General features: G+C 37.4%; 70 protein-coding genes, 3 tRNA genes and 5 pseudogenes. 21 read left to right on the top strand and 57 right to left on the bottom strand.

The features are described 5' to 3' along the window. The first annotated feature begins 485 nt into the window (after positions 1–485). Positions 486–749, top strand: coding sequence for a 6TM ABC transporter family protein (locus BN202_RS10125; RefSeq protein WP_244426367.1), 264 nt, complete (start codon positions 486–488; stop codon positions 747–749). Positions 750–1,056: 307 nt separating this feature from the next. Here BN202_RS10125 and BN202_RS00425 read toward each other — a convergent pair whose 3' ends face one another. Beyond that, on the bottom strand, positions 1,057–1,314 hold the full coding sequence (locus tag BN202_RS00425; RefSeq protein WP_019218539.1) for a hypothetical protein: 258 nt from the start codon (positions 1,312–1,314) through the stop codon (positions 1,057–1,059). A 252-nt stretch (positions 1,315–1,566) separates the two neighbouring features. Here BN202_RS00425 and BN202_RS00420 point away from each other — a divergent pair. From BN202_RS00420 to BN202_RS00410, 3 genes and pseudogenes are all read left to right on the top strand, one after another. Further along, positions 1,567–3,018, top strand: a pseudogene (locus BN202_RS00420) (peptidase domain-containing ABC transporter); the annotation flags it as partial. Between the two features lie 206 nt (positions 3,019–3,224). Continuing rightward, positions 3,225–4,550, top strand: a complete 1,326-nt coding sequence (locus tag BN202_RS00415; protein WP_034986832.1) for an HlyD family type I secretion periplasmic adaptor subunit — start codon at positions 3,225–3,227, stop codon at positions 4,548–4,550. Further along, complete coding sequence (locus tag BN202_RS00410; protein WP_019218536.1) at positions 4,550–5,014, top strand: toxin-activating lysine-acyltransferase; 465 nt, start codon at positions 4,550–4,552, stop codon at positions 5,012–5,014. Before BN202_RS00415 ends, BN202_RS00410 begins: the two co-directional genes overlap by 1 nt. Positions 5,015–5,017: 3 nt before the next feature. Here the strand turns inward: BN202_RS00410 and BN202_RS00405 are convergent, their stop codons facing one another. From BN202_RS00405 to BN202_RS00370, 8 genes and pseudogenes are all read right to left on the bottom strand, one after another. After that, positions 5,018–7,756, bottom strand: coding sequence for an autotransporter family protein (locus BN202_RS00405; protein WP_019218535.1), 2,739 nt, complete (start codon positions 7,754–7,756; stop codon positions 5,018–5,020). 818 nt (positions 7,757–8,574) lie between these two features. Further along, the gene (locus tag BN202_RS00400) at positions 8,575–9,057 is read right to left on the bottom strand and encodes a hypothetical protein (protein ID WP_019218534.1); all 483 of its coding nucleotides are present in this window, start codon (positions 9,055–9,057) and stop codon (positions 8,575–8,577) included. Positions 9,058–9,252: 195 nt separating this feature from the next. Beyond that, positions 9,253–9,654, bottom strand: coding sequence for a hypothetical protein (locus BN202_RS00395; protein WP_019218532.1), 402 nt, complete (start codon positions 9,652–9,654; stop codon positions 9,253–9,255). Positions 9,655–10,013: 359 nt separating this feature from the next. After that, a pseudogene (locus BN202_RS10525) lies at positions 10,014–10,332 on the bottom strand (hypothetical protein); the annotation flags it as partial. 874 nt (positions 10,333–11,206) lie between these two features. Next, a complete protein-coding gene (locus BN202_RS00385; protein ID WP_019218530.1) occupies positions 11,207–12,595 on the bottom strand; it encodes an amino acid permease in 1,389 nt (462 codons plus the stop codon). 449 nt (positions 12,596–13,044) lie between these two features. Continuing rightward, complete coding sequence (locus BN202_RS09660; protein WP_019218529.1) at positions 13,045–13,254, bottom strand: hypothetical protein; 210 nt, start codon at positions 13,252–13,254, stop codon at positions 13,045–13,047. Between the two features lie 551 nt (positions 13,255–13,805). Further along, positions 13,806–15,344, bottom strand: coding sequence for a histidine ammonia-lyase (gene hutH / locus BN202_RS00375; RefSeq protein ID WP_019218528.1), 1,539 nt, complete (start codon positions 15,342–15,344; stop codon positions 13,806–13,808). A 610-nt stretch (positions 15,345–15,954) separates the two neighbouring features. Beyond that, positions 15,955–16,031, bottom strand: a tRNA-Arg gene (locus tag BN202_RS00370). Positions 16,032–16,290: 259 nt separating this feature from the next. Between BN202_RS00370 and BN202_RS00365 the strand changes: the two genes are divergently transcribed. Both BN202_RS00365 and BN202_RS00360 read left to right on the top strand, forming a co-directional pair. Further along, positions 16,291–17,064 carry an NAD kinase gene (locus tag BN202_RS00365; protein WP_019218527.1) on the top strand — a complete coding sequence of 258 codons (774 nt, stop codon included), beginning with the start codon at positions 16,291–16,293 and terminating at the stop codon, positions 17,062–17,064. Between the two features lie 149 nt (positions 17,065–17,213). Next, positions 17,214–18,617: a DEAD/DEAH box helicase gene (locus BN202_RS00360; RefSeq protein WP_019218526.1), complete on the top strand. Its 1,404-nt coding sequence runs from the start codon at positions 17,214–17,216 to the stop codon at positions 18,615–18,617. A 61-nt stretch (positions 18,618–18,678) separates the two neighbouring features. Here the strand turns inward: BN202_RS00360 and gltX (BN202_RS00355) are convergent, their stop codons facing one another. The 7 genes and pseudogenes from gltX (BN202_RS00355) to BN202_RS00325 all read right to left on the bottom strand — a co-directional run bounded on the left by gltX (BN202_RS00355) (position 18,679) and on the right by BN202_RS00325 (position 28,963). After that, on the bottom strand, positions 18,679–20,058 hold the full coding sequence (gltX, locus tag BN202_RS00355) for a glutamate--tRNA ligase (protein ID WP_019218525.1): 1,380 nt from the start codon (positions 20,056–20,058) through the stop codon (positions 18,679–18,681). 11 nt (positions 20,059–20,069) lie between these two features. Continuing rightward, positions 20,070–21,731 carry an NAD+ synthase gene (locus tag BN202_RS00350; protein WP_019218524.1) on the bottom strand — a complete coding sequence of 554 codons (1,662 nt, stop codon included), beginning with the start codon at positions 21,729–21,731 and terminating at the stop codon, positions 20,070–20,072. 125 nt (positions 21,732–21,856) lie between these two features. Continuing rightward, complete coding sequence (locus tag BN202_RS00345) at positions 21,857–23,236, bottom strand: class II 3-deoxy-7-phosphoheptulonate synthase (protein ID WP_019218523.1); 1,380 nt, start codon at positions 23,234–23,236, stop codon at positions 21,857–21,859. A 73-nt stretch (positions 23,237–23,309) separates the two neighbouring features. Continuing rightward, the gene (gene gor, locus BN202_RS00340; RefSeq protein WP_019218522.1) at positions 23,310–24,701 is read right to left on the bottom strand and encodes a glutathione-disulfide reductase; all 1,392 of its coding nucleotides are present in this window, start codon (positions 24,699–24,701) and stop codon (positions 23,310–23,312) included. 189 nt (positions 24,702–24,890) lie between these two features. Next, on the bottom strand, positions 24,891–25,448 hold the full coding sequence (locus BN202_RS00335) for a DUF2059 domain-containing protein (protein WP_019218521.1): 558 nt from the start codon (positions 25,446–25,448) through the stop codon (positions 24,891–24,893). Between the two features lie 117 nt (positions 25,449–25,565). Continuing rightward, a complete protein-coding gene (gene rpiA, locus BN202_RS00330; RefSeq protein ID WP_019218520.1) occupies positions 25,566–26,258 on the bottom strand; it encodes a ribose-5-phosphate isomerase RpiA in 693 nt (230 codons plus the stop codon). A 381-nt stretch (positions 26,259–26,639) separates the two neighbouring features. Then, positions 26,640–28,963: pseudogene (locus BN202_RS00325) on the bottom strand (ComEC/Rec2 family competence protein). A 114-nt stretch (positions 28,964–29,077) separates the two neighbouring features. On the opposite strand from BN202_RS00325, the gene gltX (BN202_RS00320) reads away from it, so the two are divergent. The 7 genes from gltX (BN202_RS00320) to BN202_RS00290 all read left to right on the top strand — a co-directional run bounded on the left by gltX (BN202_RS00320) (position 29,078) and on the right by BN202_RS00290 (position 37,000). After that, positions 29,078–30,505, top strand: coding sequence for a glutamate--tRNA ligase (gene gltX, locus BN202_RS00320; RefSeq protein WP_019218519.1), 1,428 nt, complete (start codon positions 29,078–29,080; stop codon positions 30,503–30,505). Between the two features lie 261 nt (positions 30,506–30,766). Continuing rightward, on the top strand, positions 30,767–32,062 hold the full coding sequence (gltA, locus tag BN202_RS00315; RefSeq protein WP_019218518.1) for a citrate synthase: 1,296 nt from the start codon (positions 30,767–30,769) through the stop codon (positions 32,060–32,062). A gap of 570 nt (positions 32,063–32,632) precedes the next feature. Continuing rightward, positions 32,633–33,385, top strand: a complete 753-nt coding sequence (locus BN202_RS00310; RefSeq protein ID WP_019218517.1) for a transporter substrate-binding domain-containing protein — start codon at positions 32,633–32,635, stop codon at positions 33,383–33,385. A 503-nt stretch (positions 33,386–33,888) separates the two neighbouring features. Next, positions 33,889–34,641, top strand: coding sequence for a transporter substrate-binding domain-containing protein (locus tag BN202_RS00305; RefSeq protein ID WP_019218516.1), 753 nt, complete (start codon positions 33,889–33,891; stop codon positions 34,639–34,641). 79 nt (positions 34,642–34,720) lie between these two features. After that, a complete protein-coding gene (locus BN202_RS00300; RefSeq protein WP_019218515.1) occupies positions 34,721–35,443 on the top strand; it encodes an ABC transporter permease in 723 nt (240 codons plus the stop codon). Next, the gene (locus BN202_RS00295) at positions 35,440–36,147 is read left to right on the top strand and encodes an ABC transporter permease (RefSeq protein WP_019218514.1); all 708 of its coding nucleotides are present in this window, start codon (positions 35,440–35,442) and stop codon (positions 36,145–36,147) included. Before BN202_RS00300 ends, BN202_RS00295 begins: the two co-directional genes overlap by 4 nt. A 79-nt stretch (positions 36,148–36,226) precedes the next feature. After that, positions 36,227–37,000, top strand: coding sequence for an amino acid ABC transporter ATP-binding protein (locus BN202_RS00290; protein WP_019218513.1), 774 nt, complete (start codon positions 36,227–36,229; stop codon positions 36,998–37,000). 28 nt (positions 37,001–37,028) lie between these two features. On the opposite strand, the gene lpxB is transcribed toward BN202_RS00290, so the two are convergent. The 13 genes and pseudogenes from lpxB to BN202_RS00225 all read right to left on the bottom strand — a co-directional run bounded on the left by lpxB (position 37,029) and on the right by BN202_RS00225 (position 51,112). Beyond that, positions 37,029–38,219, bottom strand: coding sequence for a lipid-A-disaccharide synthase (gene lpxB, locus BN202_RS00285; RefSeq protein ID WP_019218512.1), 1,191 nt, complete (start codon positions 38,217–38,219; stop codon positions 37,029–37,031). After that, positions 38,212–39,084 (bottom strand): LpxI family protein, encoded by an 873-nt coding sequence (locus BN202_RS00280; RefSeq protein WP_019218511.1) that lies wholly within the window; start codon positions 39,082–39,084, stop codon positions 38,212–38,214. The genes lpxB and BN202_RS00280 overlap by 8 nt, the downstream gene beginning before the upstream one ends. Before the next feature lie 3 nt (positions 39,085–39,087). After that, positions 39,088–39,912, bottom strand: a complete 825-nt coding sequence (gene lpxA / locus BN202_RS00275; RefSeq protein WP_019218510.1) for an acyl-ACP--UDP-N-acetylglucosamine O-acyltransferase — start codon at positions 39,910–39,912, stop codon at positions 39,088–39,090. Positions 39,913–39,935: 23 nt separating this feature from the next. Next, complete coding sequence (fabZ, locus tag BN202_RS00270; protein WP_019218509.1) at positions 39,936–40,403, bottom strand: 3-hydroxyacyl-ACP dehydratase FabZ; 468 nt, start codon at positions 40,401–40,403, stop codon at positions 39,936–39,938. A gap of 1 nt (position 40,404) precedes the next feature. Then, the gene (gene lpxD / locus BN202_RS00265) at positions 40,405–41,451 is read right to left on the bottom strand and encodes a UDP-3-O-(3-hydroxymyristoyl)glucosamine N-acyltransferase (RefSeq protein ID WP_019218508.1); all 1,047 of its coding nucleotides are present in this window, start codon (positions 41,449–41,451) and stop codon (positions 40,405–40,407) included. Positions 41,452–41,523: 72 nt separating this feature from the next. Continuing rightward, positions 41,524–43,920 carry an outer membrane protein assembly factor BamA gene (gene bamA, locus BN202_RS00260; protein ID WP_019218507.1) on the bottom strand — a complete coding sequence of 799 codons (2,397 nt, stop codon included), beginning with the start codon at positions 43,918–43,920 and terminating at the stop codon, positions 41,524–41,526. Between the two features lie 206 nt (positions 43,921–44,126). Beyond that, on the bottom strand, positions 44,127–45,260 hold the full coding sequence (locus tag BN202_RS00255) for a M50 family metallopeptidase (protein WP_019218506.1): 1,134 nt from the start codon (positions 45,258–45,260) through the stop codon (positions 44,127–44,129). 24 nt (positions 45,261–45,284) lie between these two features. After that, positions 45,285–46,099 (bottom strand): annotated as a pseudogene (locus BN202_RS00250) (phosphatidate cytidylyltransferase). A 748-nt stretch (positions 46,100–46,847) separates the two neighbouring features. Next, on the bottom strand, positions 46,848–47,408 hold the full coding sequence (frr, locus tag BN202_RS00245) for a ribosome recycling factor (protein ID WP_019218504.1): 561 nt from the start codon (positions 47,406–47,408) through the stop codon (positions 46,848–46,850). Positions 47,409–47,445: 37 nt separating this feature from the next. Next, entirely contained in the window at positions 47,446–48,165 is a 720-nt protein-coding gene (pyrH, locus tag BN202_RS00240) for a UMP kinase (protein WP_019218503.1), read from the bottom strand. 159 nt (positions 48,166–48,324) lie between these two features. Next, the gene (gene tsf / locus BN202_RS00235) at positions 48,325–49,248 is read right to left on the bottom strand and encodes a translation elongation factor Ts (protein ID WP_019218502.1); all 924 of its coding nucleotides are present in this window, start codon (positions 49,246–49,248) and stop codon (positions 48,325–48,327) included. Positions 49,249–49,355: 107 nt separating this feature from the next. Further along, the gene (gene rpsB, locus BN202_RS00230; RefSeq protein WP_019218501.1) at positions 49,356–50,129 is read right to left on the bottom strand and encodes a 30S ribosomal protein S2; all 774 of its coding nucleotides are present in this window, start codon (positions 50,127–50,129) and stop codon (positions 49,356–49,358) included. A gap of 158 nt (positions 50,130–50,287) precedes the next feature. After that, on the bottom strand, positions 50,288–51,112 hold the full coding sequence (locus BN202_RS00225; protein WP_019218500.1) for an EipB family protein: 825 nt from the start codon (positions 51,110–51,112) through the stop codon (positions 50,288–50,290). A 146-nt stretch (positions 51,113–51,258) separates the two neighbouring features. Between BN202_RS00225 and BN202_RS00220 the strand changes: the two genes are divergently transcribed. Together BN202_RS00220 and BN202_RS00215 are read left to right on the top strand one after the other, a co-directional pair. Next, a complete protein-coding gene (locus BN202_RS00220) occupies positions 51,259–51,720 on the top strand; it encodes a RidA family protein (RefSeq protein ID WP_019218499.1) in 462 nt (153 codons plus the stop codon). Between the two features lie 140 nt (positions 51,721–51,860). Next, the gene (locus BN202_RS00215) at positions 51,861–52,283 is read left to right on the top strand and encodes an HIT family protein (protein ID WP_019218498.1); all 423 of its coding nucleotides are present in this window, start codon (positions 51,861–51,863) and stop codon (positions 52,281–52,283) included. Positions 52,284–52,290: 7 nt separating this feature from the next. Here BN202_RS00215 and clpA read toward each other — a convergent pair whose 3' ends face one another. Continuing rightward, positions 52,291–54,642 carry an ATP-dependent Clp protease ATP-binding subunit ClpA gene (gene clpA, locus BN202_RS00210; protein ID WP_019218497.1) on the bottom strand — a complete coding sequence of 784 codons (2,352 nt, stop codon included), beginning with the start codon at positions 54,640–54,642 and terminating at the stop codon, positions 52,291–52,293. 6 nt (positions 54,643–54,648) lie between these two features. After that, the gene (gene clpS, locus BN202_RS00205) at positions 54,649–55,020 is read right to left on the bottom strand and encodes an ATP-dependent Clp protease adapter ClpS (protein ID WP_019218496.1); all 372 of its coding nucleotides are present in this window, start codon (positions 55,018–55,020) and stop codon (positions 54,649–54,651) included. Positions 55,021–55,259: 239 nt separating this feature from the next. On the opposite strand from clpS, the gene BN202_RS00200 reads away from it, so the two are divergent. Beyond that, the gene (locus BN202_RS00200; protein WP_019218495.1) at positions 55,260–56,606 is read left to right on the top strand and encodes a D-alanyl-D-alanine carboxypeptidase; all 1,347 of its coding nucleotides are present in this window, start codon (positions 55,260–55,262) and stop codon (positions 56,604–56,606) included. 32 nt (positions 56,607–56,638) lie between these two features. Next, complete coding sequence (locus tag BN202_RS00195) at positions 56,639–56,917, top strand: hypothetical protein (protein ID WP_019218494.1); 279 nt, start codon at positions 56,639–56,641, stop codon at positions 56,915–56,917. Positions 56,918–57,790: 873 nt separating this feature from the next. Here BN202_RS00195 and BN202_RS00190 read toward each other — a convergent pair. From BN202_RS00190 to folE, 6 genes are all read right to left on the bottom strand, one after another. After that, the gene (locus tag BN202_RS00190) at positions 57,791–59,188 is read right to left on the bottom strand and encodes an L-serine ammonia-lyase (protein ID WP_019218493.1); all 1,398 of its coding nucleotides are present in this window, start codon (positions 59,186–59,188) and stop codon (positions 57,791–57,793) included. A gap of 336 nt (positions 59,189–59,524) precedes the next feature. Further along, the gene (locus BN202_RS00185) at positions 59,525–60,208 is read right to left on the bottom strand and encodes a nitroreductase (RefSeq protein ID WP_019218492.1); all 684 of its coding nucleotides are present in this window, start codon (positions 60,206–60,208) and stop codon (positions 59,525–59,527) included. 374 nt (positions 60,209–60,582) lie between these two features. Next, complete coding sequence (locus tag BN202_RS00180; RefSeq protein ID WP_019218491.1) at positions 60,583–61,077, bottom strand: hypothetical protein; 495 nt, start codon at positions 61,075–61,077, stop codon at positions 60,583–60,585. A gap of 120 nt (positions 61,078–61,197) precedes the next feature. Further along, positions 61,198–62,391: an alpha/beta hydrolase gene (locus tag BN202_RS00175; protein ID WP_019218490.1), complete on the bottom strand. Its 1,194-nt coding sequence runs from the start codon at positions 62,389–62,391 to the stop codon at positions 61,198–61,200. Positions 62,392–62,590: 199 nt separating this feature from the next. Further along, positions 62,591–62,675: transfer RNA gene (locus tag BN202_RS00170), tRNA-Leu, on the bottom strand. Between the two features lie 143 nt (positions 62,676–62,818). Then, complete coding sequence (gene folE, locus BN202_RS00165) at positions 62,819–63,439, bottom strand: GTP cyclohydrolase I FolE (RefSeq protein ID WP_019218489.1); 621 nt, start codon at positions 63,437–63,439, stop codon at positions 62,819–62,821. Positions 63,440–63,564: 125 nt separating this feature from the next. On the opposite strand from folE, the gene BN202_RS00160 reads away from it, so the two are divergent. The 3 genes from BN202_RS00160 (at position 63,565) to thrS (ending at position 66,439) form a co-directional block, all read left to right on the top strand. Next, positions 63,565–63,993 carry an iron-sulfur cluster assembly scaffold protein gene (locus BN202_RS00160; RefSeq protein WP_019218488.1) on the top strand — a complete coding sequence of 143 codons (429 nt, stop codon included), beginning with the start codon at positions 63,565–63,567 and terminating at the stop codon, positions 63,991–63,993. Next, a complete protein-coding gene (gene yidD, locus BN202_RS00155; RefSeq protein WP_019218487.1) occupies positions 63,994–64,347 on the top strand; it encodes a membrane protein insertion efficiency factor YidD in 354 nt (117 codons plus the stop codon). A 115-nt stretch (positions 64,348–64,462) separates the two neighbouring features. Beyond that, positions 64,463–66,439 carry a threonine--tRNA ligase gene (thrS, locus tag BN202_RS00150; RefSeq protein WP_019218486.1) on the top strand — a complete coding sequence of 659 codons (1,977 nt, stop codon included), beginning with the start codon at positions 64,463–64,465 and terminating at the stop codon, positions 66,437–66,439. Positions 66,440–66,476: 37 nt separating this feature from the next. Here thrS and BN202_RS00145 read toward each other — a convergent pair whose 3' ends face one another. The 5 genes from BN202_RS00145 to BN202_RS00125 all read right to left on the bottom strand — a co-directional run bounded on the left by BN202_RS00145 (position 66,477) and on the right by BN202_RS00125 (position 70,391). After that, the gene (locus BN202_RS00145; protein WP_019218485.1) at positions 66,477–66,980 is read right to left on the bottom strand and encodes a MerR family transcriptional regulator; all 504 of its coding nucleotides are present in this window, start codon (positions 66,978–66,980) and stop codon (positions 66,477–66,479) included. A gap of 196 nt (positions 66,981–67,176) precedes the next feature. Then, positions 67,177–67,500, bottom strand: a complete 324-nt coding sequence (locus BN202_RS00140; protein WP_034986816.1) for an integration host factor subunit alpha — start codon at positions 67,498–67,500, stop codon at positions 67,177–67,179. A gap of 74 nt (positions 67,501–67,574) precedes the next feature. After that, entirely contained in the window at positions 67,575–68,549 is a 975-nt protein-coding gene (locus BN202_RS00135) for a beta-ketoacyl-ACP synthase III (RefSeq protein ID WP_019218483.1), read from the bottom strand. Positions 68,550–68,585: 36 nt separating this feature from the next. After that, on the bottom strand, positions 68,586–69,668 hold the full coding sequence (gene plsX / locus BN202_RS00130; protein WP_019218482.1) for a phosphate acyltransferase PlsX: 1,083 nt from the start codon (positions 69,666–69,668) through the stop codon (positions 68,586–68,588). Between the two features lie 165 nt (positions 69,669–69,833). After that, positions 69,834–70,391 (bottom strand): YceD family protein, encoded by a 558-nt coding sequence (locus BN202_RS00125; RefSeq protein WP_019218481.1) that lies wholly within the window; start codon positions 70,389–70,391, stop codon positions 69,834–69,836. 223 nt (positions 70,392–70,614) lie between these two features. Between BN202_RS00125 and BN202_RS00120 the strand changes: the two genes are divergently transcribed. Then, positions 70,615–71,094, top strand: a complete 480-nt coding sequence (locus BN202_RS00120) for an outer membrane protein assembly factor BamE (RefSeq protein WP_019218480.1) — start codon at positions 70,615–70,617, stop codon at positions 71,092–71,094. Between the two features lie 54 nt (positions 71,095–71,148). Here BN202_RS00120 and nusB read toward each other — a convergent pair whose 3' ends face one another. The 15 genes and pseudogenes from nusB to BN202_RS00045 all read right to left on the bottom strand — a co-directional run bounded on the left by nusB (position 71,149) and on the right by BN202_RS00045 (position 89,035). Next, on the bottom strand, positions 71,149–71,619 hold the full coding sequence (gene nusB, locus BN202_RS00115) for a transcription antitermination factor NusB (RefSeq protein WP_019218479.1): 471 nt from the start codon (positions 71,617–71,619) through the stop codon (positions 71,149–71,151). After that, the gene (locus BN202_RS00110; RefSeq protein WP_019218478.1) at positions 71,612–72,076 is read right to left on the bottom strand and encodes a 6,7-dimethyl-8-ribityllumazine synthase; all 465 of its coding nucleotides are present in this window, start codon (positions 72,074–72,076) and stop codon (positions 71,612–71,614) included. Before BN202_RS00110 ends, nusB begins: the two co-directional genes overlap by 8 nt. Before the next feature lie 90 nt (positions 72,077–72,166). Continuing rightward, positions 72,167–72,784: a riboflavin synthase gene (locus BN202_RS00105; protein ID WP_019218477.1), complete on the bottom strand. Its 618-nt coding sequence runs from the start codon at positions 72,782–72,784 to the stop codon at positions 72,167–72,169. After that, positions 72,766–73,894 (bottom strand): annotated as a pseudogene (gene ribD / locus BN202_RS00100) (bifunctional diaminohydroxyphosphoribosylaminopyrimidine deaminase/5-amino-6-(5-phosphoribosylamino)uracil reductase RibD). Before ribD ends, BN202_RS00105 begins: the two are co-directional and overlap by 19 nt. After that, positions 73,887–74,369: a transcriptional regulator NrdR gene (gene nrdR, locus BN202_RS00095; RefSeq protein ID WP_019218476.1), complete on the bottom strand. Its 483-nt coding sequence runs from the start codon at positions 74,367–74,369 to the stop codon at positions 73,887–73,889. Before nrdR ends, ribD begins: the two are co-directional and overlap by 8 nt. Positions 74,370–74,383: 14 nt before the next feature. Continuing rightward, a complete protein-coding gene (gene glyA, locus BN202_RS00090) occupies positions 74,384–75,697 on the bottom strand; it encodes a serine hydroxymethyltransferase (protein ID WP_034986997.1) in 1,314 nt (437 codons plus the stop codon). Positions 75,698–76,545: 848 nt separating this feature from the next. Continuing rightward, complete coding sequence (gene rpoC / locus BN202_RS00085; protein WP_019218474.1) at positions 76,546–80,757, bottom strand: DNA-directed RNA polymerase subunit beta'; 4,212 nt, start codon at positions 80,755–80,757, stop codon at positions 76,546–76,548. 176 nt (positions 80,758–80,933) lie between these two features. Further along, on the bottom strand, positions 80,934–85,085 hold the full coding sequence (gene rpoB / locus BN202_RS00080; protein ID WP_019218473.1) for a DNA-directed RNA polymerase subunit beta: 4,152 nt from the start codon (positions 85,083–85,085) through the stop codon (positions 80,934–80,936). 289 nt (positions 85,086–85,374) lie between these two features. Beyond that, on the bottom strand, positions 85,375–85,746 hold the full coding sequence (gene rplL, locus BN202_RS00075) for a 50S ribosomal protein L7/L12 (RefSeq protein ID WP_012231477.1): 372 nt from the start codon (positions 85,744–85,746) through the stop codon (positions 85,375–85,377). A gap of 103 nt (positions 85,747–85,849) precedes the next feature. Then, positions 85,850–86,368 carry a 50S ribosomal protein L10 gene (rplJ, locus tag BN202_RS00070; protein WP_034986995.1) on the bottom strand — a complete coding sequence of 173 codons (519 nt, stop codon included), beginning with the start codon at positions 86,366–86,368 and terminating at the stop codon, positions 85,850–85,852. Between the two features lie 367 nt (positions 86,369–86,735). After that, complete coding sequence (rplA, locus tag BN202_RS00065; protein ID WP_019218471.1) at positions 86,736–87,434, bottom strand: 50S ribosomal protein L1; 699 nt, start codon at positions 87,432–87,434, stop codon at positions 86,736–86,738. Between the two features lie 4 nt (positions 87,435–87,438). Beyond that, positions 87,439–87,867 carry a 50S ribosomal protein L11 gene (rplK, locus tag BN202_RS00060; protein ID WP_019218470.1) on the bottom strand — a complete coding sequence of 143 codons (429 nt, stop codon included), beginning with the start codon at positions 87,865–87,867 and terminating at the stop codon, positions 87,439–87,441. Between the two features lie 152 nt (positions 87,868–88,019). Then, entirely contained in the window at positions 88,020–88,550 is a 531-nt protein-coding gene (gene nusG / locus BN202_RS00055; protein WP_019218469.1) for a transcription termination/antitermination protein NusG, read from the bottom strand. A gap of 20 nt (positions 88,551–88,570) precedes the next feature. Continuing rightward, positions 88,571–88,783 carry a preprotein translocase subunit SecE gene (gene secE, locus BN202_RS00050; RefSeq protein WP_019218468.1) on the bottom strand — a complete coding sequence of 71 codons (213 nt, stop codon included), beginning with the start codon at positions 88,781–88,783 and terminating at the stop codon, positions 88,571–88,573. A gap of 176 nt (positions 88,784–88,959) precedes the next feature. Beyond that, positions 88,960–89,035, bottom strand: a tRNA-Trp gene (locus BN202_RS00045). Between the last annotated feature and the right edge of the window lie 41 nt (positions 89,036–89,076).

Raw genomic sequence — 89,076 nt, 5'->3', positions numbered from 1 at the left:
CAGCTTGAACTACCCATTTTAATCCTCCCCCTTGTTTATTAAAAAACGTACCAGAGTGATACAGTTAAAACGGCTATCATACGGTTTAGAGCGCTGTCAAATATAATTTTAAAAATATAAATAAAAATTATTTATAAATAATAAATACATTATGATTATATTATATTCTTACAAAATGTATATTTTAATTACTTAATAATACTCTTTACAATACTGTTTAAATATGACACACAAAACCCTCCTTCTCTTAAACAAAATCATAAAATCAAATGAACCCTTCACAAGAAAAACCTGTATCATTCTCTTGGTTTACAAGAACAACAAAGAAATATATTTATTATGTTCTCGACCTCAGCTGTGTGGCCATCGTTTTGCGTTTGCTAGGTTTGGTGAATCCTTTTATTTTTCAGGTGATTATTGACCGTATTCTCCCTTTTTAACGCCTTGAAAGTCTCTATGCTATCGTTGTCTTGATGGTTGCTATCATGCTATTTAGCACTGCTCTTAGTACTCTATCAGGTTACCTAGGCGCTTATTTAGCCAATCGGCTTACATTAGAATTTGGACGACGTATTTACAGCCATCTGTTAAGTCTCTCTTTGCCTGTGTTACGTCATTGGCAAGTGGGGGAACTGTTTTCGCGTATTGGAGAGGTTGATACAATTCGCGGTTTTTTAAGAAAAAAACTCTGTAAAAAAATAAATTTATATGGATTTAGTATAAACCAATATATCTCATTAAAAAATTAGTAATAAAAAACACAGTTATTGTTACTATTAACACTTTATTTTTAAAATCATTTAACTTAACATTTTGAACCCTTAATAAAAAGACAAATAAAAATCCAAAAATAACTGTTAAAATTAATGATTTAATAACATTATCAATAACATCTATCATAAAAAAAATTCCAAATAAAAATATCATAATATACCTCTAAATTCTGCTTTATGCATAATTGTAAATATATTAGTATTTTTAATATATCCGTAATAATAGAAATTTAGAGGTATATTTTTAGATATTAATTATAATTTAAAACATTATTAAGTAGTTTTACTTTATGCATTGATCTTTCTTCTCGTAGAGACCATCACCAGCCGCTGTTACGGACGCTCCAAGTACAGCTGCACCAATAATCCTTACAGCACGAATTTCTGGAAAGAAAATAGATGCTACCGTCATACCTAATGCTGTTGTTTGTGCAGTTCGACTTGCCTTTTGGGCTGAATGTGCAATATAATCACTAGGATGACATGTGTCCCAAAAACCGCTTGCACCATGTGAATCATGTGATGAGCTTGAGCTACCCATTTTATTCTCCTTTATATTTATTAAAATAACGTATCAGAGTGATACAGTTAAAACGGCTATCATACGGTTTAGAGCGCTGTCAAATATAATTTTAAAAATATAAATAAAAATTATTTATAAATAATAAATACATTATAATTATATTATATTCTTACAAAATGTATATTTTAATTAATTAATAATAATCTTTACAATACTGTTTAAATATGACACACAAAACCCTCCTTCTCTTAAACAAAATCATAAAATCAAATGAACCCTTCACAAGAAAAACCTGTATCCTTCTCTTGGTTTACAAGAACAACAAAGAAATATATTTATTATGTTCTCGAACTCAGCTGTGTGGCCATCGTTTTGCGTTTGCTGGGTTTGGTGAATCCTTTTATTTTTCAGGCGATTATTGACCGTATTCTCCCTTTTCAACGCCTTGAAAGTCTCTATGCTATCGTTATCTTGATGGTTGCTATCATGCTATTTAGCACTGCTCTTAGTACTCTATCAGGTTACCTAGGCACTTATTTAGCCAATCGACTTACGCTAGAATTTGGACGGCGCATTTATACCCATCTTTTAAGCCTTTCCTTGCCCACTTTACGTCATTGGCAAGTGGGGGAACTGTTTTCGCGTATTGGAGAAGTTGATACAATTCGCGGTTTTCTAACAGGAACTATTGCAACAACCGTGCTGAATGTTTTGTTTTCTATTATTTACCTTGCAGCACTCTTTTCCATTAGTCCCAAACTTACCTTTATTGTCCTTATCATTTTACCCTTACAAATGGGCTCTTTAGCATCTGTTGGTCCCTTTTTGCGCCGCCAATTACGCCGCGCATTCACTCTGCAAGCAGCCCATAAATCACGCCTTATTGAAAGTTTTACCAATCTTGAAGCCATCAAAGCACACGTAAAAGAATCAGCACACACAATACGTATGCAAGAAACCTTAATCCGCAGTCTCGATCAAAGCCTCACTACCAGTAAATTTCATCTTTTAAATGGAGCTTTAAGCCATATTTTTGGTGATCTTTTCACTATTTTTATCATCTTTTTTGGCGCTCAAGCAGTGCTGCAAAACCAGATTACGCTAGGCCAACTTATTGCCTTTCATCTTCTTGCTGGCAATGTTTCTGGTCCTATCTTAAGCCTTGCATCCTTATGGGAAGAATGGCAGCATTTAAAAATCTCTCGTCTTCGTTTAGGTGATATTCTTAACGCACCTTCAGAATGGAAAGAAGAAAAACCACCCCTTCAGCTCACTACGCCCCCTTATCTTGAAGCTAAAGATATCTGCTTCTCTTACGGAGATAAGTCCATTATCAACCATCTTGATACCTGTTTGCAACCTGGCAAGCCTATTATGTTGCTTGGTCCTTCAGGCTGTGGAAAATCAACTTTAGCCAAGCTCCTTTGCTCTCTTTATTCCCCGACGAGTGGACAAATATTAATTAATGATCAATCTGTGCAAAATTTTGATATCCGTAGCGTTCGTAAAACAATCGCATATTTTCCTCAAAACCCTTGCCTTTTTTCCGGAACCATTCTTGAAAATATGTATCTTGCCAAACCAGATGCTACTGAAGATGAAATCAACACCGCCCTTCATGCAAGTGTTTGTTATGATTTGATTTCCCAATTACCTCAAGGACTTCATACCCAAGTGGGCGAGCAAGGGGGATTTTTATCAGGTGGACAATGCCAACGCTTAGCATTGGCTTGTTTTTTTCTCATCAAACCGCAGATTCTTATCTTGGATGAACCCACTTCCGCATTGGATGACAAGGTCAGTACACAAATTGTTGAACATTTATACAAGCTTTCACAAGAGCGCATTGTTCTCGTCATTACCCACAAACGTGATCTTTTTCCCAAGCATGCAACCATATTAAATTTCTCTGATCTGGAGACAAAAAAATGGCAGATAAGGCTCCCCATTTGCGCCCTTTATCGCCAACACTTCATATGGTGGTTGCTGTTTTGGTCGCCTTATTCCTTTTTATTGTCATTGGTAGTTTTATCACCAAAACAGAGATTGTTGCACGGGGACAAGGAGCGGTTATTCCCACTGCCTATGTCCAATTGGTGCAAGCGCAAAATACAGGACGCATTGAGAAAATCCTCGTAAAAGAGGGGCAATTTGTTCATCAAGGCGATCTTCTTATTCAATTAGATCCTCGTGAAGCCCTCAATGAGTGCGCACGTGTTCAAGCCGATATCGCGCAACAAACCCTTCAAGGGCAAATTGCCGCTGCGATTTTAGCTGCCTTGAGTGAGCGAGATCCTTTGGATAAAGATTTTGTAACCAAAGGGCTCACTTATTTGCAAATCTCTTCCTCTAGCAACAAAACAGCAAAAATGGAGGGAGAAAAACTCATCCACGCGACCCTTCAGTCGCTACAAGATAAAGTAAAAGCACTGAAAGCACAAGCTGATCGTGTCATACGTAGCGGTGCAGTCCAATACGCGCAATTGGATAAATTAAAAGATGATCAGCAATTAAGCCAAGAAAAACTCCAAGCTGCCAAAAGTCTGATGGAAACAAAAGTCATCAGCAACTCCCTTTATCTAGAACGTTTACATGATTTTAAAAATGTAGAACATGAAATTTTAGCCAATAAAAGGCGCTTGGAAGAAAACACGGCTGAAATAGAAGCACTCCGCCAACAAAGACAAAGCCTTATTTCCGATGAAATCGCCCGCTATCAGCAGCTTTCTCGTGAAACAGAACTCACTCTGCAAGGATTAAAAGCCAAACTTGACAGCAGCCAATATCACCTTGACCACTTATCACTTTATGCACCTGTTGATGGACGCATTGATGATTTAAATATACACACTTTGGGTGGCTTTGTAGAAGCGGGGAAAACGCTCATGCGTATTGTTCCAGGCTCAGGGGGGCTCATTGTTGAAGCGTTTTTTGATAACCGAGATATTGGCTTTTTAGAAAAAGGCCAGCGTGCTTACATAAAATTTTCTGCCTTTCCACCTGAACGCTACGGCGTTGTCTACGGCACAGTTATGAATGTAGGTGCAACAGCGCGCCATGAGCAAGAAATTAATGGTGCTTATGCTGTTTTAATCAAAATCGACAAAGATCATATCACTTTTAATCAGAAAGAGCTGAAATTTATTCCGGGTATGACTGTGACAGCTGATGTCATTACCTCAAAACGGCGTCTCATTTCTTATTTCTTTGAACCTATTATAAAAATTTTAGAACAATCGCTAAAGGAAAGATAATGTCTGTAAATGAAAATCCGGCATCATCTCCCATAGACCCAATTACGGCTTTGGGAGCTATGATCATTTTAATGCTTCAATCCCCCTTATACCGTCGCTGGCGAATGTGGGATATTGAACGCAACATAGGACCCGCCTTACAGACTGGGCAATACAGGCTCTATAAAAATGAACATGGAGAATTTTGCGCCTTTACCACTTGGGCTTTTTTAGATGAAAAAAATCACCAATCTATGCTTGAAACGGGAGAATTTTTGTCCAATGCCAATTGGAAAGGTGGAAAATATATGTGGTTCATCGACTTTGTAGCACCTCATAGTCATGCTGCTCGTATCGTACGCGACATGCAGCGGTATGTATTTCCTAACCAGCATTATTGTTATGCTGTCCGACGCGATGAGAACGGTGGGATCAAAAAGATCACCCGCTGGTGTTGCTATAGAGCACAAAAACCATCCGAATAGCTTTTAAAAGCGATAGTGTAATCCACCAGAGAAACGAATTCCAGTAAAACCAGCTTTGGTAAACTTATGTTGATAATTTAGATCACCGTGGAGTGTAATTTTAGAAGACAATTGTGAATTGATCCCCAAACCAGCCTCTAAGGAAGATCCAAAGCCCCCTAAATGGAAAGCATCTTTAAAATGCACAAATTGTTTTTCTCCAAAACTATGAGAAAAGTGCATCTTTCCATAAAAGGAAATAACACGGTCTTTTTCAAATTCTGCAAATGTTTTGCTTAAACGTCCCCCAATACGCATCATCCATTGATCAAGCTTTCCCATATCAATTTCAAATCCGTCAGTATCACGAGCCTTATGAAACTGAAGATGTTGATAAATAAATTGAATTTGTGGATCAAAAACAAGACCTTCATACCCAGTGTTGAATGCTTTACCAGCAAAGAATGAGACATTTAGAGGATTTCCTTTTAATGTTGCGGTCTTACCCCGTGCAAAAGTGAGAACATCACCTTTAAAAAGACCATAAGATAAAAGACCATCCACATAAAATCCACTCTCATGTTCCATGCTGCCATATGCTGTAATTGATTGTTTATGGAATATACTTTTTTGACTTTGTTCAACATCTCGCGGACGCAAGGAAACTTTTCCATAAGTCCCCATAACTCCAAAAGATGTCGTATTAAATGCTCTTTCAAATGTGCTCAATAAAAGGCCTGCCTCTAAAGCATTATAATCAAGAGCCCCCCCATAACCATATTCAAGTGGAGAAAGATTTGAGACATAATGATAACTCCCACCATAACCATGAACAGCTAACATAGGAGTTCCATTGATTTTAAATGGTCTATCAGAAGCAGAGCGCATAGTTTTCAATTGTTTATTTTGACTGTTAATATCCATCAATCCAGCATGAAATAAAGCATTTGGTAAAAGAAGATAAGTTGGAATTTGTGGAACAACATCCCTTACCCTTAGCTCAGAACTAGGTAAATGAGATATATCTGGAACAGCTTGAATATATTTACTTTCAAGACGGAAATCCCAAAAATCTCCATCGCCTTTTACTAATCTTTGAGAAGCCTTTGCATTCCCAAGAGAAGAACCTGGTCCATAAGCACGGAGATAATATTGATAAGGTAAACCTTCCAACGCGATATAAGGACTACTCAGCTGAAAAGAATCTTCTGCTGCTTTTCCAGAAACTTGAATAAGTGAAATATTTTTAGAATTCTCACTACCGACTGCCTCACCCTGATTTGCTGTAATAAACTGCACATGGACTGTCGTTTTTCCAGTAACATTACCATGGACCAAAAGCCGGTCAGATTTTTGATTATTCAGAGAACCATCCACATTGAGATGTGTATTAAAGTAAATATGAGCATTTTCCTGTGCATTGTAAACTTCTTCTCCTCCCTTTCCAACATAAAGCGTTTGATATTCTTGAAGAGTTGGAGCTTCGAAAATAATAGAACTATCAGAAAGTTTTACAAATGAAACAGATGAAATTACACGGCTTAAATTTTGTGAATCCCCCCCTTTTCTTTTTGTTAAAACCCATGTTGAACCTCTTGTCAAATAAAGTTCAGCAAGAGAATCATCAGCAACACGGGAGCCCCCTATAAGGTAAGCAGAATCTGCTAAAATTGCTAAAGAAGCATTCTTCTCAGCTGTAAATAATAAATTACCCCAGATCTTTGTGCCTTCCGTTACACCAATATAACCACTGCTCTTATAACTATGAATAGCTGTGCCATCTGGAACATCAAAAACCGTATTTTTTAAAAAAACAAATCTTTGTTGAGATGCACTGCTTCCTTTGTCCATATCAAAATATATACCGTGTTGGTTACCTGTGACAGTAATTTTCGAGCCTTCGATATTAACGCGTGAAATTAAAATGTTTTCTTCGCCGCCCATACTTAATTGTGCATCAGCATCTATTCCCATCCATAAACCATGAATATCCGCAGCAAGAACATTGCTATTCTTGACATAAACAGAACCATGCTGTTTTACATTTAAAACTGCAGAAACAATATCATCTTCTTTATCTATTTGTTTATCTTTTGCAGAAATGCTAACCCCCTCTAAAGTTGCACTTCCCCTTATGCCCACATAAAGTGCTGCTGCATTTGTCACATCAATCGCCCCACCCCTCATCTTAATAACAGCATCGATACCACTAAAAAGAGCAACCCCTTTATTAACCTCCTGACCTTTCACCCTAATTTTTGCATTTGTTAAAAGAACAGATGCCCCCCGCATTTCTGCATGGACCCCTCTTTGAGTTGCCTCAACTGTTCCACGATTTACCTCTATAATGCCCCTATCAGCTCTAAAACCTGTTGACAGCCCCTGAATAATTGAATCATTTAAAACAACTTTTCCTCCTTCTGACGCCACTACACCATAAGTATCCTCTACATCATCAACACCACTAATTTGTAAACGATTTGCTTGAATAATTGTATTTGCCTCTTGTGCGACTATGACAGCAGACGATGTGAAAAAATTGTCTTGCTCTTTTCTTTCCTTAGAGGACTTAACGAATTTATATATTTTATTACTAATTGTATGCTCCACACCATCACTACATTTATAAGGTAATTTGCTTTCATTACACAATAATGATAGAGGTGAGTTAGAATACGCTTCAACAGTTATATTTAATGAAAAAGAAAAAACAGCTGTTGTAAAAACGCACGAATATAAGTAATTTTTAGATACCCTAATCATCATTCCTCTTTCAAAAAATAAAAAATGCAGGCGAAATATAAGCTGTTGATAAAAAAACAATAAGAATTAAATAATAAAATTATTTAATTCTTATTGTGTTAATTGCATTAGACATAATACGTTTAGTATTTTATGTAAAGTGAGAAAACAAGAAAACACAATTTATGCTTGCAGCTTTTATAAAGATTTTATACCAAATAGTTAAGAACGGTATTATAATTTCCTATAGAAAACAAATTCTGTAGGATAAAAAAACTCTGAAAAGAATTATATATTAGAACACATTATATCTTTCGAAAAATGAAAAAATATCAGACTGAAAAATAGAATATAAACTGCATTGATAAAAATATGAAAAAGACGGATCACATAGAAAATGAAACTACATGCATTTTTCTGATAACAGCAAAAGTCTAGAAAAATACTCAGCAATATATAACAACAGATATATCCAAGTTTGATAATAAAATTGCTAGTGCCTAAAATAAAGGTATTACCTAATAGCCTATAAGAGATGATTTAAATAAAAATCACAATACACTGGAGAACTCCCCCTCCGCAAATTGAAAATAATCAAACAAAATATCTTACACAAACTCGTTTTACGGTTAATGTAACCTAAGAAGCAAAATTGAATGAGATATTCTCGTAAAGCTGTTTTATATCAAATAAATTTTGGTTAAGAACACCCCGCCAGAATACTTATAAAACTCAAAGCGATAATAATAGCATCGCCAATTTCACCTCATAGGTTTCACTTATGTTTTTGTTAAGAAAGCGATTGTTTTTTAGCTCTCTATCTTAGTATTTTTATCCAGTTACTTCTTTAAAGATGGGCGTGTTGATGATGTCTGTTTTTGCAAAGTTTTTTTCGTTTTCTGGTGTCTTCTTTCATTCTCAAAATGCGCTAGTAAAGCGCGTTCCTTTTTCGTTTTGTTGGTCACACCAAAGGTGTCATTATCCATAAATTGCTGATATCCAGCTACCATCAAATTAACTAAAAACGAGTCACTTTTCACAGGTTGTGTAAAATAGATCCCTTTTGAATCTTGCATTTTGTACCGGAAACCGGCTTTTTTCATGCACTCATAAACTGAGGCAAATTCACTTGCATACGAATCCATATTGTCAGGAGAAGCATAATCTGGTTTCCAACCACACGTTGATAAAGCTTGCTGAATTGTAGCTTTGTTCACACCTGGTTTTTCCCATAATGCCAAAGTGGATGGCGGTGGTTGATTAATACATCCAGCCGTGCTTAACAGAGCTACTCCGCTTAATAATTTCAAGATTTTCTTCATCTCTCCCCTCCTCTAATGGGTTTCTTTACAATAAGAAATGCTTACAACAAAAAAGCTCATAGAGCTATTCATTTTTTGTCCTCGCTTTCCAAGATGGTTTAAAACTCAATTGAAAGTGTACTTTGAAAAAACAATTTTGCACAGGAAAATGAAAACAAGAAGGTGGAGATTGTTGATTATCGCCAACAGCAAAACTTAAGGCTGGCACTCAGGTTGTTCTTTATGCTCTTTACAATGAGGACTATTCAAGCGCCTATCGACACTTCGCTGAGGAACAACGGCACTAGGCTGACAAATCGGAAGATGTCCATACTTCTCACACCATTTCACCATCCCCAATTTATCATGGAAACCTGCTTGTATCATGCATAAACGCTCTGTCTCCTCCGCATTGAGCTTTTCATCGAGGCTTGTTTCTGTATCAAGACGACCATCAATTTGCTCTGCTCCGCATTCTAATAAGGCTTTTTTTATCTCAATTTGATCTGCACCGGGCTTCTCCCATGCATCTACAGCTGTTCGAGGAGTCTCCTCTGGAAAACATCCAGCAATCATAAATAGAAATACCCCGCTTGATAATTTTAAAATATGCTTCATTTTTTTATCCTTGAATAATTTAATCTTAATATAATTGGCAAATTATTTCACACCGTGTATTTTACTTCCAAACCAGTAATGAACTTATTGATCTTTATTATTATTTTGGCTATCTTCATCAAATACCATGTCAAAAATATGTAAAAATACTGCTAAAGTTTTATCTTATCAAAACTATCCCTATAATTATTACCAATATTTGCATTACAACTTGGATAAATATTTTTATAAGTTATTGTGCCTATATTTGTATTGCCAGTTATAAATAAAATAGTATTGGAATGGTGCTTTGAGAAAACAATCCCACACAGACATGTGAAAATATGGATGTGGAAATTGTAATTTCTGCCATAAGATGCACATTCAGGCGCAATTTTATATTGTTTACAAAAAAGCCTGTTTAAGCACTTCTTGACACTGAGCTTTGTTGTCACAGCGCTAGGGCGACAAATGGGAAAGTTTTCTTCTTTATAATTTTCATACCACTCTTCTCCTATGTCATTTATAGCGGAAACATAACTGAAACATATAAGCATCAATAGTTGTCATTTGATTTAAGCTGAGAGTATAGTTTTCTGGATCAGTATTATAAGGCGTTGCCATGCCGCATTCTAACAATGCTTTTCCTATCTCAACCATATCTGTAACAGGCTTCTCCCATATCCCTAGATATAACATAGGAGTTCGATTAAACTGACAACCAAATTATAATTAAAAGAACTACAGCTTTTCCTGCCTAATTTGATTGAAGCTTATTTGTATAGGATTAGATGAACTATAAAATATGCTGCGCATATGGTTCCTATTTCTAAGACAAGTGTGAACACTGTTAGAATTTAAAAACATTCTCATGCTTCTTTCCAAACCTCGCTGCCTAAAAGCACTGTTCAATAAGTATAGCCTTTGCCGTCAATTACTTTGCTTACAAAGTTATCTTTATACTTATCAAAATCAACACTGGTTTGTTTACCACCACACAGCTAACTTAACAGATCTGACTTAGCAAAACATTAAAGGCTGGTGCATAAAGATGAATACTCGTATCGTCGACTATACCATGTACACCTTGTTGTTTTTAAGAATTAAGCATATGCCCAATGTCATCCCACCGCGACTATAGGCAAAAATGCTAACCCTGTGTTCGCAATACAACCTCGCATTATGAAAAAAGAAACTTATGACTGTAAAAAACTTTAAGTTTCATCTGCATAAACAATCCCCTCTCCTCTTTAAAAGAGGAGTTAATTTTTTCAGTTCATTGTGGTATATATAGAAAAATAATATTTTTAATGGTTATAATATATATTCAATTTGTATCCTCATAGTCAACAAAAGATTCATAGTTGATACTCTAATATTTCTATTAAAAAATATATTTAAACAGTGTTGCCTAACAAGATTTACTTTGTTTGTCGCCGAGCTACTGTTATCGTAATGAATTTTATATAGATTCAAAATAAAATGATGATTAGAAAACTGCTTTTAATTTCTAGAAGATGCTTACCAGACATCTTTTTTGTTGAAGTAATCAGCTATTTGCTTCATTCAATCGCTACTTATATTCTAGTTTAGCTTTCTTTTTCTTAAAATTTACAATTTTAAGTGCATAAAAACAAATAATAAGCCAAATAAGCCAAATAACACCCACGATTAGAATTGGCCGCGTATCATCGAAAAACCATAATAGAGTAAAGATAAAAAGCATAAATAAAATAGAAAAAATCGATCCAATGGGCCAAAATGGAATTGGAAATTTTAAACTATCTTGCACTTCTTTAGACATTTTAAAGCGCATAAAAATTTGCGAAAGTAAAATCATCATCCAAACAAAAACCGTTGCAAATGTTGCCATTGCTGCAATGAGAAAAAAAAGCCCTTCATGATAAAAATAATTAAGGAGCACACCAAAAAGGAAGATGACAAAGATTAGTAAAATAACCAAAATAGGTATACCATTTTTTGATAGATACTGAAACTTCTTTAAAGCATAACCTTCCTGTGATAATCCATGTATCATACGACAAGCACCATACATTCCGCTATTCATCGCCGAAATAGCCGCAGTAACAACAACAATGTTTAAAATATTCGCTGCATATGAAATCCCAAGATTTTCAAAAATGGAAACAAAAGGACTGTCCATAAGACCAATTTTATTCCAAGGATAAAGGGACATTAAAATAGCTAAGGTCATGATATAAAACAGCAAAATACGAAATGGAGTAGAATTAATTGCCTTTGAGATGGTTTGATCAGGATTTTGTATTTCCATTGCTGCCATTCCTATGATTTCTATGCCACCAAAAGCAAAGATAACAACACTAAAACAAGCCAAAAAACCAAACCAACCATTGGGAAAAATACCACCATTTTCCCATAAATTTTGAATAGCAACAGCAGAAGAATTTACACTTGTATTCCAGCCAAACAAAATTATTGCTATCCCTAAAATAATCATTGCAATGATAGCAATAATTTTAATGGAAGATAACCAAAACTCTAATTCACCATATACTTCCACTGCAGCGAGATTAATTCCTGTAATGATCAATGTAATGCTCAGAGCCCATATCCAAGGCGCAACATGAGGATACCAAAACCCCATATAGGTTGCAAAAGCTGTGATATCAGCTAAACCAACAAGAATCATCTCAAATACATATGTCCATCCTGTTAAAAAACCAGCTAACGGTGATATATAATTCGCAGCATAACGGGCAAAAGAACCGGGCAATGGATTATGAATAATCATCTCGCCTAAAGCACGCATAACCATAAAAATAGCTAAACCAGCAATACAATAGGCAATCAAAACACTTGGGCCTGCAAGCTTAATCGCTTGTGCAGATCCGTAAAAGAGACCTGTACCAATAGCAGAGCCAAGAGCTAAAAAAATAACTTGGCGCTTGTTCATACCCCGTTTCAGTTCATTTGTTACCATTTTTTCCTTCTTCACTGAAATGTTGAAAAAACCATATGACAACATCAGCTCTACAATAAATAAAGCCCCATATTTTTTCACAAATATATTTCAAAAAATATCGAAGACCAGTAAGTCAAACACTTTGCTCTCAATAATAAAAAAATACTTTCATTGCGAATTATTCAGCTTTTATAGCCCGCAATTTCATATCATTTTATCGAAATAAGATAATAATGAATTTTTTATAATTGTCATTTAATTCATTTCGTGTTCTATAATTTTTTACAGAAAAATGAACTTTAATATAATATCAGTGCTTAAGCTTCTATTTTAGTACACTGAAATAGAAGCTTAAAAATTCATAACAGATGCGTTAAAGATGTGCACATTAAGATTTTTTATTACTTTGAAATAAATTCTTTGTGCCAAAAACAATTACAAATTGTAATAGCACATAAACAAACTTTTTACGCCTGATATAGCCCCTGATAAAGTGAAGATCGCCATTCTTCAGAGATGTCAGAAGATTCAGCTTTACCCCATGTCTTAATATCTCTGATCGGCTTAAACGCAAGCACCCAAATAAAAAAAGCGACTGCAATAAATATCACCTTTGCAACCTTTAGCCCAATAAAAGAATTACCCTTTTCTCTAGCTATTTTGCCTGAAATACTCATAACCTTTCTCTTTTTTACCGGAAAAAACTATCCTTTTCCTGTGCCCGCATAGCAATAAAAATATCTTGTTAATAGCTTTCTCTCCAAAGAGTCGCATAAACTTCCATCATTTGTGAAAAATAATTGTTATGAAAATATATAATAGGCGATTTTTAGACATTTATTTCCTTTTTTTTGTGATTTAAAAGTATAAAATCGTAAACCATCTTTTAAAAAGAGAAAAAAACAAATAAAAATGATTTATTATTGAGTAATAACAATTATAGTATAAATTTTATAAATATAAATAAAGTTAAAATAATAAAAATAAACTGTAAATGACTCTCCAAAAAAACCTTTCCAATATGTTATTCCACAAAATTATATAAAATGGATCATATTATGAAATGATAATATTAGGGAGATAATTGGACACAAAGCCAATACATAGTAGCCAATAAATGAGAAAATATTTATTAATTATTATAAAGATATACTAGCTTTTCCCAATTCTTGTATAAAGAAACCTAATTAATTAGGTTTCTTCTTTTCTCTTAAACTCAAAATAAATATTATTTAGATTCTAGTGGAGGAAAAATTGTTTTTGGTAAAACAGATAATAATTCCCCTTCACGCACGAGCATATGTCCTGTATGAAGATCTGAAGCTAGATAGCGATCTTCCTTAAGAGAAGCAACATTTTTGCGTAAACATTCTATAACAGACTGCAAAAGAGTACTTGTTTTTAAAGGTGCACGATATTCAATTCCTTGTGCGGCAATAAGCGTTTCAATGCCAATAATTATAAAAAGGTTTTCGCTCATTACCAATAACCGACGAGCTCCATGGCAAGCCATTGAAACATGATCTTCTTGATTGGCTGAAGTTGGTGTTGAATCAACAGAAGCAGGATGAGCCATTTGCTTATTTTCAGACATCAAAGCTGCTGCTGTTACTTCAGCGATCATAAAACCTGAATTAAGACCTGCATTGTGCGCTAAAAAAGCTGGAAGACCATAAGAAACTGCTGGATCAACCATAAGAGCAATACGTCGTTGAGAAATAGAGCCTATTTCACACAAAGCAAGAGCAATCTGATCAGCAGCAAAGGCTACAGGCTCAGCATGAAAATTGCCACCTGATACAACCTCACCATTCCTTAAAATCAATGGATTATCTGTAACAGCATTTGCTTCAATAATCAGTGTTTTTGCTGCTGCTAGCAAAATATCAAAACATGCCCCCATAACCTGTGGCTGGCAACGTATACAATAAGGATCTTGTACACGCTCATCACCCCGTAAATGTGCTACACGAATTTCTGAATCCTTTAAAAGCTCTTCTAATGTTTTCGATACGACAATCTGCCCATAATGGCCTCGTAAAATATGAATATCAGGATGAAATGGCGCCGTTGATCCCATAATAGCATCTGTCGTTAAAGCCCCTGCCAACAATCCACCACATAATGCCCGATAAGCTCGAAAAAGACCGGCAAGTGCAAGTGCTGTTGATGTTTGAGTGCCATTAATAAGAGCTAGACCTTCTTTTGCCTCTAAAATAATAGGGGACAATCCCGCTTTTTCTAAAGCAAGCGCTCCACTCATACGAATATTTTGAAAAAACGCTTCTCCTTCTCCCATCATAACAGCCGCCATATGAGCAAGTGGAGCAAGATCACCTGATGCACCAACAGATCCCTTTTCAGGAATGACCGGAATAACCCCTCTTAAAAGCATATTTTCCAGTAAATGCACTAACTCTAAACGAACACCAGAAGCTCCTCGGCCTAAAGAAAGAAGCTTTAAAGTCATTATCAAACGCACAATATTTTCAGATAAAGGTTCTCCTACACCACAACAATGTGACAAAATAAGATTTCTCTGTAAAATAGTTACATCGCTTGCATCAATCTTAATTGAAGCTAATTTACCAAAACCAGTATTGATGCCATAAACTGGTTCACTTCCAGCAGAAATTTCAGCAATACGTTCTGCTCCCTTTCTGATAGCTAAATGCATATCACTATGAAGTTTACTTACTTTACCATTGAAATAAACAGCCTCAAGTTCGCTCAGTGTTGCCTCACCCGGTTTTAGTAGAATAGTCATAATTTTCTTTCATTTAATTTAAATATAATATCTGGTATTATTGGCCTTAATCCATAAAATAAAAACGCTATAGCGACTCCTTGAGAAAAATTAAAACCCATTAGAAAAATGAACTCTGTACATTTTTTTAATTTATTAATAACAAAATCAATAACTTGCCTTTTAAATAGATCATTTTATGAGAGAATTTTTTATCCACACTTCCTCAACTCGAAGCAATATCCAGTTTGTTATTATTTGCAGAATCCATTTGTACTTTTTGCATCATACCCCCCTCTCGATAATAATGATAATAAGAAAGTGTGGTAAATTCAAATATTTTAAATATCAATAAAAATTACGCTATTGGAACATCATACAAAATAGTATCTTAGTTATAATTTAACGATATTTAAAAATAAATTCAAATAATAAAATGCATATTTTAATACTGTAGATATAAACAATTAAGAAATGATTGGTTCACATTATTGTATTGTGAATATAAGATCGTAAAGTCATCCCCAATCACATGTATGAGATTATAGCTTTTTCTGTATCAATGTTATTATGATACAAGAGAGCAGATAAGATGGTTATAAAAAATGACACGAGGTGGAATTGAAAAGTTTGGTGCACCCGACAGAATTCGAATCTGTGACCTCTGCCTTCGGAGGGCAGCGCTCTATCCAGCTGAGCTACGGGTGCTTATAATTTAAACAGTTGCTTTTTAACTGATCATACTCTCAGCTTCAATGACGAATTATCATTCTTTTAAAAAAAATATGCATTCATAGCTTTATACTACTGTTCAATCCCTTGTTCTATCATTCTATGATACATTGCTTTAAACAGATTAATTTTCGCACATAATGCTTTTTCTTACAAAAATGCTTTTACATATACAGCTTCAAAACTTCTCCTAAATAAGCTAAAAGATAAGTCATGAATATCAGGATAATTTTTAATGATTACATTACCAGACCGCTTTCATTTTATTTCTGCAGAAACTGAAGAAGCTCTTAAAGCGACTCATAAATTAATTGCTGTTTATGGTCATTCTTCTCTGGAAGAGGCAGACGTTGTTATTGCAATCGGTGGCGACGGAACAATGTTACAAACAGTTCGAGACGTTATGAACATAGGAAAACCTATTTATGGCATGAATCAAGGTTCTGTAGGATTTCTTATGAATGAATTTCATGAAAAGAAATTGCCAAATCGTATTGCTGCTGCGCATAAAAAAGAAATTCATCCCTTACGCATGATTGCAGAAGCTGCATGTCAAGGGACTATTGAAGCACTAGCAATCAATGAAGTTTCTCTCTTTCGCCAATCTTATCAAGCAGCAAAAATCCGCATTAGCATTGATGGCAATGTACGTATGGAACAATTAAGCTGCGATGGTATCCTTGTTGCCACACCAGCAGGATCTACTGCATATAATTTATCAGCACAAGGGCCTATTCTCCCCCTTATGGCTCCTCTTATGGCACTTACTCCCGTTAGTCCCTTTCGTCCAAGACGTTGGCATGGAGCATTGCTTCCCAATACGGCAACCGTAAGTTTTGACATGCTCGAATCAGACAAACGCCCTGTCAATGCTGCAGCAGATAATGTTGAAGTTAAATCTGTCCATTCAGTGACCATTTCAACAGCAACGGAATTGACAGCCTCAATCCTTTTTGACTCTAACCATTCATGGGATGAACGTATTTTATCAGAACAATTTCGCTATTAATTATTGTATTATGTTTTCTATGCGTATATGGCTGTTATAGTTGACTTTTTTATGAAGCCGCCTTACCCCTCTAAAAATGGTTTAAAATACTTAACTTTAAAAATGGTTTAGAAAGAGAAATTAAAATCGTAGAGCAATTGATAAAAAAAATGATACCACCTTTAAATAGTTTTGATGATTTAGGGCTTTCCGAGAAGGTTATTAAAGCCATAAAATCGGCCGGATATACAGTTCCAACGCCTATTCAGAGTGGGACAATTCCTCATGTACTACAAAAAAAAGATGTTTTGGGAATTGCTCAAACAGGAACGGGAAAAACAGCTTCTTTCGTTTTACCTATGCTCACACTTCTTGAAAAGGGCCGTGCAAGAGCACGAATGCCACGTACCCTTATACTAGAACCAACACGAGAACTTGCAGCACAAGTTGAAGAAAATTTTGATAAGTATGGAATAAATCATCGTTTAAATGTTGCACTTTTGATTGGTGGGGTGTCTTTTGAACAGCAAGATCGTAAACTTGAAAGAGGAGCTGATGTTCTTATAGCAACACCAGGACGTCTTCTCGATCATTTTGAACGCGGTAAGTTGCTCCTGATGGGAGTTGAAATTCTTGTGATTGATGAAGCTGATCGTATGTTGGATATGGGATTTATTCCTGATATTGAGCGTATCTGTAAACTCACTCCTTTTACGCGTCAAACTTTGTTCTTTTCTGCAACAATGGCGCCAGAAATCACCAAATTAACAAAGCAATTTTTACATTCTCCAGTCTCTGTTGAAGTTACAAAAGCCTCCTCAACAGCCAGCACAATTACACAACGACTTGTCAAATCTGGGAATAAGTCATGGGATAAAAGAGCTGTCTTGCGAGAACTTATTCACAATGAAGGCAGTGAGCTTAAAAATGCTATTATTTTTTGTAATCGAAAGAGAGATATCTCTGAACTCTTTAGGTCACTGGTAAGACATAATTTTAGTGTAGGTGCACTTCATGGAGATATGGATCAATATTCGCGCACAAACACGTTAACTGATTTTAAAAATAATAAACTTAAACTTCTTGTTGCTTCTGATGTTGCTGCCCGTGGACTGGATATCCCAGCTGTAAGCCATGTTTTCAACTATGATGTTCCGACACATGCTGAAGACTATATTCATCGTATTGGCCGGACAGGACGTGCAAATCGTAGCGGAAAAGCTTTTACTATCGTTACAAAAGCTGACCAAAAATATATTAGTGCCATTGAGGAAATAAGCAACGAAAAACTTGAATGGCTCAATGGAGATCTCTCTACTCTAACGAACGATGATCAAGAAGATGATATCGTTTTAAAGAAAAAATATCAAAAACCGTTAAAGAAAGCTACTCAAAGAGAGCATATAGCACAGAATAAAAAATGCTTAAAAGATGATAAAGCAAATTATGCTCCAACCGTAAATAATAAAATAAAACCATCACAACAACACCACTCTCGAAAAAATAAAGAGGCCTCTCCACTTGGATTCGGCAATGATGTCCCAGCATTTATGCTCATAAAAACCCGTAATTAAACTAAAAGCCTACTATTGTAGAGAATGCAAAAATAGATAAAGCATTTTGAAAACATTACTTTTATTCGCTTTGTGGAGATAATCTTTCGATAACTTTTTCACGTCCTAAAAGTTGTAAAATTTTTCCCATTTCAGGTCCATGATCCATCCCTGTAAGTGCTTGGCGTAACGGCATAAATAAAGCTTTCCCTCTACGATCTGTTTTTTCTTTTAATGCCGTCGTCCAAACTTTCCAACTTTCTTCATTTAATGCACCTTCAGGCAAAACATTGAGTGACTGACACACAAATGCACGATCTTCAAGATCCACTGTATCAAAGCTTTGTTCATCATGAATAATTTTCCACCACAAGACAGCATCATTGACTTTATCAATATTGCTTCTTACCGTATTCCAAAAATATTCTGCTTTTTCTCCTTCAATAGAAAGATTTTCAAGTCGTGTCTTAACCTCTGCATAGGTTAATTCATGAACAAGATGACTGTTCAAAGCAAAAAGATCCGCTGTATCAAATTTTGCAACCGATCTTGACGTATCTTGCAGATTAAAATGCTCTAAAAGAGCTGCTTGATCAGGATAGGGATGTACATTTTGCGATGTCCCAATTAAAACAGCAAGACACTGAACAGCCATTGATTCAAACCCTTCTTCCCGTAGAGAACGAATAGAAAGATCATTGTCACGTTTTGAAAATCCTTTTCCTAAAACTGTCGCCAATAAATTGGTGTGACCAAAAACCGGTAATTCTGCACCAAGAGCTTTAAAAAGAGCAATCTGAGCACCTGTATTTGTAATATGATCATCTCCACGAATAATATGTGTAATGGCCATATCTACATCATCCACAACAGACGGTAATGTATAAAGATAGGTTCCATCTTCACGAATAAGAACAGGATCTGAAAGAGAAGACAAATCAATCGTCTGCTTTCCTTTTATAGCATCATTCCAGCAAACTTCTGTTCGCTTTGTTTGTAAAGGATTATTTTCAAAATTAGGAAGAAGAAAACGCCAATGGGGTTTGCGACCTTGTGATTCAAAGTTTTTTTTCTCTTCTGCTGTCAACTTTAATGCTGCACGGTCATAAATGGGAGGCAGTTTGCGTGAAAGTTGGATTTTACGACGCCGCTCTAATTCTTCCGCTGTCTCATAACAGGGATAAAGCAGACCACGTTGTTTAAGAATTTCTGCCGCTTCATCATATCGATTAAATCGCTTAGATTGGTAATAAATTGCATCTGGTTTAATACCAAGCCATTCAAGGTCAACAGCAATAGCATCGATATATTCCTGTTTAGAACGCTCAATATCTGTATCATCATAGCGCAAAATAAATTCCCCCTTATACGCCCGCGCATAAAGCCAATTGAAAAGCGCACTACGGATATTACCAATATGAATATAACCTGTTGGAGAAGGAGCAAAACGAACTTTAACCATAAAAAAAATACTCAAATTTTATCGCGAAAATAATTGACAATAGGATAACGACGATCGCGTCCGAAATTCTTGTAACTGATTTTTACACCAGGTGCAGATTGTCGCCTCTTATATTCAGCAACATAAAGAAGCTGTTCAATTTTCTCAACAGTTTTCCGTGAATACCCACGTTGAACAATATCACAAATACTCATGTCATTTTCTACAAGAGATTGCAAAATATCATCTAGGATAGGATAAGGAGGAAGAGAATCTTCATCTTTTTGATTTTCCCGCAGCTCCGCAGAAGGTGCTTTTGCTATAATATTAGCTGGGATTACAATTCCCTCTGGACCTTTTAAATCATGCAAGTGATTTTTGTTGCGCCACTCAGCCAATGCATAGACTTGGGTTTTATAAATGTCTTTAAGAGGATTAAAACCTCCATTCATATCACCATAAAGTGTTGCATATCCTACAGCCATCTCGGATTTATTGCCTGTTGTCACCACCATGGAGCCAAATTTATTTGAAAGCGCCATCAAGAGAGTGCCACGTATGCGACTTTGAAGATTTTCCTCTGTCACATCAGATGGCAAGCTTGAAAAAAGAGGCGATGTTATATTTAAAAAAGCCTCAACAGCTTGCTCAATCGCTATCACTTCATAACGACATCCTAAAAGATGTGCGCATTCTTTAGCATCGTTCAACGATTCTTGCGAAGTATAATGATAAGGCATCATTACGGTGTAAACCCTCTCAGCACCAAGAGCATCCACCGCCATTGCTGTACAAAGAGCTGAATCAATTCCTCCTGAAAGACCAAGAATAACATTCTTAAAGCGATTTTTATTAACGTAATCTCTCAACCCCAAAACACAAGCTTGATAATCAGCCGCTAAATCCGTTAAAAGGTTTTCATTTGCTCCCGAAATACATTGCCATCCTGTTGTTTTTTTTTGCCAATGACTTACAGAAATATGGCTTTCAAAATGTTTCATTTGAAATACCATTTTGCCTTTTCCATTTAACGCAAAAGATCCTCCATCAAAAACCAGCTCATCCTGACCACCTACTTGATTTGCATAAATAATGGGTATACCAGATTGAAGTGCATGCCCACGAACAACTTCTATCCGTTTGAGTGTTTTATTACGATGATAGGGAGATCCATTAAGAACCAGAATCATTTCAGCCCCTTTATCCTTCAACTCTGCACAAAGAGAGAAATCATTCCAAATATCTTCACAAATCACTATTCCTAATTTTATCCCATGATAATTAATCGGCTCGGGACGTGGTCCGGGAGAAAATAGTCGCTTTTCGTCAAATTCAGCATAATTAGGTAAATCAAACTTCAAGCTTTCAGCAATGATTTGTCCTTCATTAAGAAGCATAGCAGCATTGTAAATACTATTATTACGCCTTACAGGAAGGCCAATAACAATTCCTGGTCCGCCAATTGTTATCTTTGCTAACTTTTTAACAGCATCTTCACATGTTTTGATAAAAGCGGATTTTAGAACAAGATCTTCTGTTGGATAAGCAGATATAAAAAGCTCCGTGAATAAAACAAGATCAGCTCCTTCTTCTTTGGCTTTCTGATACGCCATTAAAACAAGAGAAAAATTTCCCTCAATATCACCAACAACAGGATTTAATTGAGCAACTTCTACCCGAAAATCATTTTTCATAAGCCTTTGTATCACTCCATCTATTTGATGAGCATAACTCTGTTGTAACCATCATAAATGTCCCTTTTGCAGAAAAATCTCTTCTCCCATAAATAGCTCAAATAAAAAATGTTATGCCATTTTTTCTAAGCATTTGCAGCGAGAGCCGATAAATCAGTATGACGATTTCTCTTAAGAAGTTCCGCAACAAGAAAAGCTAATTCTAGTGCCTGATCTGCATTTAATCGCGGATCACACTGGGTATGATAGCGATCAGACAAATCTTCTACAGAAATAGCATGCGCCCCACCTGTACATTCAGTTACATCACGACCAGTCATTTCAATATGGATACCCCCCGGATAAGTTCCTTCTCCATAATGAATGGAAAAGAATTTTTCTACTTCTTTTAAAACATAATCAAAGGGGCGTGTTTTATAGCCATTTACAGTAACTGTATTGCCATGCATTGGATCACATGACCATATAACATTGCGCTTTTCACGCTCAACTGCACGGATCAATTTAGGCAAATAATCTTCTACCTTATCATAACCAAAACGCGTAATGAGTGTTAACCGTCCCAATTCGTTTTCAGGATTTAAAATATCAATCAATCTTAAAAGCTCATCAGGTTCAATGGAAGGACCACATTTTAATCCAAGGGGATTTTTGATACCGCGGCAATATTCAACGTGAGCATGATCAATCTGACGGGTACGATCACCAATCCATAACATGTGACCAGATGTTGCATACCAATCTCCAGAAGTTGAATCAATTCGTGTCAAAGCCTCTTCATAACCAAGCAAAAGAGCTTCATGACTGGTATAAAAAGATGTTTCACGTAACGAAGAATTTGTTTTAGATGTAATCCCTATCGAACGCATAAAATCAATCGTTTCAGAAATACGCTCTGCCAACAACTCATAACGCTCACCTTGAGGACTGTTAGAAACAAAACTCAACATCCAAGCATGAACATTTTCTAAATTGGCATAACCTCCCTGTGAAAAAGCACGCAAAAGATTCAGCGTTGCAGCAGATTGGCGATAAGCCATGGACATTCGTTGCGGATCAGGAATACGAGAATTTGCCTTAAATTCAATGTCATTAATAATATCCCCCCGATAAGAAGGAAGCTCAATCCCTTCTTTGTTTTCCATATCTGAAGAGCGTGGCTTTGCAAATTGTCCTGCAATACGACCAATTTTAACAACAGGCTTAGAACTGCCAAAAGTTAAAACTATTGCCATTTGCAAAACAACACGAAAGAAATCACGAATATTATCAGCTTCATGCTCTGCAAAGCTTTCTGCACAATCCCCACCTTGTAATAAAAAAGCCTGCCCCTGTGCAACAGCAGCTAATTCATCTTTCAAATCACGTGCTTCCCCAGCAAAAACCAAAGGAGGATAACTCCGTAGTTTTCGTTCAACATCTGCTAACACAGATTTATCCGGATAAGCCGGAATTTGTTTAACTGGTCTTGTTCTCCAAGAATCAGGCGTCCATTCTTTTATCATTTACACTCTCTCCAGAGCTTAAGCATATATACCTACTGTACTAAATTTTCGCTTGCCACATAACATATGTTATTCAATTTTCTACTTTTTTCCTATTTTCATATACATAAGTTGGTTTATACATCGTTACCAGTTCTTCTGCCACTGTTGGATGCACTGCCATAGTTTCGTCAAAGATATCCTTAGTCAATTTTCCCTTAAGAGCTATACCAATAAGTTGCGCTATATCACCAGCGTTTTCTCCTAAAATATGTGCTCCCACGACAATGCGGCTTTCACCATCAACAACAAGCTTCATAAATACTTTTTCTAAACTTCCCGAAAGAACATTGCGCATAGGACGAAAAACTGTGCGATAAATCTCAACACGCTTATAACGATGAAGCGCATCTTCTTCTGAAAGACCCACTGTGCCAATCTCAGGCTGTGAAAAAACCGCTGTCGTAATCAAATCATAATCAGGCGTTGTGGGTGTATTTTCAAATGCAGTCTTAACAAAACACATTGCATCATGGATCGCAACAGGTGTCAATTGAATATGGCCTGTTACATCACCAACAGCCCAAATATGGGAGACATTAGTGGTCATCCTTTCATCAACAACAATTGCACCAGAGGCATTTACTTTTATACCAGCTCGCTCAAGACCTAAACCCGTTATATTTGGTACACGCCCCGTAGCCAACATAATCTGATCAGCACTCACTGTTTGTCCATTCGATAAAACGGCATCATAACAATCACCTGTCGCTTGAACTTTGGAAACTGTTACCCCATAAATGATAGAAATTCCTTTTTCAATCATTGCATCATGAAGTAATTTTCGCAAATCATAGTCAAAGCCACGAAGAATTAAATCACCACGATGAAGAAGCGTTGTTTTTACACCTAATTCATGGAAAATATTAGCAAATTCAACACCAATATATCCACCACCAACAATGACTATTGATTTTGGAAGCTTTTCAAGGTCAAAAATTTCATTGGAAGTGAGGCATAAATCACTCCCTCTTATTGCAGTGTTTGGCGCAATTTTTGCCCCCGTCGCTATTAAAATTTTTTCTGCACTTACCCGTTCACCTGTTGCTGAGAGCTCTAATGTGTGCTCATCAACAAAAACAGCTCGGCTTTCATAAATACGTACATTATTACTTTCTAAGCCTTTACGATACAGTCCTTCTAATCTTGCTATTTCTTCATTTTTAGCCGCTACCAGTTTTTTCCAATTAAAAACCAGATCCGCATATTCCCATCCAAAACCAACACTTTTGCGAAACTCCTTTGCATATTGTGAGGCATAAACATACAATTTCTTGGGAACACAACCGAGAATAACACAAGTCCCCCCTATACGATATTCTTCTGCTATAGCAACACGCTTACCAAGCCCTCCAGCAAGGCGCGCTGCACGCACTCCACCTGAACCACTTCCAATAACAAATAAATCAAAGTCAAAAGATTCCACGAGTTATCCCTTCTTATACGCCTGCAACAATAGGTTATGGTGATTCATTATCAAGTAAAAGTTTTTTATTCGAATTGCCATTTTTCTATAAAGCAACATTTAAAAAAAAACAATTCTATTAAAAACGGCGGAAAATCCGCCGTTTTTAAATAAATGAGGAATTGCGCATTATTTAATTTATCCGTAAAATTATTTTTTATTTTCTGAAGAGTTTGATTTTACAGGCGCAACAGAATTATCCAAATTAAGTGTTTCGGACATTTCCTTTTTTACATTTTGTATAAGATCCTTCATAACAGCAGAACGCCATGTATCAAATGTGGAATAAGCATCACGCGCAAGATTTGGAACTTCTGTTAAAAATTTCTTACCGGTGTCAGAATTATAAAATGCTGTAATTGCATCAAGTTCTTTTTGTGTAAAATATTTTGCATACACATGAGCAATTTCTTTTTCTAAATCAGAGCGTCGTTTAGCTAAAGCGAGTGCCTGCTTATCAACAATATTAGAAATATCCGTTGCCAAATTTGGATCATCGCCTATGAGTTCGTCTTTTAGATCACGTGCCGCATTTGGTAAAAAACTATCAAATTGATCCGTTGCACGAATGGCACTGATAGTCTTTCTTGCTGAATCTAAATGCTGATCACTCACACCTTGTGCATAAGACATTCCAATATTCATAACCAAAACGGCAATTGCACCAAAATATACGATAAAACGCTGATAAGAAAATATTTTTTTCATTGTAATGATTACCCCGATAACTAATTGTAAACTTAAATTTATTATTTTATTTAAAATCTTCCAGACTTTTTATTATGTTAACATAATTGTTATGTAAACTGTCTTCTTTAAAATCAATCATTCTAAAACTTTTATTTGTCCATTAGCCATAGCGACAATTGCACGCGACGCTAATCCCAAAAAAAGACCATGCTCTACCACACCTGGAATTGCAAGAAGTGCATCTGACAATGGCTTTGGCTGCAAAATGCACCTCCAAAACGCATCAAAAATAAAGTGACCACCATCTGTTTTAAAAGGGACTTCTCCATTCATTCGTAGTACAACTTCTCCAGAAAGCCCTAAATCACCCGCTACCTTTTCTATGGCTTTGCGTGTCGTATGCATACCAAATGGATTGACTTCAATGGGTAATGCAAAAGCACCAAGTTTTTTTACTACCTTTGTTTCATCTGCAATAATAAGCATTTCTCGAGATGCTGATGCCACAATTTTTTCATGCAGTAATGCCCCACCTCCCCCTTTAATAAGAGACATTTCTGGACAAATTTCATCTGCTCCATCAATATCAAGATCTAGTTCAGGTATTTGCTCTAAGGTACTGATAGGAACTCCAAACTTGCAACAAAGTTGTTCAGAATATCGCGAAGTTGCGACACCCGTCACACACAGACCATCTGCAACACGCCCACCAAGAAGGCGAATAAATTCATTTACTGTTGAACCAGATCCAATACCAAGCCGCATACCATCTTCAACAAATTCAAGCGCTTTTAAAGCTGCCATTTTTTTTAACTGCTGAACATCCATGAATTACTTTACCTTTTTAGCAATCAGCGACAGCTCTTACAACGTGATAACAATTAAAGTAGCTTATTGTTTCAATCTGTCATAAATTTAATTCATCACCTTTTGATTGAAGAAGAAGTGTTAATGATTATAAGATATATGGATAAGAGTAAAATAGAATAATTAACAATTTTATCTCTTTTTAAAAATTTATTGACATATCCATATCAACAAGAATTTTTAATTTATCTTGCACTACCAACAAGCTCAGTACATAAGAATCCTCTGCAAAAAATTATATAAATTGTTTAGATATCAAAAACATCGTTCGTTGTAAAAAATTGCAAATAGTTTCATGATTTTAATAAAGCTGAGAAATAGATCATAAAAAAGAGAGATCTTTTATTTTTCTTGCTGTTCGAACACGAAAAAAGATGGAAAATTATAGCCTATGCAATTTTTGTGAATATTGTCTGTGCATATTCCACGGTCTATAAAAGCCCATCGAAGACCAAATAATATCACCGCTTTTTGTCATCATAGCACTCCCTCTTGATAACAATTGTTGAGGAGTCAATATTATTTTTGCCTTCTTGTTACATATTTTGTTATCCGTTGTGAATGTCTTAATCACAATATCTGCTGTTACGCATCGATCTGTTTCTCCTTGCAACACAATCACTCTTAATCCATTTTCTAATAAGGACGCACATAGATGATGATCGCAAATGAACTGTCCATGAAATGGCGGACCATATTTTGTTAACTTGATTGTCTCATTCAGGTGAAATGATTTTTTCCATATGGATGTCGTGAAATTGGAAACATGGTAACGATCAATATATAATTTCTTGTCATCGATAACCCCAACAAACTTCATATTATCTGCTATAATGAGTTGCACAGGTGAACCTATCAAGCAAGTCGCAAAACCAGCCAAAATAAAAAAACTAAAAACGAATCTGATGAATGTTTTGCAAAAAGTCAGCCCAACCAAACCTATACTGAATAAAATTAACGCAGATAACGGTATAAATCCAAGATTTAAAGCAGGAGAAATAGAGCTTATAGCGTAAGCAATTTTTATCACAAGATCAACACCAAAACCCATAATTTGAAGTGGCAGCCATTCAAGCCCCCAAAACATTGCAAGAGTCGCGATCAATCCAAAAGGTATGATGAAGATTGATACGATAGGCAAAGCTAAAGCATTACTAATGACACTCAAAAATGCAATATTAGAAAAATGATAGGCAGCATAAATTCCACTGGCAGTTCCCGCCACAAACGAAGATACACCTATTGAAAATATAGATAAAAAAACCAGATGAATAACTCCAGCTCCAGCATAAGATGGTGTTGTTTTTCTTGTGCCATAAGATAATTTTCCACTCCACCAATCAAAAAAAGCAATTAAAGCAGCAGTGGCAGAAAAGGACATTTGAAAGCTAGGACCTAATATTTCATGAGGCTTAATCGCGAGTGTTATTAAACCAGCAATAGAGAAATTACGCATTGTTAAAGCAGAACGGTTACACAAAACAGCAACTAACATAACAGCAATCATCACAAAACTTCTTTGTGCTGATACAGCACTACCAGAGAGTAGTAAATAAAAGGCTGTCATCGTTAATGCAGCGACAGCAGCAAATTTTTTAGTTGAATAATAGGATGCGAAAACAGAAAAAAGTGCTAAAAAACTACGAATGCTAACAAGAATTATACCGCTCAACAAAGCCATATGTAAACCTGATATTGATAAAATATGTGCTAATCCAGCTGCACGCAATGCTTCATTTGTCTCATTTGAAATACCAGCTCGCTGGCCCGTTATAAGTGCCGCTGCAACATTACCCTTTTCTCCGTTAATCGCTTTACGGATTCTTTGTGTCATATTCGTCCGTAAATTTTCAATTTTCTGCAAGCCTCTCTCTAATATTCTATCGGACTGCGAAACGAATATTTTACTTGGTTTTCCTAAATAAATTCCCTGTGCTCCAATTCCTTTGAAATAATTATGAAAACTAAAATCATAACCTCCTGGATATACCGGTCCAGATAATGCCCTAATTTTAACTTTTCCATATAATCCATCACCAATTGCCAATCCATAGGGCAAACGTCTTGCCGATAAACGGATACGGTGAGGGCTATGGCGTAATCTTGGATTTTTTGTGCTTAACACATCTAAAACCAAACGAAATTGTCCTCTTTGCCCTGCCTCAATAGAAACAATTCTCCCTGTTAACGTGGTAACAATATCGCCGCTTAACATTGGTGTCGCTATACGCCACGTTTCTATCTTTCCAGCCAAAGCGCCCAATAGAATACAAAATAGAAATCCTGCAATACTCCATACTCTCCGATAAAACCGTAAAATGTACAATATTCCAATGAAGAGAATAAACAATACACCCAATTGCACCCAACTTGGCTCGCGCTCTAAATTAAAATAAAAAAATGATCCCTATGGAAAAAAATACTAAAATTAAGGAAAAAAGAATTCCAAAAGAAATTTCTTTGTTGATACAATCTAACAACCATTTCCCCAAAAAAGTTATTGCTTTTTTTAAGGGGGCAAATAAAAAAGTCTTTTGTTTATTAGGACTGTTATTTTTTGCCTCATAAGAAGTATAAAAAACTTCTTGCCATATCAGACGTAACTTTTTTGTCTTTAAAACAGATCTTACGGATAAACCATCCTTAACTTTATTTTGATTAAACATCCGCAAATCCCCACTTTACTTGCAATGCGGCTCTTGCACCCCTTATCAGCTATGCTAACATAATCCTTCTATAAAGTCCTATAAATAACATCTTAACTTTAAAGGAAGAGATTCGTGTCCGTTATTACCCGCTTTGCTCCCTCACCAACAGGCTTTCTTCATATCGGAGGCGCTCGTACTGCTCTCTTTAATTGGCTTTATGCCAAACACACTGGTGGCAAAATGCTGCTACGAATTGAAGATACAGACAGAGAACGTTCAACAGAGGCAGCTGTAAAAGCCATTATAGATGGCCTGCATTGGATGGGGCTTAGCTATGATGGTACTCCTATTTCGCAATTTGAACGAGCAAAACGTCATCGCCAAGTTGCTGAACAATTGGTAAAAGATGGTAAAGCCTATTATTGCTATACTTCTTCGGAAGAACTCGCTGAAATGCGTGAAAATGCGCGTGCGCAAGGTCGTCCACCGCGTTATGACGGACGCTGGCGCGACCGTGATATCTCTCAAGCTCCCAAAGATGTTAAACCTGTTATTCGTATAAAAGCGCCACAAGATGGGGAAACGGTTGTGCACGACCGCGTCCAAGGTGATGTTCGTTTCCCTAATAAAGATCTAGACGACTTTATTATTTTGCGTTCCGATGGCTCACCTACTTATATGCATGCTGTTGTTGTTGATGATCACGATATGGGAATTACACATATTATACGTGGTGACGATCATCTCACCAATGCAGCGCGCCAAACAATTATCTTCAAGGCGATGGGATGGGATATTCCTGTGATGGCACATATTCCTCTTATCCATGGTGAAAATGGTGCAAAATTATCAAAACGGCATGGTGCGCTCGGTGTTGATGCTTACCGAACAATGGGCTATCTTCCTGCTGCTTTGCGAAATTATCTCGTTCGTCTTGGTTGGAGTCATGGTGATGATGAATTGATGTCAATAGAAGATATGATTTCTTGGTTTGATATTGATGATATTAACAAAGGAGCTGCCCGTTTTGATCTCAAAAAGCTCGATGCCATCAATGGGCATTATATACGTATGAGCAATGATCAAGACCTTTTTGATGGAGCTGTTAGTATTTTATCAGAAATTGAAGGTGGTGTACAAATAATGGAAAGACTTGATGAACAACGCCGCGTTCAATTCTTAAAAGCTATACCAAATTTGAAAGAACGTTCAAAAACCTTGTGCGAACTTATTGACAATGCTTCTTTTATTTTTACACAACGACCATTACAGCTTGACGAAAAAGCGCAGACGTTCTTGGATAAAAATGGACAAGCCATTTTAAATGATATTTATATTGCTCTGAAAGAAGTCCACTCTTGGGAATCCCAAACACTAGATGAAACTCTTCGAACTTATGCGCAGACACAAGATCTCAAACTTGGATCTATTGCACAACCGCTTCGTGCTGCTCTCACAGGTCGCTCAACATCCCCTGGAGTTTTTGATGTACTTGTTTTACTGGGACGAGAGGAATCTCTCAATCGTATCAATGATCAACTCATTACAACCGCATATTAGCGACATGTATACAGCTTCTTACTCTCATAAATATTCGCATACAGATGTCTCTATGCAAAATAAAAGTTAGCTTCTTTTTTAAATCGTTGAAAAATATATTCGGTAAAATTACAAATAAAAATATTTTTTAGATTGCATGAACTAACTTTTAAGGTAAATCTACCTTTCAATATAAGTAAGAGAAGCTTCAATTATATATCTCCTACTCTGATAAAGCGGCATCTTGATTTTTAGAAGCAAAGGACCTGAAAGGAATATCTAATGTCTGAAAATAAAGCACACATTACTGTGAATGATAAAAATATAGAACTTCCTGTACGCAAAGGTACTCTTGGTCCTGACGTCATTGAAATTGCTTCTCTCTATAAAGAAACCAATAGTTTTACTTATGATCCTGGCTTTACCTCAACCGCTTCTTGTGAATCAAAAATTACTTATATTGATGGTAATAAAGGACTATTGCTTTATCGAGGTTATCCTATTGATCAACTGGCTGAAAAAGGAGACTTTCTCGAAAGCTGCTACCTTTTACTTTACGGTGAACTTCCAACACAACAAGAAAAAAATGACTTTGACCGCTGTATCATGCAACACACGATGGTACATGAGCAATTTTCGCGTTTTTTTCATGGATTTCGTCGCGACTCACATCCTATGGCTGTCATGGTTGCATGCCTTGGGGCTATGTCTGCATTCTATCATGACTCTATTGATATTACAGACCCACAACAGAGAATGATTGCTTCTGTTCGTCTCGTCTCCAAGGTTCCAACCCTTGCTGCTATGGTTTATAAATACAGTATTGGACAAGCATTTGTTTATCCAAGAAATGATCTTAGTTACGCTGCAAATTTTCTTCGTATGTGCTTTTGTGTTCCTTGTGAAGAATATAAAAGCAATCCAGTTCTTACTCGAGCAATGGATCGAATCTTTATTCTCCACGCAGATCATGAACAAAATGCTTCTACATCCACTGTACGCCTTGCAGGATCATCAGGTGCTAATCCATTTGCATGTATTGCAGCAGGTGTTGCTTGCCTTTGGGGGCCAGCGCATGGTGGAGCCAATGAAGCATGCTTAAAGATGCTACAAGAAATAGGTTCCGTTAAAAGAATTCCTGAATTCATTGCACGCGCAAAAGATAAAAATGATCCTTTCCGCCTTATGGGATTTGGCCACCGAGTCTATAAAAACTATGATCCACGTGCAAAAATTATGCAAAAAACCTGTCATGAGGTGTTAAAGGAACTAAATATTCAAGATGATCCCCTTCTTGATATCGCTATAGAACTTGAAAAAATCGCTCTCAACGATGAATATTTCGTTGAGAAAAAACTTTACCCCAATGTCGATTTCTATTCTGGTATTACATTAAAAGCTTTAGGTTTCCCAACCGAAATGTTTACTGTTCTTTTTGCATTAGCACGCAGTGTTGGTTGGGTTGCACAATGGAAAGAAATGATCGAGGATCCCGCACAAAAGATTGGTCGGCCTCGCCAACTCTATACAGGTTATGGTATGCGTGACTATGTTCCTATAGATAAACGTGTCAATTGAAATAATAAAGCACCAATCAATAAAGCTTCAATTTATTGGAGCTTTATTTCGAATAATAAAAGGCCTATGATTGAAAGCATTTTTATGAATCTTGATTTTGAAGCTCTTTTTGTAGTTGTAAGACTATCATAGAATTTAGGAAAAATCTGATGGCTTTTACTTAATAAATTAAGAGAATCTATAGTGTTTTTTTCGTTTAACAAAGTATATACTTAAATTTCAAAAAAATTTTAATTTTCTATTCTTAAATATTTAAGAATATTGTAATAATAGTGATAACAAAGTAATTTTCTTTTATTCTCCTCATGGCATAAATTTTCTTTGTATTTAAATTAAATTTTGTATCTTTTGAACAAAATGATAAAAATTACCTATGATAAATAATCAACGAACTATTTTTTTCCGTATTTAGCATAACCATATTTGATATAGTGAACATTTTTTCTGATAACAGCTCTATTAATAGTAAAATAAATATCAATAAATTTTTTGCATTGCTCCAGAAAAGCTTACAGATTATAAAATACAAGACAATCTTGTATTTTTCCGCTTATCTCATAGGAGAATAGAGTGAAATTATTACCAGCAGCTCTTATAATAAGTATAACACTTTTTGCCCAATCAATTCATGCTCAAACGCTGAAAATTGCCAGTGATGCTTCCTATCCTCCATTTAGTTACATTGATTCAAACAATGAACTCAAAGGATTTGATATTGATATATCTTATGCGCTTTGTAAAAAAATGAATGTTGAATGTAGAATCGTCATTCAAGACTTTGAGGGTATGATTCCTGGTCTTCTTGCAAAAAAATATGACGCCATTGTTTCTTCTCTTGCTCCCACAGAGGAGCGCTTGCAAAAAATTGACTTCACAGACCCTTACTATAATACAGCACTTGCTATAATTGTTACCAAAGACTCAGAAATTAAAGAGATCTCAGCAGAAGCTTTTAAAGATAAAAATTTGGGTACACAATCGAATACAACACAAGCAGCCTATGCAGAAGATCACTATGCCTCTAAAGGGGTGAATATTAAACTCTATCCTACAGTCATAGAAGTTAATCGCGATCTTTTAAGCCATCGTCTTGATTTGATGATCTGCGATAAAACACACGCTTTAAACTGGCTTGCAAATGAGGGAAAAGATTGTTGCAAACTGCTAGGAACTTTGGAAGATACAAAATTCCCTATTGCAATTGCACTTCGTAAAAATAATCATGATCTTAAAAATAAACTCAATGAAGCAATAAAAGCAATCCGTTTGGATGGAACTTATGAAAAAATTATGAAAAAATATTTCGCATTCGATATTTATTAAATAAAATATCAATATGAGTTAAACTTTAAAATGGTACTATAAAGAGTAGAGAAGTAATTTTAAATTTACTGTTTTTATTATTTTTTAGAAGAAAAATACCCACTTACCTAAAGAACAATTTTTATGTGTTTCTGTCCTTTAAGCATTTCACGCTATCAATAATGAAAACAATTTTTTATTTTGTCTTTGACCTCAAAGCTAAAAATTTTCTTCATGCTTAAATTGAATAGTTTTTTACAATTAAATTCTGTATTTTTTGAGAAAATGATGAAAACGTAGTCTCATAATTAATCATCATGCAATGTAATCAATAAAATATTTCTTTCTCTCCTCTGTTTAGCATGCTCATACTTGATAAAATAATTCATTTTTTGATAATAATGTTCATTATCATGAACGCGAAATGAGCATTCATAAAATTTTGCATTGCTCCTAGAAGAGCTTACAGACTATAAAATACATGACGATCTCATATTTTTCCGCTTATCTCATAGGAGAACATAATGAAATTATTAGCAGTAGCTCTTATAATAAGTGCAACACTGTTCACACAATCTGCCCATACACAAACGCTAAAAATTGCAAGTGAAGGTTCTTATCCTCCATTTAGTTACATCGATTCAAACAACGAACTCAAAGGATTTGATATTGATATATCTTATGCGCTTTGTAAAAAAATGAACGTTGAATGCACTATCACTACTCAAGATTTTGAGGGTATGATTCTTGGTCTTCTTGCCAAAAAATACGATGTCATCATTGCTTCTCTTGCTCCCACAAAAGAACGCTTACAAAAGATCGATTTCACAAATCCTTATTATAACACAGAGCTTGCTGTAATTATCGCCAAAGATTCAGAAATTAAAGAGATCTCAACGGAAGCTTTTAAAGGTAAAAATCTCGGTGTCCAATCAAATACAACACAAGCAGCCTATGCGGAAGATCATTATGCTTTTGAAGGAATAAATATTAAACTCTACCCGACAACAATAGAAGTTAATCGTGACCTCTTGAGCCATCGACTTGATGTGGTTATTGTTGATAAACTGCAAGCATTAAACTGGCTTAAAAATGAAGGGAAAGATTGCTGCCGTCTTCTAGGGACGTTGGAAGAAACAAAATCTCCTATTGCAATTGCCTTACGCAAAAATAATAACAACCTTAAAAATAAGTTCAATGAAGCAATAAAAGAAATCCATTTGGATGGAACTTATGATAGAATTATGAAAAAATATTTTACATTTGATACTTATTAAATATCAAATGAACTAAAATTGGACAAACTGTTTATTTCTAATGAAAATATTTATCTAACTCTCTGTGAGGTACGCAAGAATGATTGAAGATTTAGCATTGCTATCATTTAGCAATGGAGGGTGGGGTGTAGTTATACTTTCTAGTGCTGGAATGACATTATCATTGGCTTTATGTTGTGGGCTCTTAGGACTTCCTCTAGGACTTCTAAATGCAGTGATGATTCGATCCAATATCAGGGTAGCTAAAACTATCGCTACCCTCTTTTCTACAGTATTTCGTGGACTACCAGAGCTTTTAACCTTATTTTTAGTTTATTATGGCTTGCAAAATATTATTCAAATTGTTCTTGATTATTTTAATATTGAAATCATGTTTAGCATTAACGCCTTTGTTGCGGGAGTTCTGGCTCTCAGTATGGTTCTTGCCGCCTTTTCTTGTGAAAGCTGGCTTGGAGCATTCAACATTTTTGATAAAGGTCAATATGAAGCAGCTAAAACCTTAGGACTTTCACGCTCAACAACGTTTTTTCGTGTTGTCTTTCCTCAGTTAATCCGGAATGCTTTACCAGGGCTTTCTAACAATTGGCTTACTTTGCTAAAAGATACATCCTTGGTATCAACCATTTCACTTGTTGACCTTATGCGACAAACAAATTTAGCCGTTGCAGCCACTGATAAAGCCATGCTGTTTTATCTTGTAGCATGCTTACTCTATTTGTTATTTTCAGCGTTTTTTTCTGCAATCCTGCGCTATCTGGAAATATACATGCAAGCAGGATATAGAAAGGTATCAAGCTTATGATTCCTGAGTGGCTTCATTTCCTTTTTAATCCTGCTCTTTTAAACCGTTACGGACCTAAATTTGTTGAGGGCTTTATTGTTACTGTTGAGCTTGTTTTGATTGCTTGCTCTGTCGGTTTTGTTCTTGGTATGCTCATCGCTTTTGCGCGTTTGTCAAAGAATAAGTTTTTACGATATATTGCACATGCTTATGTCTATTTTTTCCGCGGTTCTCCTTTACTTGCCCAACTTTTTCTTTTCTACTACGGACTCGGTTCAATGAACAATTTCTGGCAACAGATTGGTCTATGGTGGTTTTTTCAGAACGCATGGTATTGTTGCCTTTTCATTTTCGCACTCAATTCTGCTGCCTACCAATCCGAAATCTTTAAAGGCAGTTTTCTATCCGTAACAACCGGACAACGTGAAGCATCAAAAGCTCTAGGGTTAAGTAATTCTGTCACATTTTTTAGAATTATTCTGCCGCAAGCAATGGTTTTAGCATTACGTCCCTTGGGTAATGAGTTGATTTTAATGATTAAGTCGAGTGCTATTGCCTCACTCGTCACTATTTATGATTTAATGGGTGTTGCCAAACTAACCTATTCGCGTACATTCGATTTTCAAGTTTACATTTGGGCTGCTCTTATCTATCTTTTGACCGTTGAATTCATTCACCGCTTTATTGTTCTTATCGAATATCGTCTAACCCGATATTTGCGATAAATAAAACAGTCATAAAAATCTTTATTAAATCAAAATGTTAAATTAATAAGTTTATTTATCAATGAAAGAATACAACAAGATGAATTTGAAAAATAATAAATCTGCCCATCCTGAACAAAACTCTGTAATTTCCATTCGAAATTTAAATAAATGGTATGGAGATTTTCAAGTACTTTACAATATTAATTTTGACGTTAAAACTGGGGAACGAATCGTTATCTGTGGTCCTTCTGGATCAGGAAAATCGACTTTAATTCGTTGTATTAATCAATTAGAAAAAGCACAAGAAGGCTCGATTTGCATCCATAATATTGATATTCATGCTGCTCCTCCATACCAGCAAAAAAATGTTCTCCGTAAAATAGGAATGGTTTTTCAGAACTTTAATTTATTTCCCCATATCAGTGTTATGCAAAATTGTATTTTAGCGCCCATGACTGTTCAAAGACTTTCTAAACAACAAGCACAAGAACGGGCAATGCGTTATCTAACAAATGTTGGTATTGAAAAACACTGTAATAAATATCCTTTACAGCTTTCTGGAGGCCAACAGCAACGTGTCGCGATTGCCCGTGCACTTTGTATGGAACCTGAAGTGATGCTTTTTGATGAACCAACATCTGCTCTTGATCCAGAAAGTGTTGGAGAAGTTTTGGAAGTTATGGTTAAATTGGCAGACACAGGGATAACAATGCTCTGTGTAACCCATGAAATGGGTTTTGCGCGTGAAGTCTCGGAAAGAATCCTCTTCCTAGAAAACGGAAAGATTATTGAAGATACAGCTTCTAACACATTTTTTACTAATCCTAAAAGTCAGCGCGCCCGTGAGTTTCTTGCTAAAATTAAACATTAATCACCAATATTGTTTTGTCTTTACAATTCTAAATGTCTTGTTTTTCAAGAAGGCTGATAACCGTTTGAGCACAAATAATCCCTGATGGAACTTCCGTTTTCATTTTCTCTTCCACCACTTCAAAAGAATCAAGCTGTGCTTGTCGTAACAAAGGATTATATAACAGTTGCTCTACCTGCCTTGCTAACATACTAGGACGTATGAATTCATTCATATATTCTGGCATAATAGGCATATCAGAAATAATATTTGGAAGAGCAGCACTCCATAACATCATTTTGCGAAAAATGAATAACTTAGAGAAAAAATCAAGTTTATAGCAAAGAACCATGGGAATTTTTGCTAATGATAATTCCAATGAAACCGTTCCATGTGCAGCAAGTGCAACATCTGCTTGTGCAAAAGCACGCCATTTTGCATCTTCCCCCACAACAACTTCTACTTTGCTTGTCCAGCTCTGTAATAAATTATGAATTTCATCGACCAAACGTGGTAAGGTTGGTAAAATAATATGTAAATGAGGAACGCGTTGTGTAAGAATTTCTACTGCTTCTCGAAAAAGCGGCATTAAAGAGCGGAGCTCTGAATGGCGTGATCCCGGCAAAAGAACTAATGTAGGCGATGATCTTTGTTTACCAGACAAATGTTTTTTTTCTGCTTGGCGTTTTTTTTCCGCTTGAATCGCCAAAAGCGGAGGATGTGACAAAAGAGAATGCCCAACATAGGTAGTGGCAGGACCTCTCAAATCCTGCATAATCTTTTCTTCAAAAGGGAAAACCGCTAAAACATGATCAATAAACTTGCGCATAGCACTAGCGCGCTCTGGGCGCCACGCCCAAACGGTTGGTGCAACATATTTAATGATAGGAATAGAAGGTGCTAGAATACGCACCTTTTTTGCAACACGATGGGTAAAATCAGGACTGTCAATAAGAATTAAACAATCGGGTTTTTCTTGTGCGATAAACTTGGACAAATTACGTATATGCTTCAGCAATGATGGTAGTTTTTTTAAAACTTCCTTCAAACCAATTAAAGCAATATCACGAGAATCAAAAAAGCTTTTTAAACCTAATGCTTCTAAATGTCTTCCGCCAACACCAATCAAGTGAATATTACATCCTGTCTGTTGTGCTAAACAAGAAATCAAATCTGCTCCAAGAAAATCACCAGATTCTTCACCTGCAACAATAGCAATTTTTAAAAAAGAATTATGCATGATCAAAATCCTCAAATGTTTCTATAAATAAGGAATATTGATTAGCTTTTTCTATTGTTGTTTTCACCGATAATATAAGACTTTTATTTGCCTCCACCGCAATACCAGATAATCCACTTTTTGCAATATTCATTACTGTTACAGGTCCAATTGATGGTAAATCAACGCGATGATCCTGTTGTGGTTTCGCACATTTAACCAAAATACCACCTTTAGGTGGAATTTGCTTTCTTTCTCGCATTTCACAAACCCGCCACAGCATATTATCAGTTCCCTCTGCTCCCTCGAGAGCAACCACCCTTCCATTAACCGCAACTGCTGCTTGCCCAATATCCAATTGGCCTAAAAGCTTTGCTGCTTTTACTGCTAAAACAATATCTTTTTTCTCTTTTCGAGTAGCGCGTCGTAATGTTAAATCAAATTCTAATGGTGCCAAAAGATCTGGTATTATCTCATGAGCACCAATCACTCTAAAACCATATGATTCAATCAGTCGTATAAAAGCTTTTAATAATGCATCATCTCCAGCTCTCAATGCAGCGATTAACTTAGGAAGAGCTAAAAATGTCGTCCAATCAAGTCGAAATTGTGTGAGAAGTGGCCGCCTTTTCACGCCACCTGCTAACACAATATTACAAACTCCAACTGCCTTTAAAATTTTAACAAGTCGCGTTAATTCTACAATTGATAACGTGCAATGCTCATAACGACAAAGCACAGGGTCCGCATCATCACGCAAAAGTACAATAAAAGGACTCTGTCCACGTTTCTCCAATTCCTGCGCAATAGTAATCGGTAGAATACCATTTCCTGCTATAATAGCAGTACGGCTGGAAAGAAAACTTCTAGCACAAAAGACAGGCATTTTTTAATCCTCATGATCTTTTGTTCTATCACTTTCAAATTTTGGAGTACAATAAAAACGTTTTCCTTTTTCTTTAACAAAATTAACAACATCAATAACTGACTGAGAAGTAGAATAGAAAGAAGCAACATCACTAACACGTTCTTTAAACGGCTTACTGTGATCAAAAAGCATAGTAACAGCATGGCGTAATGCATGAATATCTTTACGCTCAAGACCTGCACGTTTCATACCAATAATATTTAATCCTGCAAGTTTTGCTTGCACACCAACAGCTGTTCCATAGGGAATGAGATCACCAACCAATGCAGATACACCGCCAATAAATGCATGATGCCCAATGCGAACAAATTGGTGAACAGCACCACCTCCACCAATAATAACATAATCTCCAACAGTAACATGACCTGCGATCATTGCATTATTAGCAAATGTCACGTTATTGCCTACATGGCAATCATGAGCAATGTGCGCATAACAAAAAAATTGGCAATTGTCTCCAACAATTGTCATTCCTGCACTCGAATCAGAGCCTCTATGCATTGTTACGCCTTCACGAATGATACAATTTTTTCCAACAGAAAGCGTTGTATGCCCCCCCTTATGTTTACTATTTTGCGGCTCTGCCCCCAAAACTGCATGTGAAAAAACTTTACTATTAGCCCCTAATGTTGTGTCTCCCATTATTACAACATGACTCATCAAATTACATCCATCGCCAATAACGGCCTCTGAACTAATATGACAAAACGGCCCAATTTGTACATTCTCACCAAGCTGCGCCCCCTTCTCTACAAGAGCAGTCGGATGGATTTTCGTACCGGACATTTTAAAATTCCCATTAATATCGTTTACTCTTCTTCAATAATCATCGCAGCAATTTCTGCTTCAGCCACACGGACATCTTCTACTTTTGCAACACACGAAAAACGCCTGATGCCTGCCCTCTTTTTTAAAAGTTGAACATGAATCCTTAACTGATCACCAGGTACAACGGGCTTACGAAATTTCGCATTATCAACAGTCATAAGATAAACCAAATTTGTTTGCTTATTCCCTAATGCCAAGAGTGCAATTGCACCCGCTGTTTGTGCCATAGCCTCTAAAATCAATACTCCAGGCATAACTGGCCTTGCAGGAAAATGCCCAGTAAAATGTGGCTCGTTAATGGTTATATTTTTAATACCGATAGCTTCTTTCTCACCATTAATGTCAATGATGCGATCAATCAACAAAAATGGATAACGATGCGGTAAGATCGAAAATAATTTTTCAATATCTACAACTTCTAAATTTTTAATTTCTTCGGTGTTGACCATATTAGCGTTTCTCCTTTTTAACTTTGCCAATATTACGCAACGCCGCTACTTCTCGGAACCACTGCTTAACTGGTCGCGCTGGACTCCCTCCCCATTTTTCACCATCCGGAATGTCATTCATAACACCACTACGACCAACAATCTGAACAGACTTGCCTATTACGATATGATCCGATACTCCGACACCTCCGCCAAGCAGAGTCATATCACCTATAGATGTACTTCCCGCAATTCCACATTGAGCAGCAATAAGGCAATAACGGCCAATTTTTACATTGTGCGCAATTTGAACAAGATTATCAATTTTACTTCCCTCACCAATAATGGTATCTTCAAACGTTCCACGATCAATTGTAGTGTTTGAACCAATTTCTACACCGTCTTCAATGATAACACGACCAAGTTGTGGAACTTTTTCAATTCCGGAAACACCACCAACATAACCAAAACCATCTTGCCCAATACAAACACCAGGGTAAAGCTGAACTCTGTCGCCGATTAAAGAATATTGAATTGTTACCTTTGGACCAATATAGCAGTCACACCCAATACGACAATTTTCACCGATAACAGCTGTAGATGAAATAAGCGTTCCTGCACCAATCTCAACATTTCGACCAACAACAGCACCTGCTTCGATACATACGTCATGCCCAAATTTAGCAGTTGGATGAATATACGCATGAGGCGAAATTTCTCTCTGCCCAAACCACGGTACCTGCTTGACAGAATCAGGAAATAGGATGCGCCCAATCTGAGCAAAATCACGCTGTGGTGTGGATGTAACCAAAATTGCCATAGATTCAGGAACTTTGAAAACAATTTCATCCGTACAAAGAACAGCTACAGCAGAGCTCCCTACGAGAGCATCAGAAAACTTCCGATGCTCGACAAAGACAAGAGCCCCCTCCACAGCTCTCTCAAGTGAAGAAAGAGTATTGATAACTGTGTTAGAAAACTCTGGAGTAAGAAGCTTTGCTCCTGTCAACCGGGCAACATTCGCAACTGTTAACCGCCGAGATGGCGTAAAAAAAAATGTATCCGCCATCAAAAAACTTTCTCTCCCAGCCTAACCAATTTTCTATTTTCCGTTCAATTTTCCCTCTACGGAAAACTCAGATTAGAACTTCGTAGAAATACCAAAGTTCAATTTCTGCAAACGATCACCTTCCTGCTTCTTTATTGGCCAAGCATAATCAAAACGCAAAGGACCAAATGGCGAATCCCACATCAAACTTACACCTGCAGATGAACGCCAAGCACTTTTAGTATGTGTAACCGGCGCTTCACCTTGAAAAACAGGTTGATAATTATTTCCATAAAGCGTCGCAACATCTGCAAATAAAGCACCGCGCAACCCTAATCCTTCAGGAACAACAGGGATAGGGAACTGTATTTCAGCAGTTGCATTCATATAGGTTGTCCCTCCCAAGAAATAGACTTCACCTTTATTAGAAATCTGACGCGGACCTATTCCATTGTACTTGAAACCTCGGATCATATCAGAATTTATCTTAAACATATCAAAGATACGAACACCATCTCGTCCAATTTTGTGGATATATCCCCCGCCAAAAGAAAGCAAGCCAACAAGATCCATCTGCTCAGATAAAGTCTTATACATCATCGCTTTACCAGTTGTTTTCAAGAATTTCGCACTCCCGCCAAGCCCCGCATACTCTTGAAGAACATGTGCATACCACCCTTCATGTGGATTTTTCATATCGTCAATAGTATTATAGGTAAAACCATAACTGATTGATGAGCGCTTCCAAGGACTGTGCTTTGCCGCCTGAACAATTGCACCAGAATATTTTCCATATAATTCCTTTATGTCAGCTTCTTTGTTTAAGTCATATTCTTTACCAAAATCGTATTCTTCCTGAACATAAGAATAAGCTAAATTAGCAGATAATTGATCATTAATTGGTATCGAGAATCGAAGAGAGCCACCAGTTTGTCGTACATCATATGCTTTATCAGCACGATAGGTACTACGAAAAACATCAACACCAGCAGATAAGCGATATCCCAAGAAATAAGGATCAACAAACGACAAATTATAATTCCGAGATTTTTCTTGCCCTGCACCTAATCCCAAACGAACATACTGACCACGCCCCCCAAGATTACGTTCTGTAACAGATACTTCAAGTGACATACCAGGACTTGTACCACCTGTTGTATAACCTCCAGACAAAGAAAGATCGCCGGTTGGAGCTTCAACCACATCGATAACTAAAGTAATCTGATCAGACTGATCTGTAGGAACCATGGAAATATTAACAGCTTTGAAAAAACCTAAGCTTTCTAGACGACGCTTTGCCCGCTGCACGAGGGTTTGATTGTAAGCATCCCCTTCATTTAAATCAATCTCACGACGAATAACATAATCACGTGTCTTTTCATTTCCCCGTATTTCAATACGCTGAATATAAGCACGCGGACCTTGTTCAATGTTATATAAAATCGAAATTGTATGATTTGCAAAATTACGATTGCCCCGTGGCTCAACTTTAGCAAAAGCATATCCAGAATCAGCAGCCTTATTATTGATAATCGCAACAGACTGCTCAATGTCCTCTGCACTATAAATATCACCTGAACGCGTTTTAAGAATTCCCTTTACAGATTGAATATCAATTCCATCAATATCACTTTCAATCTGAATATCACTAATTTTATAACGTACCCCCTCATCAAGAACAAAATAAATTTTGTATGTATTGCTCGCTACATCAAAAATTGCTTTAGAGGAAACAACCCGAAAATCGGCATAACCACGATTATAGTAAAAACGACGCAGAGCTTCTTCATCAACAGCTAAACGTTCTTCACTATAAACATCCCCCCCCAACAACATCGAGAAAATTCCTGAAGATTTGGTTGAAATCACATCACGCAAACGGCTGCTTCCAAAAGCATGATTCCCCTTAAAGATGATATCACCAATCTTTGTCTTTCGTCCTTCAACAACATTAAAAACCACATTTACCCGCCCTTTTCCCAGATTAATGGTTTGGACGGTAACAGCAACATTATTACGACCAACAGTTTTATAAGCTTCACGAATCGTATTAATATCCGCTGAAAGCTTTGCAGAACTGAAAGGTTCATTCGGTTTTAAAGAAATAAATCGCTTAAGATCAGGGTCTTTAAGAGATTTGTTTCCCTGAAACAACACCTGATTAACAATCTCATATTCTTTGACAAACACAACGAGTCTATCGCTAACCTGATTTATCTTTACATCATAAAATAAGCCTAATCCAAAAAGACGCTTTACCGCAGCATCAACATCGTTACTAGAAAAACTCTGTCCAGCTTTAATGCCCATATTATCTCGAACTGCCTGAGCACTTACAAATTTGTTTCCACGAACCTCAATAGAACGCACCACAGATGCCTGCACTTCCCCAACCATTGCAATCGACATAAAAGCCGTTGTAGGAGCAATCATCCCCACACTTAACACCAACACAGATGCTGCACTTAAAAACTTTGAATTTATAGTCATTGGCTTTTTTTACCTTATCTTATTCTCTAGACATGATGTCTCAAAAAGCTAACCGCCATAACAACTCTTTTTTCACAGCGAGACTTTTCACCCCTTAATTACTGATTATAGCAAACAATGCCACAACATTTTGCGGACATGGTAAACGACATTCAATTTAATTTTTCTATTATTACCCAATTTATAAAATATTTTCCATAATTTAATTAGCCAAACCAACAAAAATAATCATTAATGAACGCAAAAATCATAAATAAAAGGACAATTAAAAAACCTACGCGAAAAATAATTTCTCGAATTTTAGCAGATATTGGTCTTCTCGTTACGATCTCAATAGTATGAAACAATAAATGACCACCATCAAGTGGCAGCAAAGGAAAAAGGTTAATCACTCCAATCCCTATAGAAAGAAAAGCCGCAAAATTCAATAAAGAGATAAAACCTGTTTCACTCACTTTCCAAGCAATTTTAACGGTCTTAGAAGGGCCACTTAGCCGACAATGATCTTCTTTTCCTCCTATTAAACGACCAATAAAAAAAACTGTTTGGGTAGCAATAAATGTGGTGCGTTTTGATGCTTCTCCTATAGCCCTGATAAAATCGTAGCGGATATGTTTTACATAAGCTGGATCTAAACGCGCCCGATTGTTTGGATCCACAGGAGCACCTACACCAATCATAGCGCTTTGAATCCGATTGCCAAACCCATCATCTCGCTCAACCACCTTTGGTGTAATCACCTTGGTAAATATCTGCCCCATACGTTCTATTTTAAATTCTATAGGATCTTTACCGTGAAAAGTTACATAATTCATCAAATCGTCAAAACTTCCAATCCGTCGACCATCCATTTCAATAAAACGATCACCTAATACCAAACCTGCCTGAAAAGCGGGTGAGTCTTTTACTAAAGAACCAACAACCGGTTCAATGGCTACACGACCATACATAAAGAAAAAAAATGTTAAAATAATAACAGTAAAAAGAATATTGAATAAAGGACCTGCAAACACCGTTACTGCTTTTTTCCAAGTATGCGCACAAACAAATGAACCCTCAATATCTCGAGAAGAGTGGAATGATGATACATCTTCTCCATCCCCAATAAATTTTACATAACCTCCTAAAGGAATAAGTGATAAACGCCACTGTGTACCCTGCTTATCTCTATACTCTACGACTTTGGGTCCAAATCCAAGTGAAAAAACAGCTGCCTTAATACCGCACCAACGCCCAATAAGATAATGCCCCATTTCATGCACAAAAATAATAATCATAATGACAAAAAAAATACTCAAACTTCTTAAAAGTAAGCCACCCACTGTAATCATATGATCCATAAGTTCCAAAATATTTTCTCCCAATTAAACCATACAAAAGAGATTAAAAGGTGCATTCATATCAGACACAGATGAGCCAATTAAATAAAGGAGGAAAGCAGCACCTACCAATCCATCCATACGGTCCATAAAGCCGCCATGTCCAGGCAATAAAAAACCGGAATCTTTAACAGAAAAATGTCTTTTAAGCCATGATTGCCCCAAATCACTCAATTGCGAAAAAATTGATAAAATAAGAACAAGGAATAGTATAAAAAAATTTGTTAAATTTATATCAAAAAACCCAACAGCGACCAATATACCACCAGTAACTCCGACAAGCGTACCACCAATGGCTCCTGCCCATGTCTTATTAGGAGAAAATTGTGGTGCTAATTTAGGTCCACCAAATGTACGTCCACTAAAATATCCAGCAATATCTGTTCCCCACACTATCGAAAATAAGAAGATAATAACTTGGAACCCTAACGTTTCATGTCCGCGTAAAAAGCATAAAGCCACAACTGGAAAAGATGCATACAAAAAGCCAAAGAAAATCCATCCACTCTTCTCAATGGGCCCAATAGCCAATACCGCTGCTAAAACGATAACAACACAAAAAATCAATAAAGCCGATACACTCGAAAGCAACAAAGAGCCAAAAATCAAATAAAAAATACTCGCTAATATTTTTTGTGAAACACGCCACTTTTCTTTAGTGATACTAATCCATTCATAAAGAATAAAACCACCAATGCTCCATACAAACAAAAAAAGGGAGTTCCTCCAAGCCATGTTAAATATAAAGCGATAATACCAAAAACAAAAGCTGTTAGAATACGATAAGAAAGATTAGACAAAATAACATCCAAACAATAAAAATAAACAATACACACTCACAAATCGACGCAAGCAAAGCATTTTACTATGCAGTATTTTTATATTCACTTTTTTCAAAACCTTTGTAATTTATCATAAATTATTCAATATACCAAGAGAGTGCTCATCAGACCAATAATCAATGAAAATAGCCTAAAAATCTACAGATCAAGACTCATTCTAAAGTATGTTTTAAAACATTACTATCAACCTTAAAAATGAGAAATCTCACTTTATTATTACCAATGTGAATGATGAAATGTAAGCTGAGCTTTGCTTCGTGTAAAAGCACTTTTCTATAACAACCCCCGCTCTCTGAAAATAAATTGCCTAAAAAAATGATCGTTTGATCTACTATACGACATCTTTCACAATGAAAAGTAATAGGAAAATAAGTCACTTTCCTTTGTGTCAGGTTTTCTCAAAAACCTTCCATTCAATATTTGCGAATCTTCAATAATGAAATATGTTCACTATACTACTCAACAACAACTTCTTATTGTCCTATTCAATAATTTTTTCCAACAAAAAACCTCACCCGCAATGCAGATGAGGAAATCAAAATATCCACTACATCAAATCAATTTTATTTTTTAGTATGGAATTGCGACAAAAAAACCTTGATCACTCCCGATCTATCACTCTTTAATAGCATATAAATCTCTTTCACCTCATCCACAAAAAGATGTTACACGCCACAAGTAGATATTTTTTAACAGCCAAATTATCTTAAACATGCATAATTTCGGATTCTTTTACAGCTAAAATTTTATCAATATCAGCAATCGTCTCATCTGTGAGTTTTTGAACTTTCTCAGACAAGCCATGCGCTTCATCTTGTCCAATCTCACCTTCTTTTTCTAATTTTTTCAAATTATCCATACCATCTCGGCGAACATGACGGGTAGCAATACGTGCTTGCTCTGCATATTGATGTGCAATTTTTACAAGTTCTTTACGCCGTTCTTCATTTAACTCAGGTAAGGGAATACGTAAATTTACACCATCAGTGATAGGATTTAAGCCAAGACCAGAATCACGAATAGCACGCTCTACAGCTCCTACCATCGTTTTATCCCACACCGTAACTGAAAGCATCCGTGATTCTGGGACAGAAATATTTGCAACCTGATTTATATGTACAACGGATCCGTAAGCTTCAACTGTTAATGGCTCTAATAAACTGGCAGAAGCCCTTCCCGTTCGCAAACCACCTAACTCATGTTTAAAAGCGGAAATGGCGCCATCCATGCGACGTTTCAGATCATCCATAATCGATGCAACATTCATATCTCTGTCTCCTTCAATCATACCTTGAAGCTTATCCTTATTCCGATACTATTGTAAACCGTCCTGTTCCATTTAATACCTTAGCTAGACCACCTTTTTCATGAATAGAGTATACAATAATTGGTACATTGTTCTCACGTGCTAAAGTAACCGCCGTTGTATCCATAACAGATAACCCCCATTGCAAAATCTCAACATGCGTCAATTGGTCAAAACGCTTTGCCATAGGATCTATTTTAGGATCTGCAGAATAAATACCATCCACTTGTGTTCCTTTCAAAAGGACATCTGCACCAATTTCTGCAGCACGTAAAGTCGCGGCAGAATCAGTAGTAAAAAATGGATTTCCCGTACCGCCAGCAAAAATAACAACCTTTCCTTGATTCATATAACTTATCGCTTTACGCTGAGAAAAACTCTCACAAATTTGCGGCATAGCAATCGCAGACAAGACAACTGTTTCAATCCCTAATTTTGTCAACGATGTTCGCAATGCTAAAGAATTAATAGCAGTTGCAAGCATTCCCATATGATCACCTGTTACACGATCCCCACCATGCGAAGCAACAGCAACCCCACGAAAAATATTTCCACCACCGATAACGATCGCGACTTCCACGCCCATTGTCCGCACTTCAGAAATATCAGCAGCAATACGATCTGCAACAGAAACATCAATTCCAAAGCTTTGCTCTCCCATAAGGGCTTCACCAGAAACCTTTAAAAGAATACGCTTATATTTTGGCACCAATGTCATTGACAATCTCCCCAAAAGCACATTTATTTTTTGCTTTTTACTCACACTAAGGGCACCACTCTATCAAGTGACGCCCTCTTCATAATCATTCTATCTTTATAGCAATGATTGTACCATCAATGCTATGATTTCAGACTTCTCATAATAACTTACAAAAAGTTATCCTTTTGCAGCCGCAGCAACTTCGGCAGCAAAATCAGTCTCTTCTTTTTCCACACCTTCCCCTAGTGCAAAACGAACAAAGCCTGTTATTTTTGCTGGGGCACCAATCGATTTTTCAGCATCCTTTAAAGCTGCTTCAACAGTCATATCAGGATTCATAACAAAAGCCTGTGAAAGTAAAACAACCTCTTCAAAAAACTTACGCATACGCCCTTCCACCATTTTTTCAATGATATTTTCAGGCTTTCCAGATTGACGTGCCTGCTCTGAAAAAATCGCTTTTTCACGCTCAATGGCACTCGCATCAACATTTTCTGCTGTTAGTGCCAGTGGATTAGTTGCCGCAATATGCATTGCGACCTGCCGACCAAAAGCAGCTGCTGCATCCTTATTTCCTGTGGTCTCAACAGCAACCAAAACACCAAGTTTGCCAAGACCATCAGCCACACTATTGTGTATATAAGTAGCAACGACACCATTCTCAACAGAGAGCTTAGCAGAACGTCGAAATGTCATATTTTCGCCAATAGTACCAATCGCATCTTTAATTGTCGTCTCTACAGTCTTCTCAGAACCAGGATAAAGAGAGGCAGAAACAGCGTCAACTCCTCCCTGCGTATCCAAAGCAGCTGTTGCAACATTGCGCACGATGTCTTGAAATACGTCGTTGCGCGCTACAAAATCTGTTTCAGAATTAATTTCAACCAAAACCGCACTTGAATCTTTTGATACAATTCCGATTAACCCTTCAGCCGCTGTACGACCAGCTTTTTTATCTGCTTTTGCTATCCCTTTTTTACGAAGCCAATCAACAGCAGCCTCCATGTCACCATTGGTCTCTGCCAGCGCCGCCTTACAGTCCATCATACCAGCGCCTGACAATTCTCGAAGTTCTTTTACTTGTGCAGCAGTAATGCTCATATTTGCCTCTTTACTCTGTAACGAGGAAAGCATGCTAAAAGAAAATTCTCCGCACGCTTACAACCTCTTCTTTAGAAAATAAACACCCTAACAGTGCATCTTAATAACTACTCGGAAACTGGAGCTGTATTTTCCAAAACAGTTTCCATAGGCGCATCAGCTTGAGCTCCTAAATCGACACCCATTGCACCTTGTTGGCGAGCAATACCATCAAGAGCCGCACGAGCAAAAAGATCACAATAAAGAGAAATTGCACGGGATGCATCGTCATTCCCTGGAATGGGGTGTGTAATATTATCAGGATCGCAGTTGGTATCAATAATAGCAATAACTGGAATGCCTAAACGTTTTGCTTCCTGAATAGCAATATTCTCTTTATTTGTATCGATAACAAATATAAGATCTGGAACAGATCCCATATCCTTAATACCACCAAGTGCACGATTAAGCTTCTCACGATCACGTTCAAGATTTAAACGTTCTTTTTTGGTAAAGCCCTGTGCTTCAGCAGCAAGAATTTTGTCTAGTTTACGCAAACGATGTATCGAATTAGAAATTGTTTTCCAGTTCGTGAGCATGCCGCCAAGCCAACGCGCATTAACATAATATTGTGCTGAACGATTCGCTGCATCAGCGATAATATCAGATGCTTGCCGCTTAGTGCCAACAAAGAGAATACGACCACCACGTGCAACTGTATCTGAAACAAGTTTAAGTGCTTGGTGTAAAAGAGGAACTGTCTGGGCAAGGTCAATAATATGAATATTATTACGCTGACCGTAAATATAGGGAGTCATTTTGGGATTCCAGCGATGCGTTTGGTGACCAAAATGGACACCTGCTTCTAAAAGCTGGTGCATAGTAAAATCTGGTAGTGCCATAATATATCCTTTCCGGTTTAACCTCCGCGGAAAAAGTAGGAAATCCTACTACCGGGGGACGTTTGCTAGATTTTTCTCGCAAACACCCAAACTCCGCGTGTGGAATAGTGTCAACATACTAATATTTGATTCTTTTTCAAGTTATTTTCCAAAATTCTTTAATGTTTACACTGATCAAGATTTTTCGTAGCCTCGAGGAATTCAAGACTGTTCAATTTGGCACGCACTGCAAAAGTTCCATAATCCACATGAAGATCCCTCATAACGCCATTCTCGTATAAAAGAAAACTTGTACGATAGACAGGCAAACCATCTTTTTTTTCTACATCATCAAAATAAGAAATTGTAATCGGCCAAGATTCTTCTTCCTCCATTTTCCCCATCTTTTTTGTTTCAATATCAGAGTGTAGGAATGTTTTTTCCCCAATAACTATACTTTCTCTAATAACTTTATCCGCCTTATCTGTTCCATCAAAGACATTAACATTGTAAAAATGATGCCCTGCTTTCGCATTGCGGATAATATTCTTTAGCTGCATAATTGGAAACTCAGCCATTGCAAGTTTGTATTCTTTTGCTTTTGGCTTTGTTAGTTTTACGATAAGCTCATCTTGAATACGCTCAGCTACACCTTCTACACGGTGTACAATTTCCTGTCCGATTTGATCTGTAACATTAAAATGAAATGTACGACTATCACCCGTTTCATAACTTACCGTTTGTTGATCAGTCAAACGCACTGGCATATCATCCATATGAAGACGGCGAATGAAGCGAAAACGTGTGGTATAGCCCCGACATGCTGAACCCGTCAGCTCATAAACCATGCGCCCTGTCATTCCCGAAATTGTCATTTCATGGGAAACACTATCAAGCTGAAAATCATAAATTGCTCGGTGAGGTGCAATAAAAATAGACTCTTCAGCTTTCACAGTACATGAAAAAACAACATATAAAAATATTATAAATAACGACCTGAGCATTCCTAATTTCCAATTCTTATCCCCGCTCCATAACACCATACACGAAGGCAAAAAAGGCTCATCTCTCAATTAACCACACATTTCCTTAAATCAAAAAATAGTTTATGCAATGAATATGTTCATTAGAAAGCTACGGAATTTAAATTATGACAGATACAATTGAAATTCATCTTCAAAAACTGGGAATCGCTCTTCCTGAAGCAATACAACCTATTGCCAATTACGTAACCGCCCTACAAAGCGGCAACCAACTCTTTGTTTCTGGACAACTCCCCCTTGTAAATGGAAAGCCCATAGCAACTGGCAAAGTTGGCGCAACAGTTAATGCCGAACAAGCAAAAAAAGCAGCTGAAGTCTGTGCACTCAATATTCTCGCACAAATTAAGGCAACTCTCGGTGATTTAAAGAGAATAAAACGTGTGGTAAAAATCACTGCTTTTGTCGCTGTGGATCCTCATTTTACTGATATTCCTCTTATTGCAAATGGAGCTTCTGATTTATTCGTCAATATTCTTGGTGAATCTGGAAAACATGCTCGTTCTGCCATTGGTGTTACCTCTCTTCCTATGAACGTTCCAGTAGAAGTTGAAGCTATCATAGAGATTTAAAGCTTCATCAATGGTCACGCATCTATATAAAGTGATAACTCAATGCGAAATCTTTTCTTTATTTACACCCTAGCAACTTTCACATTCTTCGATCTCGAATTAAAATTTATAAATTAAATAAATAATAAGGAAATATTGATATGAAAAAAGCTTATGACGACAATAACGTTTTTGCTAAATTGATTCGTAATGAGATCCCTTCCGTTCGTGTCTATGAAGATGATGATGTCATTGCATTCATGGATATTATGCCACAAGCACCAGGTCACACGCTGGTCATTCCCCGGAAAGGCTCTAGAAACTTATTAGATGCAGATACTGATACATTGTTTCCAGTTATTAAAGCTGTGCAAAAAATTGCCAGTGCTGTCAAAAAGGCCTTTCTCGCGGATGGTATAACAATCATGCAACTTAATGAAGCAGCTAGTCAACAAACCGTTTATCATCTCCATTTCCATATCATTCCACGTATGGAAGGAATAGAACTTATTCCCCATAATAATGTTATCACGCCTACAGAAATACTTGAAGAACACGCAAAAAAAATCCGCGCTGCTCTTTAAAGCTTTTTTAAGTTGTTGAGCTTCTTTTCTTCATACGTTTTTTGGTAAAATGCGTTGTTTTGCTATTTTTTGAAGACAAAGATACATCAGAAGATGAGATTTGTAATTGCAACCCCTCTTTTTCTCCAATTAATTTCTGTGTCGACACGTGAACTATGCCACCACTGCGCAACTTTCCAAATAGAATTTCGTCAGCTAATGGCTTCTTAATATGTTCTTGTATAACACGACTTAATGGACGTGCCCCCATCTGGGGATCATATCCTTTGTGAGCAAGCCAAGCCATTGCGGAAGAAGTTAATTCAAAACAAACGCCTCGATCAGCTAATTGTGCTTCAAGCTGAAAAATAAATTTTTGTACGATCTGATTGATAATAAACCGAGATAAAGCTGCAAACGGAATGATTGCATCCAACCTGTTACGAAACTCCGGCGTAAAGAGTCGATTAATTGCTTCAATATCATCACCATCGCGATACACTTTGCCAAATCCGATAGCTGCTTTTGTCATCTCTGAAGCACCAGCATTCGTTGTCATAATTAAGATAATATTGCTAAAATCAATTTTTTTACCATTATGATCTGTTAATTTCCCATAATCCATTACCTGCAATAAAATATTAAATAATTCTGGATGCGCTTTTTCAATTTCATCCAGTAAGAGAACTGCATGAGGATTCTGATCAACTGCATCTGTAAGAAGACCTCCTTGATCAAATCCTATGTAACCTGGAGGTGCACCAATTAAGCGTGCCACTGTATGGCGTTCCATATATTCTGACATATCAAAACGTAACAGCTCAACGCTTAAAGAAGATGCAAGTTGTTTTGCAACTTCAGTTTTTCCTACCCCTGTTGGTCCTGAAAATAAATAACTTCCTATTGGTTTGTTTGGTTCTCGCAATCCTGCTCGGGCTAATTTAATGGATGACACTAATGCGGAAATTGCCTGATCTTGTCCATAAACAGCCTGCTTAATTTCTTTTTCTAATTTTCTAAGCATCTTCTGATCATCACCAGAAACTGTTTTTTGTGGAATCCTTGCCATAGTAGCAACAGTCGTTTCAATTTCTTTAACGCCTATAGTCTTTTTTCGTTGTTTTTTTGGCAAAAGCTTTTGTGCAGCTCCACTTTCATCAACAACATCAATTGCTTTATCAGGTAATCGCCGATCAATCATATAACGTGAAGACAGTTCTACGGATGCCTTCATCGCCTGATCTGTATATTTAATCTGATGAAAATCTTCAAAATAAGGCTTCAACCCTTGCAAAATCTTAATTGCATCAGCGATAGAAGGTTCATGAACATCAATTTTCTGAAAACGGCGCTCTAGAGCACGATCTTGTTCAAAAATTTTGCGATATTCTCTGTAAGTCGTTGAACCAATACACCGAATGGTTCCAGAAGATAATGCAGGTTTTAAAAGGTTTGCCGCATCCATATTCCCTCCCAATGTCGCCCCTGCTCCAATTAAGGTATGAATCTCATCAATAAATAAAATAGCATCTGGATATTGCTCAAGTTCTTTAATAATTTGCTTTAAGCGTTCTTCAAAATCGCCACGATAGCGCGTACCAGCAACAAGTCCTCCCATATCAAGAGAAAATATCGTTGCATTTGTTAAAACTTCAGGAACTTGTCCATCAACAATGCCTTTTGCTAACCCCTCAATGATAGCGGTTTTTCCAACTCCAGGATCACCAACCAAAAGCGGATTGTTTTTTGATCTTCGACATAAAATCTGAATCATGCGTGAAATTTCTACTTCACGACCAATTAATAAATCAATTTTTCCATTACTTGCTTTACAATTAAGATCAACACAATAATTTTTCAGTGCACTCGTTATCTTTTCATCACTGTCTGAAATCTGCTGATCTAATTGCTCTTCAAGCCCCTCAAGCAACATGGATAATCCCTCATCCCGCGTGATACCATGTGAAATAAAACGCACAGCATCATAGCGTGTCATCCCCATCTCTTGAAGAAAATATGCCGCATGACTTTCACGTTCAGAAAAAATGGCAACGAGAACATTTGCTCCCGACACTTCATCTTTTCCAGCGGATTGCGCATGAATCACTGCACGTTGGATAACACGCTGAAAAAATGTTGTTGGTTTTGTATCCTCATTCGCTCTAATCTGCACATCCAATTCTGACTGGATATAGTTGGTTAAGCGTTCTCGCAATTCTTCCACATCTACCCGACAAGCCTGAATAACTGAATTTGCATCGGCATCATCAAGCAGAGCGAGCAGAAGATGTTCTAATGTCGCATATTCGTGCCGCGCTTGCGTAGCAATTGTTAATGCGCGGTGTAAAACCTCTTCAAGACTAGGTGTAAAAGATGGCATAATCCCTCACTTCCATTCCATTACACATTGTAATGGATGTTCATTTTGACGCGCGCACTCCCTAACTTGTATTATTTTCATTTCAGCAACTTCATAAGTATAAATCCCGCATTCGCCTACCCCATTGTGATGAACATTTAGCATAATACGCGTTGCTTCTTCGAAATTTTTATTAAAAAAGTTTTTCAAAATAAAAATGACAAAATCCATAGGAGTATAATCATCATTAAGTAAAAAAACACGATATAATTTAGGCTTTTGGAGTTTTATTCTCATCTTTGGCATTAAAATAGCATCATGCCTATATTCATCCCAATTTTTGCCCTTTTTATTTCGTATAAGGTAGAATATGGAATTTGTTATTAGCTCCTGTAACATCATTATTTCCTATGGAATATATTTAAATTTTAATTTTTTTCATAACTATTGCAACAATTGTTTGTCTAAAGAAAAAAACTTTATCTTATGATTATGAGGTTTAAGACCCATATGGGAACTCATAAAATAATTTCTGTAAACAAATTAGTAATACCATTCGGCTAAATTGTATCAATAAGCTGCAAAAGAAAAAAACTTTACAAAATTTTCAAGATAAATGGAGAAATAGGATATCGCAGGTGTATATTAATTGCCAAAAAATTGTACGTTGCTACTCAAAACTAGCAATTGCTTTTATTATTTTAGCTCTTTCTTACTCTTGGGCATCGGCTACTCCCCAAGGAGCCTATCCTGATAAATATGCTGCAATCGTTATAGATGCCAATACAGGAAAAACTCTTTTTCAAGCCAATGCAACATTGAAGCGTTATCCTGCTTCCTTAACAAAAATGATGACCTTATACATGCTCTTTGAATCTATGCATATGCGTCGTGTAACACCAAATACACCAATTCCTATCTCATATTACGCAGCGACCCGTCCGCCAACAAAAATCGGCTTTAAAGTAGGAGAAACAATTTCTGCAGAAGCAGCAGCTAAAGCTCTCATTACAAAATCGGCAAATGATGTTGCCACTGCCATTGCAGAATATCTTGGTGGTAGTGAAAAGAGATTTGCTCGAATGATGACAGCTAAAGCTAAAAAACTTGGCATGATCCATACAAATTTTGCAAATGCTTCAGGTCTTCCAGATGTACGCAATTATTCCACAGCACGGGATATGGCGACTTTGTCATTGGCTCTGCGCAAACATTTTCCACAGCAGTATAAATTGTTCAAAACAAAAAGTTTTACTTTCCGTGGATATACAATTAACAGCCACAATAAACTCGTCAAAAGGATGAAAGGTGTCGATGGAATTAAAACAGGTTATACACAAATGTCAGGTTCTAATTTAGCATCGTCTATGCGTCTTGAAGGACGCTCTATCGTTGCTGTCGTTATGGGAGGTAAATCATCTACCGCACGTGATGAGCATATGGCCAGCTTATTGAGTCAATATTTGCCAAAAGCCAGCCAAATGAAAAATAATGGACGCTTAATAGCTTCTGTAAACCACAACTTACCCACTGGGAATAATATTCCTATCCCCCTCAGTAAAGCTGAACCAAACAATCTTGAAGATGAAGTTTCTACTCTGTTGACAGCGTTTGCAGAACAACCTCGAAATTCCAATACAGCAATAGCTGCAGTAAACCAAGCAATTATACCAATTCCTAACCCTCAGAAAAGCCGATCCGTTGAGACTAAAATTGTCACAGCCTCTCTATCCACAAACGCTGAATGGGCCATCCAAATTGGTTCACTTCCTAGTAAAGAACAAGCACAAACTCTGCTTTCAAAAGCAAGAAGTACCGCTTATTCTTCTCTAAAAAATGCATCTCCACATATGCAATTATTTGAAAAAAGCGGACATCGTTATTATCGCGCGCGGTTTTTAGGCTTTCAATCAAAAAAAGAAGCATTTAATGCTTGTTCTACATTAAAGAAAGCAAATTTTAACTGCTATACTGTAACTTACTAAAAGTTTTTAGATTATGCGTTAAGGATAGTATCATGACACACAATGCTCTTGCTTCACCCTATGAAAAAGAAAAGTTGTTGAAGCAATCATCTTACCTCTCATTACGCTCTCTTCATAACGCTATGATAAAACTTGCTGGTTTTAAATATACTCCGCCTGCATTAGACACGCAGTCTCTTGTCAATCTTCTTATTTGCCAAACAATGCGCAATCGTCGTCTTATAATGCCTCCTGTGCGTATTCATTTACGTGTTGCAAGCCAAACCGGTAATGTGCCTATTAAAATCCATCTGGGTGCAACAAATATCTGATTTTGTAAATAATTTTCGCGGCAATTATTTACTTAACAAAACTATTTGTACATTAATTACAGCCTTTTAAAATGCTTTAGAAGGCGTAGTTCTTTCCTCATATTGATGAGAATTTTACTTGTCAGTTTTTCCCAAATTTTTTCTAACTTTTCAATAAATTTACCTTAAAATAAAGAAAAATAGTAAATATTAATTTATTCTTGAATTTGATTAGAATAAGCCCCTTTTTTATGAAAAAACGTTTTTAATAACACCAAAGTCCACCAAGTGGAGTAAACATTATATAAAATTTTTCAACTATTTTCTAAACGCATGTTCTTTATAAAAATATAAAATAACTTAGAATATTCCCTTAGATGCTCCTCCACCACTTCTTAACACTACCCATGAATCATAAATGCAATCCCCCCAAAAGACTAGCACTATCACTTTATCTTCAGTGCTCATTATGTTTGTAGCAACTTATTGTATTAGATGTTTTTTTACATGTACAAAGACACATTTTCTACTGTAATTGAATAAATGCTGCTGTTTATGGACAATTGTGAAAAGATCAATTCATTAGCCCTTATGCAATACATTCTTCACAAAATTATCATTTTACACTTTGAACGAGAACCAGAAATACAGAAATATTCTCATTTCAAATCTGTTTTAAAATCGAATAATAAAAACTATTTTTTTACATCACAAGCGGAAGAACTAGATAAAAAAGCACTTAAGAAGAAACTGCATATGCTCCTTATGAAGCATCTTAATGCAACAACAGGTGACAATATAGAAAGTAAAAAACAAAAGATAGTTCTCACTTGCACCTTCATAAGCGGCAAAAAATACTTAAAAATTTACCAGATTAAATATCTGCCGCGTTCTTTAACAGGATATTGCATTGACTGCGAGTCCAGCTTTACTCGTTTCTTTATAGCGTTCACTCATATCATGTCCAGTTTGTCGCATTGTTTCTATACAGGCATCAAGAGAAACAAAATGTTCTCCATTACCATGTAAAGCAAGAGAAGAAGCTGTTACAGCCTTAACGGCTCCCATTGCATTGCGCTCAATACAAGGCACTTGTACAAGACCTGCAACAGGATCACACGTCATTCCCAAATGATGCTCAAGCGCAATCTCTGCTGCATTTTCAATTTGCGCTGGTGACCCACCTAATGCGGCTGTCAATCCTGCTGCTGCCATTGAAGATGCCGTTCCAACCTCACCTTGACACCCTACTTCTGCACCAGAAATAGAAGCATTATGCTTGATAACGCCACCAATAGCTGCTGCCGTCAACAAAAAATTATGTATTCCTTCTCGATCTGAATCGTCATAAAATTGAAGATAATAGCGCAAAACTGCAGGCACAACACCAGCAGCCCCATTTGTCGGTGCCGTAACAACACGACCACCGGCAGCATTTTCCTCATTCACTGCTATGGCATATACCGAAAGCCAATCATTTGCTAAAAGTGGAAAGTTGCGGTTTTTCTTTTGATTTTCCAAAAGTGTTTCGTGCAGCTTTTTGGCGCGTCTTGGAACATGCAATCCACCTGGCAACTCACCTTCTTGTGCTAGACCTCTCTCAATGCAATTTGTCATAGCTGAAAAAATTTCATCAAGCCCCGAATCAAGAACAGAACGCTCCATCATCACTTCTTCATTTAAGCGCTTCATTTCAGCAATTGAAAGTCCTGTTTTTTCTGCCATTGATAACATTTCACGCGCAGAATTAAAGGGATATGGCACTTCAGAAATTTCTGATTTTATATTATCATTCACATGATTTAATTGATCTTCAGTCATAACAAAACCACCACCGATAGAATAATAAATTTGCCGTAAAAGAACATTTCCATCAGCATCAAGCCCTTCAAAGGCAAGTCCATTAGTATGGCCAGGGAGAACTTTTTTTCTCTCAAAAATAAGATCATTTTGCAAATTAAATTGATAAGCAGGATGGCCTTTGGGGTGCACTTTTTTTTCATGTGCAACCTTTTCTAATAAAAATCCCATAGAATCAGGATCAACAGTTGAAGCCTTTTCTCCCAAAAGCCCTAATATAATAGCTCTATCTGTAGCATGACCAATTCCTGTAAAAGCCAAAGAACCGTAAAGATAAACACGGATACAAGCAACTTCAGCACCAAATGGTTGAGAAAGACTCCGCGCAAGAATTTCTTGCAAAAACATATTAGCAGCCGTCATCGGGCCCATTGTATGTGAACTGGAAGGACCAATACCAATTTTAAAGAGTTCAAAAACAGATAAAAACACGCATCACCTCAAAACTATATATATTCTAGGTATATGCTTTTTTATCACGCTTGTCTTATTTAAAATTAAAATGAAAGATAAGCAAAAAAATAACCGCAACAAATATAAATATAGCTCGTCTTGCTACCACCCAACACTTACTTTCTAGAGTGCTTTCCATAGCCAACCTTCAAAGATGAAAATAATCATTCTATTAACGTTTTAAACGTAGTAAAATAAATATTAACATGCAATATTAAAATTCAATAAGAGTGAAAACTTCCCACCAAAATATTTTTATGATGCCCAAAACTCTTAAAAAATTACACTCATTTACATAAAAATATTCTATGGATATCATTCAATAAAACGCACAAAATTCTCTATTGGTTCGCGTTCAGTCTCAAAATTGTTCTCTGGAGCACTCTCATCACGATAGCCAAGTGCCATACCACAAATAATATGCCGATCAGTAGGTACAGACAACAGTGTACGAATTTGTCTATGATAATCAGCAAAAGCCGCTTGGGGACATGTGTCTAATCCAAATCCACGTGCTGCTAACATAATGGTTTGCATAAATATACCTAAATCAAGCCAACTTCCTATTTCCATATCATGATCCATTGTAAACAAAAGTCCTACAGGTGCACCAAAAAATGAAAAATTTCGAGCTTTTTGGCGAAGCATTTTTTCCTGATTATCTTTTTCAATTCCAAGACTTTTATAAAGATCTAAACCATTTTTTCGGCGCCTTGAAAGATAAGGCTCACGCCATTGACGTGGATAATAATGATATTCACGCTCTCCTTTTATACCTAAAAGTGCAAGACGTGATAGCTCTTGCCCTAATTTCTGTAATGCATCTCCTGTAAGTACAATAACTTGCCATGGCTGAAGATTTGTCCCCGATGGGGCACGTGATGCAAATTTTAATATTTCTCTAATTGTTTCCTGCAAAACTGGCTGACTACTAAAAGCGCGAATTGACTTACGTGATAGAATGGATTGGAAGATATCAAGAGGAGAATTATCTATCATTGTTTTTACTTTCTCTAGGCTACCATTCTCTTTATTTTATTGCACACAACATTGCTTCAATGAATATTTTAAACGTTAGGAAGCTTTCAAATAAAAAAGAATAGGATCTTTTAATACACTTCTACAAAGCGTATTCTTTTTTGCCAACTTATTTCTCATCATTCTTTGAATGTATCTTAGCTCTGTTGAAAGAAATTATTCATAGTGCGAATAAAAAACAATAACTTTATAATTAAGGTAATCAAAGGATTCTAGCAAAAAATGCACCATAACCATCGGTTCTTTTTTAAACTCCTATGATCTTTTAAGTGCACTGTTTTCTATGAAATTGAAAATATTTTTATTCGCATATTTTGCTCAATTTTTTCTAAGCTTTAACATTCTTTTTCAAAAAGATGTGGACTTTCAACAATAAGCTTTTCTCGTGCTTTTTGTAATTGCTTAATGACTTCATCAATTTTTGATGGAGAATGAAAAGATTCTTGGCTATTTAATAAATTCTGCCTCTCCTGCCCATCATTAAAACATTGAATCTGAGACTGCACTATTCTAATCTCTTGAAAGAAAAGACGTCCAGTTTCCTTGAATGCACTGTTAAGTGAAAAAAGTTGATCGGAAATTGACAACAAAATCTGTTTTAAAAAGCGCTCATTTTCTTGGCGTTTACGATATTCTAAAATAAGAGCATGGCTTATCTCATCCAGATGTTTTTTTGTAGAATCAATTTGACGCAATAAATTTGGTTTCTCCCCCATATGACCTTCTTTCGCCTTCAAAAGCATAGCATGAATACTTAATAACTTAGCTGCGGAATGAGATAAACAATCAACTAATATAGACGTATTGGTATAGTGCTTTCCTGTAACCATCACAAACTCGCCTAATGACTGGTTTTTACATTCATTCCGCTATTCATTTTTTATTTTATACAACCATTCTAAAGAAAGTACTAAAAACAATCGAGCACTTCTCCTCTATTCTTTTCATAGTTAATGTGGAGCGAGTGGAGATAATAAGCGTACTGGTGTATAAAGAATAATATGTGTTGTTTTCTCCAATACAGTACTACTATCAGCAAGAAGTGCCTGACTAGGTGATAATTCTGTGCCTTGCATAATTGTAGAAGCCAAAGAACCTTCTCGAGAGAGTGCCATCAAAGTTGGCGAAGATGCAAAAACATTGTGTGCTCCACCATCAACATTAGAAAAGTCGAGGACAGCTATTCCATTTTTACGCAACATTTCAATATCTGCACCATCCCCCACACGATGATGACCACCTGTAAGACGCCCTGAAACAGCAAGAGCTTTATCCGCTCGAGATACCAAAATAGCGGTTGGTTGAGGCAATTTTTTAATATCTTTAAGCTGGCGTTCAAAAACATCAACATCAATATCCGGCGCTGCCATTAAGAGACTTGTAATACGACGAATAGGTTTATATTTTCCCTGTAATGCTAAAGTTCTAAACGCCTCCATGATAACGAAATTGCCCATAGAGTGTGCAATAACAGAAATCTGATCTGCATTGGTTTCACTAATAAGTGTCAAAAGCTCTATCAATCCGTCACGTGCAAAATTGGCGCTATCACGGTCATAAATATAAAGAGGAACTGATCCAGCAGAGGGCCATGAATAATGTACAGTGACAACATTTAAAGAATAATCATGCGTAAACTGAGCAGTCCGAAATGTACCATCTGCAAAATTGTTATTATAGCCATGAATAAAAAGGAAAATTTCTCTTTTTCCCTTTGGTCTTTTTGCTAAAGAAGCATTTAATTGTTGTTTAAATTGTTCTTTGTCATCGTATTTTTGTAACGCTACTGCTGCAAAATATTTATCGTGAGTAGGTTTGTAAGCATTTATTTCAACAAACCCCTTCACATGTTGTTGAGGGATTCCTACATCAACGCGGTTATAGTGTACTTTATTTGACCGTTCTGCTCCATAAGGTTGAGAATAGTTTTTTTGCATCATACGACTTGTTGCAACATATACCGGAACAATAGCTTTGGGAAGAATTTGTTTTCCTTCAACTTCTCTTTGTACTGCAACCATAGACGGCGTTGCATGCACCCCATGCCAAAGAACTGCACGCGATGTACTACATGCCGTTAACAAAGATATATAAATAAAGAACGCTAAATACTTTAAAAACGCTGCGCCTCTCACTAACACCATTCCGCCCTCTTTAAAAGATTTAAATCTACCGTAAAAAACAAAACTCCCATTGATCTGAAATCAAATCATTACGCAAAACACTAACGGATTATATACAAAGAAGAAATTCACTGCAATGCAATACAATGTACAAAATGGGCGCTGCATAAAATAATGCCCCTCAATATAAAAAACTCACCCCAGCTCTAGAGAACTTAAATGGTGCGGTCGAGAAGACTCGAACTTCCACGGGTTGCCCCACAGCGACCTCAACGCTGCGCGTCTACCAATTCCGCCACGACCGCACATGATGGTGAAGCAAAGTATTTCAGTTTCTTGGCTTTAACAAATCACAAAGCAAGGTACAAGCCTATTTTCATTTTCTCATGATTTATTTTACCCGAAATAATTTATAGCCCAACTTAAAATCATAAAAATACAGATTTTACTATGATCTTTGCACCATTCTCATAAAGTTATCTTGTGCAGCTCGATCTTTTTCATAACAACCACGAAAACACATTGTAATCGTTTTAGCCCCTTGCTTTTGGATTCCTCTCATAGCCATACACAGGTGTTCGGCCTCAATCAATACAGCAACACCACAAGGCTGCAAACACATAGCCAACGCATCAGCTATCTGCGCTGTCATAGCCTCTTGAGTCTGTAAACGACGAGAAAAAATACCTACAACGCGCGCAATTTTTGAAAGACCAACAACCTTTGTATCAGGAAGGTATCCGATATGAGCTTTCCCAATTATTGGAATCATATGGTGCTCACAATGAGAATAAAAAGGAATATCTTTGACGATTATTGCTTCATTGTATCCTGAAACTTCTTCAAAAACCGTGCCCAAAATTTTTTCAACAGATTCGTCATAACCAAGAAAAAGCTCGCGATATGCTTTAGCTACACGTTCTGGAGTATCTAAAAGCCCTTCTCGATTTGGATTTTCTCCCACCCATAAAAGCAATGTACGAACCGCTTCTTGTGCTTCTTCAAAGCTTGGGCGCTTTTCTCTCGGTAAAAATGGATCTTTCGTACCTCCTTTAACAACATTATGCATTTAAAAACTCCAAGCTTACCCTCTACAAAGCATTTGCCACATATCAATTTCATTTTGTATAATCTTTATATAAGAGAATGAAAAGCTTAAACAATCACAACTCTTAAAATTTCAGGCAATGATGCATGATTGACAATATCTATAGTGATAAAATATTTGAATATGCTGCGCATATAAGCAGAACTGGGCGCCTTAATAATCCGGATGCAACGTCAAAAAAATCTGCACGCCTTTGTGGTTCAACAATCACTGTAGATTTAAAAATAAAAAATGACATTGTTACAGATTTCGCCCATGAAATACATGCATGCGTACTAGGGCAAGCTTCTGCTTCACTTTTAGCATCCCATATCATCGGACAAACAACACAAGATCTGATAATGTTACATGAAATTATCTACTGTATGCTAACAAAAAATGGTCCCCTTCCTCAAGCACCCTTTGAAGCTTTTTCTTGCTTACAGCCCATTAAAGACTACAAAGAACGTCATGCATCAACGATGCTTCCCTTTGATGCAATTGTAGATTGCATTAAGCAAATTAAAGAAAAATAAATGATCAAATCACAGCCTCAACAAAAAAAGAAACAAACGCGAAACTATATGGGCCCTTGGAGGAAAACACCAGGCCGATTACTTGGAATTTTCTTGATACGTCTTTATCAAATAACACTTTCCAGTTTCATAGGCAATCAGTGTCGCCATGCACCGACTTGTTCGGAATATATTTATGAGGCAATCGCACGCCATGGACTGTGGGCTGGTTCTTGGATGGGACTTTTTCGTATTATACGTTGTGGCCCATTTGGAACACATGGATTTGATCCAGTCCCTATCTCTCTTGAGAATTCTTATTGTTTTTATAAGCCTTGGCGTTATTGGAAAATTTATAAGAAACATCATAAATAATTCTTTTATTTTTTCATACCTCTTGATAAAAAAATCAGTTATAGGCTTTAATAATTATTAATTTTTTACAAAACCATCCGCAATTGTTGGCGGAATTGGCTTAAAGGGGTATTTTATGTCCTGTTCTGTTTCTCTTTCTTTTCCTGATGGTTCAAAACGTGATTATCCAGCCCAAATGACTGGTTTGGAATTAGCAGAATCCATTTCTAAATCACTGGCAAAAAAAGCGGTCGCCTATAACCTTAATGGAATCACTCGAGATCTATCAGATTCATTGGGGCAATCTGGTCAAATAGAAATTATTACCCGAGAAGATCCACGTGCTCTTGAGCTCATACGTCATGATTGCGCACATGTTCTAGCTGAAGCAGTGCAAGAGCTTTTTCCTGAAACGCAAGTAACAATTGGACCCGTTATCGAAAACGGCTTTTATTATGATTTTGCACGCCAACAACCTTTTACCTTGGATGATCTCACCCTTATTGAAAAGAAAATGCGTGAAATTATTCAACGTAATAAAGCTTTCAAAAAAGAGATTTGGTCTCGTGAAAAAGCTCGAGAAATTTTTTCTGAAAAAGGTGAATTCTATAAAGTCGAGCTTATTGATAGCATCCCTGAAAATCAAGATTTAAAAATCTATTATCAAGGTGATTGGTTTGACCTTTGCCGCGGGCCTCATACGCAATCTACTGGACAAATTGGCAATGCCTTCAAATTGATGAAAGTTGCAGGAGCTTATTGGCGTGGTGATGCCAATAAGCCAATGCTCACGAGAATTTACGGTACGGCATTTGCCAATGAGGCCGATTTAAAAACCTATTTGCACATGCTAGAAGAAGCTGAAAAACGTGATCATCGCCGTCTGGGACGTGAAATGGACTTATTTCATTTCCAAGAAGAAGGACCAGGCATGATTTTTTGGCATAAAAAAGGCTGGAAAATGTTCCAAAATTTGACCAACTATATGCGTAGACGTCTTGATGACCATCAATACGCTGAGGTTAATGCACCACAAGTTCTCGATAGATCACTTTGGGAAATATCTGGACATTGGGGGTGGTATAAAGAGAACATGTTCAAAGCAATTCCAGCAGCTGAAGATTGGGATAATGAAAATGTTTATGCTCTTAAACCAATGAATTGTCCTGGTCATGTGCAGATTTTTAAACATGGTTTAAAATCTTACCGAGATTTACCTGTCAGACTTGCTGAATTTGGTGTTGTTCATCGTTATGAGCCGTCAGGCTCTCTGCATGGTCTTATGCGTGTACGTAGTTTTACACAAGATGATGCGCATATTTTTTGCACTGATGAACAACTGTCTGATGAATGTCTTAGTATTAATGATTTAATCTTATCAACTTATGCTGATTTTGGTTTTAAAGAAATCAGCCTTAAGCTTTCAACGCGCCCAGACAAACGGGTTGGATCTGATGCATTGTGGGATCATGCAGAAAATATTATGAAATCTGTTCTTAAAACGATTGAGAGCAAATTTTCAGGACAAATCAAAACAAGTATTTTACCAGGTGAAGGCGCATTTTATGGTCCAAAATTTGAGTATACATTGAAAGACGCTATCGGTCGTGAGTGGCAATGTGGAACCACACAAATAGACTTTAATCTTCCTGAGCGTTTTGGAGCATTTTATATTGATAAAGATTCAGAAAAACGTCAACCTGTCATGATACATCGGGCTGTCTTTGGCTCAATGGAGCGTTTTCTTGGTATATTAATCGAAAATTTTGCTGGGCATATGCCACTATGGCTTGCACCTGAACAAGTCATTGTGGCAACAATTACCTCAGAGGCAAATGAATATGCAAAAAAAATAACAGCAAAACTTAAAGCCGTTGGCCTTTCCGCAACATCAGATCTTCGTAATGAAAAAATTAGCTACAAAATACGTGAACACTCTTTACAAAAAATTCCTGTGATTTTGGTATGCGGTAAACGTGAATCCGAAACAAATAGCGTAAGCATGCGCCGCTTAGGAAGTACGGATCAAGTATTTCTATCTATAGAAGAGGTGATTAAGAAACTCACAGATGAAGCAACACCCCCAGATTTACGCCGTTTAATGAGTGCCTAAAAAACTAAAAAGAACTATAAAGCGGAAAGAGTTGCTGCTATCGTGCTCTATCAAGCACACGCTTACATTCAATGAGTTCAAACAGAGTCTCTTGTAGCAATGCTTTATCAGTTTTGTCTTTGTAGATATTAACAGAACCGATAGATGTTTCTTCTTCATTCCTCATGAAACTTAAAAGTCCAAAAGAAGACTTTTTAGGCTTATTGTTACTCGATTCAGAAGTATGACCCACATGTCTCTTTTCTACAACAATATTCATAGCATCCAGATCGCCATTTCCAAATGCAGTAACAAAAGCAACTCCATTTTCTTTCAAAAGACGTTGCACACCTTTTATAGTATAACCCTGATCATACAATAACTGCTTAATACCATTGAGCAAATCAATATCGGCTGGGCGATAATAGCGTCTTCCCCCACCACGTTTCATCGGTTTAATCTGCCTAAAACGTGTTTCCCAGAACCTCAACACATGTTGTGGAAGCTCCAACAACTCAGCTACTTCGCTAATTGTGCGAAAAGCATCGGAGCTCTTATCCATTTTACAACACCTTATCTAAAACACTACAAATGATTTCACAGAGACTTATCAAGCCCTAATTTCTCAAAAAGATTGGTCAAAAATAAAACCATATTTGATAATCTTTAAACTAAAAAGTACTTTTCTTAACAAAAACGCATAATTTGATCTTATACAATTTTTTTTAACAAACACCAAACATTGTAACAGCTTCTATTTATGCACTATCGCCTTTTTGTCTTGCACGATGCGAATCAAGAATTCTCTGTTTAAGTATATTTGCAGCTTTAAATGTCACGACACGTCGCGGCGGGATAGGCGCTTCAATACCAGTTTTTGGATTACGCCCTACCCGTTCATTTTTATTGCGGACTTGAAAAGTCGCAAAAGAAGATAATTTAACAGCCTCACCTCTTACCAGTGAATTGCAAATTTCATCCAAAACCAACTCAACCAAAGCTGCTGACTCGGTATGTGACAAGCCCACCCTTCTACAAACTACGCTCGCTAAATCTGCACGCGTTACTGTCTTACTTGTCATTATAACCACCTATTCAAATATTAAAAATTACCAAGTGATTTATACGTTTTATTCAAATATGGTCAAGTGATATACTACCAACGAATAAGAATTGCTCCCCATGTAAAACCGCCGCCCATAGCTTCTAACATGATGAGATCTCCTTTTTTAATTCTCCCATCACCAATAGCCGTAGTTAAAGCCAACGGCACCGATGCGGCAGATGTATTACCATGCTGATCAACGGTAATCACCACTTTATCTATAGCAATTCCTAACTTTTTAGCTGATGCTTCAATAATACGCTTATTGGCCTGATGCGGTACAAACCAATCTAATTGTGAAGAAACCATACCAGCAGCCGTAAAACAATCATCAACCACATCCGTTATCATACCAACTGCATATTTAAAGACCTCTCGTCCTTCCATACGCAAATAACCCGTTGTTTGCGTTGTTGAGGGACCACCATCCACATAGAGCTTATCCATATACGCACCATCAGAGCGTAATTTTGTCGATAATATACCACGATCAAAAGTTCCCCCTTTTTCACTTTTCTGTGCCTCCAAAATAGCTGCACCTGCACCATCACCAAATAAAACACATGTCGTGCGATCTTTCCAATCTAAGATTCGAGAAAATGTATCAGATCCGATAACTAAAATTCTCTTGGCCACTCCGCAGCGTAAATAAGCATCTCCGGTTGCTAGCGCAAAAATAAAACCAGAGCAAACAGCTTGAATATCAAAAGCAAATCCATGGCGCATTCCTAAAGCACGCTGAATTTCAACAGCAGAAGCAGGGAAAGTACGATTCGGCGTAGAGGTTGCTAAAATAATACAATCAATATCTTTTATTGTTAAACCAGCATTTGTAAGTGCTGCTTGCGCGGCTTCAACTCCTAAAGAAACAGTTGTTTCATTTTCACTGGCAATATAACGCTGACGTATTCCCGTACGCTGAACAATCCATGAATCTGATGTTTCAACAAATTTTGCAATCTCATCATTCGATAAGCTTTTTTGAGGCAAAGCACTTCCTACCCCACATATAACGGATCGAATCATTCTCTCCTAGCCTTCTCTTTATATTTTCTATTTATATTACAAAAGCTTATCATAATCCCTCCCCTTCATTATCACTTCATTGTCTTGATCAAAAAGCGTTTCTTTATTCTCATGAAAGTGCCGTAAATCAGCAGTTATTTTTTTCAACAGTCCATTATGAACCATCTCATAACCAACACGGATAGCAGAAGCAAAACCGTTAGCATTAGCACTACCATGGCTTTTAATGACAACACCATTTAAGCCTAAAAGCACACCACCATTCACTCGATCGGGATCCATCTTGTGTTTTAATGCACGAAAAGCGCTTCGCGATAAAAAATAACCAAGAGATGTTAAAAGAGAACTCCTCAGTGCAGAATTTAAGATCTCCGCTATCTGCCGCGCAGTTCCCTCTGCAGTTTTTAAAGCGATATTACCAGTAAAGCCTTCCGTTACAACAACATCTACGGTTCCCTTGCCAATGTCATTGCCTTCAACAAATCCCTTATACTCTAATCCTTCTAATTGCACTTCACGTAATATCATTCCCGCCTTTTTAATTTCATAAAGGCCTTTAACCTCTTCAACACCCACATTTAAGAGTCCAACAGTTGGTTTTTCAGTATGATATAAAGTGCGAAACATCCCCGCTCCCATAACAGCCAAATCAACCAACTGGCTAGCAGAAGCTCCAATAGTCGCTCCAATATCCAAAACAATACTTTCGCTACGAAGTGTTGGCCAAATACCGGCAATGCCAGGACGCTCAGCTTCCGCCATCATTTTTAAACAAAAATAAGACATTGCCATGAGCGCACCAGTGTTGCCCGCAGAAATGCAAGCATCAGCTACACCATTTTTTACCGCTTCAATTGCATACCACATAGACGATTTACCGCGCCCATTACGAAGTGCTTGGCTTGGCTTCTCATCCATACGTGTATAACTTTCTGTAGGATAAAAGCGCGACACAGAAGCCAGACAAGGATATTTTTTTAAAACCGGCTTAACAACTTCCTCTATACCATAAAATAAAAAATAAATATTTGGCAACTTTTTTTGTATAATTGCTGCTCCTGCAATAGTTGCTTCTGGACCATAATCGCCACCCATGACATCTACAGAAATCCTAATCACGCTTGCATATCCCACATCTTTTCATTTACGCATTTTGAATGCCTATGACAATTTTTTGTTATTAGAACAACAAAAAAAACACCGTGCGAAAATAACTTCGCAGAAGGCAACCCATTTTTATAATAGTTATAGTATAGAATAGATACTTTTTTTATATTTTTACAATTACTTCCAACTTTTCAAAACAGAAAATGGCGATAATTTTTGTTCAGTTTGTTCTTCATTTTCTATAACACGCATCTTTGCTCCCTTTTTGCGCGGATAATGATTAATGGATAACTCAAAAAACTCTTCCATGACTGCACCAATATCAATTTTATCGCCACAAAATACTTCTGGCGTATCTAACCCCTCCGCATCTAAAAACAATTCTCCTGTATTCTCTAATATTTTGGGTTTCAACAAATTTGAGTCCTCAGGGAGAAAAAAAACCTCAATATTTTCATGGAGAACATTTTCTAATGACTCTAATGTGACAACACATAACTGTATTATGCGCGCCCGCAATAGACCTTTTATATGTACCCCGCGTTTTTTCCACGGAAAAATATGGAATTTTCCCTCACAGGATTTTACTTCAACTAAAGCATGACTTTTCGCTAAATCTGCACGTTCTCGTTGGTTTGCACAAATATGAACCTTTATACCTTTTGCAGATAGGGAACGTACTGATATTGGATACGTTAAAGCAAATGCCATTTGAGAAACATTTTGAACATTCATTGGCAACTCCCGAATAGAAAAGAATGTATTGCGCTTTTATTCAACCAAAATACATTTTATTCATTTTTTTCTTTTCTAAAGAAATTCTGTATGGCATAATTTGTTTTTATAACAGGGAACCTCAATGTAAGCTACGATAGATTAAACTAAAATAGTAAAAAACTTGAGATTGCCTTCTTGTAATATTTATATTTGAGTATAAAGGGAGATACCATTGTTTCAAATGCCTCACGGAGTGGACATAATCAAACGTAAATTATTGATTGGACTGTCAATAGCAAGCATGGTAGCGATCGCGGGTTGTAGTATTCTTGATTCCTCAGGCACAAGCCAAATATATCAAGAGGGTTACATTATTGATAAAGATGCTGTTAGTTCTATTTCCATTGGATCAAGCCAAGAGCAAGTTCTTCTTGCGTTAGGAACCCCCTCGCTAAAAACAAAATATGATAATGAAATCTTTTATTATATCTCACAAACACGTTATCGTGGGATGCAATTTATGAAAACCAAAATTATTGATCGTAAAGTTTTGGCCATTTACTTCAACCAAAATAATCAGGTTACTAAAATAGCTAATTACGGTCTACGAGACGGTCAAGTTTTTGATTTTATTGCACAAACAACACCAACGGCAACAAAAGAACAGCCTTTTTTGATTCAAATTATAAAAGGCCCTGCGAATTTACCAACCCATAATTAGACATACATATAATCTGTCTACAATCCTGAGAGCATCAGAATTGTAGACATGTTTTTAAGTGCGAACTTTTTTTGCCATGCTGTCAAGAACTGCATTAACGAGCTTTGGCTCCTCACCTTCAAAAAATGCCTTTGCTATATCTACATATTCATTCATAACAACAGCAACAGGGACATCTTGACGATTGATTAGCTCCCATAAACCTGCACGCAAAATTGCACGCAATATAGAATCAAGGCGTGAGAGTGACCACTCGGCAGAAAGCTGTTGATGAAGCATAGGATCAAGTTTTTTTTGACTCTTTACAACACCAGTAATAATAGCCAAAAACCATTGAAAATCAGCATCAAGATACTGATCTCCGTCAATATCTTTTCCTAAACGATAAGCCTCATATTCAGCTGCTGTTTCCATCACACCAGAACCAACAATATCCATTTGATAAAGTGCTTGAACAGCAGCGATTCTTGCTGCACCACGTTTATTAGCTAAACGCGGAGAATGCCTACTTTTCATATCAGACATATTTATTGATTAACTCCAAATCTTTTTTTAGAGCGATCATACATAAAGCAGCTTCAGCAGCAAAACCACCTTTATTTTTTTTATCCTGCTTTGCACGCTCCCATGCTTGGTCTTCACTTTCAACAGTTAAAATACCATTGCCAATAGCCAAATGCTTATGAACAGTTAAATCCATCAAAGCACGACAAGAATCATTGGCAACAATTTCAAAGTGATATGTTTCCCCCCGAATAACACAACCAAGTGCGACATAACCATCATAAAATAGCTTATTTTTTTCAGCAAAAGCTATTGCACTGGGTATTTCTAAGGCTCCTGGAACTGTTACAACATCATAACTTGCTTCAGCTTTTTGCAAAGCATTTACTGCACCTGCCAGAAGTGCATCAGAAATCTCATCATAAAAACGTGCTTCAACAATCAATAGATGCAGCTTTTTATGTTTTTCTTTTATCATAATAAAATCCCACGAGAAAAATGAACAAAAGAATTGAGGATTATAGAGTGCAAAATTCTAAAAACTATCAATAACTTTCAAACTTTCGGCTTATTCATCTTTCATTTTAAAGCTAGAAAATTTTGCAGCATAGCGAGCAAAATGATCAATTTCTAAGTTGACTTGATCGCCAATTTTAGCTTGTCCCCAAGTCGTCATTTCCAGTGTATGACGGATAATAAGAACATCAAAAATACAATCTTCAATATAATTAACAGTCAAAGATGTTCCATTAAGCGCAAGTGATCCCTTATTTACAATAAAGGGCGTAAACCGCTTTGGAACTTTTAGAAAAAAACGAACTGCATCACCTTCATTTTTTTGGTCAATAATCTCAGCCAAACCATCGATATGCCCAAAAACCAAATGCCCACCCATTTCATCACCCAATTTGAGTGAACGTTCTAAATTAATACAAGTTCCTTTTGTCCACTGTGCAAGATTCGTCAAACGCAACGCTTCTTCCCACGCCTCTACAGCAAAGCAACTCAGATTCGCATGTCGTGTTGCTCTCTCAACGATTGTCAGACAAATTCCTGAACAAGCAATAGAAGCGCCAATTTCTAAGCTCTCTAGATCATAGAGTGTAGAAATATTTAAACGCATCCCTTGCTTTAAAGATTGCACATCTTCAACACAACCAATATCCGTTATAATCCCTGTGAACATAATGTCTTACGTCTCCATTTATAAAAACGATCATCTCCAAACATTCTGGTTTCAACTTCGTGAAACTGTGAAAGATAATTTCTAAAATGAGGAGCCTCAATACGATTTTTTCCTAAAATAACAGGGGCATAAAAGCATATCAAATGATCCACACAACCAGCATTTAAAAACTTTTCCCCTGTCTTTACCCCCCCTTCAAGTAAAATACTGTTGATCCCACGTTGATAAAGCAGCTGTAAGATAGCAAGGGGCTGCATATAAGCATTTTTTATTTCTACTGAATACACAGACACACCATACTGCTCTAGTGCACTTTTTTTTGTCTTTCTTTGCAAGATTCCTATCACAAATAACCCATGTAGGAATTTTTGTTGCTGTTTGGACAACTTTTGCATCAAGGGGTATAGATAAATCTACATCCAAAACAATACGTATAGGTGAACGCCCTTCCATCCCTGGTAAACGACAATTCAATTGCGGATCATCTGCTAATATAGTACCAAGACCAACGAGAATAGCATTATTTTGAGCACGCAGAATATGCGTATGGTTATGAGACATCATACCACTAATTTTTATTCCACCCTGCCCCTTTTTTCCTACACCATTATCAGCAGAAATTGCCATTTTAAAAGTAACGGAACAGCGTTGCATCTTCTTTATGCACCAATGGGTACATAAGGCTTCAAAAGCTTCTTTAGCCAGAATGCCTTCAACAACTTCAATACCAGCCGTCCTTAAAAGAGCAATACCACGACCATTAACTCGCTTATCTAAATCTGTCAGAGCAATAACAACCCGAGAAATACCTGAATCAATGAGTGCATTTACACAGGGTGACGTTTTTCCATAATGCGAACAAGGTTCTAAAGTAACATAAGCAGTAGCACCATACGCCAAAGAACCAGCCATACGCAAGGCTTGCACTTCAGCGTGGGGTCTTCCATCAATGGCTGTGACGCCATAACCAACAATGAACGCTCCTACATCGTCATCGTTTCGCACGATTAACGCACCAACCGAAGGATTCTCACCCGTAAGACCAACATGACGCTCCGCCAAACGGATAGCTGCCGCCATAAATCGCTCATCTTGCATTTTCTTATTCATCAAAATGAAATTCTGTATCCGTTATACCCTTTGACAACTCATCTATAACATCGTGAAAATCGCTGGCATTACGAAAATCTCGATAAACAGAAGCAAAACGAATATAGGCAATATCATCAATTCTTTTCAGTGCTTCCATCACAAGATGTCCAATTTTCTCCGAAGCAATTTCTGGTTCCCCCAAACTTTCAAGTTGACGTACAATGCCAGAAACCGCTCGTTCAATATAGTCGGGATCAATATTACGTTTACGTACAGCTATATTAACCGATCGCATTAACTTATCACGATCAAATGGTTCGCATTTTCCATTTTTTTTAGAGACCAAAAGCTCACGTAATTGAACACGTTCAAAAGTTGTAAAGCGGCCGCCGCAAACAGAACATACACGCCGACGACGAATAACAGTCCCTTCCTCCGCCGGACGCGAATCTTTAACTTGTGTATCCTCGTATTGGCAGTAAGGACAGCGCATCTCTTCCCGTATCCTTAACAAGTACTAATATAAGAGTAGAGAGGAAATTGTTGTGTTATATCTTTCACTTTTTTCTTAACGGCCATTTCAACAGCGCTATTATCCTCATCATTTTTTGCTTTTCTAAGCCCCTCAAGAACTTCTGAAATCAGCTCACCAATTTGAATAAACTCCTTTTCTGCAAAACCACGCGTTGTCGCAGCAGGCGATCCCAAACGAATTCCTGATGTTATAGATGGTGTTTCAGTATCAAAAGGAATACCATTTTTATTACAGGTAATATTTGCCCTCCCTAAAGCTAATTCAGCACGCTTTCCTGTTACATTTTTGGAACGCAAATCAACCAGTAATAAATGATTATCTGTACCACCAGAAACAATATTAAAACCATTACTCTGTAATGTTTTTGCCAAGGTTTTGGCATTAGCAACAACATGAGCACTGTAACTCTTGAAAGAAGGCTGTAAAGCCTCTGCAAATGCAACAGCCTTAGCAGCAATCACATGCATTAAAGGTCCACCTTGAAGTCCAGGGAAAATTGCTGAATCGATTTTTCTGGATAAAGCTTCATCATTTGTCAATATCAAGCCACCGCGAGGTCCACGCAACGACTTATGCGTGGTCGTCGTTACAATATGTGCATGGGGAACAGGTGAAGGATGAACACCGCCAGCAACAAGACCTGCAATATGAGACATATCAACGAGGAAATAAGCACCAATTTCATCTGCAATTTCACGAAACCGTTTCCAATCCCATAGCCGTGAATAAGAAGAACCACCTGCTATAATAAGCTTGGGCTTACGTTCTTTTGCAAGGCATTCAACTTCCTCCATATCAATAATCTGATCTTCTTGCCGCACACCATAGGAAACAACATCAAACCATTTTCCAGACATATTGACCGACGAACCGTGGGTTAAATGACCACCAGCATTTAAATCCAATCCCATAAACGTATCACCAGGTGTGAGTAAAGCTAAAAAAACTGCTTGATTCATTTGGCTACCAGAATTAGGCTGAACATTTGCAAAAGTAGCGCCAAAAAGCTGTTTTGCTCGCTCGATTGCTAAATCTTCAACTATATCAACAAACTGACACCCTCCGTAATAGCGCTTTCTTGGATAACCTTCTGCATATTTATTGGTTAAAACTGACCCCTGCGCCTCAAGAACCGCTCTTGAAACAATATTCTCTGAAGCAATCAATTCAATTTCATGTTGTTGACGCTCAAACTCTCCCCTAATTGCATCAAAGATTGCAATATCAGCGGTCTGTAAATTATCATTTAAAAAGCGCTTTTGTATGTCATTTCCTTGCTGATTCATAAAACACGTTCCTAATATAAAAAATAAACTCATTGAACGATAACACAGCAAACCATGCAAACCAAACATTTTAAATCATTCTTACTTAAAAATGACGCAAACATTTATCTTATTCTTTTGAAGCCTAGTTTTTACTAGTATTTGTTGCAATGCTATATTTATCCTGTTGCATTGGACCTTCCGCAGAAATCTTAAACCTTGGCTTTTTTCCTTCACGCGGATAAGCATAACTTGCACTCTCATAATGAAAAGTCTAAGTGTTTATTAAAAATTCACATGTCAATGCACAGATTGAATAATATTCATATATTTACTCCTCTGGTTTTGTAAACATACTCTTAACAAAAATATACCTATTTTTATAAAGTTTTAAGTTAGCAATTTACCATCTGCTTCCCTGAGCATATGAAAGAAACGCAGAAAAATTTCACCCCATAAAAATTATATAAAATAGAAAATTAATATTTTTTAGATAATAAAAAAGACTTTTTTATCTTTTATAGAAGATATCCAATCAAGAAAACATTTAAAATCAACGGTTAGCTTATTTTTAGATAAACCACCTTTGTCTTTAAGATATCTCCACCTAATTATCTTATGCAGATATTTTAAATATTTTGGAAATAAAGCTTTTATTTAGCCGCAATAAGTAAGAAATTCTATAAACAACAGGAAAGGTAAATCCATTATCACAAAATGCAATAAACTATAAAGGATGCTAAAAATAGCAGAAACTTTACAGATATAGTTTGTAAAAAAATACTCTGAGGCTACATTTCGTAAACCAAAGAGCACCTAAATTTTAAACTCAGGTGCTTTTATTACTTTTTTTGAGTACAGTCCCAAAATTATTCAGCAACTGCTTCCGTCGCCATATTTGTCAACATAGCCTTAGCCATCTCGTTATTGCTAGACTTGCGTCTCTCATCTACGATTAAATCATCACGAACAGCTGCAATACGGCGAATTTGTGCAATCGTACCACCTGTACCGGCAGGAATAAGACGACCGACAATAACATTCTCCTTAAGACCTTGCAAAGTATCAATTTTACCAGAAACTGCAGCCTCTGTAAGCACTCTTGTTGTTTCCTGAAACGATGCTGCCGAAATAAACGATGGTGTTTGAAGAGAGGCTTTTGTAATTCCAAGAAGAATAGGTGTGCCAGATGCTGGCTTTTTCCCTTCTGCAATCAAGTTATCGTTGATTTCATCAAGTTCAATACGGTCAACATTATCCCCTGGAATATAACCAGAATCTCCAGATTCAGTAATTTCAACTTTTTGCAACATCTGGCGAACAATCACTTCAATGTGTTTGTCATTAATAAGAACACCCTGCAAACGATACACTTCCTGAATTTCATTAACAAGATAAGACGCCAAAGCCTCAACACCCTTAATCGCTAAGATATCATGAGGAGCCGGATTACCATCAAGGATATAATCCCCTTTTTCAATTTGGTCGCCTTCTTGGAAGTGAAACAGCTTACCCTTTGGAATCAAGTATTCTACTGGTTCAACAGTTTCATCATTTGGTTCAATAATAATACGACGCTTATTCTTATAGCCACGACCAAACCGAATTGTACCACTGACTTCAGCAATGATAGCGTGATCCTTTGGACGTCGCGCTTCAAAAAGCTCAGCCACACGTGGTAGACCACCTGTAATATCTTTGGTTTTCGCGCTTTCCATTGGTAAACGAGCAATAACATCGCCGGACTTAACATGTGAACCAGGTTCAACAGACAGAATAGTTTCCACTGACATCATATAACGGGCTTCACCACCCTTATACAATTTGGCAATGTTTTCACCCTTTTTATCTGTGTGAATGATAATAGCTGGTTTTAGATCAGCTCCACGAGGATTAGCACGCCAATCAATCACCAAACGCTTCGTAATACCTGTAGATTCATCAGCTGTTTCTGTAACTGATAAACCATCAACCATATCTTCAAAACCTATATATCCATCAACTTCCGTTAAAATTGGACGTGTATAAGGATCCCATTCTGCTATACGTTGACCACGCTTAACCACGTCACCATCATCAACAAAAATATGCGCACCATAGCTAACGCGGTGGACCACACGCTCTTTTCCAGATTCATCCTTGATAAGGATAGCCATATTACGTCCCATAACCACCAAATGGCCTTCAGAATTGCGAACCACATTGCGATTACGAATCTCTACCGTACCTTCATAAGAGGCTTCTAAATAAGATGAATCAACAACCTGCGCCGTTCCCCCTAAATGGAAAGTACGCATAGTAAGCTGCGTTCCCGGTTCACCAATGGACTGAGCAGCAATAACACCAACTGCTTCTCCTTGATTAACCGGTGTACCACGCGCCAAATCACGACCATAACATTTGGCGCAAACACCAAGGCGTGTTTCACATGTTAAAGCAGAGCGAATTTGAACAGACTGAATTCCAGCTTCTTCAATCTTAGCAACATCAGCTTCCTCAATCATTGCCCCACCTTCAAGGATAACCTCTCCAGAAACTGGATGCAAAATATCAACAAGCGCTGTGCGACCAAGAATTCTTTGCCCAAGAGAAGCAACAATTTGCCCAGCATCAACAATTGGCTGCATAGTCAGCCCCTTTGCAGTACCACAATCCACAGCTGAAATAATAGCATCCTGCGCAACATCAACAAGACGTCGTGTTAGATAACCAGAGTTAGCAGTTTTTAATGCAGTATCGGCAAGCCCTTTACGAGCACCGTGTGTCGAATTGAAGTATTCATTAACGGTTAGCCCTTCTTTAAAGTTTGAAATAATGGGAGTTTCAATAATTTCACCCGATGGCTTTGCCATTAACCCACGCATTCCCGCCAACTGTTTCATTTGGTTAGCAGAACCACGCGCCCCAGAATGAGACATCATATAAATCGAGTTCATTGGACGTTGACGACCAGTTTTAGGATCAAACTCAACAGCCTGAATACGTTTCATCATCTCATCAGCAACGCGATCTGTACATTTCCCCCACGCATCCACAATCTTGTTATATTTTTCACCCTGCGTAATAAGACCATCATTATATTGCTGTTCATATTCTTTAGCTAAGGCTTCCGTTTCTGCAACCAAACGTGATTTACTATCAGGAATAACCATATCGTCTTTGCCAAAAGAAATCCCCGCACGACACGCATAAGAAAAACCAAGTTGCATGATACGGTCACAGAAAATAACTGTCTCTTTCTGCCCACAATGCCGATAAACCTGATCAATCATTTTAGAAATATTCTTTTTCGTCATTTCTTGATTGACAATATCAAATGAGATATTTGGATTTTTAGGCAAAAGCTCACCAATAATCAAACGACCAGGTGTTGTGTCATAAAGCTCAGCAACTTCTTTCCCATCCTTCCCCATATTTTTAACACGACCTTTAATCTTTGTATGAAGAGTCACAACCTTATTTTCCAAGGCATAATGAAGCTCCCCTATATCGGCAAAAGCCATTCCTTCACCTGGTTCTTTTTCAGAAACAATAGAAAGATAATAAAGACCAAGAACCATATCCTGTGATGGAACAATAATTGGTGCACCATTGGCTGGATGAAGAATATTATTGGTTGACATCATCAAAACACGAGCTTCAAGCTGTGCTTCAAGAGAAAGAGGAACATGAACCGCCATCTGATCACCATCAAAATCCGCATTAAAAGCAGTACATACCAAGGGATGAAGCTGTATAGCTTTTCCTTCAATCAAAATAGGTTCGAAAGCTTGAATTCCCAAACGGTGCAATGTCGGCGCACGATTAAGCAATACAGGATGTTCACGGATAACCTCATCCAAGATATCCCAAACCTCTGGATGCTCTTTTTCAACAAGCTTCTTTGCTTGCTTCACAGTTGATGAATACCCCTTCGCATCAAGCCGTGCATAAATAAATGGCTTAAATAATTCGAGAGCCATTTTCTTAGGAAGACCACATTGATGCAACTTTAATTCAGGACCTGTCACGATAACAGAACGTCCCGAATAGTCAACACGCTTCCCAAGTAAGTTTTGACGGAAACGTCCTTGCTTACCCTTTAGCATATCCGAAAGAGATTTAAGCGGACGCTTATTTGCTCCAGTGATCACACGCCCACGCCGACCATTATCAAATAATGCATCAACAGCTTCCTGTACCATACGTTTTTCATTACGTACAATAATTCCAGGAGCACGCAATTCAATTAATCGCTTCAAGCGGTTGTTACGATTTATGACACGACGATAAAGATCATTCAAATCTGACGTCGCAAAACGCCCACCATCGAGGGGAACCAAGGGACGCAAATCAGGGGGAATAACCGGAATCGTCTTCATAATCATCCATTCTGGTTTGTTGCCAGATTCAAGGAAATTTTCAACGATCTTAAGCCGTTTAATGAGCTTTTTTTGTTTTAACTCAGACGTTGTCTCAGACAATTCAAGACGTAAATCATTAGCGATTTTCTCTAATTCCATACCTGCTAGAAGCTCGTAAATAGCTTCTGCACCAATCATAGCCGTAAACTGATCTTCCCCAAATTCATCAATAGCAAGCATATATTCTTCTTCCGAAAGAAGCTCATGAAGCTTAAGAGATGTCAATCCTGGTTCCGTTACAATATAATTCTCAAAATAGAGAACCCGCTCAATATCCTTCAAAGTTAAATCTAAAAGTGTAGAAATACGACCTGGTAATGATTTAAGAAACCAAATATGAGCAACAGGAGCTGCAAGTTCAATATGCCCCATCCGTTCACGGCGCACACGTGAAAGGGTTACTTCCACACCGCATTTCTCGCAGATAATACCCTTATATTTCATGCGTTTATATTTACCGCACAGACATTCATAGTCCTTAATCGGGCCAAATATACGTGCACAAAAAAGACCATCACGCTCTGGCTTAAAAGTCCGATAATTAATAGTCTCAGGCTTCTTGATCTCACCGTACGACCAAGACAAAATCTTCTCAGGACTCGCAATGGAAATACGAATAGAGTCAAATGTCTGCGCTGACGTTTGAGGATTGAAAAGATTCATGACCTCGTGGTTCATGCCGTTCTCCTTCAAAGATTCTTAGAACCTATTGTAATATCTCATTAGTTTTGTTACAGATCTTATTTAAAACTTATTTCTACTTTTTAAACTGATCTATACTCTCTATAATAGAAGTTTCTTGATTTTTTCTCTCAAGATAACCAGAGCGCACTCATTCCAGTACGCTCCTTGGATTACTGTTCTGCTGCCTCAGATAATGCCCGTTGTGCAATAAGTTCACGTGCATCATCAAGCTCTACATTAAGAGCAAGTGAACGCATCTCTTTTACCAACACATTAAAGCTCTCAGGAATACCTGCTTCAAACGTATCATCACCGCGCACAATTGCTTCATAAACTTTTGTTCGACCAGCTACATCATCTGATTTTACAGTCAGCATTTCCTGTAGAGTGTATGCAGCACCGTAAGCTTCAAGTGCCCAAACCTCCATTTCACCAAAACGTTGACCACCAAATTGTGCCTTACCACCCAATGGCTGCTGTGTTACAAGAGAATATGGTCCTATCGAGCGTGCGTGAATTTTATCATCAACAAGGTGATGTAATTTCAGCATGTAAATATAACCAACCGTTACTGGACGATCAAAAGGCTCTCCAGTACGACCATCATAAAGCGTAACCTGCCCTGAACTATCTAAACCCGCATCCTCTAACATCATATTGATATCAGCTTCATGCGCTCCATCGAAAATAGGAGTTGCGATTGAAACGCCTTTCTTCATTTGCTGCGCTAATTTGTAAAGACTTTCATTATCATACTGGCGCACTGGTTCATTATGATTATTATCAGGCATGAGATTTTCAATACGCTGACGCAGAGGCAATATATCACCCGTCTCTTGATATAACTCTAGCAAATCACCAATCTTCTTGCCCATACCAGCACATGCCCAACCAAGATGCGTCTCAAGAATCTGACCAACATTCATACGACTAGGCACACCAAGTGGATTCAAAACGATATCAGCATGGGTTCCATCTTCAAGAAAAGGCATATCTTCTACCGGAAGAATGCGTGACACAACCCCCTTATTACCATGACGTCCCGCCATTTTATCACCTGGTTGGATTTTGCGTTTTACAGCGACAAAAACCTTAACCATCTTCATAACACCAGGAGGCATTTCATCGCCCCTTTGGACTTTTTCAACTTTGTCCATAAAGCGCCGTTGCAAAGCTTCTTTTGATTCATCATATTGCTTGCGCAAAGCCTCAATTTCATTTTGAAGCTTTTCATCTTCAACAGCAAATTGCCACCATTGTGAGCGCGGATAATTCCCCATTATTGTACTGTCAAGCTCTTTGCTGCTTGAAAAACCTTTTGGTCCTTCTACAGCAACTTTACCTGTCAACATATCAGCAAGACGCGCATAAACATTGCGATCAAGAATCGATTGTTCATCATCGCGGTCTTTAGCTAAACGTTCAATTTCCTCACGTTCAATTGCCATTGCACGTTCGTCTTTTTCCACACCATGACGGTTAAAAACACGAACTTCCACAACAGTCCCAAAAGTCCCAGGAGGCATTCGCATAGAAGTGTCACGAACATCTGAAGCTTTTTCGCCAAAAATTGCCCGCAACAACTTCTCTTCTGGGGTCATAGGGCTTTCACCTTTTGGTGTAATCTTGCCAACCAAAATATCACCAGGTTGAACTTCAGCACCAATATAGATAATACCAGCCTCATCAAGATTCCTTAACGCTTCTTCTGCAACGTTAGGAATATCGCGGGTAATCTCTTCAGGACCAAGCTTTGTATCCCGTGCTGCAACTTCAAATTCCTCAATATGAATCGAAGTAAAAACATCATCAGCAACAATGCGCTCAGATAACAAAATGGAATCTTCATAATTGTATCCATTCCAAGGCATAAAAGCTACAAGAACATTTCGCCCAAGAGCTAAATCACCAAGATCCGTGGATGGACCATCTGCAATAATATCGCCCTTTTCTATTCGATCACCAACATGAACGAGAGGACGTTGATTAATACAAGTAGACTGATTAGAACGTTGAAACTTCTGTAAACGATAAATATCAACACCCGATTTCGAAGGATCTAAATCTTCTGTTGCACGAATAACAATACGCGTTGCATCAACTTGATCAACAATACCACTACGCTTTGCACTGACAGCAGCACCTGAATCGCGCGCAACAACGGATTCCATTCCCGTACCAACAAATGGTGCTTCCGCGCGTATAAGGGGAACTGCCTGACGCTGCATATTTGATCCCATCAAAGCACGATTCGCATCATCATTCTCCAAAAATGGAATAAGCGCTGCAGCAACTGAAACCAACTGTTTGGGTGAAACATCCATCAAATCTACGTGATCACGCGGCGCCATCAAAACTTCACCAGCATGACGACAAACAACAAACTCTTCTGTAAAGCGTCCTTCACTATCCAATGAAGAGTTAGCTTGTGCAACATAATGCTTCGATTCTTCCATAGCAGAGAGATAAATAACTTCTGTTGTTACTTTACCATCAATAATTTTGCGATATGGACTTTCAATAAAGCCATATTTATTAACGCGCGCAAATGTCGCTAAGGAATTAATCAAACCAATATTAGGACCTTCAGGCGTTTCAATCGGACAAATACGACCATAATGCGTAGGATGCACGTCACGAACTTCAAAACCTGCTCTCTCACGTGTCAAACCACCTGGCCCAAGAGCAGAAAGACGGCGCTTATGGGTAATTTCCGATAATGGATTGGTTTGATCCATAAACTGCGACAATTGCGAAGATCCAAAAAACTCGCGAACCGCTGCCGCTGCAGGCTTCGCATTTATTAAATCCTGAGGCATAACCGTATCGATTTCAACCGATGACATACGCTCTTTTATTGCACGTTCCATGCGAAGCAAACCAATGCGGTACTGATTTTCCATCAATTCCCCAACAGAACGCACACGACGATTGCCAAGATTATCAATGTCATCAATTTCACCGCGGCCATCACGCAATTCAACCAACATCTTAACAACAGCAAGAATATCCTCTTGACGCAAAATGCGAACTGTGTCTGGGCAATCAAGATCCATACGTAAATTCATCTTAACACGCCCAACAGCAGAAAGATCATAACGCTCTGGATCAAAAAATAGCGAATGGAACATCGCTTCTGCTGTATCCATTGTTGGTGGCTCACCTGGACGCATCACCCGGTAAATATCAAATAGTGCATCTTGGCGACTTTCATTTTTATCCACTTTTAAAGTATTGCGGATATACGCCCCAACATTCATATGATCAATATCAAGGATATTGATTTTATCCGCATTAACATCAAACAAAATCTTTAATATTTTCTCGTCAATTTCATCACCAGCTTCAAGGTAAATCTCACCTGTCTGATAATTGACTATATCTTCTGCTAAATAGCACCCTAATAAATCATCCTCAGTAACTTTAACCGCCTTAAGACCTTTCTCGGCTAAAGATTTTGCAATACGAACCGTTAGCTTTTTTCCTGCCTCAGCAACAACTTCACCACTGTCTGCATCAACAAGATCAGAAACGAGCTTCATTCCTTTAAAACGATCAACAGAATAAGGAATACGCCACCCATCTCCATCTCGCTCATAGGTAACTTTGTTATAAAATGTCGACAAAATATCCGAGGCATCCATGCCTAATGCCATCAAAAGACTGGTAACAGGAATCTTACGGCGCCGATCAATTCGAGCATAAATGATGTCCTTCGCATCAAACTCAATATCCAGCCAAGAACCACGATACGGAATAACGCGAGCAGCAAAAAGAAACTTGCCCGATGAATGAGATTTCCCCTTATCATGATCAAAAAAGACACCAGGAGAGCGATGCATCTGCGAAACGATAACACGCTCCGTACCATTAACGATAAAAGTACCATTGGTCGTCATTAAAGGCATATCGCCCATATAAACGCCCTGCTCTTTAATATCTTTAATATCTTTCGAGCCAGTATCCTCATCAACATCAAAAACTATTAAACGTAATATCACCTTCAATGGTGCAGCATAAGTCAAATCACGCTGACGGCATTCTTCAACATCAAATTTTGGTAAATCAAATTCATAACCAACAAACTCAAGCATAGCTGTACCGGAAAAATCCGAAATAGGAAATACCGATTTAAAAACAGCTTGCAAACCTTCATCTGGTCGTCCGCCTTTCGGTTCCTCAATCATGAGAAACTGATCATATGACGCTTTTTGAACCTCAATAAGATTCGGCATCTCTGCCACTTCAGGAATCTTACCAAAAAATTTGCGTACGCGCTTACGACCATTGAATTGAGACATCATCGTTAGGGTCTGAGCCATCGTCGCTCCTTGATCTTTAACTCTTCAAGATAGACTAAACCTTGAAGGCTTTATGCCATTAATCTGCACATGCAGATCAGTTCACTTGATACCCGCTCATGGGGGCACCACCAACTTGTCCCACTAACACAAGCCATCCCATTTACTTGGCCCACGATGAAGGGACTAAGAACAAAACCTCCCCCTATACAGTCACTAAAACACTGGGGAAAGGCCTTCATTGTTTCTCTTTCTTCTTGCTAGAAGAAAGGAAATCGGCGAACATAAATGCTCGCCGATAAAATAAAGTTTACTTAAGCTCAACCTTAGCACCAGCTGCTTCAAGTTGAGATTTAATTTTTTCTGCTTCCTCTTTAGAGGCCCCTTCTTTAATAGGTTTGGGTGCACCTTCAACCAGATCTTTTGCTTCTTTAAGACCAAGACCCGTAAGAGCGCGAACCTCCTTAATAACATTAATCTTCTGCGCACCACCTTCAACAAGAATAACATCAAATTCTGTTTTTTCTTCAGCAGCTGGAGCAGCAGCACCAGCAACAGCAGCTACAGCAACAGGAGCAGCAGCTGAAACACCCCATTTTTCTTCAAGCAATTTAGAAAGCTCTGCAGCTTCCAAAAGAGTTAGATTAGAAAGGTCTTCTACGATCTTCGCTAGATCAGCCATTTTTAAATTCCTTCAATTAAAAGATTTGAACCATTGTTTAAAATTTATTCAAAAAAATAGAAAAGCAGCAAAGCTCTTCCATAAATATGAATACAAAACAGCCTTAAGCCGCCTTATCCTCCTGAGCATATGCTCCAATGACACGCGCAACCTTACCAGCAGGTGCATTAACAACCTGTGCGATACGGGTCGCAGGAGTAGAAATCATACCCACAAGCTTTGCCCGCAACTCGTTAAGTGAAGGCAATGAAGCCAATGACTTCACAGCATCTACACTCAAACTTGTTGCACCCATCGAACCACCAAGGATGATAAATTTGTCATTGCTTTTCGCAAAATCAACAGCAACTTTCGGTGCTGTAATTGGATCTTCTGAATAAGCAATAAGGGTCTGCCCAGTAAACAGACTCGCTATTGATTCAGATTCCGTGCCCTGAAGAGCGATTTTAGCAAGACGGTTTTTGGCGACTTTAACGGCACCGCCAGCTTCACCCATTTTTGAACGAAGATCGTTCATCTGGGAAACTGTCAGACCGGAATAATGTGCAACAACAACAGAACCAGACTTTTGAAAAGCCTCGTTAAGCCATGTAACAAATTCGCGTTTTTCCGCTCTATTCACTGTCTCTCTCCATTTAACAGATTTGCTTAAAACAAACCCGTTGGTTACCTTTGATAACATAAAATATTTCATGTCATCCATGAGGATCCTGTCCCCTTTTTCACGCATAGCGATCAAAGGCAACCTTGGCTCAAACCCTTTAAAGTCTTTTAACTCTCAGTTTTTACCCCAGTCTCATGCGGGTTTTTTTGATTAAGATACTGCAAATAGCATCACCCACAATCTCGGACAGGATATTCCGGAATTTCTTCCGGTATAACCTAAGCTCTATAAAGCTCAGATAACACAATGCCGATAAAATACCGACATTTTAAACACAATTTCGATATTCACACACCCCAAAATACAATTACAAATCCGCTCATATCTAGTCTGAACGAACAGTTGCAGGATCGACTTTAACCCCAACCCCCATAGTCGAAGAAATTGCAACGCGCTTAACATATTCACCTTTTGCACCTTGCGGCTTAGCTTTCATAACAGCACTAGCAAAAGCTTTAATATTTTCCACTATTTTCTCAACTCCAAAAGAAGCCTTGCCGATACCAGCATGTACAATACCAGCTTTTTCGACACGAAATTCAACAGCACCACCTTTAGAAGCTTTGACAGCACTAGCAACATCGAGCGTCACTGTACCAACTTTTGGATTAGGCATCAAACTGCGTGGACCAAGAATCTTACCAAGACGACCAACAAGAGGCATCATATCTGGTGTTGCAATACAACGATCAAAATCAATCGTCCCACCATTAATGCGCTCAAATAAATCTTCAGCCCCTACAATATCAGCACCAGCAGCTTTAGCTTCCTCAGCTTTATCTCCACGTGCGAAAACAGCGACACGAACGTTCCGTCCCGTTCCGTTAGGCAAATGCGCAACACCTCGAACCATTTGATCTGCATGACGAGGATCAACACCCAAATTCATTGAAACTTCAATTGTTTCATCAAATTTAGCAACCGCACGCTCTTTAACCATTGAAACCGCATCATTTAAAGCATAAAGTTGATTAAAATCAACATCTTTGCGGATATTTCTTATTCTCTTTGCTACTTTTGCCATAATATTAGCCCACCACTTCCAAGCCCATAGAGCGAGCAGAACCTTCAACCATGCGCATCGCTGCTTCAATGTCATTTGCGTTAAGATCTTTCATCTTTGCTTCTGCAATTGAACGTATCTTATCACGAGAAATACTCCCTACAGACACCTTACCAGGCTCTTTCGAACCAGATTTCAAATTTGCTTCCTTTTTCAAAAAAAACGATACAGGAGGCGTTTTCAAAGAAAAAGTGAAAGACTTATCTTGGTAATAAGTGATAACAACCGGAATCGGAGCACCCTTTTCCATTTCTTGCGTAGCTGCATTAAATGCTTTACAGAACTCCATGATATTAATACCACGCTGACCAAGCGCTGGACCAATCGGTGGAGATGGAGTAGCAGCTCCTGCAGGAACCTGCAATTTGAGCTGACCTATACTTTTTTTTGCCATAACAATCTGCCTTTAATTTTATTGGTATGCTAGCAACTTATCTTACCTGCACCCTCTGCAGTTGAGTGGTTCGGATCATTAAGCCGACAAAAGCCATAAATCACCTCCCACCAGTTTCTTAAAGCGACCAAAAAAAACCACTTTAAGCTTCATCAAAGTTTTTCAACCTGATTAAATTCTAAATCAACAGGCGTAGGACGCCCAAAAATAAGCACCTCCACCTTAAGGCGAGAACGCTCTTCTTCAACCTCCTGAACAATCCCATTAAACGAAACAAAAGGACCATCAGCAACGCGAACTTGCTCTCCTACCTCAAACAACACGGAAGATTTCGGAGCATCAACTCTTTCTTGAACTTGTTTAAGAATTTGCTCAACCTCCCGATGAGAAATGGGAACTGGACGCGCATCTGACCCTAAAAAACCTGTCACTTTAGGTGTATTCTTAATAAGGTGATAAACCTCATCTGTTAATTCAGCACAAACAAGAACATAACCAGGAAAAAACTTTCGCTCAGCATCGACTTTACGTCCACGACGAACTTCTACAACACGCTCTGTGGGAACAAAAATCTTTTCAAATAGATGATCAAGCCCTTTTTGCTTCGCCTCTTTCTCGATAGCTTCCGCCACCTTTTTTTCGAAATTTGAATACGCTTGAACAATATACCAACGAGCAGCCACAGTCACACTTCCTTACACTATCAACTAAAAAGATACGTTAGAAGATCAACGCCCCGCCAAACACCAAAATGCATAACCTGATCGACAACAAAGAAAAAAGCAGAAGCAAACGCAGTCACCAATAACACCATAATAGTAGAAATCACCGTCTCGCGACGTGTGGGCCACTTGACCTTAACTGTTTCTGCATAAACTTGCTTCAAAAAGGTAATTGGATTGGTTCTAGATGCCATCAGTCACACTATATTCTTTCTAACCTTACTGTGATACAAAAAACAAAACAAACACAGTAAAGCAGCTTCCTCATTATTTTTACTTAATAACAATACAAAAAAATAACTTCTATAGGAAAAAAGTGAAGAAGGCAATTAAAAAATTATCCTCCTCACAGCCAAGACCTACTTCTCTTTGGCAGGGGCAGCAGGACTTGAACCCGCGACCTGCGGTTTTGGAGACCGCCGCTCTACCAACTGAGCTATACCCCTAACTCTTAAAATTACACCTTTAAGACTCTTCAATAACCACT

The sequence above is a fragment of the Bartonella florencae genome (assembly GCF_000312525.1).
Taxonomy (GTDB): domain Bacteria; phylum Pseudomonadota; class Alphaproteobacteria; order Rhizobiales; family Rhizobiaceae; genus Bartonella; species Bartonella florencae.
This window is presented reverse-complemented; position numbering and strand designations above follow the sequence as displayed.

Excerpts from the sequence above, each read along its gene's own strand:
- BN202_RS10125 (WP_244426367.1), top strand. The coding sequence starts at position 486 with ATGCTATTTAGCACTGCTCTTAGTACTCTATCAGGTTACCTAGGCGCT.
- BN202_RS00425 (WP_019218539.1), bottom strand. The coding sequence starts at position 1,314 with ATGGGTAGCTCAAGCTCATCACATGATTCACATGGTGCAAGCGGTTTT.
- BN202_RS00415 (WP_034986832.1), top strand. The coding sequence starts at position 3,225 with ATGGCAGATAAGGCTCCCCATTTGCGCCCTTTATCGCCAACACTTCAT.
- BN202_RS00410 (WP_019218536.1), top strand. The coding sequence starts at position 4,550 with ATGTCTGTAAATGAAAATCCGGCATCATCTCCCATAGACCCAATTACG.
- BN202_RS00405 (WP_019218535.1), bottom strand. The coding sequence starts at position 7,756 with ATGATTAGGGTATCTAAAAATTACTTATATTCGTGCGTTTTTACAACA.
- BN202_RS00400 (WP_019218534.1), bottom strand. The coding sequence starts at position 9,057 with ATGAAGAAAATCTTGAAATTATTAAGCGGAGTAGCTCTGTTAAGCACG.
- BN202_RS00395 (WP_019218532.1), bottom strand. The coding sequence starts at position 9,654 with ATGAAGCATATTTTAAAATTATCAAGCGGGGTATTTCTATTTATGATT.
- BN202_RS00385 (WP_019218530.1), bottom strand. The coding sequence starts at position 12,595 with ATGGTAACAAATGAACTGAAACGGGGTATGAACAAGCGCCAAGTTATT.
- BN202_RS09660 (WP_019218529.1), bottom strand. The coding sequence starts at position 13,254 with ATGAGTATTTCAGGCAAAATAGCTAGAGAAAAGGGTAATTCTTTTATT.
- hutH (WP_019218528.1), bottom strand. The coding sequence starts at position 15,344 with ATGACTATTCTACTAAAACCGGGTGAGGCAACACTGAGCGAACTTGAG.
- BN202_RS00365 (WP_019218527.1), top strand. The coding sequence starts at position 16,291 with ATGATTACATTACCAGACCGCTTTCATTTTATTTCTGCAGAAACTGAA.
- BN202_RS00360 (WP_019218526.1), top strand. The coding sequence starts at position 17,214 with ATGATACCACCTTTAAATAGTTTTGATGATTTAGGGCTTTCCGAGAAG.
- gltX (WP_019218525.1), bottom strand. The coding sequence starts at position 20,058 with ATGGTTAAAGTTCGTTTTGCTCCTTCTCCAACAGGTTATATTCATATT.
- BN202_RS00350 (WP_019218524.1), bottom strand. The coding sequence starts at position 21,731 with ATGAAAAATGATTTTCGGGTAGAAGTTGCTCAATTAAATCCTGTTGTT.
- BN202_RS00345 (WP_019218523.1), bottom strand. The coding sequence starts at position 23,236 with ATGATAAAAGAATGGACGCCTGATTCTTGGAGAACAAGACCAGTTAAA.
- BN202_RS00335 (WP_019218521.1), bottom strand. The coding sequence starts at position 25,448 with ATGAAAAAAATATTTTCTTATCAGCGTTTTATCGTATATTTTGGTGCA.
- rpiA (WP_019218520.1), bottom strand. The coding sequence starts at position 26,258 with ATGGATGTTCAGCAGTTAAAAAAAATGGCAGCTTTAAAAGCGCTTGAA.
- gltA (WP_019218518.1), top strand. The coding sequence starts at position 30,767 with ATGTCTGAAAATAAAGCACACATTACTGTGAATGATAAAAATATAGAA.
- BN202_RS00305 (WP_019218516.1), top strand. The coding sequence starts at position 33,889 with ATGAAATTATTAGCAGTAGCTCTTATAATAAGTGCAACACTGTTCACA.
- BN202_RS00300 (WP_019218515.1), top strand. The coding sequence starts at position 34,721 with ATGATTGAAGATTTAGCATTGCTATCATTTAGCAATGGAGGGTGGGGT.
- BN202_RS00295 (WP_019218514.1), top strand. The coding sequence starts at position 35,440 with ATGATTCCTGAGTGGCTTCATTTCCTTTTTAATCCTGCTCTTTTAAAC.
- BN202_RS00290 (WP_019218513.1), top strand. The coding sequence starts at position 36,227 with ATGAATTTGAAAAATAATAAATCTGCCCATCCTGAACAAAACTCTGTA.
- lpxB (WP_019218512.1), bottom strand. The coding sequence starts at position 38,219 with ATGCATAATTCTTTTTTAAAAATTGCTATTGTTGCAGGTGAAGAATCT.
- BN202_RS00280 (WP_019218511.1), bottom strand. The coding sequence starts at position 39,084 with ATGCCTGTCTTTTGTGCTAGAAGTTTTCTTTCCAGCCGTACTGCTATT.
- lpxA (WP_019218510.1), bottom strand. The coding sequence starts at position 39,912 with ATGTCCGGTACGAAAATCCATCCGACTGCTCTTGTAGAGAAGGGGGCG.
- fabZ (WP_019218509.1), bottom strand. The coding sequence starts at position 40,403 with ATGGTCAACACCGAAGAAATTAAAAATTTAGAAGTTGTAGATATTGAA.
- lpxD (WP_019218508.1), bottom strand. The coding sequence starts at position 41,451 with ATGGCGGATACATTTTTTTTTACGCCATCTCGGCGGTTAACAGTTGCG.
- bamA (WP_019218507.1), bottom strand. The coding sequence starts at position 43,920 with ATGACTATAAATTCAAAGTTTTTAAGTGCAGCATCTGTGTTGGTGTTA.
- BN202_RS00255 (WP_019218506.1), bottom strand. The coding sequence starts at position 45,260 with ATGGATCATATGATTACAGTGGGTGGCTTACTTTTAAGAAGTTTGAGT.
- frr (WP_019218504.1), bottom strand. The coding sequence starts at position 47,408 with ATGAATGTTGCATCGATTATGGATGATCTGAAACGTCGCATGGATGGC.
- pyrH (WP_019218503.1), bottom strand. The coding sequence starts at position 48,165 with ATGACATTGGTGCCAAAATATAAGCGTATTCTTTTAAAGGTTTCTGGT.
- tsf (WP_019218502.1), bottom strand. The coding sequence starts at position 49,248 with ATGAGCATTACTGCTGCACAAGTAAAAGAACTTCGAGAATTGTCAGGC.
- rpsB (WP_019218501.1), bottom strand. The coding sequence starts at position 50,129 with ATGGCACTACCAGATTTTACTATGCACCAGCTTTTAGAAGCAGGTGTC.
- BN202_RS00225 (WP_019218500.1), bottom strand. The coding sequence starts at position 51,112 with ATGCTCAGGTCGTTATTTATAATATTTTTATATGTTGTTTTTTCATGT.
- BN202_RS00220 (WP_019218499.1), top strand. The coding sequence starts at position 51,259 with ATGACAGATACAATTGAAATTCATCTTCAAAAACTGGGAATCGCTCTT.
- BN202_RS00215 (WP_019218498.1), top strand. The coding sequence starts at position 51,861 with ATGAAAAAAGCTTATGACGACAATAACGTTTTTGCTAAATTGATTCGT.
- clpA (WP_019218497.1), bottom strand. The coding sequence starts at position 54,642 with ATGCCATCTTTTACACCTAGTCTTGAAGAGGTTTTACACCGCGCATTA.
- clpS (WP_019218496.1), bottom strand. The coding sequence starts at position 55,020 with ATGTTACAGGAGCTAATAACAAATTCCATATTCTACCTTATACGAAAT.
- BN202_RS00195 (WP_019218494.1), top strand. The coding sequence starts at position 56,639 with ATGACACACAATGCTCTTGCTTCACCCTATGAAAAAGAAAAGTTGTTG.
- BN202_RS00185 (WP_019218492.1), bottom strand. The coding sequence starts at position 60,208 with ATGATAGATAATTCTCCTCTTGATATCTTCCAATCCATTCTATCACGT.
- BN202_RS00180 (WP_019218491.1), bottom strand. The coding sequence starts at position 61,077 with ATGGTTACAGGAAAGCACTATACCAATACGTCTATATTAGTTGATTGT.
- BN202_RS00175 (WP_019218490.1), bottom strand. The coding sequence starts at position 62,391 with ATGGTGTTAGTGAGAGGCGCAGCGTTTTTAAAGTATTTAGCGTTCTTT.
- folE (WP_019218489.1), bottom strand. The coding sequence starts at position 63,439 with ATGCATAATGTTGTTAAAGGAGGTACGAAAGATCCATTTTTACCGAGA.
- BN202_RS00160 (WP_019218488.1), top strand. The coding sequence starts at position 63,565 with ATGATTGACAATATCTATAGTGATAAAATATTTGAATATGCTGCGCAT.
- yidD (WP_019218487.1), top strand. The coding sequence starts at position 63,994 with ATGATCAAATCACAGCCTCAACAAAAAAAGAAACAAACGCGAAACTAT.
- thrS (WP_019218486.1), top strand. The coding sequence starts at position 64,463 with ATGTCCTGTTCTGTTTCTCTTTCTTTTCCTGATGGTTCAAAACGTGAT.
- BN202_RS00145 (WP_019218485.1), bottom strand. The coding sequence starts at position 66,980 with ATGGATAAGAGCTCCGATGCTTTTCGCACAATTAGCGAAGTAGCTGAG.
- BN202_RS00140 (WP_034986816.1), bottom strand. The coding sequence starts at position 67,500 with ATGACAAGTAAGACAGTAACGCGTGCAGATTTAGCGAGCGTAGTTTGT.
- BN202_RS00135 (WP_019218483.1), bottom strand. The coding sequence starts at position 68,549 with ATGATTCGATCCGTTATATGTGGGGTAGGAAGTGCTTTGCCTCAAAAA.
- BN202_RS00125 (WP_019218481.1), bottom strand. The coding sequence starts at position 70,391 with ATGAATGTTCAAAATGTTTCTCAAATGGCATTTGCTTTAACGTATCCA.
- BN202_RS00120 (WP_019218480.1), top strand. The coding sequence starts at position 70,615 with ATGCCTCACGGAGTGGACATAATCAAACGTAAATTATTGATTGGACTG.
- nusB (WP_019218479.1), bottom strand. The coding sequence starts at position 71,619 with ATGTCTGATATGAAAAGTAGGCATTCTCCGCGTTTAGCTAATAAACGT.
- BN202_RS00110 (WP_019218478.1), bottom strand. The coding sequence starts at position 72,076 with ATGATAAAAGAAAAACATAAAAAGCTGCATCTATTGATTGTTGAAGCA.
- BN202_RS00105 (WP_019218477.1), bottom strand. The coding sequence starts at position 72,784 with ATGTTCACAGGGATTATAACGGATATTGGTTGTGTTGAAGATGTGCAA.
- nrdR (WP_019218476.1), bottom strand. The coding sequence starts at position 74,369 with ATGCGCTGTCCTTACTGCCAATACGAGGATACACAAGTTAAAGATTCG.
- glyA (WP_034986997.1), bottom strand. The coding sequence starts at position 75,697 with ATGAATCAGCAAGGAAATGACATACAAAAGCGCTTTTTAAATGATAAT.
- rpoC (WP_019218474.1), bottom strand. The coding sequence starts at position 80,757 with ATGAACCACGAGGTCATGAATCTTTTCAATCCTCAAACGTCAGCGCAG.
- rpoB (WP_019218473.1), bottom strand. The coding sequence starts at position 85,085 with ATGGCTCAGACCCTAACGATGATGTCTCAATTCAATGGTCGTAAGCGC.
- rplL (WP_012231477.1), bottom strand. The coding sequence starts at position 85,746 with ATGGCTGATCTAGCGAAGATCGTAGAAGACCTTTCTAATCTAACTCTT.
- rplA (WP_019218471.1), bottom strand. The coding sequence starts at position 87,434 with ATGGCAAAAGTAGCAAAGAGAATAAGAAATATCCGCAAAGATGTTGAT.
- rplK (WP_019218470.1), bottom strand. The coding sequence starts at position 87,867 with ATGGCAAAAAAAAGTATAGGTCAGCTCAAATTGCAGGTTCCTGCAGGA.
- secE (WP_019218468.1), bottom strand. The coding sequence starts at position 88,783 with ATGGCATCTAGAACCAATCCAATTACCTTTTTGAAGCAAGTTTATGCA.